This is a genomic window from Devosia sp. Root685 (assembly GCF_001427875.1).
In the GTDB taxonomy this organism is placed as follows: domain Bacteria; phylum Pseudomonadota; class Alphaproteobacteria; order Rhizobiales; family Devosiaceae; genus Devosia.
This window is the reverse complement of sequence record NZ_LMHK01000005.1, coordinates 113,827-227,054: the sequence shown is the minus strand read 5'-3', so window position 1 is coordinate 227,054 and position 113,228 is coordinate 113,827. Positions and strand designations below refer to the sequence as shown.

The window sequence follows — 113,228 nt, the reverse complement described above, 5'->3', positions numbered from 1 at the left end:
TCGGACGTGCTCATGATCACCGCCTGTTATCGAGGAGGGAGTCAGCGATGAAGCTGAGGGAGAGGCCGGTGAGCGCCAGGACGGCGCCGGGCATGACCGTGATCCACCACGCATTGCGCAGGAACCCGCGGCCCTCATACATGATCGAGCCCCATTCGGGGGCGGGTGGCTGTACCCCTGCCCCAAGGAATGGGAGCGAGGCGAGGATCACCACGACGAGCACGACGTCGCCGATGGCGTAGGCAAGCGTGATGCGGCTCACGCCGGGTGTGATATGGCGCATGACGATGCTGAAGGGATTGAGGCCGGCGACGCGCGAAGCGACGACGAAATCGGCATTGCGCAGGGCGAGAGCCTGGCCGCGGGCGAGACGGGCATAGACGGCCCATTGCACGCACATCAGGGCGATCAGCGCCGCCGGAAGCCCAGCCGGCGCAAAACCCCATGGCTTGTCCGACCCCACGGCCACGACGAGAGCCAGGAGCAAAATGATCAGCGGAAAGGCGATGACGGCATCGACAATGCGCATCAGGATCGTATCGGCCCAACGGTGCTTCGTGGCGCCGGCCAGAGTGCCGAGCGTCGTGCCGACGATGACGGCGAAACCAGTGGTGAAGGCGGCAGCGATGAGATCGACGCTGCCACCGGCAAAGGTGCGCACAAAAATGTCGCGACCAACCGAGTCAGTGCCGAAGGGATGGGCCCAGCTTGGCGCCATGAAGGGCATGTTGACGAAGTCATTGGGGGAATAAGGCGAGAGGATCGGCACCAGCACGCACATGGCGACGATGGTGCCGAACATGACGATGCCGACGAGGCGGCTGACATGGGTGCCGACAAGGGCACGGAGCCAGCCCTGGGCCAGGAACGGCCGGGGAAGCGTAGCAGTGGTCATGATGCACTCCGGGCGCGCGGGTCGACCAATGGATAGATGAGTTCGGCAAGGAGGTTGCCGACGATGACGGCGCAGGCCGACATCAGGGCGATGCCCTGGATGACCGGATAATCGCGGCGTGCGACAGCCTTGGTCATTTCCGAGCCGATGCCGGGGAGGCCGAACACGGCCTCGACGATGATGGCGCCGGTAAGGAGCGAGCCAAAACTGATGCCGAGAAGGGTGATTATCGGCAGGACTGAATTGGGGAGGATATGGCGGAAGTTGAGCGCCGACTTCGAGAGGCCGCGCGACAGAGCCGCTTCCATATAAAGCTGCTGGCTCGATTCGATCGCCGCCTGACGTACGGTGCGGGCAATGATCGGGCCGAGATGCCCCGAGAGGGCAATGCCGGGCAGCACGAGGAATGGAAAATTATCGGGATAGGACCCGGCCCAGCCACCGGCGGGCAACCAGCCGAGCTGGATCGAAAAGACCAGGGTCAGCAAAAGGCCGATGAGGAAGGTGGGGGTCGCATAGAGCAGCATGACAATGGTGCGGACGGTTAGGTCTATAGCCTTATAGGGGCTCAGCGCCGCGGCTAGGCCAAGGCTGATGCCGGCTATGGTCGAGAGCAGCATACCCACCGCAACAATTGAAAGCGTGGTGGGCAGCGCCCCGGCTATGATGCCGGAGACACTGTCACCACGCTGCACAGCCGACTGTCCGAGATCGCCGTGGAGGAGGCCGGCGATATAGTCGAAGAACTGCTGGACGGGAGGTACGTCCAGGTGCAGCGCCGTGCGCAGGGCGGCTTCCGCCTCTGCGCTGGTTTCGCTCCCGAGGATGGTGGTAACCGGATCCCCGGGAATGAGCCGGACGAGCAGGAAAACGAGGACAATCACGCTGGCTAGCGTCAGTAGCGACTGTCCCACCTTGCCGGCTGCCTGCCCCCATCCTGCTCGTAGTGTCACTGGTCGCGGCCTCCCACCACGATGCCGGTGCCCACGAGGGACACGGTGCCTTCGGGAAGGCTGGTGGCAGCGCCACGCACCCAGGGAGCCAGGATCGTATAAGGACGATCCTCAGCAAAGAGGGTGCCGATTTCGGCGGCAGCGGCCGCGCGGTCGTCGCCGCTCGACTGATTGACCTTGGCGATCAGCGCATCCATGGCTTCGGAATTGTAGCCGGTGAATTCGGCCTTGAGCGAACCGGTGCCGAGAAGCGCATTGCCGAGCAGGTGGTCGGGGATGTTGGCGGCGGAGGCCATGGCGCCGGGCACCATGTCATAGTCGCCGGCGCGGAGACGCTGGATCAGGGTCGATGCATCGAGACGCTCAAGCTGGACGTCGATACCGATATCCTTGAGCTGGTTCTGGACGATCAGGGCCAACTGGCTCGAGAAGGCGAATTCCTGATCCGAATACATCAGGCGGACCTGGCAACCCGAAGCGCATTCGGTTTCAGCCAGGTAGGCCTTGGCGGCATCGAGATCGCGGGAGGTCGACTGGCTCGCATCGTAATAGGCCATGCTCGGGGGCCAGAAGCCGGCAAGCGGCTGGTTGGTATCACCCCAGATGGAGCGGACGATGACTTCGCGATCGAGCGCTGCCGAGACGGCGTTGCGCATGTTGGGATCGGCGAAGACGCCGCTCTGGTTCCACATGCGCAGATCATAAAAACCATAGACCGGCACGGAGCTGATGGTCAGGCCCGGAGCGCCCTGGAGCTGGAGCATGAAGCTTGGGGGAAGATCGCCGGCATAGTCCACCTGGCCGCTCTGGAGCTGGCCGACGGCGCTATTGGCGTCTTCGATGACTGTGAGGGTCAGATTGGCAATCGCCGGCTGGGCGCCGCCGCCATAGTTCTCGTTGGCAACGAGTTCGAGCTTGTTGGAGGCCCAGGTGGAGGCGATTTTGTAGGGGCCGGAGGTGACGGGATTGAGGAAGAATTCCTCGCCCTTTTCGAGACCGGCGGCGGGATAGATGCCATAGGAGCCGGCCGAGGCGAAATCGCCGAAGGACGGGAATGGGCCCTTGAAGGTGAATTTCGCGGTGAGGTCGCCGGTTGCTTCGACGCCGGCGACGCGGCCCATCATGGCGCCGAGCACGCTGCCTTCGACGGCCATGTGGCGGGTGAAGGTGGCGGCAACGTCGGCGGCGGTCAGCGGCGAGCCATCCGAGAATTTCAGACCGGGCTTGAGGGTGACGGTCGCTTCGGTGAAATCGGGGCTATATTCGATGCCCTCGGCAAGGCCTGGTACGATGGTGCCGTCGATCTGCTGGGTGAGCAGCGTTCCGTTCATAAGGCTGAATGCGGCGCGGTCGGTTGCCGTCACGGTCTTAGTCGGGTCAAAGCTTTGGGCCGGGGCCGGCAGCGACACCGTTGCCTGTTCGACCGCTTCGGCGGCGTGGCTGGCGCTGACAAAACCGGTGGCGAGCAGCGCCGATGCGGCAATGCCGAGCATCAGTCTCTTGGTCGTGTTCATAAAAATCCTCCTCATTGCGGCCACCGGGTCTCCGTCCCAAGTGTAGCCGAATTCCTCAGTTCAGCAGGTCGGCGATCGCCTTATCCTCTGCTGCATAATCGAATGGTCCGGCGCCGCCCCCGACAAACACCTGGCAGCCAAGGCCCGGCGGGCCAAAACGGTCGCTCAAGCGGCCAAGCAGCGCGCCCGCCTTGTGTTCGGCGACGATGCTCTCGACATTGGCGATAACCGACTGCCGATAGGTCGCGACCGGGCGATAACCGAGCAGCGTTTCGGCGCGCTCCGTTGACAGAAAGAACGGCGTGGGCAGCGACCAGGGGCTGGCGATCGGCGCCATGCCGGGCAACAGCACCTGCGCAATCTGAGCACCCATAGCGTCGGCAATAGCCGAAACCATGGCGCTTTCATCAGGACGACCGGGATCGCCGGCATTGAAAATCCCGTGACCGGGATTTTGAGCTACCAGCGCGATCATCGCGGCAAGATTATCGACCGAAGCCGGATGCAGGCTCGAACGCCCGCTATAGCCAAGCACGAAAACCTTGCGGCCATCGAGAATGCGGCGGACGTAGAACCATTCGCGCGGCTGGGGCGAATAGGGGCCATGAATGCCGGCGGGACGCAGAATTGTCGTCTTGATGCCGGAGTCCAGCAGCGCGATCTCAACGCCCCGCTTGTTGCCGGCGTAAGTTGTCGTGTCCGGCGCGACGGTCGCGGCCTCTTCGGATAGCGGCTCCAGAAACACTGGCGCCGATTCCACACTGGATACGCCCTGCAGCGTCCGGCCTTCGGCGTCCTGATAGACGGCGGCCGAGGACATCATGATCACCGAGCCGATGGAGCCGGCATTGCGCAGCAACTGCGCCGAATGCACGGCGCGGAAGGCGAGGAGATCGACGACGACGTCAAACCCCTGCCCCAGCAATTGATCCATCGCCGCATCGTCCTGGCGGTCGACCTGCACGGACTGGGCGCCCGCAGTGGTCGTGCCGGGCTGGCGGTGGGCGACCGTAACGGTCCACCCATCCGCGAGGAGGCGTTGCGCCGCAGCGCGACCCACCTGCCCCGTGCCACCAATGACGAGTGCTTCTCTGGTCACGGATCAGGCCTTTGCAGTCTTCAGCGGCGAGATGATCTCGAGCGTATTGCCGAGATAATCGCGAACGAAGGACCAGCGGATCGCGTGGCGTTCAAAATCGGACGGCTCACGGAAAACTTCGGCGCCGGCGGCCTTGAGCTTACCAACGGTTTCGTCGCAATCGGCGACGGTGATGCCGATGTGGTGCAGGCCATAGATGCGGCCGGGCGAGGTGTTGAAATTGGGCATCTTCACCAGTTCGAGCACGAAATCGCCGATCGAGAGATGGGCCCACTCCATGCCGCTCGTCGCATCGGCCCAACGGTCGATGACGGTGGCGGCGAACTTGTCCTGATACCAGGCAACGCCCGGATCCATGTCCGGCACCATGATGGCCACATGGTTGATTGCATAGGTGCTGGGGGCTTCGGTCGAAAGTGTCATGCCGTCTCCAAACAGTAAGGGAGCAGCCTTTTCCGGGGATCGCCGAGCCGGCTTTTGCCGTTGCTTTCGACCCTCTTGCCCTCCCTGAGCATGATTGGAGTCGTATGCCTATAATTTCACATTGTCAAACAACTGTTTTCATATTTTGGAATTGAAGCGTGTTTGGCGCAAATTTTTGACCATCATTCTCGCAACGTGAATTCAAAATTCCTCATTGTGAAAATCGACTGAGGTTGTCATAAAGAGGCCAAGAGATGTGGGGGGAGCCATGACCAGCGCAGACAAAAAAGGGCGCGTCGTTGGGGCGGAGAGCAGCCGCAAGTTGTTGCAATTGCTGCTGATGTTCACGCCGTCCCGCCCGATCTGGGCCGTGGGCGAACTGGCCGACGAACTGGGGCTGACCCAGTCCATGGCCTATCGCTATGTCGCGCTTTTGCGCGAAGTCGGCCTGCTCGATGCGGCTGGCGGGAAAAGTTATCGGGTAACGGATCTAGCACGCAGCCTTGCTGTTGCAGCCGGCGCGGCGCGCATTCCGCTGGGCGATATCGCCCTGCCCGTGCTTGGCCATATCCGCGATGTCGGGCGCGAAACCGCCTTCGTCACGCGGCGCAGCGGCTGGTTCACCTATGTGCTCGAGCGCGAACAGACGCCGCATCCCATCCGCCTGATTTTTGAACGCGGCCAGGCCATTGCGCTCCATCAGGGCTCAAGCTCCCGCATCCTCCTCGCCGCCATGACGGTGAGCGAGCGGCAAGCGTATTTCGACCAGTTCGGCATCGATCGCGTAAAGGTCGGTCGCGGCCTTCTGAGCGATCCTACGCTTGACGAACTGGCGCGCCATGGCGTCACCGAAAGCTTTGAAGAAGCCGGCGAAGGCATTTGGAGCGTGTCGGCCGCCATTCGTGAAAATGGCGACATCGTCGGGGCGCTCGGCGTCGCCGCGCCGCTTTTCCGTGTCAATCCGCAGCAGCGGCAGGAACTGCATAATCTCGTCGCCACCGGCGCCGAGGAAATCAGCGCCCGCATGACCCTTTCCAAGGCCGGCCTCTAACCACAGCGCACCCATGCTTCGCACCGGTACAAATCCGCGCTTGCTTTGTTATGCAGCATACCTAATTCTGTCGCCGAACTCCAACCGGACCTTGCCATGACCGCGCCGGCCCAAGCTTTTTCCTCCCGGCCCGATCGCATTGTCGGCATTGGCGCGGTGTTCGTCGCTGTACTGCCGCTCTCGACCGATATCGTGCTGGTAGCCCTGCCGGTCATCGCCGGCAGTTTTGGCACCGCGCTGGCCGGCGGACACCAGATCATGTCGGTCTTTGTCATAGGTTTGGCCGTGGCCCATCTCTTTGTCGGCGCGCTGGCTGATCGCTTCGGCCGGCGGCCAGTGGCCCTTGCCGGTTTCGGCCTTTATACGCTTGCTTCGCTAGCCGCCATGGGCGCGCCCAGTCTCGAAGCCCTGCTGGTTGCCCGCTTCGTCCAGGGCCTCTCGGGCGCCTGCGGCCCTATTCTCATGCGGGCGATGGTGCGCGATACCGTCGCGCCGGCGGCGACCTCCCGTCGACTGGCGCTTACCGGCACATTATCGGGCGTGGCGCCATTGCTGGCCCCCACCGTGGGTATCCTCGTGGCACAGGCGTTTGGTTGGCAATCGTCCTTCGCTGTGCTGACGCTTTATGGCGCCATCACGTTCGTGCTGGTCTTCTGGCTCATGCCGGAGACACTTGCAGCACGGTCTGCGGCGGTGAACTATATCAGCCTTGATGTGGTTCGCAGCCTCTTCACCGAGCGCGGCTTTCTCTTCGGCAGCTTTGCCATGGCCATGGGCTATGGTGGGCTTTTCGCCTGGATATCGACGGGCAGCTATTTCCTATCGACCCGCACCGGCCTTGATCCATTGGTGATTTCGCTGGTCTTTGCCGCGGGCTCGCTCTGCTTCATGCTCGGCGGCGTCGTGGCGATGCGATTGCACGTTGCGCCTGAGCAAACCATCCGCCTCGGCGCGATGATCGGCGCCACTGGCGGGTTTTTGGCATTGATCCTCGCCCTGGCCTTCCCCGACCAGCCCTGGTTCTGCGTGCCCATCATGCTGTTCTATTGCAGCTGGGGCATCATCCAGCCCCCGGCCATCAATATCGCCATGCGCCATCACCCCGGTATTGCCGGCAAGGCCTCGGCCCTGCTTGGCCTTGTGCAACTGGGTGGCGGCGTAATGCTGTCCTGGATTGTCGTCGCACTGGGCGCCGGCCCTTTTAGTCTCGGGCTGATGCTGGTATCGACCGCCGCCATCCTCTTGGCCACTCAGTTCACCAGAAGGCCAAGAGCATGAGCAAGCCCGATCTGTCTTTCCTCAGCGCCGGGGTGGCGAGTGCAGCATCTAGCGGATCTTTGCCCTTTCGCAAGGGGCTTGCAGTTCGGCCATCCGTTGCTGATAAGCACATTTGAGACTGACAGGAATGGAGCGCAACATGGCAGCCCGGTTCGATGCCTCGGCCATGAACAAGGTGATCGGCTACCGCCTTCGCCGCGCCCAGTCCTATATTTTCCAGCAGTTCGACGAACGCTTCGCCCGGCTGAAACTGCGGCCGGCCGAATATTCCGTGCTTGAGCTGATCGCCGACAATCCCGGCTGCCAACAGGGTACCATGGCCAAGGCGCTCGGGATCAAACGCGCCAATTTCGTCGGCCTGATCCAGGGCCTTGACGCACGCGGCCTCACCGCACGCGGCCAGCAGCCCGGCGACAAGCGCGCCAACGCGCTTTACCTGACCCCCGCGGGTCAGGCGACTATCGTTGAAGCTCGCGAGATCCAGGCCGAGTTCGAAAGGCACTGCGTCGAGCTATTGGGCGGCGAAGCCGAGCGCGATCATTTGCTTACGCTGCTGGACCGACTGGCGCCGACGGCGGATTAGCGCTCCGCTGGCTCATGCCCGAGGGCCCGAACCACTTCCGCAGGCAGCGCCTTGGCGCGAATGCCTCCCGGGTTCTGCGGATCCCGCCCGACCCAGACGCGCGTCTCGCGGCCCTCAACTGCCAATTGCCCTTCGTTGAACAGTTGGTGGCGCACATCGAAACTGGAGCGGCGGCAGGCAATCACCTCAGTCTTGATGACAACCACATCGCCGAAGCGGCTTGGGCACTTAAAACTCGATCCCGTATCGACCATGGGAATACCCACCACATCGTAGCGCACCGCCCATTCCGCCTGCTTCATCCCCAGTGCCTCAGCGAAAAGCATGGCGGTCGAGGTATCGAAAAACCGGAAGTAATTGGGATAGAAGACGATCCCCGCTGGGTCGCAGTCGCCAAAGGCGATTTCGAGGTCGCGTGAAAACAGCATGGTTTTGCTCCTATTTGGGAGGCAGGCGCAGGGCGCCGTCGATGCGGATCACCTCGCCATTGACATAGTCATTGTCGATGACGCTGAGCACCAGTTTCGCAAAATCGGCGGGTAAACCGAGCCGTGCGGGATAGGGTATGGAAGCGGCAAGCCCGGCCTGCGCTTCTTCGGGGAGTTCGAGCAACAATGGCGTCGCGAAGAGTCCCGGCGCGAGGGTAACGACCCTTATGCCAAACCGTGCAAGTTCGCGCGCCGCCGGCAGGGTCATAGCGGTGATGCCGCCCTTGGATGCGGCATAGGCAGCCTGCCCGATCTGGCCATCAAAAGCGGCGACGGAGGCGGTCGAAATGATCACGCCGCGATTGCCGTCTGCATCGGGCGGCGCGACCGAGATGCTGGCCGCGGCAAGGCGCAGCATATTGAAGGTGCCGATAAGATTGACACGAATGATGCGCTCGAAATCGGCAAGGGCCATCGGCCCTTCGCGACCGACGATGCGCGAGGCGCCGCCGATGCCCGCGCAATTGACGAGAATGGCAGGGGCGCCATAGCGCTCGGCGCTAAGGGCCAGCGCCGCTTTGGCACTCGCTTCATCGGCAATATCGCATGCGGCAAACGTCCCGCCGATCTCGGCGGCGACGACTGCCCCCGCGTCCACATTGCGATCCAGCACCGTCACCAGCGCACCTTGAGCCGCCAAGGCCCGCGCCGTCGCCGCACCAAGCCCCGAGCCGCCGCCGGTAACAACCGCGCCTTTGCCTTTGATATCCATGGTCAGGCTTCCGGGTTTTCGAGCAGCACTGCGATGCCCTGCCCGCCGCCGATACAGGCGGAGGCGATGCCATAGCGAAGGCCTGATCGGCGCAGCTCGCGCGCCAGCGTTGTGGCCAGCCGCATGCCCGTCGCGCCGAGCGGATGGCCAATGGCGATGGCCCCGCCATTGACGTTGAGCTTGGCCATATCGAGACCCAGTTCGCGCTGGCAGGCAATGAGCTGAGCCCCAAAGGCTTCGTTGATCTCGATGCGGTCGATTTGATCGAGCGTGAGGCCGGCGAGATCGAGCACGGCACGAATGGCCGGCACCGGCCCGATGCCCATGATATGTGGCGGCACGCCGACCGAAGCGCTGGCGACAACGCGCGCCAGCGGTCGCAGCCCTTTCTCCCGCACATAATCCGCCGAGCCGACGAGCCCGGCCGCAGCACCATCGACAATGGCCGAGGAATTACCCCCCGTCTGCACACCACCGAAGGCGGGGCGCAGCTTGGCAAGGACCTCATAGGGCGAGACGCGGATATGGCTATCTACATCAACCTTCTCGACGCCGCGCGGCAGGGTAATGCCCCGAGATCGCAGCCCATCTATCTCAAAACTCTCGGCAATGACCGGCTCGATCTCGCCGGCCAGATACCCGCTGTCCCGGGCCGCCACCGCACGCTCAAAACTCAGCGCGGCGAATTCATCGACCTCCCGGCGTGAGATGCCGTGCTCGCGGGCCAGATTTTCCGCCGTGTCTCCCATGCGGACTTCGGCGGCAGGGTCGAGCGTGGCCTCCCAGAGGAAATCCTTGAACTCCACCTGTCCCATGCCAAAGCCGTTGCGATGGGTATAGGCAGCGATAGGGTTGCGGCTCATCGACTCCGTGCCGACGGCAAGTGCGAGGTCCACGCGACCGAGCGACACCGCATCGGCTGATTGCGCCAGCACTTCGAGCCCGGTACCGCAAATGCGCTGCACCAGGTGTGCCGGCCGATCGAGCGGCACGCCGGCATAAAGCCCGATATGGCGGGGCGTAACGAAAGAGTCGAACGAGGCCTGCGCCATCGATCCGGCAATCGTCGTGCCGATATCCGCGACATCAACGCCCGTGCGCGCAATCACCGCCCGCGCCGCCTTGATGCCGAGATCAATGGGCGAGATTGCCGACAGCGCACCGCGATAATCGACAAAAGGTGTGCGCACGCCATCAATAAGGAAGGCATCGGCATACGTGGCCCGCAGGCCCGGCGAACGGCTCATGACTTGGCCTTTCTCAAAGATACGAAAACATGGTCTGGAACGGGTTCGGCATAGAGCTCGTCCACCAGCGCGGCGCGACGCGCCATCACGGCCCTCTGGTTGATCGAGCCTTTGTCGGTCACCTCGCTACCATCGATGCTCGGCGGCTCGGCGAGGAGCAATGTGCGGGCCACATGGTTGGAACTACCGGTCGCCCTGGCGGCGAGCGCATCGAGCGCTCTTGCCAGATGGCGTCGCACGGATGGGTGCGCGACGAGAGCCTCGGGCGGCAGCCTCGCCCCGACAAGTTCAGCGCAGGCACCGAGGTCCGGAAAGATCATGGCGCCGATGTGATTGCGATCGAGCCCTGTCAGCACCACGTCGCGCACCAGCGGCGCGCAGGCTGCGACGAGACCCGACCGGACTGCCGCCATATTGACCCAGGTGCCGGTCGATAGCTTGAAATCTTCGGTGACGCGGCCATCGAAGGCCAGCCCGCGCGACAGGTCATGGGGATCGACGAACTTCAACGCATCGCCGATGCAATAAAAGCCATCCTCGTCGAAAGCCTCTTCGGTCTTGTCCGGCTGCCGCCAATAGCCCGGTGTGACATTCGGCCCGCGCAGCCGCACTTCCAATTTTTGTCCATTGGGCACGAGCTTTAACTCCAGCCCAGGCGCCGGCAGCCCGATTTCGCCGGCGCGCTCCACCGGCCAGGTGGTGGTCAGGGCAAAGGGCGCCGTTTCGGTCGAGCCATAGCCGCTGATGATCATGATCCGCTCACCCGTGGCCGCGGTTGCCGTAGCGTCGAGCCCATCCCACACGTGTTGGGCCAGCCCTGCCCCGGCATATTGCATCAGCTTGAGCCGGCGGAAAAATGCGTTCCGTAGTTCCTCGTCCTGCACCAGATGCTGGTGCAGCATTTCATAGCCCTTGGGCACGCTGAAATAGACGGTGGGCGAGACGGATTTGAGATTGCGTATCGTGGCCGCCACGCCATCGGGCGTCGGTTTGCCATCGTCGATATAGAAGGAACCGCCATTGTAGAGTGCAATGCCCAGATTGTGGTTGCCCCCGGCGGTGTGGTTCCAGGGCATCCAGTCAATCAGCACGGGTGGCTCATCACCCAGAAAGGCCAGCGCCGAGCGGATCATTTCCTGATTGGCGCACAGCATCCGATTTGTGGTGGTGACCGCCTTGGGCATGCCGGTCGAGCCGGAGGTGAAGAGAAATTTCGCGATCGTGTCGGGCGTTACCTCTGCCCTCGCCCGCTCAACGTCTTCAGTAGGCTCGGTAGCCAGCGCGTCCGCCATGGTAATGATGCGCCGCCCAGGAATATCGCCGCGCTGGATCAGAATCGGCACATCGGCCGACACGGCGGCAAGAATGGCGGGCGCAAAAGCTGTTCCATCGCTGGCATAGACGAGGCCCGGATCGAGCAGATCATCGACATGCCGAACCTTGGCAAAGTCTTTCGAGATGAGACTATAGGCTGGCGAGATCGGCGCATAAGGCACACCGATCAACATGGCGGCATAGCCGAGCAGGGCATGTTCGATGTCGTTACCGGAAAGAATAAGCAGTGGCCGGCTCTCGGAGAGGTTGTGGCCAAGCAGCATTTGCGCGAGGGACTGCACCGTCTGCCAGGCCTCGGCATAAGTTACGCTACGCCAGCCGTCGCCTTGCCGTTCGGCCAAGAAAACTTGCTCCGGCGTCGTCTCGGCCCAATGCTGCAATCGATCGGTCATGGCGCGTGGAAAATCGCCGAGCGGCTGATCGCAGCGGATATAACGGACGCCGCCAGCGACCTCCTTCATGCTCGCACGCAAATCGCCCATGCGCACGGCACGGTGCTGCACTGACATATACCCCTCCCTATTTGTTATATTGCATAACCAATATTCAAAATCCCTTCAACTCCGAAACTTCCGCGAAATCGCCTGAACGCGGCTTTAGCCATGATTATTGTTATGCTAGTGAACAATTGAATGGCTTCACCGAATGCGGAGACGACGCGTGGACGAGCAGGAACTGGTAATCGAACGGGATGGGCCAATTGCCCTTCTGGCCTTCAACCGTCCGCAAAAGCGCAATGCTATCAATGACAAAACGCTCGCGGCCTTGCGCAGCTTCTTCACCGATATTCCGGCCGACGTGCGCGTCATCGTACTCTCCGGCAATGGCGGACATTTTTCCTCGGGGCTAGATCTCAGCGAACAGGTCGCGCGCGAACCGCATGCTGTGATGCGTCATTCGCGCAATTGGCATTCGATCGTGAACCTCTTGCGCCACAGCGGCATTCCGGTGGTCGCCGCGCTCAGCGGCGCTGTCATGGGCGGCGGGCTTGAACTGGCCTCGGCCTGCCATGTGCGCGTCGCCCAGCCGGGCGTCGTATACCGCATGCCCGAGGGCCAGCGCGGCATTTTCGTCGGCGGCGGCGGCACCGTCCATCTGGCGGGCATAATCGGTGCTGACAAGATGACCGAAATGATGCTGACCGGCCGGACCTATTCGGCTGAGGATGGCGAACGGCTGGGCATTTCGCATTATCTCGCCGAGGCAGATGGCGCCCTGGCGCTCGCGCGGCAACTGGCCCAGCAGATCGCCAGCAATTCGCCTACGGTGAACTATCTTATCGTGCAGTCCATTGCCCGCATCGCCAATATGTCATCCGAGGATGGGCTCTATACGGAGAGCCTTGCGGCAGCGCTCAGCCAGACAGGCGCCGATGCTGAGGAGGGCCTGCGCGCCTTCCTTGAAAAGCGCCCGCCCAATTTCAATCGCTGAGCGGGGTGGAGGCGCTAATCGCGCCTCCCAAAATCTCTAGACGCCGTCGGCCATTGATAGCCATGGCTCCTGCGGCACCTTGCGCTCGCCGGCCTGGTGGAATTCGACCACCGCACCTTCTGGCCCCCGCACCATGGCGCGAAAACCATCGCGCGGCGGCATCTTGAGGGTATGGCCCTTGTCGAGCAGACCCTGGCAAGTGGCGTAGATATCATCGACGCGGAAGCAGATATGGCTGATGCCGACCGGCCCGGCTTCGGCAGAACGCTCGACAAGCGCGATGGTGGGCGCAAAGCGCTCGGAGCGGCCGCTTTCTTCGTCATGCGAACCGGAGAGAAATACCGCGCGGGCATTGATCTTGGGCACGACGAGTTCGCGCACGGTCCGCATGTCGAGCACGTCCCAGAAGGCGCGGGTCTTGTCGAGATCGGCGGTGAAGATGGTGGTGTGGAGATAGTGCATGTTGCGCCTCAACCGTTCCAGTGACCCGTATCGGGGAGCGAGAGCCAGGGCTCGGCCGGCGTCTTGGCCGGGCGGCGCTGGATGAGTTCCACGGTTAGGCCGTCGACCGTTTCGACATAGGCTTTGAAGCCGTCGCGGGGCGGCCGGTTTATGGTGCGACCAGCATCGCGCAGAGCTGTGCAGGCGGCGTAGATATCATCCACGCGAAAACTCAGGTGGCCATAGGCGGAGCTGCGGTGTGCGTCGCGCTCGGCTTCGTCCCAATATTTGTAGAGTTCGATGGCGGGAGCGAAGCGGGCGTCGAAGGGCGCGCTGGCCATATCGCCCGGCGCCGCGACGAAAACCGCGGTACAACGCTCCTCCAGGTCTTCGAGCCGCTTCACCTCAATCATGCCGAGCGTATTGCAGTAGAAATCGAGCGACCGATCAAGGTCATCGACCTTGATCATCGTATGCAGATATTCAAGCATTTCATCCTCTTGGCCGCTCTGCGGCGGTTCTGTAGCCGACCATAGGCAGCACCCAGTGGCTTGGCAAACATTTTTTCTCTTTCCGGATTAAATACAACTTGCCGTTTGGCGCAGGCTTTTCCAAACTGGCCAAAGTCAGCGACAAATGCTGAGTATGCGCCGGTTTTCCGCAAATCCACTCGATCGGATATCGAACGCATTCCGAACAAAATTTCTCGGAGGAGATATCGCGTGAGTACTATTCGTCCCGTTCAATGGGGCTTTGCCGGCACGGGCAGCATTTCGGGCAGCATGGCATCGCAGATCGCGAACTCCGCGATCTCAAAAGCTGCGGCGGTTTCCTCACGTTCGCTGGAATCGGCCAAGGCCTTCGCCGCTACGCACGGTATCGGCAAGGCGTATGACTCACTCGATGACATGTTGGCCGATCCCGACATCGAGGCGATCTATATCGCCCTGCCCCACGCACTGCATAAGGGAGCAATTCTCGCAGCGCTCAATGCCGGGAAGCATGTGTTGTGCGAAAAGCCGATGGCGCTCAATGCCGGGGAAGTGGCCGAGATTGCCGCCCATCCGCGGGCGAAAAGCCTGATGATCACCGAAGGTTTTATGGTGCGCTACCAGCCGCAATGGGAGTGGATCCGGGCGCAGATTGCCGACGGAGCGCTCGGCACGGTCAAGCAGGTGACGGCATTCACGGCACTGCAATTGCCGCCGCCTGCGGTCGATCCGGCGCGCGGGACGCTGGCTGGGGACCGTAGTCTGTTGCTCGATATCGGCTGCTATTCCGTCCATCTGGTGCGAACGATCTTCAACGCCGATCCACTGCGCGTTTCCGCTCTCATCGAGCGCGATCCGGTGACCGGGCTGGAAACCTTCATCAAGGCCAGTCTCGATTTCGGTGGGCGATATGCCGATGTCATCGTCTCCAATGTGCTGCGACGTGGTCGGCGCATTCATGTGCTGGGCAGTGCGGGAAGTCTTGAGATCATGACGCCCATCCACACGCCGCCGACTGGCGCGAAAGTGCTTGCGGCGCTTGTCGGCGATGGCAATGCCGATCCGGTGGAGCAGGTCTTTCCCAGCGTCGAGCAATATGGGTTGCAGATGGATGATGTGTCGCGCCACATTCGCGCAGGCGACCAGCCGCGCGTGACGCTCGCCAATGCGCTGCGTAATGCACGCACGCTCGATGCGATCGTGGCTTCGGCAGAAGCCAAGGGAGCGTGGGCGGAACTCTAGAATACAAAAAACTGTGACGCCTCTCGGCGCCGCGGTTCTTTGGTTGGACCGGTTGGGATCAGTCCGGGAACGGGTATTCCGCATAGGCGAAGTGCACGTTGTCGGGGGCCCAGGAATTGACGTTGAAGGTGCCCTGCCCGCCGAACAATTCCACCACGACGCGTGCTTCGCCGCCTTCGGTGGGCATGACGCGGAGTTGCACATCGAGGTCGGCGGGATGCGTGATCGTGCCGGTTTCGTAGCTGATATAGGCCATCCATTTGCCATCGGGCGAGAAGTGGGGGAACCAGTTGACGCGATCGTCGAAGGTCACCTGCTCGATGCCGCTGCCGTCGGTGCGCATGCGGAAGATATTGGCGTGGCCCGGACGCTTGGCGGCGAGTTCGGAATTGAAATAGACCCACTGCCCGTCGCGCGAATATTCCGGGCCATCCGACTTTTCCGGGCGATGGACGAGATAGGTGTCCGGCCCGCCCGCGAGGGGGATGGTAGCGATGGAGAGCTTGCCGCGGACCACTTCGCCGACGCGTTCGACGGCGGTGTAGACCAGCGTCTGGTTGTCGGGCGAGACGCCGTGGAGCCAATAGCTGTACCCGCGCTCTTCGGGATAGTCGTTGGAGATCTGGCGGGGTACGCCGCCATCGAAGGGGATGCGATAGAGTTTTCCGAGGGCGCTGAAATAGATCTCGGAATTGTCGGGCGAGAGAATGTGATCGTTGTTGATGCCAGTGACATCGCCGGTCGGGATATCGATCAGGCCGGTCGAGCCGTCGGCCGCCAGCCGGTAGAGTTTTCCGCCGCCATTGATGACCAGCCACTTGCCGTCCGAGGTCCAATTGGGCGCTTCGTAGAGCGTCGGCAGATCGATGACGGTGCGCGTGGCGCCCGTGTCCTTGTTTACAACGGATATGCGCGTGATCTGGCCCGGCTGCAGGTCTTTCCGCCCCGGCCAGCGACCGCGTTCGATATTGGCTTTTGCCATTCTTTCCTCCCTTAAAGTCGAAGTCCGCTCGCCGTATCGAACAGCGATGCCGAAGACACGGAAATGCCGAGCGGCATGGCGTCGCCCTCGCGCGGGCGCAGTTCGGTGGGCACGCGGAGGCCGATCTGTTGGCCCTCTTTGGTGCGGCACCAGACCAGCGTGTCGGAGCCCATGGGTTCGAGCAGATCGATTGTGGTCTCGACGAGAAAGTCCTGCCCGCCGGCATGCTCACCATGGGCGATATGCTCGGGCCGGACGCCCAGCGTTGCCTTGCCGGGCGTGGCGCCAGCGGCAAACCCGTAGCGGTCGAGAGGAATGCTGGCCTGGCCCCATTTGAACACCGGTTTGCCGGCTTCGATGGCGATGTCTCCGTCGATGAAATTCATCGCTGGCGAGCCGATGAAGGCCGCGACGTAGCGGGTTGCCGGGCGCTCGTAGATTTCCTCGGGACTGCCGAGTTGTTCGATCCGGCCCTTGTTCATCACCGCGATCATGTCGGCCAGGGTCAGCGCCTCGACCTGGTCATGCGTGACATAGATGGAGGTGCTACCGAGGTGACGATGCAGCCGCTTGATCTCGCGGCGCAGCTCGACGCGCAATTGCGCATCGAGATTGGAGAGCGGCTCATCATAGAGATATACCTCGGCCTCACGCACCAGCACGCGGCCGATGGCGACGCGTTGGCGCTGGCCGCCGGAGAGCTCGGCGGGGCGGCGATCGAGCATGGTGTGGAGCTGCAGCGTCTCGGCGGCGCGCTGCACGCGCTGAGCGATTTCGGCGGCCTTCACCCCGGCGACCTTGAGGCCGAAGGAGAGGTTTTGACGCACGGTCATCTTGGGGTAGAGCGCGTAGCTCTGGAAGACCATGGCGATGCCGCGGTCCTTGGGTTCGGCCCAGGTGACGTTCTTGCCCCCAATCCATATCTGGCCGCTGGTGATGGGCTGCAGGCCGGCGATGGAATTGAGGAGGGTCGACTTTCCGCAGCCCGAGGGACCCAGCAGCACCAGGAACTGGCCGTGCGGCACTGTCAGGTCGAGCTTTTCGAGCGCGGTGAATTCGCCATAGCGGATGGAAAGATTGCGTGCTTCGACTTCTGCCATTTTGCTATCCCTTGACGGCGCCGGCTGTGATGCCGCGTACGAACCAGCGACCGGAAACCATGTAGACGAGCAGCGGCACCATGGCGGTCAGCATGGTTGCCGCCATTTCGACGTTGAACTGCCGCTCGCCGGTCTGCGAGGCGATGATGTTGTTGAGCTGCACAGTCATCGGCGCATTCTCCCGGCCGCCAAAGGTCAGGCCGAGGATGTAGTCGTTCCAGGCGCCGGTGGTTTGCCAGATGACGACGACGATGGTGATCGGTGCCGACATGGGCACAAAGATCGACCAGAAGATACGCCAGAAGCCGGCCCCATCGACGCGCGCCGCCTTGAAAATTTCGATCGGCAGCCCCGCATAAAAATTGCGATACATCAGCGTCACGACCGGCAGGCCAAAGATGACGTGAACCGCGATAAGGCCCGGCAGTGAGCCATAGAGGCCGAGCGAGGACCAGAGGCGCACCAACGGGTAGAGCACCATCTGGAGGGGGATGAAGGCGCCGAACATCAAGACGGTGAAGACCAGATTGGCACCGCGGAAGCGCCAGAAGGACAGGACGTAGCCGTTGAGGGCGCCGACAAGGATCGAGAGCACGACGACGGGCACGACGATCTTGAGGGAATTGAGGAAGCCGACCTGCACGCCGTCGCAATCAAGGCCGGTGCAGGCCTGGTTCCAGGCAGCGCCCCAGGCTTCGATTGTTGGCGCGAGGGGCGGCATCAGCACATTAGTGGCGCGGACCTCGGCCATGGTTTTGAGCGATGTAGACACCATGGTGTAGATCGGCAGGAGGAAGAACAGCGAGGCTACCAGCAGGAAGGCGTAGATACCAGCGCGCTCCCAGCTAAAGGTGGCGGGGCGTGGCCCATCGTGATGGGCAGTGGATGCAGCGAGGGGGAGAACTTGCTCGGACATGGGTTTCACCCTTTCGACGCGCTGGCGGCGCGACGGGTCTGCCAATGGCGCGCGTACCAGATGGGCGCGGCTACGGCGACGACAGTGAGAATGAGAATGGTGGCGCCAGCGCTGGCGAGCCCGACATTCTGGCGTTCGAAGAGGTAGTCCATGACGAACTTGGCCGGCACTTCGGTGGCGCTACCCGGCCCGCCGCCAGTCATGGCGACGACGAGGTCGTAATTGCGGATGACACCGAAGGCCAGCAGCAGGATGCAGGTGGCAAAGGACGGCCCCAGCATCGGCAGGATGATCGAGAGATAGGCCCGCCACTTGGGTATGCCTTCGATATTGATTGCCTTCCAGATGTCCTCATCGATGCCGCGAAGGCCCGCGAGAACCAGTGCCATCACCAATCCCGCCCCGTGCCAGATGGCCGCCGCGACGATGGTGTAGATGGCGAGGTTCCGGTCGATCAACAGGCGGAAGGTAAAATCCGTCCAGCCTAGATCCTGCATGAATTTTTGCAGGCCAAGCTGGGGATTGAGGAACCACTGCCAGGCAAAGCCGGTGACGATATAAGAGAGCGCATAGGGGTACAAAAAGATGGTGCGCAGCGTTGATTCAGCGCGGACTTTCTGGTCGATGAAGATCGCCAGCAGGTAGCCGAGCACGAGGCACCCGCCGACGAAGCCGATGCCCAAGATGGCCATGTTGCGCAACGAGACGAGCCAGCGCGGCGAGCCGAACAGGGCCACATATTGCTCGAAGCCGACAAAGCTGAATTCGGGAATGGATCTGGAGCCGGTGAACGACAGGCCCACGGTCCAGGCGATGCAACCGACGAAGACGACGAGGGCTACAAGAGCCGTCGGCGCCAGCGCGATCTTGGCGGACAGATTTTTCATTGAGATCCCTGAGGCCATGGCAAGCGGGGCGCGGCGGACAACCGCGCCCCTTGGGAGGCGCCGGACCGCAGTCCGGCGGGCAGTATTCAGGAGGCGCCGAGCGCGTAGGCGAAGCCATCGATGACTTCGTCGACGCTCATCTCGGGATTGGCCCAGAACTCGTTGACGATGTCGCGATATTCGCCGTCCTGCTGCTGGGTAATCAGTGAGCGCGGATTGGGCACGAGATTGCCATCGGCATTGAAGGCGTCGTAGCCGATCTTGAGGCACGCATCAGCATTGTCCGGCAGGGCCGCATCGCGGCGCACCGGCAGAGCACCACGCGGCGCGACATAAAGTGTCTCGACCGCCGGATCGCCGATGATGGAGGCGAGTTTCAGTTGATCTTCCGTCGGACCGTCGCTGCCCGGTTGCTTGGGGAAGACCATCACGTCGCTATGAAGTTGCACATAGTCGCGCTCTCCAGGAATGAAGCAACCGAAATCGGTGCCGGCGACGAGGCCCGCGGCGCGATATTCGCCATCAGCCCACGACCCCATGATTTGCACTGCCGCCTCGCCCGAACTGACGAGATTGGCCGAAAGATTCCAGGCACGGCCGATATTCCCCTCATCGGTATAGTCGCGCAGCCGGCCCAGCGTTTCGAAGGCGCTGCGCACGACGTCGCTGCGAATAGCCGCGTCGCTGCGCTGGTTCCAGACCTGGTCCCAGACATCCGGCCCACCCTTTTCAAGGAGGATCGCCTCGAAGGGGAAGCGGATGTTGAAGGCATCGCCGCTGAAGGCGAGCGGAATGAGACCGTCTGCCTTGACTGCATCGAGCGCGGCGAAGAAATCGTCGCCAAAGCCGACCGGCTCGGCGATGCCGAGGGAATCGAACACGCCCTTGTTGTAGAAGACGAAATTGGGCGTATAGAGTGCCATCGGCGCGATGTAGATCTTGCCGTCAGGGCCCGAGATCGCATCGACCAGCGGCTGCGGCATGTTTTCGCGCCAGTTGCCTGAGGTGGCGGCCGCATCGATATCGGTCAGCATGCCCTGGTCGATGAAATCGAGATGGTCGCGATTGGTCACCGTTGAATAGGCCTGCGATGGCTGGCCAGCCTGCATCTGAGTTGTGTACACGCGGCGGGTATTCGGCGGGCCGGCGACGGCATTGTCGACCCAGGTGCCACCGGCTTCGGTGAACTTGTCGGCAATGACCTTCAGCGCCTCCGCCTCGGTCTGCGACGTATAGTGGTGAATGACCTCGAAGTCGTCGGCTACAGCCAGGTTGCCAGCCAGACCCAGCACCAGCGCGGAAACTCCGGCCAGATAAACAGTCCTCATTATCGTCCTCCCAGGCGCACTTTGCAGCGGCGCCATCCTGATCCTCGGCAAAGTCGGAGCTTTTGGCATATTTTTGACGTTTGCCGAATTAAAGAACGACCATGGATGGATAATGTCAAGCGCACTTGCGGTAGCATTTCGCACGAAGAGTGCCCCAAAAATTGAGAAATTTCCTTTTAATAGTTTGATTAATAATGGTTTTTCTGATGTTTGTTATGCCTAAAAACATTTTTTGGCGGAGGCGATCGACGAGCCATCATGCTTCAAATTTCGATTGGTTTCGAAATTAATTATGGAAGCTCGCTGTCGCGAACGGTAGGATCGCGGCGTCATGCCTGTTGTGGGTGGGCCAACGAAATTGGGGGACAAGCCATGCTTGGCGGACAAACGGTGCAGTGCGCTACACGGACGCTCGACAAACAGGCGGGCGCCATGCTTGTGCTTGCGGTCACGGCTCCGTATTCGATGCGATGCGGAAGCAGGACATGACCTTGGACAATGCAGCACGGCGGAAGCAAACCGCCGCAAGGGAGGAGCGCATGCGGACCCGGCCACCTAAAGGCCCGCAACTCGTCGGCGAACTGGCCGACCGGACGCGCGAGCCTGACTCCGTGCGCAGCGACAATATCGGCTTCGTGCTCGATATCCTGCGCCAGGAGGGCCCGATTTCGCGCATCGAGATATCAGCGGCGCTCGAACTCTCCCGCTCGACCGTCACCGAAATCACCGCCGAGTTGCTCAATGACGGTCTCATCCAGGTCCACGAGGACGAGGAGGCCGCCGATAGCGCCACGGTGCGCGGGCGTCCGCGCGTGCGCCTGTCGCTCAATCCGCGTGCCGCCTATGCCGTGGGTGTGCGTCTCGGCCTCAGCCAGATCACCGTGTCAGTCACCGATTTCGTCTGCGACGTGCTCCATTCGAGCACCTTGCCCTTCCGCTCCTCGCGCCAGGCGCCCGAAGTCGTGGCCGATGTCGTCGAGGATGCGATTTTGCGCACCGTGGCCGATTGCGACCTAAAACTCTCCGATATCAATGCAGTCTGTGTCGGCGTGCCCGGTATGGTCGACAGCAAACTCGGCATTTGCCACTGGAGCCCCGCTTTTTCGCGCATTCCCGTGCCTTTTGCGGACCTGCTGTCTCAGCGGCTCAACATTCCGGTAGTGATCGAGACCCACACTGTCCCTCTCGCCACCGCCGAACGCAATTTTGGCAGTGCGCAGGATCAGGATACCTGCGTCGTCATCACGCTCGGCCATGGCGTGGGCATGGGCATTCTTATCAATGGCGAGGTCTATCGCGGCGCGCACGGCTTTGCGTCGGAATTCAGCCATACCAAGATCGAAGAAGGCGGGCCGCTTTGCGAGTGCGGGCAGCATGGATGCCTTGAAGCCCATATCGGCTTCCGCGCCATCCTCCAGGCCGCAGGCGAAGAAGTAGCCGGCCCGGTCAGCGAGGATCCGCGCTCGCGCGAGCGCAAGGTGCTCGAACTTATCGAACGTGCCGATGCCGGCAATGAACATCTGCGCACCGTCTTTGCTCAGGTCGGCACTTATCTTGGCCGCTCGCTCGCCAATCTCTGCGGCGTCATCGATCCCGCCCGCATCATTTTTTCGGGCCTCAACATGCGTTCGTCGCATTATTGGCTGGAACCCGCCAAAACCGCGCTGTTTGCCAATGTGCGCGCCCCGATGCAGGGGCGCCTTGAATTCGTCGTCAACGACCGCGACGACGTGTTCTGGTCGCGTGGGGCGGCGGCGCTGGTGCTGCACCAACTCTACCGCTCTCCCCTTCTGCTCCGTGCAAAAAAGAGCGCGGCGCAATAGGACAACTGACGCGATTTCCACCCCAACGCTCACTTGGTTGAGATTGCGCGCGCGCCAACACGCTCAAGGCAGGCGCACGCGATGGCGGGGCTCGAATTCGGCATTCTTGAAGGTGGACCGCAGGTTGTTATCGGTCCATTCGAAGGGGTAGCCATGGTTTAGAGGGAGTGCTTGCGTGAGTTCCTCCCGGATCTCGGCCGACAGGTCTATATCGCCGGCCAGGAGATTTTCCTTTACCTGATCGGCATTGCGAGCGCCGATAATCGCGGCGGTCACCTGATGGTCGCCGAACAACCAGCTGAGCGCCACCTGGCTGGGCGTGTAACCAAGCCGCTGGGCGATTTCGACCACCAGATCGATGAGTTTGAGGGCATCCTCGAACCAATAACGGGGCATGGTGACAGCCGCCTGGATGCCCATTCGCGATTGCGCATCCGGCGCGCCCTGGTTTCGATATTTGCCCGACAGCATGCCGGCCGCCAGCGGGCTCCAGCAGATCATGCCGACACCGGCATCGGCCGCTGCGGGGAGGATTTCGCGCTCTATGTCCCGGCGGATAAGATTATAAAGATGCTGCGCCGAGATCGGCGACGCCAAACCCTTGGCTTCTGCCAGCACATTGGCCTTGGCGATTTGCCAGCCATAAAAGTTCGAGCAGCCGATATAGCGCACCTTACCGGCCCGTACGAGATCGTCAGCGGCGCGCAGGCTTTCTTCGATCGGCGTATAGGGATCGGGCCCATGGAACTGATAGAGGTCGATATGATCGACCCCAAGCCGCTTGAGGCTCCGCTCACAGGCCGTAATGATGTGCTTGCGTGACAGGCCCCGGGCGGTGACCGCCGGACCGGTTGGGAACCAGCACTTCGTTGCAATCACAAGGTTGTCGCGATCGAAGTCCCGGATCGCCACACCCAGAATGCGCTCGGCTTCGCCGCCGCTATAGCCATCGGCCGTGTCGATAAAATTGCCCCCGCCGTCAACAAACTGACGTACGATGGCGCTGGCCCCCTCCTCGTCACAGCCCCACTGCGCATTCCCGAAGGTCATGGTGCCGAGGCAAAGCCTCGAAACCAGGAGCCCCGAGCGTCCAAGGTAGCGATATTTCATTTCAATCCTGCCTCAGGTTCAATCGAAGAAGCCGGCATCTTCCTCAAGAAGATATTTTTTTGCTCCCTCGGGATCGATGTCGAGCCCAAGGCCCGGGGCTTCGAGAAGGTCGATGTGGCTATCCCTGACGATCTGGCCTTCGGGAAGGCCGATGACGATGTCCTCCCACCATGGGTCGGAGGCGCTGGGATATTCAAAGGCGATGTAATTGGCCGGAAGAGTTGCGCAGACATTGATCAAGGCGCCGAGGCCGAGAAGGCCGTTGGCCGTGCCGTGCGGGGCCATCATGATCGAATGCATATAGGCGTGCTCGGCCACCCATTTGAGTTCGGCAATGCCGCCAATATCGGCAGGGTCCGGCCCCACGACGCGCACGGCCTGAGTTTCGATCAGCTCCTTGAAATTGTGGCGGAGGTAAATCTGTTCCCCGGTATGGATCGGGGTTGAGGTCGATACCGTCAGCTCGCGATAGGCCTGCGGATTAACCCAGGGGACGTAGTCGCCGGTCAGCATGTCCTCAAGCCACATGAGGTTATACCGCTCCGTCGCCTGGGCGAAGCGGATGGCGTCATTGAGGAACCAGCCGGGGCCGCAATCGAGCGCCAGGCTCACCTTGTCGCCCAGCACTTCTTTCATGGCGATGACGCACTCGATCATGTGCGCCATGCCGCGTTCGCTGATCTGGCCCTGGTCCATGGCGCCATGATAGCCAGCCTTCTCCTGGCGCACGCCATAGTGGAAGTCGTCGATGGTGTCCTTCATGTTGGAGTGGAAGCTGATGCCTTGCTTGACCATGAAGAACTTTTCTGGCCGCTCCATCATCCATTTGACATCGGCGGCATAATCTTCGGGCCGGTCGCCGCTGCGCTTCTGGCGGATCGAGCCATTATAGACACGGACCTTGTCCCGCACCTTGCCGCCAAGAAGCTTGTAGACAGGCACGTTGGCCGCCTTGCCAGCGATGTCCCATAGCGCATGTTCGATGGCGCTGACTGCCGCGCCGTAGGGCTTGAACGAACCGCGCTGGCGGATCTTGAGCATGCAGCGCTCGACATCGGTGGGGTCTTCGCCGATCAGCGCGTCGCGGAAATGCAGCACCCAGGGCTTGAGGTAGGGCTTGGTGAATTCCACTTCGCCCAGGCCATAAAGTCCCTCGTCGGTGACGATCCGCACAATGGGGTGGCGCCCGATAACGGCGCAGCGCAAGTCGGTGATCTTCATTTTGCCTCCCTCAACTCCAGGTGCGGTCCCAGGAATATTCCTGATCCCAATGGTCGGTAGGCAGCCAGACGCCGGAAACGCCGGGCTGCAGATGGGCCTTGAGCACCTCGTCCACCACGTCGTCGATCCCGAGACCGGGCTTGTCGGACACTTCGATAAAGCCATTCTTGACGAGCGGCTTGGGCAGGCCTGTGACGATATCGTCCCACCAGTCGACCTCAACAGAATGGTATTCGAGCGCCATGAAGTTCTCGGTCGCGACGGCCACATGAGCCGCGGCCATGGCAGCGATGGGGCTTTCGGCCATGTGGATGGCCATGGCGACGCCGTGGTCCTGCGCCATGTCGCCGATCTTCTTGGTCTCAAGGATACCGCCCGAAGTCAGCAGATCGGGGTGAATAACCGAAATCCCGGCCTTGAGCAGCGGCTCGAAACCTTCCTTGAGGTAAATGTCCTCGCCCGTGCAGATCGGAACGGTTGTTGCCTGCTGGAGCTGCCGGTACTGCTCGGTATATTGCCAGGGAATGACGTCTTCGAGCCAGGCCGGGACGTATTTTTCGATCCGCCGCGCCAGCCTGATGCCGTTCTGCAGCGAGATATGGCCGACATGGTCGATAGCGAGCGGGATATCGTAGCCGATCACCTCCCGCACTTCGTGAATATACTGCTCGAGAAGGTCGATGCCCTTGTCGGTAAAATGGAGACCGCTGAAGGGGTGCCGGACATTGTGGGTATCGTAGACGGCGTTGCGGGCGCGGCGCTCCTCCATGGAGGTCACCGGGCCGCGATCGGGATGAACGCGATAGGCTTCGAGCGAGCCGGCCGGCGACACCACGGCGCCGGGGATATCGGCGATCTGCATGAGCCCCAGATCCATTTTTAGGAACGTGAAGCCCATATCCATGCGCTCTTTGAGCCGCCTCCCGGTCTCTGTGCCACTCGGTTTGTCCGCATCGGTGTCGCAATAGCAGCGAACCCGGTCGCGGAACTTGCCGCCCAGCATTTGGTAGATCGGCACACCATAGGCTTTGCCGGCAAGGTCCCAGAGCGCGATCTCGATGGCCGAGACGCCGCCGCCCTGGCGGCCATGGCCACCGAACTGCTTGATGCGGCGGAAGAGTCGATCGATGTCGAGCGGGTTCTCGCCGAGGAGCCGGCTTTTGAGCATCAGCGCATAGGTGGCGCTCGCGCCGTCCCGCACCTCACCCAGCCCGACAATGCCTTGATTGGTATAGATTTTGACGAGAGCCGAGGTGAACGGCGCGCCCACGATCTCGGCGACCCGCAGGTCGGTAATACGCAGCTCACTCGGATGCGAGGCGGTCCGAACGTTGGTTTCGATCATTTCGGCAGGCGTAGATGTATCCATGGGAAGCGTCCTCCTTTCGCGCTCAGTCGAACTGGATGAGGTTGTCAGCGAGATAGTCGCGGTTCATCTCGATCCCGAGGCCCGGCGCCCTATTGAGCTTGAGGGTGCCGTTGGAGTTATCGAGAGGCTTGTCGATCAGGTGATCGTATTTGCCGAGGTTCCATTCCGAGGTTTCGAGCCGGTAGAAATTGGGCACCGTCATCATCACCTGCGCCCCCGCCACAACGTTAATGGGGCCGGCAGCGTCGTGGGGCGAGACGGGAATGTAATAGGCCTCGCACAGCGCTGAAATTTTCTTCAGTTCGGTGATGCCACCCGTCCAGGTAACGTCGGGCATGATGTAGTCGGCAAGGTTGTTTTCGAGGATGGGCACGAAGTCCCACTTGGTATGTCCCCGCTCGCCCCAGGAAATCGGTGCGCTCACCTTTTCGCGGACCTGCTTTAGGGCATTTATGCTCTCGGGCGGCACTGGCTCTTCGAACCAGTCTATATCGCCGGCTTCCTCAAGAGACCGGCAAAGCCGGATGGCCGTAGGCACATCGAACCGGCCATGGGCGTCGATAAGAACCTCGATGTCAGGCCCGGCGGTTTCGCGGATCAGCGCGGTCAATTCAGCTGCCTCGCGCTCATCCTTGCGCGTCATGGAGCCATCGAGATACCCCTCGGACTGTTCGCGGGCGATGCCGTTCTTATCGAGGGCCCCCTGCTGGGCGAAGGGGTCGAACTTGAGCGCAGTGTGGCCCGAGGCGATGATATCGCGGATTTCCTGGACCACGCCTTCCTTGCTCGTGAACTTGCGCTGGTCGGGGTGGGTGTAAAGGAGGATGTCCTCGCGGACCGGCCCGCCCAAAAGCTCATAGATCGGCTGCCCCAACACCTTGCCGCGGATGTCCCAGAGGGCAATGTCGATGGCGCTGACACATTCCACCGCCGCCCCGCGGCTGCCCATATAGGTGAAGTTGCGGAATACCTTGTGCCAGATGCGCTCGATCTGGGCGGGATCGTCGCCTTCGATGATCTTGCTGATCTGGCGCAGCATCACACAGAGCGCCCGATTGGCGATATAGGTCGTCGTGGTGATCTCACCCCAGCCGGATATGCCGGCGTCGGTCGTCACCTCGACAAACAGGAACTCCCCCCAATAGGACGCAGCCGTCTTGATCAGCCACGGCTTTACGCCTGTGATCTTCATGATTCCCCTCCCATGGCCGTTTGCCGGCCGCGTTGTTATCCGGCGCGAGCGGCCTCCGCTGCGCGCATTTGTTCAAGGACGTGACGCCCCGAGCCTTCGACATGCTGAGCGACCAGCGTTGCCGCCTTCTCAGCCTCACCGTCCTTGATGAACTGGATCAGTTGGCGGTGTTCGCGCATCACCTGCGCGCGCCGGGCCAGCGTGAAGTTGTAGCGACGGCTGACGGCGCGCAGGACTTCGCGGTGCTTCCACCAGAGCTCGGCGGCGTGCCGGTTATAGTGTCGCTCGTACATGATGGTGTGGAAACGCGTGTCGAGCTCGCTATGGCGGAGGGCGTCGGCGAAGTTGTTTTCCTCGATCTCGGCCTGCACCTTTTCGAGCTGCACGATGTCCTCTGGCGTCGCCATGCCAACAAACCAGCGCGTCAGGGCCGGCTCGATGAGAACCCCGATCTCATAGATGTCGCGCACGAAATTCTGATCGATCGGCCGGACCCGGGCCCCACGATTGGGTGAGATGACGACAAATCCCTCCCCGCGCAGCAGCTGAAGGGCTTCGCGCACCGGATTGGTCGAGGTGCTGTGGCGCTGGGCGAGGTCGGCAACGATCAGCCGTTCATTGGCTTGAAGCCGACCTGAAATGATGTCGTCCCGGATCAGTTGGTAAAGGGAATCGCCCTGTGTCGACGCTCCTGTCGGTTCCATTCCGGCCGGTGGCTGCGCCTTGAAGTCGGTCATCTATGTCTCGTCAGTCCGTGTGTATTCTGACGCATGCCTTTAGCCAATTTCCAGGTGCAGGTATCGGGACATTGCGCCGCATTGGCACTCCATCCATGTCAAATAATGTATAATCCGATCCAGTTGACACGCAATAGCGCTTCTGCAACGTTCATTGCATGGTGAGATGTACATAAGAGGCAGAGCCCGCTGTACGCCGCCGCAAAAGGACCTGAGGCGCGAGGGGCGCCTGCAGGGACAGAGGAGGACTAGATGAGCAATTACCCATTGGGCCGCGCGCTTGCGCGTGGCGCATTCGTCTCTGCGCTCGCCATCTCGATGATGAGCACGTCCGTATTCGGCCAGAGCGTCGATCTCAGCAAATGGTCGCCCGAATATGTCCGGTCGATCGCCGGCACCGAAACCTACAACACTGCCGAACAGTGCGGCGCGGTTACGCCACTCGACTATAAAGGCAAGCTGAGCTTCTGGTACCAGGGCGTCTTCGAGGGCGACCCGGACCTGCTGCGCCAGTACTACAAGGATTTCTTCGAGGCCTTCCGCACGACCTATCCCAATATCGAGCTCGAAGAACAGGCGCTGACCTATAACGACCTTCTGGACAAGTTCCGCACGGCGCTGCTTGGCAATGCCGGCCCGATGGTCGTGCGCCTCCAGATTCTGGGCGGCGTCGAATTTGCCTCCAAGGGCTACCTGCAGGAGCTGAGCCCCGAGGATGTCGGCTGGAAGGCCGAGGATTTCTGGCCGGGCGCGATGAAGTCGGTGATGTGGGAGGGCAAGACCTACGGCATTCCGACCAATAACGAGACCATGGCCTTTATCTGGAACGCCGATATTTTCAAGCGCGCCGGCCTTGATCCGGAAAAGCCACCGGCAACCTGGGACGAAGTCGTCGAATATTCCAAGAAGATTCACGATGAACTGGGCATTGCCGGCTACGGCCTTGTCGCCCGCAAGAATGCGGGCAATACGCCCTATCGCTTCATGCCGCAGCTCTGGGCCTATGGTGGTGGCGTGTTCGACGAAGCCGATCCAAGCCCGAACTATGGCGAGATACGCCTCGACAGTCCGGAGAGCATCAGGGCGCTGCAGGCCTCCTACGACATGTATGTCCGCGACCAGTCCGTGCCGGTTTCCGCGCTGACCAACCAGCAAGCCGACAACCAGCCACTGTTCCTGGCGGGGCAGGTCGCGATGATGATCTCGCATCCGTCCGACTATAACGTGATGCTCGATCTTCAGGCCAAGGCGACGGGCGCCGACAAGGAGACTGCCCAAACCGTTATCGACAACATGCGTTACGGCCTTGTCCCGACCGGACCCGACGGACGCCGCGCCGTCGTCTTCGGCGGCTCCAATATCCATATTCTCAACCCCGAATATGTCGAGGGCGGAGAAGTGGACGAGGCTGCGGCCAAGGCTATGGTCTGTTTCTGGACCAGTCCGGAATGGTCACTGAAGATGGCCTATGCCGGCTCCAACCCGGGCAACCTCAATGGGTTCAAGACCGAGTGGATGAAGCAGCGCCTCGACTCCATCAAGTTCCTCGATGTCACGACCTCTATGCTGCCCTATGGCGTGCCGTTCCCGACGCTGCCGGAAACGCCTGAAATCATGAACATCATCATTCCCGACATGCTCCAGAATGCATTGACGGGAGCGATGACCGTGGAACAGGCAGCCGCCGATGCCGCGCAAAAAGTTCGTGACGTGACGGATGGTGGCGGGCTCTAGCCCTCTCCCTGCAAAAGTGGCCGGCGGCACTGCTGCCGGCCTCCCCTTCTGACAGGAATGAGCCAGATGACCACTCTATCAGGCCACTCGGACGCTGCGCCCGCGCATCTGGCCAGGCGGCCCAACATTTTGCGGCAAATGTGGACCAGCCGCGCCGACTATCTCTATGTCCTGCCCGCGATCGTGGTGATGCTCGTCGTCATCGCCTATCCCATCTACTACACGATCGACCTGTCGTTCTTCAAAACCCCACCGGGCCTGCAACTGCGCGACAAGATCTTTGTCGGCACGGACAATTACACGGCGATCCTGTCGAGCGAGGTCTTCTGGAAGGTCACGCTCAACACAGTGATCTGGACGATCGCTTCGACGCTGATCGCCTTCGTGCTCGGCTTTGGTGCCGCGCTTGCCCTGCATCGCGATTTTGCCGGCCGGGCCATCCTCCGCGCGATCCTGATCATTCCCTGGGTGATCAGTGCCGTTGCCGCATCTTATATCTGGAAATGGATCTACCATTCCGATTTCGGGGTGCTTGGCGCCGTTCTCGTGCAGTTCGGCATTCTCGACCGGCAGCCCAATTTCATCGACAACGTCAACAGCGTTCTGCCCTCGCTGATCGTGGTCAATATCTGGCGTGAATTTCCCTTCGCCATGATCATGCTGATGGCAGGGTTGCAGACCGTTCCGGAGCAATTGCTGCGTGCGGCCAAGGTCGATGGCGCCTCGACGTGGCAGCGGTTCTGGCATGTGATCTTTCCGCATCTGCGCGGAGTTTCGACGGTCACCATTCTCCTGCTCGCCGTAGCGAACTTCAATTCCTTCATCATACCCTGGATCATGACGGGGGGTGGCCCTTCCAACGCCTCCCATATCTGGATCACCCACATTTACGAACTGGCCTTCGGGCGGCAGCGCTGGGGCGTGGCCGCAGCCTATTCGGTGCTGCTGTTCATCATCTTGATGGTGCTCGGCTACTTCTATGTGCGCGCCCTCAGCGGCAATGAAAGCAAGGAGTCCGGCGCATGAGCACTACTGTTGCGCCCCGCAGCCGCAAAGGCGTCGATGGCTGGCGCTGGGCCGGACGCATCTTCCTCGTCATCATGGTGCTCTACACTGCCCTCCCCATGGCATGGATGCTGCTGACCTCGATCAAGTCAGGCTTTGCGGCAACGCAGTTCCCACCCCAATGGTGGCCCGCCGAGCCGACCCTGGCGAGCTACCAGAAGCTGCTCGATCCGCAGAACAGCGTCGGGCAGGATTTCCTGCGCTTTTTCTGGAACAGCCTCTTCGTTTCCGTGTGCACCACGGTGCTGGCAGTGATTGTCGCCGTGCCCGCCGCTTATGCCTTCTCGCGCTTCCGCTTTCCGGGCCGCAAATTCCTGTTCTTCTCTGTGCTCCTCCGGAACATGTTCCCGGCGGTCATTTTCCTTGTGCCGCTCTTTATCCTGATGCGCGTCCTTGGCCTTGTGAACACCCACGGGTCGCTGATCCTGACCTATCTCACCTTCGGCCTGCCGCTCGCCATCTGGCTCCTGAAGGGGTTTTACGACAACATTCCGGTGCAGCTCGAACAGGCGGCACGCATCGATGGCGCGACGCGTTTTCAGGCGTTTCTCCTGATCGTCACCCCGCTTTCGGTGCCAGGGATCATCGCCACCGCGATCTACTCGTTCATCGGGGCCTGGAACGAATACATCTACGCCGCGACATTCCTGACCAAAAACGAACAGCTGACCCTTCCGGTGGGCATTCAGCGGTTCTTTTCCGAGAACACGACGGATTTCCCGGGCCTGATGGCCGCAAGCTTCCTGATGAGCGTGCCGGTCGTCGTGTTGTTCCTCGTCCTCCAGAAATACTTCGTGCGCGCCCTGACCGAAGGCGCCGTCAAACACTAGAAGGATTATCCAATGGCCCAGGTGGTCCTCAAAGATCTCGTCAAGACCTATGGCTCCATCTATGCGGCCAAGGATGTTTCGCTGACGGTCAATGACGGCGAATTCGTCGCGCTGGTCGGGCCATCGGGCTGCGGCAAAACGACGACGCTCAATCTCGTTGCCGGCCTCATACCCATCACGTCGGGCGACATCGTCATTGGCGACCGGGTGGTCAATGACCTCGACCCCAAGGACCGGGACATCGCCATGGTGTTCCAGAACTACGCGCTTTATCCGCAAAAGACGGTGTTCCAGAATCTCGCCTTTCCTCTGCAGATGCGCAAGCTGCCAAAGGCGGAGATCGAGGTGAAGGTACGCGAAGCCGCAAGGGTGCTCGACATCACCCACCTGCTCGAACGCAAGCCGCGCGAGCTCTCGGGCGGCCAGCAGCAGCGCGTGGCCCTCGGCCGGGCCCTGGTGCGCGATCCCGCCGTGTTCCTGATGGATGAGCCGCTTTCCAACCTCGATGCCAAACTGCGCGTGCAGATGCGCAGCGAGATCAAGCGCTTCCACCAGGACCTCAAGGCAACCATCATCTATGTCACCCATGACCAGCTCGAAGCGGTGACCATGGCCGACAAGATGGCCGTAATGAATGGCGGGCTGCTGCAGCAATATGACTCGCCGGCCAATGTCTTTGCCGATCCGGTCAACATGTTCGTCGCCAGCTTTATCGGCAGCCCGGCAATGAGCCTCGTGCCGCTCGAAGTCGGCAGTGTCGACGGCCGCACCGTTCTCAGCAGTGCCGAAGGTTGGACGCTGCCGCTTTCGGACCGCAATATGCGCAAGGTGGCGAGCGCAACCTCGAAGAAGGTCGTGCTCGGTGCCCGGCATTCCACCATCAAGCTGCACAAGACCGACGTCGCGGGATCTGTGCCGGCCAAGGTCTATACGGTCGAGCCGACTGGCGATGTCACCTTTGTCCAGGCGTTCCTCTCCGGCGCCATCGTCAATATCAGCCTGCCCCCGACCGTGGTCGTGGCGCCCGACGAGATGGTGTGGCTCGAATTCGACCAGGACCGCATCCACCTTTTCGACGGCCAGACCGAAATGGCGCTTCGCGCCGACTGAGACCAGCTATGCCCCCCAAGCTCAAGATCACCGCGATCAAGCCCTATCCCGTGCGCGTGGGTATCCGGAACCAGTTTCTTCTCAAGGTCGAAACCGACCAGGGCATCAGCGGCTGGGGGGAAAGTGGTCTATCGGGCCGGGAAAAAGCTGTCGCCGGGGTGATCGAGCATTACCGCGAATTCCTGATCGGCCAGGATGCCATGCAGATCGGGCGCATCTGGCAAGAATTGTATCGCAGCCAGTATTTCGAGGGGGGCCGCGTTCTCCAGGCGGCGATCTCGGCCATCGACATTGCGCTCCACGACATCAAGGGCAAGGCGCTTGGCGTGCCGGTCTATGAACTCTTGGGGGGCAAGCAGCGCCATGTCATCCCGAGCTTTGCCTCGACCGGAGATAGTGCCGGGGAAGGCGCGATCGAGCGGGCCAAGGAACTCAAGGCCATGGGTTTCGACGCCATCCGCTTCTTTCCCATCGGCCAGGACAGCCGCGAGATTTTCGAGCCGCGCCAGTCGATCGCCGCAACCGCGAGACTGCTGAACCGGGCGCGCGAGGAACTGGGCGATGAAGTTGTGCTTGGTATCGACTATCACCACCGCCTCTCGGTTGCCGAGGCGGCGAGCTTTTGCAACAAGCTCAACAAGGGCGTTCTCGATTTCCTTGAGGAGCCGATCCGCGACGAAACGCCGGAGGCCTACGAATCCCTGCGCACGATGACGGATATTCCCTTTGCCATCGGCGAGGAATTTTCCAGCAAGTGGCAGTTCGTGCCCTATATCGAGCGCGGCATCCATCAGTTCAATCGGCTCGATGTCTGCAATGTCGGCGGCCTTACCGAGGCCATGAAAGTGGCTGGCTGGAGCGAGGCCCATTACGTCGACCTCATGCCGCACAATCCGCTCGGCCCGGTCTGCACCGCTGCAACGATCCATTTCGCGGCAGCCGTGCCCAATTTCGCCTGGCTCGAAACGCGGGCCCCCGAACTCGCCCTCGGCTTTGACAATGACGAGTTCTTCCCCATCCAGCCCAAGCTCGATGGCGCGGTTTATCCCGTCAGCGATGCGCCCGGGCTCGGCGTCGAGGTCAACGAAGACCTGCTGGCTCGGCAAAGTTTTAGTTTTTGGGAAGCACCGCATCTGCGGCGCAATGACGGTTCAGTGACCAATTGGTAGCCCCGGCCGGGGTGGAGGATTAGACGTGATCAAAACTACAGACATCACCCGCCCGCCCAAGCATTTGATCGAAGGTTTGCGGCACCTCGGCGCGGCGACGATCGCCGGGACGCTCGGCCATATGGGCTTCAAGAACCCGCATATGACCGGCATCCTGCCGCAAACGAAGGGCAAGACCATCTGCGGACCCGCCCTGACGCTCCAATGCCTCCCACAACGCCCCGACCTCTTCAGCGAGGGCGAATATGCCGACCCCGAAACGCAGCTTCACCGGCACGTGCTCTATCATGTGCAGGAAGGCGACGTGGTGGTGGTCGATGCGCGCGGTGACATGCGCTCGGGCATTTTTGGGGACATGATGTCCACCTATTTCAAGGGTCGCGGCGGCGCCGGCATCATCATCGATGGCGTGATGCGCGACCGCCCAAATGTCGAAAAGCTCGACCTCGCACTGTGGCTCAAGGGCTGGTCGCCAAACTACCATGTGCAGACCGATATTTTCCCCAACGCCGTCAACGTCACCATCGCCTGTGGCGGGGTGACCGTCGTACCGGGCGACATCATCGTCGCCGATGACGATGGCGCCGTGGTCGTTCCGGTCTCAATGGCCGAGGAGGTCATCCGCGATGGGCAAAAGCACGCCGAATGGGAAGAGTTCTCGCGCATGAAGCTGATGCAGGGCGAGCCACTGCAACGCTACTATCCACTCCATCCCGACGCCGAGAACGAGTATCAGGTCTGGCGCAAGCTCAACCCCATAAAGCCGCTCTAAGAGCAATCCTGGGCAGCCGCGAGATCGCAACGGATGAGCCTGATCAACTATCTCACGACGATCGAGTTCGGCGCGGGCCTACCAATATCTGGGCAAGACTTGGTTTTTGCTTGAGGCTGGTTGAAGGGAAACGCGCCTACTCAGCCCCTTAGGTCGGCGTTCTTGTTGCGGCCGGGCGCTCCCTGCGGGCGGCCAGCATCCAAGGAGCCACCTCAAGCGCGACAAGGTCGGCCTTGGCGCCATTGTCGATGTGGGGCTCATTGTGTTGACGGCGATCTTCGCGCCCTTGCGGTGACCACAAAACATAGGTGGTACCACCTCTCGGGATCGAACCGAGGACCTCTAGATCCACAATCTAGCGCTCTAACCAACTGAGCTAAGGCGGCATACCGCAACGGCGCCAAGGGTGGCTGCCGAAAGCGGGCGGAACATAGGTCGAGATCGTCATAATGACAAGCACCGATTTTGACCCTGTGGACAGATGCAACCAAGGGCACGTTCAACCAATTGCAGCTGCGCGTGTGACCATTCCTTAGGACCTCGCATTTAACCATGGCGACGATTGAATGGGCGGGATGCATGTCGCGGGCTGGATTCGTTCTCAGCGGCGCGATAATGAAGAACACTTAAAGAACTCTCCAAAATTGTGCCGATCTGGCACAATCACAAATGGCCTCAACACGCTGTCTATGAATGCCGAGTGGACCACATCGCCGAATGCCCGCCGGGTGCTGCAGCACGCGCAAGACGCGCGGCCGGCTTGGCTATGGTCGCAGGATGGTCAGCGCCTGATCTGGTCGAACCCGGCGGCGGCCCTGTTTCTGGCCAAGCTCAAGAAAAGCGGCCTGAAGCTTGCTCCGCTCGCCGTGCCGCTCAAAGGCCAGGTGGCGCGGACCATTCGTCTCGGCTCGCCCGGCCGGACGAGCCTTGCCCGCATCCAGTTCAACGCCGGGGACAAGCCGGCCTCAGCGACCTGCGCGACGACGCCGCTGCTGCTTGAGGGAGAGGACGCCTATCTCCTCATCGTTTCAGTCGATCCCATCGATCCCGAAATTGTCGCCGCGTCTGACGTGTCGCGGGGTAGTGCGATAGACGAGGCGCCGCCTGAGGAGCAGGTCGCACCTGACACCGTGCGCGACGAACCGGCACCACAGCAGGATCATGTTGCGGCCGCGCTCGATCCGGCCGCCGAGGAGCCAAGCGCTCCTGCACCAGAAGAGATTGGGGCAGTCGAGGCGCTTTCCGAGAGTGAGCGCGAGCCTGAGGACGAACGCGCGGGCGCGGCACAGACCGCCATTCCCGCCGATGACTCCTACACGCGCGAACTGCACGACTGGCAGGATGTGGACCCGGAAACGGTCTATACGCCCGCCGGGGAGCCGACGGTTTTTACCGATGAGATCAGCGCTTCGGACCTCGATGAAGAGGACGAGCCGGCGCCAACCGGGCCGGCAACGCCAGCGCAAGACGAAGAGCGCCCGCTCTTCCGCAGTCTGAGCGCGCTGGTGGACCGTCTCGCCGCCGATGAAGACCTCTATGCCCCTCTTAATGAGGCGGATGACGAGGTTCCGCAGTCGATTGCCTCCGAGGCATCTACACGGCCAGACGAAACAACGCCGCGGCTTTTCAAGATCACCGGCCGGGGTTTTCGGCCGATCGCGGCGCCTCCCGCAATCGAGGAGCGTTCGGAAGACGATTCGCTCTTCCCGGCGGGAACAGTGCCCGAGGTCGCCCACGACTTGGTCGAGCGCGTCTCGCGCTACAATTTCGACGAGCTCTCGCGCATCCTCAATGATCGCGTTGGCCTCCAGGGGACGCCCGCCCCGAATGCACCCGCCATAGCGGAGGATAGCCCCGAAAAACCTGGCGGATCGCTCGTCAGCCTTGGCGGCGAAACGCTGGTGCTCAATCGCCTGCCGCTCGGCATTCTCGTTTTCCGCGATCAGCAGATTCTCTTTGCCAACCGTGCCATTACCGAAATGGTCGGCTACGAATCGGTGGAGTCCCTGCGGCTGGCCGGTCTCACCGCCATTTTCCCCGGAAGCAACGGCGAACAGGACGCTGGCCCGGTCAATCATCTGGTACAGCGCGATGGAACGCTGGTGCCGGTGACGGCGCGTCTGCAATCGACCTCGTGGCAGGGCCGGCCCGCCCTTATGCTGTCGGCCAGCACGACCGAAGTGCGAACCGGGCATGAGGATGCCGTGCGCGCCTTTGCCCAGGCTTTTGCGGAGCTGCGTGGCGACGGCTTTGTCGAATTGAGCCGCACCGGCGTGGTCCGGCTTGCCGATTCCTCGGCCTCGGCGGCGCTGGGCGCAGGCAGCACCATTCTAGGAAAACCGCTCTCGGCGTTGATTTCGTCCGAAGATGGCTTTGCCTTGCGCGGCTTCCTTGAGCGGCCGGGGCGCTTTGCCGAGACGGAACGCCCCGCCATCATTCTGCGCTCGCTCGACAACAAGTCCGAGATCGTTCTTTTCGCTCAGGGTCAGGCGGGCATTGTCAGCGGCTATTTCGCCATGGTGCGGCCGCGCAATATCACGCCGCGGCGCGCGCTTGGCGCTCCGGATGCCGACCCGGCCCTTCTCGCGCGCATCGGCCGGGGCGTTCGACGGCCGCTCAACACGATAATCGGCTTTGCCGAATTGCTGCGCAGCAAGACCTTTGGTGAACTGGGTGACGAACGCTACGAGGCCTATGCCGAAGACATTGCCGCGGCCGGCAACGATATCGCGGCGCTGGTGGACGAACTTGAGGACTATGCCCGTCTGCGGGAGGGAAAATACCTCGCCGAACGCGCCAGTCTCGACCTGACCGAACTGCTTGAAACCTGCGTGCTGCGCATCCGCAACCAGGCCAATGCCGGGCGGATTATCGTGCGCAATGCCATTTCCGAGACCCTGCCGCGCGTCACCGCCGATCGCGCTTCGCTCGGGCAAGCCGTGCTCAATCTCCTCGCCAGCGCCATCGACCAGAGCCCGGTGGGCAGCACGGTGGTGATTTCGGCGCAGCTGCTCGACGATGGCGGTATCGCTATCCACGTGCGCGATAATTCCAATCACGCCGTCGACATGGCGGAGCGTTTCGTGGTGTTCCGCGATGGGCTGAGCAAGACCGGACAGGCCTTGGTGCCGGTTCGGTCCAGTGTCGGCCTGGCGCTCACCCGCTCGCTCCTGGCGGTCAATGCCGTGTCGCTGTCGGTCGATCCGGCTGGCGAAAACGGCGTGCTGTTTTCCCTCCGAATCCCAGCGGATCTCGTCGACAACCTGCCGGCCGGCTAGCCAAAGGTCATTCTTCCCAACGGGGAACCGCTTAGGCGAAAAGTTTAACGCCCAAAGCGGGTGCGCCATAGCGCAACTTTGCCTATACCTAGCGCGAGGCGCGGAGCCGCGCCGACCTCTGGGAGACAGATATGAGAGTGACCAAGTCTTTCGCGCTGGCCAGTGCCGGTTTGCTTTTGGCCACCGGCCTTGCGTTCGCGCAATCGACCGAAATTCGTGTCGGCGCGCCGCTTGAGCCGCCAGCGCTCGACCCGACGGCCGGCGCCGCCGAGGCGATCGACGTCGTCGTCTACCAAAATGTTTTCGAGGCCCTGACCCGCATCGATCAAAACGGCGCGGTGCAACCCGGTCTCGCTTCGGCATGGACCATCAGCGAGGACGGGCTAACCTATCGCTTCACGCTCAATGACGGCGTGACCTTTCACGACGGCACCGCCTTTGACGCGGAAGACGTGAAGTTCACCTTCGAGCGCATTCTGGCAGATGACGGCGTCAATGCGCAAAAAGCGCTCTATGAAGCGATCTCGGCCGTGACGGTCGTTGATCCGCTGACGGTGGACATCACCCTGTCGCGTCCCGACGGCCTTTTTCTCTTCAATATCGGCCGCGGCGATGCCGTCATTGTGGCGCCGGAAAGCGCCGCCAATAACGCGACCGATCCGATCGGCACCGGCCCCTTCGCCTTCGTGCAATGGGATCGCGGCAGCCGGGTCATTCTCGAACAATATGGCCCCTATTGGGGTGAAAAGCCGGCGCTGACCAAGGCGACCTATGTGTTCATCGGCGACACCGCCACGATGACCAATGCGCTGCTGGCAGGCGATGTCGATGGCACCTATAATTTTGCGGCCGAAGCCCTGCCGGTCTTTGATGGCAATCCGCAGTTCAAGGTGCTGGTGGGCTCCACCGAGGGCGAAACCATCCTTTCGACTAACAATGCCAAATCACCCTTCGACAAGCTCGAAGTGCGCCAGGCCATGGCTCATGCCATCAACCGCCAGGAAATCATCGATGGCGCGACCTATGGCTATGGCGTGCCGATCGGCAGCCATTTCGCGCCGCACCATCCCTACTATATCGATCTGACCAACACCTATCCCTACGACCTCGACAAGGCGCGCGAACTGCTGGCGGAAGCCGGCTATCCCGATGGTTTTTCGGCGACGCTAAAACTGCCGCCGGTCAACTATGCGCGTGTTTCGGGCCAGATCATTGCCAGCGAATTCGCCAAGGTCGGTATCAAGCTCGAGCTGATCAACATGGAATGGGCGCAGTGGCTGGAAGATGTCTTTGCCAACAAGGACTTCGACCTGACGATCATCAGCCATGTCGAGCCCTTCGACATTGGCATCTATGCCAATCCCGACTACTACTTCGGCTATAACAATCCTGAAGTGCAGGCCCTCAACGAGACGCTCAATGCCACGACCGACGAGGCCAAGCGCAAGGAGCTGGCCCAAGAGATGCAGACCATCATCGCCAAGGATGCGGTCAACGGCTTCCTCTTCGAACTCGCCCAGACCGGCGTCTGGAACGCCAAGCTCGAAGGCATGTGGCAAAACGCGCCCGTCGAAGGCGTGGTGCTACGCGACGTTCATTGGGTTGAATAGGGCTTCGGCGCTCGACGCCCCCCACCTAGCCTCCCCCCAATGGGGGGAGGGACCATATCGAGTGCGTAGCGCGTTTCAGAGACAAACACCGGCCGACCCCTCCCCCTTCCAGGGGGAGGTTGGGTGGGGGTCCTTCGCCCCATGACCCTCTACATCCTCCGCCGCATTTTCGGGTTCCTCGTCACGCTTCTCATCGCCGCAGCGGTCATTTTCCTGCTGCTTGATCTCCTGCCCGGCGATCCCGCCCGCTTCATTCTTGGCATCAATGCGACGCCCGAAGCCGTCGCGGCGTTGCGCCTGCAAATGGGTCTCGATGACCCGGCTCTTCTGCGCTTCAGCAATTGGCTGTTCGGCATGCTGCGCGGCGACTTTGGCCTATCGCAGACGCAGAAACTTCCGGTTGCCGGCCTCATCGCCGAACGCATGGCCGTCACCCTGCCGCTGACGCTCTTCGCCATGGTCATTTCCGTCGCCATCGGCCTGCCGCTTGGCATTCTGGCCGCGCGCCATCGCGGCAAGCCGGTCGACACCGCGCTCATGATCCTCGCACAGACCGGGGTCGCCATACCCAATTTCTGGTTCGGCATGCTGCTTACCTTGCTGTTCGCCGTCACCCTGCGCTGGCTGCCGCCGGGCGGCTTTACGCCATGGAATGAAGATGCCTGGGCCTCTCTCCGCGGCCTTGTGCTGCCGAGCCTCGCGCTCGCCCTGCCACAAGCCGCCATCCTCGCGCGCGTCATGCGCACCGCGCTGGTCGATGTTTCGAGCCAGGATTTCATCCGCACCGCCCGTGCCAAGGGCATGACCTTTGGCGAAGCCCTGTGGCGCCACGGCGTGCGTAACGCCTTGCTCCCGGTGCTCACAATCCTCGGCCTGCAATTCGCCTTCCTGATCGCCGGCACCATCATCGTCGAAAACGTCTTCTACCTGCCCGGCCTCGGCCGGCTGATCTTCACCGCTATTTCCGAGCGTGATCTCGTGCTGGTGCGCAGCGCCACGATCATCCTCGTGCTCGTCGTCAGCTTCACCATGCTGGTTGTCGATCTCGCCTATGGCCTGGTCGACCCGCGCCTGCGGGAGCGACGGGCATGAACTGGCGCAGTGTCTTCAAACATCCGGGCCTGACGATCGGCCTCGCCGCCACCGCACTTTTTGCGATGCTGGCGCTGCTTTCGCTTGTCTGGACACCCTACCCCATTGCCGACATTTCCATCGCCCGACGCTTTGCGACGCCGGGGGCCGAGCATTGGCTGGGCACTGATCAACTTGGCCGCGATATGCTCTCGCTGATCATGTCGGGCACGCTGACAAGCTTTACAGTTGGGGCCATCGCCGTTCTCATCGGCGCCGGCATCGGCGTGCCGCTGGGGCTCGCCGCCGCCATCTATGGCGGGCCAGTCGAATGGGTGGTGCTGCGTTTTTCCGATCTCGCCTTTGCCTTCCCCGCCGTCGTCATCGCCATTCTCATCGCCACGCTGATGGGGCCCGGCGCCAGCAATGCGGTGATCGCCATCGGCATCTTCAACGTGCCGGTTTTTGCGCAGGTGGCGCGCGGCGGGGCCTTGGCCATTTCGACGCTGGACTTCGTTGCCGCCGCACGGCTAGCGGGCCTTCGCAAGCCGATGATCGCCCTGCTGCACCTCCTGCCCAATATTGCGAGCCTCATCATCGTGCAGGGCACGATCCAGCTGTCGCTCGGGATTCTCGCCGAAGCGGGCCTGTCCTATATCGGTCTTGGCACGCAGCCTCCTGCCACGAGTTTGGGATTGATGCTGCGGGACGCGCAGAGCCTCTTTCTGATCCATCCCTGGCTCAGTCTCGCGCCGGGGCTTGCCATCGTCGTTATCGTCATCGCCCTCAACATCGCCGGAGACGGGTTGCGCGATGCGCTCGACCCGCGCCTGCGCAATCGGGGATTGGCCAATGTCGCTGGTTGAAATCGAAAACCTGACGATCAGCTTTGGCGGCAAGCCGGCGGTTTCGGGTCTGTCCCTCAGCATCAACCAAGGCGACCGCTTTGGCGTGATCGGCGAAAGCGGCTCGGGCAAGTCGCTGACCGCCTTGGCCATCACCGGCCTTCTACCCGAGGATGCCGAGGTTTCCGGCACCATTCGCTTCGATGGCGCACCCCTGCCCCAAGACGAAAAGGCTATGGCGCGCCTGCGCGGGCAGCGGATCGGCATGGTGTTTCAAGAGCCGATGACGGCGCTCAATCCGCTGATGCGGGTTGGCGCTCAGATCGAAGAGGCGCTTAAGCTGAACGGCCAAGATGGCGATAGCGCCGTTGTGGGGCTTCTCGAAGAAGTCGGCCTTGAAGCCCGGCATGCCGCGCGCTTTCCGCATCAGCTTTCGGGCGGGCAGCGCCAGCGCGTGATGATTGCCATGGCGCTGGCCAGTGCGCCGGACCTGATGATTGCCGATGAGCCGACCTCGGCCCTCGACGTCATTACCCAGCGCATGGTGCTTGACCTCATCCGCGAGATTTGCGACCGGCGGCAGATGACGCTGATCTTCATCAGCCACGATATGCGCGCCGTCGCTGCGCTCTGCGACAGGATTGCCGTTTTGCGCGGCGGCAAATTGGTCGAGAGCGGCACAGTGAAAGCGGTGCTGTCCCAGCCGGCCGAGGCCTATACGCAAAAACTCGTTGCCGCGACGCGCATGGTGCAGCGACAGGGTGAGCCACATGTGGCTGACAAGACCTTGCTGGAGGTGGATCACCTCACGCGCGCCTTCTCGCAAGGCGGTTTCTGGCGTTGGGGGACGCAACCGCTATTGGCGGTCAATGATGTCAGCTTGAGCGTTTCGGCGGGTGAATGCCTGGCGCTGGTTGGCCCCTCCGGCTGCGGCAAGACGACACTTGCCCGCATGATCGTCGGGCTCGACAGCGCAACATCGGGGCAAATGCAGTTTGAGGGCACGGTCTATCGCGGCGGTGACCTTCCGCCGGCTCGCCGCGCCGATCTATCGCTGGTGTTCCAGGACCCGTTCGGCAGTTTCAATCCGCGGCTGAGCGTGGGCCAGTCGCTTGGTGAGCCCCTGCGACTTTTGCCGGGGCTCGATCATGACGAACACGACCAGCGGCTCGTCGATGCGATCGAATCGGTTGGCCTTGAGCGGGGCATGCTCACGCGTTTCCCGCACGAATTTTCCGGCGGCCAGCGCCAGCGCCTGGCCATTGCCCGCGCTCTCGTCACCCGCCCAAGCCTCGTCGTGCTCGACGAGCCGGTTTCGGCGCTCGATGTTTCGGTGCGCGGCGATGTGCTTGACCTGCTGGCGCGCCTGCAGAACCAGTTCGGCCTCACCTATATCATCATCAGCCACGACCTCGACATGGTCGCGGCCATGGCGGATCGCGTGCTGGTGATGGAGGCCGGAAAAATCGTCGAGGAGGGCAAGCCCGCCGCCCTGTTCGCCGCGCCACAGCACCGGCTGACCAAGGCCTTGATGGAAGCCCGCCTCCCCGATCTGGTTAGCTAAAGCGCTTCTGGCGCTTCAGCCTTTTGTGCTCCGCCTATCGGGAGACCGACCTCAGTTTGCCTTATGCAACTGATGGAGCAAGGCGGCTGCAGCCGCCAGATTGTCGGGCATGGATTCGACGGCTTCGTCGTATTCGGCCCATTCTTGCTCGGCCGCCGTATCATCGGGACGGTTGTCGGGCGAGGACAACATCAGGGCGGAGGCCAGCCGCATGGCGACTTCACCGCGCAGGTCATCGCCGGTGTGGCGCATCAGTTCGTCCCAGTAGTCGAAGCGCAGCAGCATGGCCTGCTGGAAGCCGGCCATCCAGACTTCCCAGACGACTTCGTCGCTCTCTTCGTCCACCTCATAGAGCGGCGCATATTCGTCGTCAGCCAGCTCACGCTCGACTTCGGCAAGGCGCGTCGTGATCAGCGTTTCGATTTCGGCACTGCCGGGCTTGGCTTCGCCACGTTCATCGGCAAGCCATTCGAAAGGCCACCATTCCTCCCGCGCGATCGGCTCGGGGCCCACGGCGAGGCAGCAGAGAAAACCGTCGAGTTCGGAGAGGAGCATGGCATCGTCGCCGGCCTCGGCCAGAAGGTCTTCGAGCCGCAGCAGGGATTCCGGCAGTTCAATGAGTTCAGATGTCATGGCAGTTTCCGGTCCGCATCAAATGGAGAGACGCGGACCCTATACACGGCTTAGCGCGTGTTGTGCAGCATGCCCTGGAAAGAACGGTAGCTGGCTTTGGGCGTGCGCTGCTGCGTCTCATAGTCGACATGCACCAGGCCAAAGCGCTTATTGTAGCCCTCGGCCCATTCGTAATTGTCGAGCAGCGACCAGGCGAAATAGCCGCGCACATCGGCGCCGGCTGCGCGGGCGGCAAGCACGGCTTTCAGGTGCTCGTCATAATATTTTACGCGGCGCGGATCGTCGTCGCCTTCGACCTCGGCCATGCCGTTCTCGGTGACGTAAAGCGGGATTTTCGTATAGTCGTTGGAGACGCGAACCAGCAGGTCCGACAGGCCCTTGGGGTAGATTTCCCAGCCGATATCGGTCTGTTCGAGATTGCCCTTCACCTGCTCGACCGGACGGCCCGGTTGCGTCGAAGCCTTATAGATGCCGCGGGTATAGTAGTTGATGCCCAGCCAATCGAGCGGACGCGACACGACCGACATATCAGCCTGATAATTGGCCGGGAGATAGGGCGCGAGCCATTCGGTCAGTTCGGCCGGGTACTGGCCTTTCAGGACGCCGCCGAGATACCAGCGATTGAACAGCGCATCGCCGAAATTGCAGGCGGCCTTATCTTCTTCGCTGTCGGTCGCCGGCTCGGATTTTTCGAGATTGAGCACGATGCCCAGGTTTTTCGTGCCCGTCGCGCGCAGCGCGTCGATGGCGGTACCGTGCGCAAAAAGCACGTGGTGCATGGCACGAGCGGCGGCGCGCATGTCGCGGTAGCCCGGCGCGTGGATGCCGAGGAAATGGCTGAGAAAGGCGACGCACCAGGGCTCGTTGATGGTGGCCGTCGCCGCGAGGCGATCACCGAACTTTTCGCCGACGAGCGTCGCATAGTCGGCAAACCAATTGGCGATATCGCGGTTCATCCAGCCACCGCGGTCCTGCAGGGTCGAGGGCAGATCCCAATGATAGAGCGTCGCATAGGGTTTGAGGCCGCGCTCAAGCATGCCGTCGATCAGGCGATCATAAAAGTCTAGACCGGCCTGATTGACGGCGCCGGTGCCTTCGGGGATCAGGCGCGGCCAGGCGAAGGAAAAACGATAGGCGCCAAAGCCGCCGTCGCGAATAAGATCGAGATCCTGCGGCCAAAGCTCGTAGTGGTTGCAGGCGTTAAGGCCGGTATCGCCATTGTGGACATTGCCCGGGGTTGCCGAGAACGTATCCCAGATTGATTGGCCGCGACCGTCGCGCTGCCCGCCTTCGATCTGATAGGCGGCCGTGGCGACGCCAAAGGTGAAGTCGGGACCAAAATCCTTACGATCGATCGAGAACATAACCCCTCCGCAGGGCGTTGCGCCCTTATTGACTAGCCGGATAGCCTGTTCGGAAAAGTCATGCAATCGATTTCAGCAATCGATTGCATTGCCAAAATGCGCCTAGAACTGCGCCTTGCTGACCGGCATACCGGCGAGAAGTCTCTGGGCGATCACGCGGTAGACGGAGGCCTCCGCCCCCTCGGGATTCGCTGCCACCGGCGGCACGCCGGCGTCGGAATTTTCACGAATAGACATAACCAAGGGTATGGCGCCGAGGAACGGAACCTCGAGCCGTGCGGCGGCCTTTTCGGCGCCACCGGTCCCAAAGATGTCGTAGCGGTTGCCGGTGTCGGGCGCGATGAAATAGCTCATGTTTTCAATGAGCCCGAGGATGGGCACGGACATGCGGCGGAGCATGTCGATGGCTTTTTGGGCGTCGATCAGGGCCAGGTCCTGCGGGGTCGAGACGATGACGACGCCATCGACGATGGTCTGCTGGAAGAGGCCGATATGAATATCGCCGGTGCCGGGCGGCAGGTCGATGACCAACACGTCGAGATCGCCCCAATCGGTTTCGCGCAACAACTGACGCAGGCCCGAGGTAGCCATGGGGCCGCGCCAGACGACGGCTTGGCCGGGGACCAGCATGGCGCCGATCGACATGACTTTGAGGCCAAAGGCTTCGTGCGGCTGAAAAATGCCGTCGTCGCGCAGCGCCGTGCGGTCTTCGATCCCCAGCAGTTTGGGGACCGAGGGGCCGTAGAGATCGGCGTCGAGCATGCCGACTTTGAGGCCTTCGGCGGCGAAGGAGAGGGCGAGATTGACCGAGGTGGTGGATTTGCCGACGCCGCCCTTGCCTGAGCCGACGGCGATGATGCGGCGGACGCCTTTTACGCGCGTCTTGCCCTGGGGCTGGGGGGAGCCATGGGAGAATTTGGGGCCGGCCTGCTTTTCGGAGGTGATGGAGACCATCACCTTGCGACTGCCCGACAGGGGTTTTATCGCTTCGATAGCCGCTTCGCGGGCGGGGCCGAAGGCGGCTTCCATGCCCTGCGGAACGCCGACGGCGAAGGCTATGGCGCTGGGGGTGACGATGATTTCGGAAAGGCCGGAAAAACTCGCGAGATCGCCGCCGCCGGGGATTTCCACGGCATTGAGGGCAGCTTTGATGCGGGCGGCGAGTTCGGTATCAGCCATGTCGGTCTCGTCAAATAAAAGACCTCACCCAGGCGGTGCGCGGGCGAGGTCTAAAAGCAGGTCCCGGAATTATCCGAGACCAATCAATGGATTGCGTCGATCCTAGAGGATCGACTGGCCGGTGGCGGCCCAATCCTTGAGGAAGCCTTCAATGCCCGCATTGGTCAGCGGGTGGTTGGCCAGCTTCTTGATCACGTCGGGCGGGATGGTGGCAACGTCGGCGCCGGCCAGCGCGACTTCGGTCACGTGGTTGGGCGTACGGATCGAGGCGGCGAGGATTTCGGTTTCGAAGCCGTAGTTGTCGTAGATCTGACGGATGTTCTCGATCAGTTCGAGGCCATCGATATTGATGTCATCGAGGCGACCGATGAAGGGCGAGATATAGGTCGCGCCGGCCTTGGCAGCGAGCAAAGCCTGATTGGCCGAGAAGCAGAGCGTGACGTTGGTGTGGACGCCCTTTTCCTTGAAATACTTGGTCGCTTTCAAGCCGTTAAGCGTCAGCGGCAGCTTGATGACGACGTTGGACGCGATCTTGGCGAGGTGTTCGCCTTCCTTGATCATGCCGTCATATTCGAGGCTTGCGACTTCGGCGGAAACCGGGCCGGGAACGATGGCGCAGATCTCGGCGATCACTTCCTTGAAGTCGCGGCCCGACTTGGCGATCAGCGACGGATTGGTGGTGACACCATCGAGGAGACCCGTTTCATAGAGTTCCTTGATTGCGGCGGTGTCTGCAGTATCGACGAAGAACTTCATCGTTCCCTCCTAAAAAGCGTTTATGGCCCGGCCAGTTAGCCAGATGCTAGTCCATGGCGGCGCGGGGCCGCAAGCGTGTGCTCAGCGTACGGCGCCAAGAAATGCATCGGCAAGGTCGCCAACGCGATCTTCCGGGATGCCGGCGACATTGATGCGACTATCTCCGGTCATATAGACCCCGTTTCCGGCTTTAAGATGTTCGACCGCATCATTGCTGAGACCGAGCAGCGAGAACATGCCGCGGTGATCGGCAACGAAGTCGAAATCGGTCGAATTGGAGCGAGTGCGGATCGCGTCTGCGAGTTTTTTTCGCAATGAAATCATGCGGTTACGCATGAGCGATAGCTCTTCTTCCCACTCGGCGCGGAGCGCCTTGTCGGCCAAAATGGTGCGGATGATCTCAGCGCCGTGATCGGGCGGCTGGGAATAGGCGCCGCGGATGATGTTGAGGAGCTGCGAACTTGTAATATCCGCACTTTTTTCGTCGCGAGCGACGAGGATGGCAGCGCCGACACGTTCGCGATAGAGCCCGAAATTCTTCGAACCCGAGAATGCTACCAGAGCTTCGGGGACCGTGGATAGAATTTTGCGCGTGCCATAGGCGTCCGCTTCGATGCCATCGCCAAAGCCGAGATAGGCGAGATCGACGAAGGGCAGCGCGCCGGTGCGGAGAAGGCTTGCGGCAACCTGGTCCCACTGGTCGTTGGAGAGGTTGGCGCCGGTTGGGTTGTGACAGCAGCCGTGCAGCAGAACGACATCCCCGGCGCCCAATTTATCAAGCGTTGCCAGCATTTCGGCGAACTTTACGCCGCGCGTTTCCGTATCGAAATAGGGATAGGTCGCGACTTTCAGGCCCGAATTGATGGCGATCGGGTTGTGGTTGGCCCAGGTCGGGTCCGAGACATAGACCGTGGCACCGGGGCGGGCGCGGTTGATCAGCTGCATCAAGACCCAGAGCGAGCCGGTGCCGCCGGGAGCCTGCGCAATGCGCACGCGGGAGAGATCGACTGAGCCGGCCAAAACGAGGTCGAGCACGGCGGTGCCAAAACCTTTATTGCCGGCGATACCGAGATAAGTCTTTGTTTCTTCGTTCGAAAGGATTTTCTCTTCGGCTTTGCGCACCGCGGTCATGACCGGAGTCACGCCTTTTTCGTCTTTGTAGACGCCGACGCCCAGGTCGATCTTGGTGGAACGCTGGTCAGCGGCAAACTCGCCCATGAGCGCAAGAATCTTGTCGCCAGGGGCCGTCGAGAGGGTTTCGAACATTTTTTCGGAAGTCCGGTGAGAAGGCGCCGTCTTTATAGGCGGCTCATGGATTTTTGCAATTGGAGTTGGGCGTTTCGGTGGTCTGCTATGCCTCCCCTCCTCCGGCTGTCATCCCGGCCTCGGGCCGGGATCTTGTCTGAGACCTCGGGATGGGCCCCGGCCTAAAGCCGGGGTGACAATCGAGGGTGGGGAGAGTTCAGTGTTTTATGCCTGACTTTTCCAGTTCGGCGATCAATTGGGGAATGATTTCAAAGAGATCGCCGATCAGCGCTACGTCGGCGATTTTCATCAGCGGGGCTTCGGGGTCGGTATTGATGGCGAAAATCTTCTTGGCGCCCTGAATGCCGGCGAGGTGTTGCAGCGCGCCTGAAATGCCGATGGCGATGTAGAGATCGGGGGCGATGATCTTGCCGGTCTGGCCGATCTGCCAATCGTTGGGGGCGTAGCCGGCGTCCACCGCGGCGCGGGTGGCGCCAACGGCGGCACCGAGGGTTTTGCCAAGCTTTTCAATCAGTTGAAAGCCCTCGGCGGAGCCGACGGAGACGCCGCCACCGATGACGATCTGGGCTGTGGCGAGATCGGGCGTGTCGCTTTCGGTGCGGTGGGCGGCAAGGAAGCGGGCGGCGGAATTCACAGTGAGATCAAGGGTTTCGATCGGCGCGGCATTGCCTGACGCGGCCGGGCGGAAGGCCGAGGCACGGAAGGTGAGGAGGTGCTTTGGCTGGGAATCAGTGAGTGTTTCCAAGGCGTTGCCGGCATAGATGGGCCGGACGAAGCGGTTGGCACCGAGGATTTCGACGATGTCGGTGACCGGCTGGATATCGAGCTTTGCGGCAAGACGGGGGATAACGTCCTTGCCCACCGAGGAGGCGCTGGCGCTAACAGACTGGTAACGTTGAGCCAGGTTCTCGAGGCAATTGGTGATGGATTCAGCGGTGTTATCAGCTTTTACTACTTGGACTATCCGAACACCGGCGATCTCAGCGGCCGAGGCGGCGATATTGCCGGGGGTTTCCGCAATCACAAGAATGTCGACGGGGCCGAGTTGGCTCGCGGCGGCAACGAGGCGGGCGGTGGCGGGCGAGAGTTCACCCTTGTCGTGATCGGCAAGTAGGAGAACCGACATCAGAGCGCCTCCATCTCGTTGACTTCGGAGACGATGGCCGCGGCGAGGTCGGCGACGGAGCCGACGGTTTTGCCGGCGACGCGTTCGGCGGGCGGGGATATTTTTTCGACGACGAGGCGCGGGGCGAGGTCGACGCCGAATTCAGCAGCCGGACGCACGGCCAATGGCTTGGAGCGCGCCTTCATTACCATGGGGAGGGCGGCGTTGCGGGGCGTGTTGAGGCGGAGGTCGGCGGTGACGACGGCGGGGAGCGGCAAGCGAAGCGTTTCGCGGCCATAGTCGACTTCGCGGGTAACTTCCAGCTCATTGCCTTTGACGACGATCTCGGAGGCGAAGGTCGCCTGGGGGCGGTTGGTCAGGGCGGCGAGCATCTGGCCGACATGGTTGGAATCATCGTCGACAGCCTGCTTGCCGAGAAGGATCAGGTCGGGCTGCTCTTCCTCGACGACTTTGGCGAGGAGCTTGGCGATGGTGAGGGTTTCGAGCGGCGCGTCGGTTTCAACGAGAATGCCGCGGTGAGCGCCCATGGCGAGGGCGGTCAAAATGACATCGTTGCTCTGCTTGGGGCCGATGGAGACGACGACCACTTCGCTCGCTTCGCCTTTTTCGACGAGCTGCACTGATGCTTCCACCGCGTGCTTGCAGAAGGGGTTCATCGACATGCGCACGCCAGATGTTTCGACGCCGGTTCCATCGGGACGGACGCGAATGCGGACATTGTGGTCGACGACGCGCTTGACGGCGACGAGGATTTTCATGAGCGGCTCCGAGTTGGAGGTTCAATGACAAATTGGGCCGCGAGGGGCAAGGCGCGGGAGGGGAATTTCGGTTCGGTCGCAAGGGGAATGTTAGAAAGGGGTGCTTTTCGCGGCGGCCGAGGGTGGCGCGTTCGCGGGGATAACACCGTGAAATCGGAAGGGCGGCGTAACGCTTCTCCTGAAATTCCGGCCATCCACCGGCTGTCATCCCGGGCTCGACCCGGGCCCCATAATGAGATCTCGAGATGGGCCCCGGCCTAAAGCCGGGGTGACAATCGAGTTTGTGGGTGCATCAGACGAAAAATGACGTGATCTGGGACGAATGTTTTAGCCGCGCGAAAAGACCAGCACCGTTTCCTGGTTGCCGTCGCCGCCGGCGATGGGGGAGGCGAGGCTGAGGCGGTGGGCGAAGCCGGTTGTTTCGACAAAGGCGATGACTTCGGCCATGGCGCGGGCGCCGGCCTCTGTGTCGGTGACGATGCCGCCCTTGCCGACGAAATCGCGGCCCACTTCGAACTGGGGCTTGAAGAGGATCACCGCATCGGCGCGGGGCGCGCAAAGCCCGAGCGGGGCGGCCAGAACCTTGGTGACCGACACAAAGCTCAGATCCGAAACCAGGAGATCTACCGGCTCGGGGATGTCGTCGCGCGAAAGCTCGCGCGCGTTAAACCCTTCGAGGCTCACGACGCGGGGGTGGCCCTTGAGCCGGCGGTGCAATTGTTCATGCCCGACATCGACGGCAAAGACCTTTGCCGCCCCGCGTTCGACCAGAACCTGGGTGAAGCCGCCGGTCGAGGAGCCGACATCGAGGCAGGTCTTGCCCTCGACGCTGATGCCGCCCGCATCAAGGCCCGCCACGAGCTTTAGCGCGGCGCGCGAAACGTAACCCGAAGCCGGATCGTCGAGGGCGATGACATCGTCTGGCCCCACCATCTGGTTGGGCTTTCTCGCCGGTTCGCCATTGACGATCACCGTGCCGCGCAGGATCGCGTCGCGGGCGCGCGCCCGGCTCGGCAGGAGTTTTCGCTGCTCGATCGCAAGGTCAAGGCGGATGCGGGGGCTCACCGCTCGACGAGCCGCTTTACCTTGGCGAGCGCGGTATCCTGCGCCTCTTCATAGGCGACGGTGCCCTGGAAGGTGCCGTTCTTGTCGATGAGGAAGGTGAGCGCGGTGTGATTGACGAGATAGAACTCGCTTTCGACATCGCCGGCCTTTTCCGAAAAGACGCCAAAGGCGGCCTTGACCTGATCGGTCGCGGCCTGATCGCCCACCAGGCCTATTACCGAAGGATCGAAGCCTTCGACATAGGATTTGACCATTTCGGGCGTGTCGCGCTCGGGATCGACGGTGACAAAGATGATGCGCAGCTGTTCCGGGGTCAGCCCCAATTGCGCGCGCCAGGCGGTGGTTTCGGCCAGCGTTGTCGGGCACACATCGGGGCAGAAGGTATAGCCAAAGAAGATCAGGCTCGGCGTGCCGACCAGATCTTTTTCGGTAAACGTCCCGCCCTGAGTGGAATTGAGCGCAAAGCTCTGGCCATTGAGCCCGAGAGGGCGCTGGGGTGGACGGAACACATAAAGAAAGGTCGCCCCAAGGGCCGCCACGGCCACCAGGGCCCAAAGCACAATACGGAAATTGCGCAGCGTCTTGTTGGTTGTCATGTTTTGGGCCCTAACCCCCACCCAGCCTCCCCCTGAGAGGGAGAGGGGCTGGTCCGGTAATTTAGAAAGTATCTCGCCCCACACACCGCTCGGTCCCTCCCCCTTGGAGGGGGAGGCTAGGTGGGGGTTCTGAGCGTCACAAACTCAGTTCGCGTCGAGCGGCTCGGTGCCGATGGCTTTGCCTTCGCGGCTCAAGGTGATCTTTTCGATCCGGGCTTCGGCGGTTTTGAGGAGCATCTCGCAGTGCGCTTTCAGCGCCTCGCCGCGCTCATAGATGGCGATGGATTCGGCGAGCGGGGCGCGGCCGCTTTCGAGCTTTTGCACGATCTGTTCAAGCTGCTCCAAAGCCGCTTCGAAGCTCAGGGTTTTCACATCCTCGGCGATCTCGGCCATGGTCCATCCTAAAAGTTGAGAGAACTCGTCGCCCCGTCCATCAGCATGCCCACGTGCTGGCGCACGCCTCCGGCAAGGCCCTTGAGGTCATAACCACCTTCGAGCAGCGACACAATGCGATTGCCGCAGCGGCGTTCGGCCACATCCATCAACTTGCCGGTGACCCAGGCAAAATCCTGATCCACCCATTCGAGCTGGGCCAGCGGGTCCCGCTCATGCGCGTCGAACCCGGCCGAGATCAGAATCAGGTCCGGGGCGAAATTGTCGAGCGCGGGCAGGATGATCTCATTGTAGACCGCGCGCATTTCCCAACCATCGCTATGGGCCTTGAGCGCGGCATTGACGATATTGCCGACGCCGTGTTCGCTCGGATGCCCGGTGCCGGGAAACAGCGGCATCTGGTGGCTGGAGGCATAGAAAACGCTGGGGTCTTCGTAAAAGATATCCTGGGTGCCATTGCCGTGATGGACGTCGAAATCGACGATGGCGACGCGCTCGGCCCCATATTTGCGCTGCGCCTCGCGCGCTACGATGGCCACCGTATTGATCAGGCAAAAGCCCATGGGCCGATCGATCTCGGCATGGTGGCCCGGCGGGCGAATGGCGCAAAAGGCATTGTCGACCTCGCCCATGACAACCGCATCGAGCGCGGCCATGGCCCCGCCCAAGCCGGTGGCGGCAACCGAAAGCGATTGATCCGAAATATAGGTATCGGCATCGAGCTGCCCGATGCCCTCGGCCGGCCGGGCCATGCGCAGCCGCGCCATATAGCGCTCGTCATGGACGAGTTCGGCCAGCGTGATATCGCCATAGGGCGCCTCGCGCCGCACCAGAGGATCGAATTCGCCTGTTGCCAGCGCCTCTTCGACCGCGACGATGCGATCGGCGCGCTCGGGATGGCCGGGCGGGGTCAGGTGATCGGCAAAATTGGGCTGGCTGATGAGAAGCGTGGTCACGTGTGACTTTCGGAGCGTTTCAGGAAAGGGAATACCACTTTTCCGCCCCGAAAGCGCGACAAACGCTGGAGCCCCTCTCGACCCAGCCGACTTGACGCGCACGACGCCTGTTGTCAAACACCGGCCATGAGCACATTTCCCGACGAAGAGGCCATTGCCCAAGCCGCCGCGTCCCTCCGCGCGGGGAAACTCGTCGCCTTTCCCACCGAGACGGTCTATGGCCTCGGCGCCGATGCGACCAATGCCGATGCGGTGCTCTCGATCTATGAAACCAAGGGCCGGCCGCGCTTCAATCCGCTGATCGCCCATGTGGCCGATCTGGCCATGGCGGAAACGCTGGCGGTGTTTTCGCCGCTGGCGCGTGCGCTGGCGGAGAGGTTCTGGCCGGGGCCGCTGAGTATCGTTGTGCCCCTGCGGCCCGGGCACGGCCTTGCCGATGTGGCGACTGCCGGGCTCGACACCGTTGCCCTGCGCATGCCGGACCACAAGATTGCCCTGGCGCTGCTGCGGGCCGTGGGCCGCCCGCTTTCGGCGCCGTCGGCCAATCCATCGGGGAAACTCTCGCCCACCACAGCCGAGCAGGTTCGCCGCGGCCTTGGCGGGAGGGTGCCGGTGCTTGATGGGGGGGCGTGCAAGGCGGGCGTTGAATCGACTATTGTCGCGGTCGATGGCGAGAGCATCATCCAGCTCCGGGCCGGGGCGCTGGCGCGCGAGGAGATCGAAGCGGCGTTTGGGCGAAAAGTCATCCGGGCCGCCAAGGGGGCGAAGATTTCGGCGCCCGGCATGCTGCTCAGCCACTATGCGCCCAATGCCGCCATGCGGCTCGATACGGTGCCGCAGCCGGGCGAGGCGTTTCTGGCCTTTGGTCCGGCGGGGGATTTCGACGGGGAGGTACGGAACCTTTCGCCGGCGGGGGAGCTCCACGAGGCGGCGCGAAATCTTTTTTCGATGCTGCATGAATTGGATGCGACGGGGGCGAAGGTGATCGCGGTGGCGCCTGTGCCGCATGAGGGGCTGGGCGAGGCGATCAACGACAGATTGCAGAGGGCTGCGGCGCCGCGGGGGTAGGAGGCCACGGACGCGCTGGGCGTCACCCCCTCCCATCCTCCCCCATCAAGGGGGAGGTGTTGTATCGAGTTTGGGACTCGATCCAGTTCCTAGCCACTGTTCCCAACCGAATTCGGTGACACCTCCGGCTGGGAGGGGGCAAGCGCGCAGTGCCGTCCCCTAGTCTCGCACCTTATACGGCTTCTGGTCCCGCATGAATCTTGCCAGGGCTTCGAGGTCGGGGTCGCCGCCGGGGGGGAGGACGACGCGGATGTTGACGTATAGGTCGCCGTCGCCGTGCAGGCCCTTGCCCTTGAGGCGGAGGGCCTTGCTGGTGTCGACGCCTGGCGGCAGGTTCAGTTCGACCGAACCATCAAGGGTCGGCACGCGCACCTTGGCGCCGAGTACGGCCTCGTAGAGCGTGACCGCCACATCGGTGCGCACATCGCGGCCATCGCGGCGGAAGGTCTTTGATTTTTCAAAGCGTACCGTCACCAGCGCGTCGCCCGGCTCGCCGAAGGCATTGGGCGTGCCCTGGCCCTTGAGGCGGATCTGCTGGCCCTCTTCCACCTTCTCGGGCAGTTTGACGTTCAGCATTTTGCCCGAAGGCATGCGCACCGGCACGGAGGCCGCCTTGTGCGCATCTTCGAGCGAGACGGTGGCGTTCACCACCACATCATCGCCCTTCATGCGCGCGCCGGCCCCGGCACCTGCGCCGCCCGTCGCGCCACCGGCAAAGGGGTCCCATTGCGCGCCGCCCGCAGCGCCGGGGCGCGGGCCACCGCGCGGCTGGCCGCCGAAGCCGCTCATGAATTCCTTCAAAATGTCTTCGGCCGAAAAGCCGCCGGCGCCAGCAGCGCCCGGCCGCGCGCCACGGCCCGCTCCGCCATTGCCAAAGCCGGCAAAGCGCGGATTGCCCTCGGCGTCGATTTCGCCGCGATCATACTGGCCACGCTTTTCGCCATCATTGAGCAGGTCATAGGCATGCGTCGCTTCGGCAAATTTGCCGTGCGCCGAAGGATCTTCGGGATTCTGGTCGGGGTGATACTTCTTGGCCAGCTTGCGATAGGCGGACTTGATGTCCTTCTCGCTTGCGGACCGCGGCACCCCGAGCACGGTGTAAGGATCGCGCATTTGGTCCAATCTATCTGGGTCGGGCGTTGCTTCGCCCACATTTGACGCCTTATATGGCCACCCACCCCCTTCTTGTCCAGTTTTGGAGGGGCAAAAGCGCGGGAAATATGACGATGCTGCAAACGCTCACCGAACGCCTTTTCGATGATGGGGACCGTTCGGGCCTCGATCCCTTTGCCGTGTTCGAGGAATGGTTTGCGCTGGCCCAGGAGAGCGAAGCCAACGATCCGCATGCCATGGCGCTCGCCAGCGCCGATGCGGCCGGCATGCCCGATGTGCGCATGGTGCTGCTCAATGCCCGCGACAAAAGTGGCTTTTGCTTCTTCACCAATTTCGAGAGCGACAAGGGCCGCCAGCTGCTGGCCAATCCGCAGGCATCAGCGGTTTTTCACTGGAAGTCGCTGCGCCGGCAGGTTCGGCTGCGCGGGCCGGTGGAGGTGGTCAGCCCCATTGAATCCGACACTTATTTTGCTTCGCGCCATCGCGGCAGCCAGATCGCCTCGTCCGCCTCGCTGCAGTCGCGGCCGCTTGAAAATCGCGAGACGCTGATCGCGCGCGTCGAGGCGCTTACCAATGAGATCGGCACTGCCGATGTGGTGCGGCCCGACCATTGGGCCGGCTTTCGGATAAAGCCCACGATGATGGAATTCTGGAAGGACGGCGAATATCGCCTGCACGATCGGGTTCGTTTCACGCGGGAAACGCCTGATGCCGGCTGGCATAACGGGCGCCTCTATCCCTAATACGCGTTTAAACAATCCCAAGACCTTTGACGTAAAACAGGCGCCAGCAAGGGAAACGCCTCTTCGTGCGCATACTGATCAGAACGTCGAAAACGGCCATCTGGGCCCGCCGGATTGGCAGGATTGCCATTCCGCTCGTCATTCTGCCCGTCGGCATGCACCATCTGGGGCTGATCGAATCGCCGAGCTTTTTCACTGTCGCCATACTGGCGCTGGTGGTTTCGGCGCTCGCCGTGCTGGTCGCCCTCCTGGCGCTGGCGCGCCTGTGGTTCTCCGGCGATCGGGGCTGGGGCAAGGCGCTGATGGGACTTTTCCTCGGCCTCATCTGCCTCGCGCCCTTTGCCTATTATGGCTACTATGCCTGGCGGTTTCCGCCGGTCACCGATATCGCCACCGTGCCGCGCGGCGAACTGCCGCTGCTCTTCCTGCCCGATACCGCGAAAATGCCGCCGCCAAAGCTTATTTCGCCAGACGAGCAGGCGCGCATTTTTCCTAATGCAACGACACGCATCTATCCGCTGGATGTGGTTTCGCTCTTTGGGGTGGTTGAGCGTCTCGTTGAAAACGAGGGCTGGGATATCCGCCGCAAGGTCGCGCCGGGGCCCGATGGGGCGGCGGGGCGGATAAATGCGCGCATTGTCACCCTTCCCGGCTGGCGCGAGGAGGCCGTGTTCCGCGTTGCTCCAACGGCCAATGGCGCCAAGGTCGATATGCGCTCGGCCTCGATCAATGCGCCGCACGATTTCGGCTCCAATGGCAGCCGTATTTCGCGCTTCATGGTCAATCTCGACAATGAAGTCACGACGCTGCTGCGTGACAATCCCAATGCCGGCCAGCTGGCGCCGGAGGACGACGACGAGCCGGCACCGAGTGTGGAGGGCGAAGGGGGCTGATTTTTTGGTACCCAAAGTAGCCCTCATGGTGAGGTGCTTTGCGTTAGCAAAGCCTCGAACCACGAGGGCTACTGGGCGTTTGTCAGCACGCGGCGTACCGCATCGTTCTAAATCGGCAAGCATAGTGGCTCCCGCACCCCCTCCCATCCTCCCCCATCAAGGGGGAGGTGTCACCGAATTCGCCATAGCGAATTCGGTTGGGCCGGTGCTGGTGGCAGCTAGGCAGTCAGCACGCGGCGCACTGCGTCGTCCCAGCCTGCCACTTTTGCCTTGCGCTCCTCGGCGTCCATGGCCGGTTCGAACCGGCGGTCGCGGGCCCAGCTGGAGGCGAATTCTGCCATGTCGGGCCAGACCCCGGCCTTCATGCCGGCGAGCCAGGCCGCGCCCAGGGCCGTAGTTTCCAAAATTGTCGGGCGATCGACCGGCGCGTCGAGCACATCGGCCAGAAACTGCATGGTCCAGTCCGAAGCGACCATGCCGCCATCGACGCGCAGCACCGTGTCGCCATGTGATGTCCAATCCTTGCGCATGGCCTCCAGGAGGTCGCGCGTCTGGTAACAGACCGCTTCGAGCGCTGCCCGGGCGATTTCCGCCGGGCCGGTATTGCGGGTGATGCCAAAGATCGCCCCGCGCGCTTCGGCATCCCACCAGGGCGCCCCGAGGCCGACAAAGGCGGGCACCATATAGACGTTCTGGCTCGGGTCGGCCGTCCGCGCCAGGGGGCCGGTTTCGCTCGCGTGCTTTACAAGCTTGAGGCCATCGCGGATCCACTGCACCGCCGCGCCCGCGATGAAGATCGAGCCTTCGAGGGCGTAAGTGGTCTCGCCATTGAGTCGATAGGCAATGGTCGTCAGCAGCCGGTTTTGCGAACGGACCATGTCCTTGCCGGTATTGAGCACCGCAAAACAGCCCGTGCCATAGGTCGATTTGACCATGCCGGGCGCAAAGCAGGCCTGACCGATGGTCGCCGCATGCTGGTCGCCCGCCACCCCGAGAATGGGAATGGGGGCGCCAAAGAGTTCCGTCACCCCGAAATCATCGGCGCAATCCTTTACGGCCGGGAGGAGTTTTGCCGGCACGCCCAGAATATCAAGCAGGTCCTCGTCCCAGAGATTGCGGCCGATATCGAACAGCAGTGTCCGGGCCGCATTGGTCGCGTCGGTCGCATGCACCCGCCCTTCCGTCAGGCGCCAGATGAGGAAAGTGTCGATGGTGCCGAAGGCCAGTTCGCCCGCCTCGGCCTTGGCGCGCGCGCCTTCGACATTATCGAGCAGCCATTTCACCTTGGTGCCGGAAAAATAGGGGTCGAGCAGCAGGCCGGTTCGTTCGGTAAAGAGCGCTTCGTGCCCTTGCCGCTTGAGGTCGGCGCATGTCGCCGAAGTGCGCCGGTCCTGCCAGACGATGGCATTGTGGATCGGTTTGCCGGTTGCGCGGTCCCACACGACAACCGTCTCGCGCTGATTGGTGATGCCGATGGCGGCGATATCGCTGGCACCGATGCCGGCCTTGCCGAGGGCGGTTTTGATGGTCTCGACGACACTGTTCCAGATTTCCTCGGGATCGTGTTCCACCCAGCCGTCTTGCGGAAAATGCTGGGTAAATTCCTTCTGTCCGACGCCGGCGACTTTCCGGTCGCCATCGAAGACGATGGCCCGGCTAGAAGTGGTGCCCTGATCGATGGCCAGAATGAATTTGGTCAAGGTAATCTCCTCCGCAAGGCTCTCACGGCCTCTCAGCAATTTCCGGATACCCGCGCCTGCGGACACCCCCTCCCACCCTCCCCCATCAAGGGGGAGGTGCTGCATCCAGCGTTTGGCGCCATGTTGCCCAAATGGCTAGCGCGCCAGATATTCCTCCAGCCGGCCCACATCTTCGGCGCCGACCCGCAGGCCCAGTTTGGTGCGCCGCCACAGCACGTCTTGTGCTGCGTATGCCCATTCGTGTTCAACCTGATAATCGACTTCGGCGGCATAAAGGTCAGAGCCAAAATGCTGGCCCAAGTCGGAAAGCGTCTGGCGCTCGCCGAGCAATATCCGCGCCTTGGTGCCATAGAGCCGCATCAGGCGCTTGAGGAGGGTTGCAGGCAGTTGAGGATAATCGAGACCCAGCCGCCGCACTTCGGCGTCAAAACTGAGCGGGCCGAAATCGCCGCCGGGCAGCGTGCTGACCTTGGTCCAGGCCGGTTTCTTCTTGCCCAGAACCTCTTCGACCTTTTCGAGCACGGATTCCGCCAGGCGCCGCGAGGTCGTCAATTTGCCGCCGAACACATTGACGACGGCCCCGGTGGTCTTGTCGCCCTCGAGTTTGAGCACATAATCGCGCGTCGCCTCCTGCGCCGCGCTGGCGCCATCGTCGAAGAGCGGCCGCACGCCCGAATAGGTCCAGACGATTTCGTCTTTCGTGACGGGCTTGGCAAAATATTCGCTTGCCGCCGAGAGCAGATAATCCGTTTCTTCGGCGGTGATTTTGACGTCCTTGGGATCGCCTGTGTAGTCGCGGTCCGTGGTGCCGATCAGGGTGAAATCGTCGGAATAGGGAATGGAGAAAACGATGCGCCCATCCCCGTTCTGGAAAACGTAGCAGCGGTCGTGGTCGTAGAGCTTTTTCACCACGATATGGCTGCCCTGAACCAGCCGCACATTATGCGCGCCGTTTTTGCCCAGGACGCCATTGATGACGCTATCGACCCATGGCCCCGCCGCATTGACGAGCATTTTGGCGCGCACCGTCTCTGTGCCGCCGACGCCTTCGAGCGAAATCGTCCAGGCGCCATTTTCCCGACGCGCCGAGGTCACTTTGGTGCGCGGATAGATTTTGGCGCCCTTGTCTGCCGCGTCGCGCACATTGAGCACCACGAAGCGGGCATCATCGACCCAGCAATCGGAATATTCAAAGCCGAGCCTGAAGCCGGGTTTTAGCGCCTTGCCGGTCACATCGCGCGTCAGGTCGAGCGTTTTGGTGGGCGGCAGCAGCTTTCGCCCGCCCATATAGTCGTACATGGCAAGGCCGGAGCGCAGCAGGAAGGCGGGCCGCAGCCCCTTGTGATGCGGCAGCACGAAGCGCAGCGGGCGAATGATATGGGGCGCGGCGGCCCAGAGGACTTCGCGCTCGGCCAGCGCTTCGTGCACGAGGCGGAATTCGTAATGTTCGAGATAGCGCAAGCCGCCGTGAATGAGCTTGCTCGCCGCTGAACTCGTGCCCGAGGCGAAATCGTTCATCTCGGCAAGGCCGACGCTGAAGCCGCGCCCCACCGCATCGCGCGCCACGCTGGCACCATTGATGCCGCCGCCGATCACGAACAGGTCGAGCACAGTCTCACTCATGGCAATTCCTCAGGTCCTGTTTCGTATATAGGTCATATGGTTTCGTTTTGGAACTATTTGTGTTTCGTTTTGTCACTCACACACCACGTAGGGCGTGATTCCTGCGAAGCATCTGCTCGAACCAGAGATTCCCGCTTTCGCGGGAATGACGCGGTGGATGGACACAAAATATCTTCCATACAAGACGAAGGTTGACCGGGCTGGCGCGAGGGTCTAGGCCTCCTTCGCCCTCCCGGCCCGGATCCTCGGCCAATGCTCGACATCATCTACGTCATCCTGCCCATTTTCGCGCTTATGGGCCTTGGCTATGTGGCCGTGTTGAAACGGCTTTATCCGGCCGAAGGCGTCAAAGCCTTGATCGCCTTCGTTAACAATTTTGCGACGCCGTGCCTGTTGTTCCACTCGATTTCGACGAGTGACTTCCGCTCGGCCTTCAATCTCTCGATCATCGGACCGTTTTATCTCGGCGCCTTTGTCTGCTTCGCCCTTGGCATCTTCATTGCCCGCCGCGCCTTTGGCAATCGTCCGGGGGAAAGCGTTGCCGCCGGTTTTTCCGGCACTTTTACCAATACGGTGCTGGTGGGCCTGCCCATCCTGACGCGCGCCTATGGTCCCGAAGCGCTGCCGGTGACCCTTTCCATCATCGGTCTGCATGGGGCGATCCTGTTGACCGTGGGCATGGTCACGATGGAACTGGTCAAGCGCGACGGTCAGCCGCTCGGAAAGACGCTGCTGGTGGCTTTCCGGCGCGTCGTCTCCAATCCGCTGATCTGGGGCATTGCCGCGGGTATTATCGGCTCATTGCTCGAAATTCAGCTGATCGAGCCGGCGGAAGCGTTTTTCGTGATGATGAGCCAGGCCGTGGTCCCCGCCGCGCTTTTCGGCATTGGCGGGGCGCTGGTCGAATTCAAGCTGTCGGAAAATTGGAAGCAGGCGCTCGTCGCCTCGCTGATCAAGCTGATCGTCCACCCCGCCATCGCCTATGTGCTGATGATCTGGGTGCTGCACGTGCCGCTCGAAATCGCCCGCTATGGCATTTTGCTCTCGGCCATGCCGGCGGGGGTGAACATCTATGTGTTTGCGACATATTACGATCGCGGGGTGAGCGTCGCGACGAACACCATCCTCATCGCCACGGTGCTGTCGGCCGTGACGATTACGGGGTGGCTGTATGTTTTGGCGCTTTAGGGGTGCCACACCCTCGTGGTTCGAGGCCCCGGGTCAAGCCCGGGGCACCTCACCATGAGGGTTACTGGAGGTGGGGCGGCAGAAAGCGGGAGGGTCAGCCGGCCTTCAGCGCCGTTTCTGCGAGCCGCACCCAGTAGCTGGTGCCCACCGGAATGGCGTCGTCGTTGAAGTCGTAGGTATCGGTATGCAGTTCCGAGGTATTGCCGTTGCCGAGGAAGATGTAGGCCCCCGGACGCTCGTTGAGCATGAAGGAAAAATCCTCGCCGCCCATGGACGGGGGCACATTGCGATCGACCCGCTCGGCGCCGGCAATTTCGCTGGCGACATCGGCTGCAAAATCGGCTTCGGCGGGGGAATTGACGGTTACCGGATAGCCGCGCGCATAGCGGATCTCGGCGCTGGCGCCAAAACTCTGGGCAAACTGCGGCACGATCTCGTTGAGCCGGGCTTCGATGAAATCCTGCACCGCGCCGTCGAGGGTGCGCACCGTGCCGGTGATTTTCGCGGTCTGGGAGATGACATTGTCGGCTTCGCCCGCCTCGATCATGGTTACGCTCAGAACCGCTGATTCCAGCGGATCGAGGTTGCGCGACACGATGGTTTGCAATGCGGTCACCATCTGGGCGGCGACGATGATCGGATCGACGGTCTGTTGGGGCCGCGCCGCGTGCCCGCCCTGCCCGGTAATGGTGATATAGAACCGGTCGGTCGCCGCCATGATGCCGCCATGGCGAATGCCGAAATGTCCGACCGGCATGCCGGGCCAATTGTGCATGCCATAGACTTCGGCAATGTCGAATTTTTCGACCAGCCCATCCTCGATCATCACCTTGCCGCCGCCGCCGCCCTCTTCGGCCGGCTGGAAGATCAGCGCCACGCGCCCATCGAAATTGCGCGTTTCGGCGAGATATTTTGCCGCGCCCAAGAGCATTGCCGTGTGCCCGTCATGGCCGCAGGCGTGCATCTTGCCCGGAATGGTCGAGGCATAGGCGGCGCCGGTTTTTTCGGTGACTGTCAGCGCGTCCATATCGGCGCGGAGGCCCACGGTCTTGCCGCTGTTATTGGTCTTGCCATTGATGATGCCGACAACGCCGGTGCGCCCGAGCCCGGTCACGATCTCGTCAACGCCGAAAGCCCGAAGCTTTTCTGCCACGATCCCCGCGGTGCGATGCACGTCGAACAGCACTTCCGGATGCTGATGCAAATCCCGTCGCCAGGCGGTGATTTCATCATGAAATTCGGCAATGCGGTTGAGGATAGGCATAACAAGTCCGAAGCAAATTGGGATGGGGCAGTGTCTCTGCCCCAAGAGGGGACGTCAACCACCGTTGCGCGCGCGGCTCCGCCCGGCTTCAAACACGCCAGGCGTCAAAACTGCCGCCGGCGATCATGGCCCAGTAGAGTTTTCCCGAAGTGGTGCGCGCCACGGCAAGGCCGAATTCGGTGAACTTTGGCGAGAGCAGCGTGTTGCGGTGGCCCTGGCTTTCGAGCCAGCCGCCGATGACATCGGGCAGGGTTTTATAGCCCTTGGCGACGTTTTCGCCGACGGCGCCAAGATAGCCCGCTTCGGTGACGCGCTGGCGGAGGGTCACGCCGAGATCGTGGCTGAGCGTATCCTGGCGGGCCATGAGGCGGGCCTGCGAAAGGGCCGCGGTTTCGAGGCGAGGATTATAGGTCCAGGGCGGGGCGCCATTGGCTTTTCGGGTGGCGTTGATGGCGGAGATGATCTCGTCGCGCGTCAGGCTTTCGGGCTTATTGGAGGTAGCGGCGGGCAGCGGCGGGATCGTCGCCGAGCAGGCGGAGAGGAGGCTAGCGGCGCCAAGGGCGAGGACGGCGCGGCGGGAAAATTTGGGCATAAAGAGAGTTCCGGGGCGATCAGGCAAGGTCATAGGCACTGAGGAGATTGGGGAGGCAGGCCAGTTGCCCGGTTATGGCATTGCCGGCTTCAAGATCCCAGCAGGCCGAGAGCGCGGCATGGGCCGCAGCCCAGCCGAGAATGCGCTTGCGATTGTAGCCAAGGCGCTGGGAGAGGATATCGGCGCGGGCGGCGATGCGCTTGGGATCGGAAGCGATCTCTGTGGCGCGCTCGGGATTGATGAAGATATTGGCGGTTTCGTAGGCGGGATCGCCGAGGACGCCTTTCGGGTCGATGGCGAGCCAGCCGCGATCCGAACTCATGATATTGTCGTGGTGCAGATCGCCATGGAGCGGCACGATGGCGCTGGGCTTGTCGAAGAGTTTTAGCGCGATACCGGCGGAGCGGGCATAAAGATCGCGGGCCGTGCGGGGCCAGGCGCGGACATCGGTATCAAAGAGCGCCTGAAAACGGTCGCGCAGGGGTTCGAGCCCTTCGGGCGCGTCGGGGCGCGGTTTGTGGAGGCTGGCGACGACCGTAGCGATGGCAATGGTGCCTTCGTCATCCCGTCCCGCCCGGACCGGTTCGCCCAGCGTGCCGCCATCGAGCCATTCCATGAAGACGGTATCGCCATGGGTATCGAAAACCGTGGCGGCGCCATCGCCTTCGTACCATTGGAGGAGGCGAATGCCCCTGCCCTCTTCTTTGGAAGCTTCGGGCTTGATGATTTTCAACGCCGCGAAATTGCGGCCGTTCTGTTCGACACGAAAGAGCCAGCTGCGCGGGGTTTCGGCCACGGGCGTGGATTTGGTCAGGGACCAGCGGATCATGGCGCGGCTGAGCGCGGTTTCGGCAGGAGACTGATTCATCATGGCGCTATTAGAGCGTATTCAGGAAAAGTGGCTACCACTTTTCCGGTTCGAATGCGCGCAAGGCGGCTTGCAGAAGGCGGCGTGGGATTCGAGGGGGTAATCGCTGCTGGCGCGAGAGGGGGGTGAAGGTGTGGTGGGTTTTGGTGCGTGGGGCCCCACCCCCTCCCATCCTCCCCCATCAAGGGGGAGGATGGGAGGGGGTGATCCCCGCGGCTTACTTGATCCGATAAGCGTCTTTCGCCGCCTGGTAGCTCAGGTGTTTGGCGATCTCTTCGGCCGATGACTTTGTAATCCGGTTTTCACCCACCCAGCGGCCCAGGAAGCCGCAGACTTCGCGGCGCCAGACGTCGTGGCGGGCGGGGATGGAGAGGAGAGCGCGGGTGTCGTCGTTGAAGCCGGCAAGGTTATAGAAGCCGGCGGATTCGACGACCTGATCGAGATAGCGGCGGATGCCCTGCGGGCTGTCATGGAACCACCAGGGGGGGCCGATCATCAGCGAAGGCCAGTAGCCGGCCATGGGGGCGAGTTCGCGGGCATAGGTGGTTTCGTCGAGGACGAACATGATGAGCCGCAGGTTGGGCTCGTTGCCGCAGCGCGAGAGAAGCGCGCGGAGGCCGCCGACATAATCGGTGGGGCCGGGAATATCGGCGCCAAGATCGGGGCCGCGTTCGCCGAAGAGCAAGGGATCGGTATTGCGGCGCGAGCCGGCGTGGATCTGCATGACCATGCCGTCTTCGACCGAAAGCAGGGCCATTTCGGTCAGCATCTGGGCGCGGAAGAGTTCGGCGTCAGTGGCGTCGTGCTTGCCGGCGAGAATCTTGTCGAGGAGGGCCTGCTTTTCGTGCGTCGGGAGATCAGCGGTATTGGCGGTGGGCACGCCGTGGTCTGTCGCGACGGCGCCAAAACGGCGAAAATATTCGCGGCGCTTGCGGTGGGCGTTGATCAGGCCATCCCACTTGGAAATGTCTTCGCCGGTCAGTTCGCCGAATTTTTTGAGGTTTTCGACGATGGCGGGGCGGCTGGGGTCGGTGACGTCATCAGGGCGATAGGTGGTGCGGACCTGGCCGATGAGGCCCTGCCCTGCCATCGACTGATGATGGGTCAAGGGATCGAGCGCGAATTCGGTGGTGGCGATGACTTCGACGTTGAAGCGTTCGAGAATGGCGCGCGGCAGGAGTTCGGGCGTGCCGAGTTTGGCGTCGATGGCGTCAAAAATGGCGTCGGCGGTTTTGCCCGAGAGTTCCTCGGTGATGCCGAAGACGGCGTGCAGCGAATGATCGACCCAGGTTTTCGAGGGCGTGCCGGCAAAGAGATAATAATTGTCGGCAAAGAGGCGCCAGGCCTTGCGGTTGTCGGGTTCGACCGGCTTGCCGTCCTTGCGCGGAATGCCGAGCGCATCGTAGCTGATGCCCCGGCTTTTGAGCATGCGCAGCACATAGTGATCGGGCGTCAGGAACAGCGCCGTGGGGCTGGCGAAGCGACCATTCTCTGCGAACCAGGACGGGTCGGTATGGCCGTGGGGGCTGACGATGGGGAGGTCTTTTACCGCCGGGTAGAGATCCCTAGCAATGGATTGCGCGGGCTCGGACGCGGGGAAGAGACGATCGGGGTGGAGGTGTGCTGGCTGGGTCATGGAGAGGTTGTGCCATGTTCGAGAGAGGCTTTCAACATCTTCCATACAAGACGGCAATTGTGAAGATTTAAGACAAATTAACTGCTCTTTCAAACGGCCGTTCGCCATGAAGCCGAGCGAGGTTATCGTGCCGGGGCGGGTGAGAAACAGCTCTCTTCAAAGCGGCTGCCCAATGTCGACTCCTGGCCCCAAAGGGCCGGCGCCACATGAGGGACGAGCATGGCCAATCTCGATTTCGAAGCACAGGGACTAAAGCAGGTGCGGCGCGCAGCGCGGCGCGGGGCGCATGTGCAACGGGCCCAGCAGATGCTGCTGGCGGCGGGGCTGGCCGCGCTTTGCGTGCTGGGCGTCGCCGGGGCGTTTCTGGCGCAGGTGATGTAAGCCGGTTTCGCGCGCCGCACGCCTCCGATACTATCCCGCGCGGGGAGAGCGACCGCGCATGCGCATTTTGCTTGTCGAAGACAATGAGGACCTGGGCGAGGCGATTGAAAAGCGCCTGCGCACGGCCGGCCATTCGGTCGACTGGGTGCGTGACGGGGCCGATGTGGTACCCGCGGCCAAGGGCGAGGACTTTGACGCGGTGGCGCTCGACCTGATGCTGCCCAATCGCGATGGGATCGGGCTGATTGCCGAACTGCGGCGGGAAAAATTTTCGGCCCCGATCCTTGTCATCACCGCGCGTTCGGAAATCGACGACAAGGTGAGCCTCCTTGATCTTGGGGCCGACGATTATCTCGTAAAGCCGTTTGATCTGCGCGAGCTTGAAGCGCGGTTGCGGGCGCTGATCCGGCGGACGGGTGGCAAGACCAGCAGCGTTTTGGCGCTGGGGGATTTGACGCTCGATCTGGCTGGGCTCAATGCCAGTGTGGGCGGGAAGGCGCTGGAGCTGGGGCGGCGGGAATTCCGGCTGCTGGAGATTCTTCTTACTCATGCCGGCAAGGTGGTGGCCAAGGAGCGGCTGATGAACCAGCTGTTCAATTTCGACGAGACCGTGTCGATCAATGCGCTGGAGCTGCATATTTCAAGGTTGAGAAAGAAGCTGGAGCCGGCGCGGGTGGAGATCGGGACCGTGCGCGGGGTGGGATATGTGGCGCGGGCGGTGGATGGGTAGAGCTTTGCACCGCGCGTGCCGCCACCCCTCCCATCCTCCCCCGTCAAGGGGGAGGTGTCACTGAATTCGCTATGGCGAATTCGGTTGGGGACTGTGGCTGTGACGAGAAAGTGCCAGGCACTCGATGCAACACCTCCCCCTTGATGGGGGAGGATGGGAGGGGGTGACCCGGCGTGCCCACTAAAAAATCCTTTTCCATCCGGCGGCGCATCCTCGCGCTGGCGACCGTGCTGCTGCTGGCCGCGGCGGTGGTGCTGATCGTCTTCATTCGCGACTATGCCGAGCGGGCGGCGGATCGGGCGTTTGACCGGTTGCTGGCAGCGTCCGCGCTGACCATTGGCGGGGCGGTGCAGGTTGAGGATGAGACCGTCATCGTCGAATTGCCCTTTGCCGCCTTTGCGATGTTTTCGGGGGCGGATCGCGTTTTCTATGCTGTCGAGGGGCCGGATGCGCGGACGGTGACGGGCTATGAGGACCTCGCCGCAGCAATGGACGAGACCAATTCGGCCGAGCCGCGCTTTGCCGATATTCAGTATCGCGGCGAACTGGTGCGGGTGGCCTCGATCGGGCGGCTGATTTCGACGGCGAGCGATACGGGATGGGTGACCATTCATGTTGCCGAGACGCAGAACCAGCGCGAGGCGCTGAGCACTGAAATTTTGTCCAATGCCATCGTGCCGGTGATTGCGCTGACGCTGCTTGCGGTGGGGCTCGTGTGGTTCGGGATTTCGCGCATGTTTGCGCCGCTGACCGAGCTTGAGCACGACCTTGCGGCGCGGCCGCCGGATGATCTGTCGCCAGTGAGCGTGCCCGTGCCCGTGGAAGTGGGGCAGCTGGTGGCGGCGCTCAATGGATTTATGGGGCGGTTGCAGAAGGCCATGGAGCGGGTGAGCGGGCTGGTGGCGGAGGCCGCGCACGAGGTGCGGACGCCGCTCGCTTCGCTCCGGGCGCAGGCGGAAGTGGCGATGGATGAAACGGATCTGGAAGCCATGCGCGGCCGGGTTGGGCGTATTCACACAGGGGCAGTGCAGGCGAGCCAGTTGGTCAGCCAGCTGTTGATGGACGCGACGATTTCGCATCGGCTGGAAGCGCAGGACAGCGAGATGGTTGTTTTATGGGGGATCATCGAGGACGTGTGCCAGCGGCTCGATGGCGAGCAGTTGGAGCGGGTTTCGCTGGAGGCGTCCGAAGCCGCGCGGGCGGTGCAGGTGCGCGGGGATCGGGTGGCGCTGCGCGAGATGATGCGCAATCTCATCGACAATGGGTTGGTCTATTCGAATGGGCCGGTGGAGATCGGGGCGGAAATTGCGGCGGACGCGCTTGTTATCACGGTCGCGGATCGCGGGCCGGGGATGGATGACGCGGAGAAATCAAGCGTGCTTGAACGCTTCAGGCGTGGCAAGGCGAGCGCCGGCACGGTGGGTTCGGGTCTGGGGCTTTCGATCGTGGCGCGGGTGGTGGAAGGGCATGGCGGGCGGTTGCGATTTGCCGACCGGGACGGCGGCGGGCTGAGGGTAGAGGTGGCGCTGCCGCTGGCGCGGGGGCCGCGGCGGACGGGGCTGGTGGCGATTGCGGGTGTGGCGCTTGCGGCGCTGTTGCTGGTGCCGGGGGAGGCAAAGGCGCAATCGACGCCTTATCCGGCGCCGGATGGGTCGAGCGGGGTTACTCTCACCATTGTGGGGGTGACGGACACGCAGGTGTTCGGGGCCTTTGTCGCCGGCTTTCAGGCGGAGCGGCCGGAGGTGAGCGTCATTTATGAGGAAATGGATTCGCTGCCGCTCTATCGGCAGTTTCTCGATGGCACGCTGCCGGTGGCGCCGGACCTGCTCATTTCTTCGGCGTCGGACCTGCAGCTCAAGCTCGCCAATGATGGGCACGCGTTGGCCTATGACAGCCCCTATCTCGATGCGCTGCCCGACTGGGCGCATTGGCGCAATGAGGTATTTGGGTTCACCTTCGAACCGGCAGTAATCATCTACAATCCCGACCGGATCGCGCTCGACGATGTGCCGCGCACGCATCTGAAACTGGCGGAACTGCTGGAGACGGAAACCGAAAAATTCCGCGGGCAGATTGCGACTTATGACATTGCGCTTTCGGGCGTCGGTTATCTCCTCGCGGCGCAGGACCAGACGATTTCCTCGACGTTTTGGCGGCTGGCGACGGCCTTTGGGCGGGTTGGGGCGCAGTTTTCCGGATCGAGCCCGGCAATTTTGAATGGCGTGGCCGATGGGTCGCTGGCGCTGGGGTATAATGTTTTGGGGTCCTATGCCTTTGCCCGGCAAGCGGAGGGGGCCAATATCGAGATCGTGGTACCGGACGATTATGTGCTGGTGCTGACGCGCTCGATGCTCATTCCGCGGGAAGCGAAAGAGGTCGATCTGGCGCGGGCTTTTGTCGATTTCGCGCTGTCGCCGGCCGGGCAGAAGATTGCGGCGGGCGGTACGGCGCTGGGATCGGTGGTGCCGGGATCGGCGGGGGCGTGGACCAGCGAGGCGATCGCGGCGCGGGGGCGCGGGGTGATCCAGGCCATTGCGCTGGGCCCGAGCCTGCTCGTGGCGCTCGATACGCTGCGGCGGCAGCGGTTTTTGGATACGTGGAAGGAGATCGTATCGCCCAAGCTTTAGGGTTTGGGCTTGCCGAACCCCCACCCTTGATCCCTCCCCACAAGGGGGAGGGAGACGATGGAACCGGGACGACTGTGGCTTGCGCCTCCCTCCCCCTTGTGGGGAGGGAATGAGGGTGGGGGTCGGCAGGCGCAGAAGCCCGCATTCAAGTTGACACTCCGCCCGTCCCCGCTATGGTCCGCGCCAGCATTTCCGTAGGAGCCGTCATGTCGCACGCCCAGCTTTCCACTGTCATCGAAACCGCCTTTGAAAACCGGGCCGAGATCAATTTCTCGACCAAAGGCGAAGTGCGCGATGCGGTGGAAACGGCGCTGAACCTGCTCGATTCAGGCGAGGCGCGCGTGGCCGAGAAAGTGAACGGCGATTGGCAGGTTAATCAGTGGCTGAAGAAGGCCGTGCTGCTCTCCTTCCGGCTCAATGACAACGTGCTGATCGAAGGCGCGCCGGGCGGGGCCAACTGGTTCGACAAGGTGCCATCGAAGTTCGTCGGCTGGGGCGACAACCAATATCGCGCCGCCGGTTTCCGCACCGTGCCGGGCGCCGTGGTGCGGCAGTCGGCGTTTATCGGCAAGGGCGTTATCCTGATGCCGAGCTTTGTGAACCTTGGCGCCTATGTCGATGAAAACACCATGGTCGATACCTGGGCGACGGTGGGTTCCTGCGCGCAGATCGGCAAGAATGTGCACCTTTCGGGCGGCGTCGGCATTGGCGGCGTGCTCGAGCCGCTGCAGGCCAATCCCACCATTATCGAAGACAATTGCTTTGTCGGGGCGCGTTCGGAAGTGGTCGAAGGCGTCATCGTCGGCGAAGGCTCGGTGATTTCCATGGGCGTGTTCATTGGTTCGTCGACCAAGATCATCAATCGCGCCACGGGCGAAGTGCATATCGGCAAGGTTCCGCCCTACTCCGTCGTCGTTTCCGGCTCGCTGCCGGGGAAGCCATTGCCGGATGGTACGCCGGGCCCGAACCTTTATTGCGCTGTGATCGTGAAAACCGTCGATGCGCAGACGCGCTCCAAGACCGGCATCAACGAACTGCTGCGCGACTAAGACCAATCCTCGTCGTCGTTACCGGGCTCATCCCGGCAATTGCACGGCAGGCATAATAGCCGGCGCTGGCACTTGCTGCGCCGGCATTCTAGTCTTTGCGAATGCCGGAATGATTCCGGCCATTTGGAGGGGACTAAATGGATAAAATCATCGCGCTCTTGACCACATCGGACGGCCGCATTGGCCGCCAGCAATGGTGGATCGGCGTGCTCGCCGTCTTTGTCGTCGCGCTGGTCGTCGGCCTCGTCTTGAACCTGATCGCCTTTGGCAATTTCACGGTTCTGTCCTGGCTCTATGTGCTGCTGAACCTGGCCCTGCTTTGGCCGACCTACAATCTGGGCATGAAGCGCCGGCACGACCGCGATAGTGACGGCATGGACCTCAAGATTTTCCTCGGCGCCAGCGTGCTGCTCAATCTCCTCGCAGCCACGGGCATCGGCTTTTCTGTCGTCGATGTGGGTGGTGGCCTCATGCTGCCGCAGCCGCCGTTCTGGCTGTCGGCGCTCAATCTGATCTTTGGCATTTTTGCCATCTACATGCTCGTGCAGCTCGGTTTTCTCAAGGGCACCACGGGCTCCAACACCTTTGGCTCCGACCCTGTCGGCGCCGCTGCCTGACCTTTAGGACTTTTCCGTTGACCATCGATCCGCAGAACCTGCTCGAACGCCTCATTGTCTGCCCCTCGGTGACGCCGGAGGCAGCGGGGGCGCTCGAACTTCTGGGCAAGGAGCTGGAAGCGATCGGCTTTGCCGTGACGCATCTGCGGTTCGATGGTGACGGGTCCTATCCCGTCGACAATCTCTTTGCGAGCCGCGGTACCGGGGGACGAAAGCTGCTCTTTGCCGGGCATACCGACGTGGTGCCGCCGGGCGATCTCAAGCAGTGGACCAGCGATCCCTTTGTGCCGCGGATCGAGGGCGGCAAGCTTTTCGGGCGCGGTGCCGCCGATATGAAATCGGGTGTGGCGGCTTTTGTCGCCGCCTGTTCGTCCATTCCGGCCGAGGCGGGCACCATCCAGCTTGCCATTACCAATGACGAAGAAGCCGACGCCATCAATGGCACGGAAAAGCTGGTGCGCTGGATGGCCGAGAATGGCCATGGGTTCGATTTTGCGCTGGTGGGCGAGCCAAGCTCGGCCGAAGTTCTAGGCGACAGCATCAAGATCGGGCGGCGCGGCTCGTTTTCGGGTGTGGTGAGGGTTAGAGGTGTGCAGGGGCATGTCGCCTATCCGCACAAGGCGAATAATCCGCTGCCAGTGCTGGCGGCGATTTTGACGGCGCTGAGCACGAGCAAACTCGACGATGGCACGGAGCATTTTCCGGCCAGCAATCTCGAAGTGACGACGGTGGATACAGGCAATCCCACCAGCAATGTCATTCCGGGCGCGGGGGTGCTGAAATTCAATATCCGCTACAATGACACCTGGACGCCAGAGACGCTGGCCGAGTGGGTGCGCGGGCGGATTGCCTCGGTCGAGGCGCATGGCACCGAGGTGACATTTGAGCTGGCCGGCGTACCGTCGCGCGCGTTCCTGTCCCCGCTGAGCGAGGATATCGATACCCTCGTCGACGCCATCGAGGATGTCACCGGGCGGCGGCCGGAATTTTCGACCGGGGGCGGCACCTCGGATGCGCGGTTCATCGCCCAATATGGGCCGGTGGTCGAATGCGGCCTCGTCGGTCCCTCCATGCACAAGGCGGACGAGCATATCGCCATTACCGACCTTGTCGGGCTAACGGCGATCTACGAAAGTTTCATGGAAAAATTCTTCGCGGGCGAGGACGCATGAAGATCTGGACGGCGCTGAAAGAGGCACTGGCCGGCTGGATCGCCATGGTGCGCGGCGAGGCCGATTGGCAGAGGCACTTTGCGATTTCGGCGGCGGGGCTGACGACGGCGCTGGTGCTGTTCCTGTTTTTTGCGCTGCTCTCGATCGCGCTGGCGACGGCGGATGTCGGCATTCCCAATTTCTTCGGCCTCATCATCGCCCTTCTGGTGCAGAGCCTTTCCATCCTCGCGCTGCTCATTGGCATCTTGGTCACAAGGCGCATGGTGCCGGGCGAGGTGCGGCTGCTGGACCTCCTGGTGCCGGGGATTTACGCACTGATCGCCTATCTCGTGGTTGGAACACTTCTCTCGCTGATCGCAGGGCCGGTGCTGATCCTCCTCTGGATTGGCCTCGCCGTTCTGCTGTTTTATCTCGGCTGGCGGGCCGCGGAGTGGAATATCGGGGTTGCTGCGGCATTTGCGGCTTTGACCATGGTGCTGCTTGTCGGTATGCCCGTGACGCTCTACATGGTGCTTGGCCCCGTGGCCGCGCCCCCACCCTGAGACGAGATCCACGCCCTTGGCCCAGCCCAATTCTCCCTTTTTCGAAGAAGCCGCGAGCGCCATAAGGGGCTGTGTTGCCCTGATTACCGGCAAGCGCGATGCTTCGACTTATTTTGATTTTTCCCAGCGCGGCCTTGTCGGCAGCCTGATCGCCGCCGTTGTCGCCGTGATGCTGGCCGGGTTCGGGCCGGTGCTGTTCGGCATCAACCTGCCGCCGGGCACGGCGACGCAGTCTGTCGTCGTCAATGCCGTGTTGTTCGTGGCGCAGGCCGGCATGGCGGCAATCGTGCTGCGGCAGATGGGGCGGCAGGATGGGTTCTTTCCCTATCTCGTGGCCAGCAATTGGGTGACGCTGGTTTCGGCGGTGCTGCTGCTGATTTCGACGCTGTTCGGGGAAGCCGGGATCGTGCTGCTGCTCGGCATCGCTATTGTGGCGCTGCTGACCTTTATCAATATCGGCCGGTTCATCGTGACGCTGGCGCCGTTGCAGATCGCGGCGCTGTTCGTATCGCAAGCGGTTGGGGTGTTTCTGGCGCTGGGGATCGTGGCCATGTTTTTGCCGGCGCCGGCGCTGAGCTAAAACAACGCTTGGTCGTAGCATTGGGGCACGCCCTCGCCCTTCGAGGCTTTGCTTCGCAAAGCGCCTCAGGATGAGGGCTACTTAGTAATCCACCTTCATAAAATATAATCCGGTCGGCGGAGCCATGGCGCGGCAGCGGCTGCGGTCGGCCGCGTCGAGGGCGGCGCGGAAATCGGCCGGGGTCCATTTGCCTTCACCCACCAGTTTGAGCGAGCCGACCATGGAGCGCACCTGATGGTGGAGGAATGAACGGGCGCTGGCGGTGACGACCACGTGGTCCAATTCGCGGCGCACGGCGAAATGGTCGAGCGTGCGGATGGGCGATTTGGCCTGGCACTCGGAGGAGCGGAAGGTCGTGAAATCGTGGCGGCCGAGGATTTTTTGCGCCGCCTCGTGCATGCGATCGGCGTCGAGCGGCTTGGGGACGTGCCAGACCTGATGGCGTTCGAGCGCGGCCGGGGCGCGGCGATTGAGGATGCGGTATTCGTAGTGGCGGGCGAGGGCCGAGAAGCGTGCTTCGAACGTGTCGGGGACGGTTTCGCAATCGATGACCACGGCCGGGTTGGGGCGCAGGTGATAGTTGAGCGCCTCGCGCACGCGGAAGGGATCGCGGTCGGTCGAGAGGTCGAAGTGGACGACCTGGCCGAAGGCGTGGACGCCCGCATCGGTGCGGCCGGAGGCTTGCGTCGTGACGGTTTCGCCGCAGAAGCGGAAGATCGCTTCTTCGAGGGCTTGTTGCACGCTCATCCGGTCGGCCTGGCGCTGCCAGCCGCAAAAGGGGGTGCCGTCATATTCGATGGTGATTTTATAGCGGGGCATCAGCCGACGACGGTTGGCGGCAAGACCCCTGCCCCGCGGAGGAAGGTGGCCGCATCCATGGCGCCCTTGCCTTCGCGCTGCACCTGGGTGAGGCGGACGGCGCCGGTGCCGCAGGCAATGGTGAGGTCCGGGCCGATCAGCGTGCCGGGGGCGGCAGTGCCTGACGCGAGAGTGGAACGCAGCGCTTTTACGCGCGTCGGCTTGCCGGAAAGCTCCAGTTCGAACCAGGCGCCGGGGAAAGGCGAGAGGCCGCGAATGGTGTTGTGCACCTCTTCGGCAGATTTGGAAAAATCGAGTTTTGCCTCGGCCTTTTCGATCTTTGCCGCGTAGGTGACGCCCGCTTCGGGCTGGGGAGTGAAATGGAGGCTGCCGCGTTCGAGCGCTGCCAAGGCGCGGCCCATGAGATCGGCGCCGAGGCGCATCATCTGGTCGTGCAGTTCGCCCGCGGTCATATCGGGGCCGATGGGGATGATTTCGGTCGGGCCCATGGCGCCGGTATCGAGGCCTTCATCCATGTTCATGACGACGATGCCAGTCTCTCTGTCGCCAGCCATAATCGCGCGCTGCATGGGTGCGGCGCCGCGCCAGCGGGGGAGCAGGGAGCCATGGAGATTGAGGCAGCCGAGTTCAGGCGCCTCGAGAATGGGCTTGGGCAGGATCAGGCCGTAAGCGACGACCACGGCGACTTCGGCGCCGAGCGAGGCGAACTGGAGCTGTTCGGCTTCGTTGCGCAGGCTTTTGGGCGTGAAGACGGGAATGCCGAAATTTTCGGCCGCTTCATGCACCGGGCTTTTCCGCTCGGCCTGGCCGCGGCCGGCGGGTTTTGGCGCGCGCGTATAGACCGCGAGGACCTCGTGGCCGGAGGCGACGATCTCGGTCAGCGTCGGCACGGAAAATTCGGGCGTGCCCATGAAGACGACGCGCATTGGCTTGGCCTTTCTATTCCTCGCCCCCTCGGGGAGAGGGTGGATCGCCCGAAGGGCGAGACGGGTGAGGGGGTAATCTCCATTCTCGCTGAAGCCCCCCTCATCCGGCGCGTCGCGCCACCTTCTCCCCGAGGGGGAGAAGAACAGAGAGATTAGCGCGCAGCCAATTTGGCCTGCTTGTCGAACTTCTTGATGACGCGGTCGCGCTTCAGGCGGCTGAGGTAGTCGATGTAGAGGACGCCATCGAGGTGATCCAATTCGTGCTGGATGCAGACGGCGAGCTTGCCTTCGGCGTCCTTGGAGACTTCCTGTCCGTCGAGATCGGTGTATTTCACCGTGACCGTGGAAGGGCGTTCGACTTCGTAGTAGAGCTCGGGGATCGAGAGGCAGCCCTCTTCGGTCACCTGGATCTCCTCGCCGAATTTTGTGATTTCGGGATTGATCATGACGAGCGGGGTCGGGGTTTCGCCTTCGGCGGCGAGATCCATGACGACGATGCGCTTCATCACACCGATCTGGGGCGCGGCAAGGCCGATGCCGGGGGCATCATACATGGTATCGAGCATGTCTTTGGCCAGCGCCTTGATCTCCTCGTCGACCTCGACGATGTGATCGGCAACTGCGCGCAGGCGCGCGTCGGGAATGATGAGTATCGGGCGGATGGCCATGGCAAAGGTCCGGCAATATCTGGATTTGCCAGTGATATGGCGTTTTGACGCCTCGCGGTCAACTGCAGAGGCCGTTTGCGCACCACGCAGAATAGAACATTTAAAGAACGAAAGAATCGGGTAGAGTGCCAATATGAGTGACCTCGACACTATTCTGTTCATGGCCGGCTCGGTGCCGGTGACCCTGGGCCTTGCGCTTGTTGCCGGCATCGTGGTGCTGCTGGCAACAGGCGTTTTTCTTCTTGTCGGCGCGGCGCGCGCCAATGCGCAGCGGGCCGACGAGTTGGCGCGCGAAGCGAGCGAAAATCTCAGGGCGAGTTTTCTCGAACAGATCGCGCAGCGCGACACGCGTATTCGCGACGCTGATCTGACCCTAGTGCGCGAACGCGAGCGGGCTGGCGAATTGCTCGACAACGAGCGCGAGAAGAACAGCGAGTTGACGGCGGAATTGGCGGCGATGCGGACGCGGCTCGACGAGCAGGCGCGGCAGAACGAAGCCAATATGAAGCGTTTTCTCGAAGCGCGGCAGCAGATGACCGACGAGTTCAAGGCCATTGCCGGCGATGTGCTCAAAAGCCATGGCGAGACGTTTTCCAAGCAAAACCGCGAACAAGTGGACACCCTGCTCAAGCCTTTGCAGGACAAGATCACCGAGTTCCACAAGAACCTTGTTGAAGACCGCTCCGCCATGGGCGAACGCATCCGGGCGCTGGCCGAGAGCAATCTGCAGATCACGACCGAAGCGCAAAACCTGACGCGCGCGCTAAAAGGCAATTCGCAGACCCAGGGCGCCTGGGGTGAAATGATACTCTCGACTATTTTGGAGCAATCGGGGCTGCGCGAGGGCGAACAATATTTTACCCAGCAAAGCCATAATGGCGAGGATAGGCAGCGCGTCCGCACGGATGTCGAAATCCTGATGCCCAATGGCGACCGGCTGGTCGTGGATTCAAAAGTGTCACTGACCGCTTTTGAAGCCTTCGTGAACAGCGAGGAGCTTGATCGCGACCAGCATCTTCGCGCCCATATCACCTCGGTGCGCGGCCACATCACCACTTTGGGCGACAAGAGCTATCACCGCGCCGCCAAGTCGAGCCTTGATTATGTGATGATGTTCGTGCCCATCGAATCTGCCCTGGCGACGGCGATCCAGCACGATGCCAAGCTCGTCGAATTCGGCATGGGCAAGGGCGTCATGCTGACGACGCCGACGACGCTGATGACGGTGCTGCGGACCGTGCGCAATGTCTGGGATATCGAAAAGCGCCACCAGAATGCCGAGGAGATCGCCGAGCGCGCCGGCGCGCTCTACGAAAAAGTCGCTGGGTTCCTGTCCACCATGGACAAGGTCGGCGGCAGTCTTGATCGGGCGCAGCTCGATTTTGCCAAGGCCAAGGAGCAGCTGTCGACGGGCCGCGGCAATGTGGTGCGACAGGTGGAGATGTTGCGCGAATTGGGCGCAAAGTCAGGAAAGACGCTGCCGGCGGGTTGGGATGGCGGGAGCGACGAGCAGCCGGTGCTGCGGCTGGTGGGTGAGGAGCCGGGGGACCGGAACTAAGCTACCCTGCGTTCGAAGGTGAGATTTTATCCGGGATGTCTTCCATCCGCCGGCTGTCACCCCGGACTTGATCCGGGGCCCATCTCCAGATCTCAGGCTGGGCCCCGGCCTTCGCCGGGGTGACAGCCGGTGGGTAATTGCATTTCAGAGTTTGTGAAAGCTCCAGAGAGAGACATCGCTTATCTGGCTTTCAATCCTTTCCGAATTGCCATGAAGATACTCCTCTCGGAGCCAATGGCGGCGCGTTACAATGGTTGCAAAGTGGCCAATTTTGCTGGGATTGTGGCGGCGACATACACCGTGCCGCAATGAAGCCAGCAACATTGCGAAACATTAATGCTGGCGCAACTTCTCAGAAAGGCGGCACGTTCCATATCTAGTGCCACAAGCTGTTGAGAGCTTTTTCGAAGGAGACTATTCCTTATGCGTCCCACTCTTCTTTCGCGTACGCGCCGCTGGCTTGGAGCATCGGCCCTGGCGCTTCTGGTGGGTATCGGCGGCGTGTCCACGGCCTTTGTGCTGACGGGTCAAGCGGCCAATGCCCAGGTTCGCAACGTTGCCCAGATCGCCGTGCCGCAGGTGAACCAGCAGCAAGGCTTTGCCGATCTCGTGGATGCCGTGAAGCCGGCAGTGGTTTCCATTCTCGTTGAAGCTCAGGAACCGGCCCGCACGGTGCAGCGCGGCGGCGGCGACTTCCAGTTCAACTTCCCCGACCTGCCCGAGGGGCATCCCTTCCGTGACTTCTTCGACCAGTTCGGCGGCCCTGGTGGCCCACGCGGACCGGGCGGACAGGGTAGCGATGCCAAGCCGCGCCAGTTCATGGCGGCCGGTTCGGGCTTCATCATCTCCGGCGACGGCTATGTGGTGACCAATAACCACGTCGTTTCCGACGCCACCAAGGTTACCGTGATCTTCGAAGACGGCTCCGAACAGGTTGCCAAGGTCGTCGGCACCGACGAACGCACCGACCTTGCCGTATTGAAGATCGAAGGCAAGGACCTGCCCTTCGTCACCTTCGAAGACACCCCGAGCCGCGTTGGCGACTGGGTGGTGGCCGTGGGTAACCCGTTCGGTCTCGGCGGTACCGTGACCGTGGGCGTCATTTCGGGCGCCGGCCGCAATATCGGCGGCTCGAGCTATGGCGACTTCCTGCAGATCGACGCGGCCGTGAATACCGGTAATTCGGGCGGCCCGGCCTTCAACACCAATGGCCAGGTGGTCGGTGTCAATACCGCCATCTACTCGCCCAATGGCGGCAATGTCGGCATCGCCTTCGCCATTCCCGCGCACACGGTCAAGCAGATCGTCGATCAGCTGATCGACACCGGCACCGTGACCCGTGGTTATCTCGGCGTCTCCATCCAGGACGTGACCAAGGACATTGCCGATAGCGTTGGCCTTGCCAATGCACGCGGCGCCATTGTCCGCGAGCCGGCTTCGGATGGCCCTGCAGGCACGGCCGGCGTCAAGTCGGGCGACATCATCACGGCCGTCGATGGCGACCAAATCGACGACGCACTCGACCTCAGCCGCACCATTGCCGGCAAGGCTCCTGGCTCGGATGTCGAATTGACCATCTGGCGCGATGGCGCGGAGACCAAGCTCAGCGTCAAGCTGACCGAGCTGACCGAGCAGGCGGCGACAGCCAATGACGAGGCCCCGGTGCCACCGGCCACCATTCCGGAAAGCACGTCGAGCCTGGGCATGACGCTGGTTCCCAATGGTGACGGTTCGGGTGGCCTCTTGGTTCAGGGCGTCGAGCCCGACAGCACTGCGGCCCAGCGTGGCCTCGCCGTTGGCGATGTGCTGCTCGAAATCGACAACAAGCCGCTGAGCACGATTGCCGATTATGATGCCGCCATCTCGGGCGTGCAGAGCAAGGGCCTCGCGACGGCTCTGGTGAAGGTCGCCCGCAATGGCGAAGCCCGCTTCATCGGCCTGCCGCTTGGCGAAGAAGGCTAAGGCCTTCAACTGATCGCGCTTTCAACCGGCAACGGATCGAAAGCGCCCTATGGGCTCCGGGGCATCCCTCCCCCCGGAGCCTTTCATTCTTTCCCGTGTCCTGGTCCCGAAACCGGGGCCAGTGTGGCAAGACATGCTTTAGCGGAGCGCCGGCATGAAGATTTTGTTGATCGAGGATGACCGGGAAGCCGCCAGCTATCTCATTCAGGCGCTTGATGAAGCCGGCCACGTGACCCACCACGCCAGCGATGGCGAAACCGGCTATGCCATGGCTTCGGGCATGGACTATGAGGTCTTGATCGTCGATCGCATGCTGCCGCGGCGCGATGGCCTGTCCATTATCGAGAGCCTCAGGGCCGAGGGCGACAAGACGCCCGTGCTCATTCTTTCCGCGCTCGGCGAAGTGGACGACCGGGTGACGGGTCTGCGGGCCGGGGGCGACGACTATCTCACCAAACCCTATGCCTTTACCGAACTGCTGGCGCGCATCGAAGTGTTGGCGCGCCGGTCGAGCCCGGCGGAGGCCGCGACCAATTACACCGTCGGCGGGCTGTCGCTCGATCGCTTGAGCCGCAAGGTCGAGCGCGACGGCGAGGCCATTTTGCTGCAGCCGCGCGAATTTCGCCTGCTCGAATATCTGATGAAACATGCGGGCAAGGTGGTGACGCGCACCATGCTTCTGGAAAATGTCTGGGACTACCATTTTGACCCCCAGACCAATGTGATCGACGTGCATATGTCGCGGCTGCGCTCGAAAATCGACAAGGGGCACGACAGTCCCCTGCTCCACACGGTGCGCGGCGCCGGCTACATGATCCGGGACTAGCACGTGAGCCGCTTCGCCCATGTCTGGCGGACCTCCACGGTCCGCCTCACGGCCACCTTCATCGCCATTTTCGTCGTCTTCGCCATTCTGCTGATGGGCTTTATCGGCTGGCAGTCGAGCGTGCAGATCCAGCGCCAGCAGACCGACGATATCGACCGCGAAGTGCGGCTGTTCCAGCGCATCGAGGCGACCCAAGGCATTCGCGCGCTGGCCTTCGCGCTCAACCGGCTATCGGGCCAGCCGGGCCCCGGGGTCTATTATCTGGGTGATGCATCGGGCCAATATCTGCTGGGCAATATGGGCGACGTGCCGCCCGATGTGCTGATCGAACCGGGCGTTTATAGCTTCGATTATGACCGGCCCAATCCGCTGGACGAGGACGTCGCGACCGACCCGCAGCGCCCGAAGCGCTCGGGCGTTGCCGTCGTCCGCTCGGTGGAATTGAACAATGGCATGCGGCTGGTGGTCGGGCGCGACGTCGTCGAGCGGCGCGGCTATTCGGCGATTATTCTCCAGAGTTTTCTCGTCGGTGTCGTCGGCATTATCCTCTTCTCCATCGTTGCGGGCGGGGTGACGGCGCGGCGCGTGCTGAGGCGTATCGACACCATTCGCGACACTTCGACCAAGATCATGCTGGGCAGCCTTTCCGAGCGCGTGCCGATCACCAAGCGCAATGACGAATTCGATGGGCTGGCGCGCAATCTCAATGCCATGCTCGACCGCATCGAGCAGCTGCTGCAAGGGCTCAAGGAAGTCACCGACAATGTGGCGCATGACCTGAAAACCCCGCTGACGCGGCTGCGCAACCAGGCCGAAGGCGCGCTGCGCGATACGGCGAGCCCGCAAACCAAGGAAAGGGCGCTCGAGACGGTGATCGCGGAAAGCGACAAGCTGATCCAGACATTCAACGCGCTCCTGATGATCGCGCGCGTCGAGGCCGGGGCGCCCTCGGGGGCGCTATCGGAGATCGATGTCAGCTCGATCGTTTCGGATATGGCCGAGCTCTATACCCCGGTGGCCGAAGACGAGGGCATCGAGGTGACGACCAATATCGCCGAAGGTGTCACCCTCAGGGCCAATCGCGAACTGATCGGGCAGGCCATGGTGAACCTTCTCGAAAACGCCATGAAATATGCCAAGCCCGAGGATGGGCGCGCGGGGAAAATCGCCGTGGACCTCAAGCGCGAGAGCACGAGCGTGGTGATCGTGGTAGCCGACAATGGCCCCGGCATTGCCGAGGCAGACCGGCAACGCGTGCTGGAGCGGTTCGTGCGGCTTGAAAAGAGCCGGTCGGAACCGGGCTCGGGCCTGGGGCTGGCGCTGGTCAATGCCGTCGCGCGGCTCCACGGCGGCAGCTTCCGCATCGAGGATAATGGGCCCGGGGTACGGGCTGTGCTCGATATGCCGGGGAGTTAGGGCGGTTCAGGTTTTGAACCGCCAGGTAGACCTCATTCTGAGGTGCGGAGCGCAGCGTAGCCTCGAAGAACGAGGTCGTGGCACCCACGCCTCCACCCGCTCACCCTCGTGGTTCGAGGCTTTGCTTTGCAAAGCACCTCACCATGAGGGTTACTGGAGCAGCTCGTTTCACGCTGGCTCTTCGGTTTCCGGCAAGTCATAAAAATCTTGGACAACGGCCCAGCCTTCTTCGGCGGTGTCGACGATGGAGAACAGGTCCGGATCAGTCGGGGAGATGGTGCCGGCTTCGGCGAGGGCTTCGAGATTGATGACCTTGTCCCAAAAGTGCTTGCCGAAGAGCACGACGGGAATGCGCTCCATGCGGCCGGTCTGGATCAGGGTCAGCGTTTCGAAGAATTCATCCAGCGTGCCGAACCCACCGGGGAAGACGGCAACCGCCTTGGCGCGCAGCAGGAAGTGGATTTTTCGCGTGGCGAAATAGTGGAAATTGAACGAGAGATCGGGCGTGACATAGATATTGGGCGCCTGCTCGTGCGGCAGGACGATGTTGAGCCCGATGGATGGCGCGCCCACATCGGCGGCGCCGCGATTGCCCGCTTCCATGACGCCCGGCCCGCCGCCTGTTACCACCACATATTCGGTGAAATCGCTCGCGGCCGAGGTCTGGCTCGCCAACTGGGCGAAGCGCCTGGCTTCGTCATAATAGCGCGAGGCCTCTTCGAGATTGCGCTTCTGCGTCTCGTTCTTGGCAGCCCAGGCAGGCTTGCCCGGTTCGGGAATGCGCGCGCCGCCGAACAGCACGACGGTCGAAACAATGCCGCGTTCGCGCAGGCGAAACTCGGTCTTGAGATATTCAAGCTGAAAGCGGACGCCGCGCGTATCTTCCGAGGTCATGAAGTCGTCATCGGCAAAGGCGAGCCGATAGGCCGGATTCTCGGTCTGGGCGGTCTGTGGCGCCTTCTTGGCGGCTGCAATATCCTCCTTGGAGGTGCGCAGCGGGGTCGGGTGGCGTCTGGCCAAGTGGCTTCTCCGTTCCGGTGCCGGTTCAAACCGGCGCGCCACAATCGGGCGCATTTGCACTGGGCATAACCAGTGCGGTGCGCCGGAGCAAGGGCGGGTGGCCCCATTTACTTCACGACTCCGCCAGCTTTTGTTTCAGCGGCGCTGCAGCGATCGTCCGAATGCTGTTGGTTTTTCGCCGGTTTGATGGACAGGGTTTCACCCAAAGGCTATCAAGCATGCAATCTTGCATAATGGGGCGAGAATGAGCAAAAGCCCGAAGAAGCAGACCGCGGCTGACCGGGTTCGCATGGTCCTCGCCGATGAAATCGTGCGGGGCGTTATCGGGCCGGGCGTGCCGCTCGATGAAGCCAGCATTGCCGAGCGTTTCGAGGTGTCGCGCACCCCGGTGCGCGAGGCGATCCGCCAGCTCGAAGCCATCGGCTTTGCCGAGGCGCGGCCGCATCGCGGCGCCGTCGTGCCGCATTTTACCCCGGAAAAGCTCAACGAGATTTTTCTGGTGATGGCTGAGCTGGAGGCACTTTGCGCACGGCTTGCCGCCGAGTTTGCGACGCCCTCCGACAAGGCGAAACTGCAAGAAGTGCACCTGGCCTGCCGCGATGCGGCGCATGAGGGCGATATCGGGCGCTATTATGAGCTCAACATTAGATTTCACGAGACGATTTACGCCATCGGCCACAACGATTTTCTGGCCGAAGTGACGATCGGGGTGCGCAACCGGGTGGCGCCGTTTCGACGGGCGCAGTTTCAGAGCCTGGGGCGATTGGTGCGTTCGGTCGAAGAGCACGAGGCGGTGGTATCGGCTATTTTGGCAGGCGATGCGGAAAAGGCGGCCGCGACGATGCGCGAGCATCTGGGGTATGTGCGGACGAGCGTCGACAAGGTGGCTCCGGCGTTGGGGGCTTAGAGATTAGGGCCTACCTGCTCCAGCGGCCCCAATCACCCTGCACCCCCAGCAACCGGTGGCTCCCTTAGCCCTCAGTAGCCCTCATGGTGAGGTGCTTTGCAGAGCAAAGCCTCGAACCACGGGGGCGTGCCCCGATGCTCCAGCGCCACGCCCCCGTGGTTCGAGGCTACGCTGCGCTTCGCACCTCACCATGAGGGCTACTGATGCGCTTCAGCCCGCCGCACTCACCGGGGTCAGGCTCGCGATAAAATTGCGCCAGCCGCCGAACCCCGAAATGTCGCGGGCGCCTTCAACCGCCACGGCTTCAACCAGAAAACCTTTGGCAGTCTCCCCGCCTTCAAGCTGCAATGTGCCAATCCCGAGGGGGCTGGGGATGCGGGATACGAAGAGGCCAAAGGCCGCGGGCGTCAGCGCCCAGACTTCGACGTCGATGCCAGTTCCCTCTGAAGCCACGCGCAGGAGACCGGGCTTGGGCGGCACGGCGCCGGCGAGCGCATAGAGCTTGTAGTCCGGGGTCGTGCGGGTTGCCTTGATCAGAGTCGCTTCAAGCGCCTGCAATTCCCTGTTGAGCGGCATGCCGGTGAGGTGCGCGCCCACGACGACGAGCGGAATCGTGTCCGGCGAAGCGGATGTGGAAGTCATTGATATCTCCGAGGAGGGGTGGGGAGCCGCCGCGGCTCCCCTTTTGGGTTACTGCGCCGAGGCGACGTCGAGGCCGGTCCAGGCTTTTACGACGACGTCGTCGGTCAGGACGGTCGAGAGATCGACAGGCCCAGCCAGCGCCTGCTGCTCACCTTCTCCAAGCTGAAGATAGGTCATGTAGAAGTCCCATGCTTCGGGGAGGAACGTGCCGTGCTGGGTGACGCTTTCGGGGGCGGTGTAGTAGCTCTTCACCAGTTCCCAGAACTCCGGCGCGACGGGATTGTCGCCGAGAGAAGCCGCGGCATATTTGGTCTTGAGAAGCTCAAAAGCCTCTGCGTCATTTTCCATGCCCCAGGCCCAACCCTTGAGCGTGGCGCGGACGAATTTGACCAGCAGTTCTGGATCGCTCTCAAAAGTTTCGGCGCGAACCGAGAGGGCGTCGCCGGGGAAACGGGCGATGGCTTCGGGGGTGATCGAGCGGGTCGGAATGCCTTGGGCCGGAATAAGAAGCAGATCGCGCTTGGCACCAGCATAGGCCTGGATGCGGCCTTCGGTAAAGGAACGGATCGTCGTCGGATCGCCTTCCCCTGCGACAACCATTTTCACGTCCGAGCCTTCCTTGAGGCCGGTTTCGACGATGGAGGCGCGGGTCATCGGCACTTCGCCGCCAGCGAGATCGGAGAGGCCGATGGTCTTGCCGGCCATGTCTGCCATGGTCTGGATATCGCTGTCAGCGGGCACGACGATGTCGAAGGTGTCGGGATAGTAGATCTGCATGATCGATTTCAGCGGAAAGCCACGCTGCACGGTCTGCATGGTGGCGGCCGAGGAGAAAATGCCCCAGTCGACATTGCCGGCGGCGAGTTGGCGGGCGGCGTCCGAAGAGCCCTTGGAATAGTTGAGGACCACATCGAGCCCTTCGTCTTCATAAAAGCCCTGTTCCTGGGCCATGAAGATGGGGAACATCTGGGCGGTCGGGCCGCCCTGGGCGGTGACGCCGTGGAATTTTACCAAATCCTGGGCCGAGGCCGAACCCATGAGGGCGGCGAGGATCATGCCAGTGGCAAGAATGCGGGATTTCATGCGTGCTTCTCCATTTTTTTGACCAGTTTTCTCCCTGCCGCGCTTGGGTTTTAGGCCCTGCACGGTCTTGAAAGTCAGAGTTGTTTCCAGAAAATGATGCGGCTCTCGAGCCATTCGATGAGCTGGTAAATCACCAGCGTGAACACCGAGAGGAGGATGATCAGCGAGAAGACGCCGGCGATATCGAGCTGGAAATTCATCGCGTAGATCAGGTAGCCGATGCCGGCCGAGGCCCCGACGAACTCGCCGACGATGACGCCGAGCACCGCGAGCGTCCAGCAGAGTTTTACGCCCGCCATCATGATCGGCAGGGCATTGGGCAGCAGCAGGTAGCGGAAGGTTTTCCAGCGGCCCGCGGTCAGCGAGCGCATCAGTTTGACCGCATTGGGATCGACCGAGGAAAGGCCCGTCAGCGTGTTGAGGAACATCGGGAAGAAGCTCATCACCACGGCGATGGCGATCTTGCTCGGCTGATCGAAGCCGAACCAGGTGACGAAGATCGGCGCGAGGACGATCTTTGGCGGGGCCTGGAGGGCGACGAGATAGGGGTAGATCGTCGCGCGGACCGTATCGAACATGGCCACAAGCACGCCGAAGACGACGCCGCTCGAAAGACCAATGGCAAAGCCCCAGGCGATTTCGGAAAGCGTGACGCCGACATTGGGCCAGAAATATTCGGCGCTCATGACGCGGCCGGTCGCCCAGAATGTGTCGATGGGCGAGGGAATGATCAGCCGATGCACGAAACCGGCTTCGGTCGAAATGTGCCAGATGGCGATGACGAGAAGGCCGAAGCCGAGGGCAAGCAGGCGATTGCGGATCAGGCGCTGTTGCGCAGTCCGCTTTTCATTGGCGATGAAGCGGGCGACGGCGTCGTCGCGGGCAATGGTGGAAGTGCCGGGCAGTGCGGATTTGGCTGACATGTCCATGGCGCGCTCCTTAGTGATCAACGCCGAGCATGCGGCGGATGTCGTAGACGTGTTCGGTGTAGCGGGGATCGCGCATGACCTCGGTGGTGCGGGGACGCGGCAGGTCGACTTCGACGATGCCTTCAAGGCGGCCGGGGCGCGGGGTCATGACGAAAATGCGGTCGGAGAGGAACACCGCCTCGCCGATATTGTGGGTGACGAAAACCACGGTTTTTCCGGTCTTTTCCCAGATGCGGAGCAGTTCCACATTCATGGTTTCGCGGGTGAATTCGTCGAGCGCGCCAAAGGGCTCGTCCATCAGCAGCACGCGCGGATCGTGGGCCAGGAGCCGGGCGAGAGCGACGCGCTGGCGCATGCCGCCCGAGAGTTCGCCGGGAAACCGCTCGCCAAAACCGTTGAGGCCGACGAGATCGAGCAATTCGTCAGTGCGGTCGGCCTGTTGCTTTTTGTCGAGGCCGAGGATTTCGCCGGGCAGGCGCACGTTCTGGCGAATGGTGCGCCAAGGGAAGAGCACCGAGGTCTGGAACATCATCCCGATATCGCGGCGCGGCGCGTCGTGATGCTGGCCGGCAAGGATCAGATCGCCGTCGGTCTTTTGCTCAAGGCCGCCGAGAATGGACAGGAGGGTCGACTTGCCGCAGCCGCTGGGGCCGACGAGGGAAATGAACTCGCCCTCGTTGATGGTGAAGGACACATTGGTCAAAGCCACCAGTGGGCCGGTGGCGGTCGAATAGACCTTGTCCAGATTGGCTCCCTCGATCAGTCCCATAAGCGCATCTCCAATTGCATGCAATATTGAATGCAACTGATGTGCCAAGGTGGGAGGCATTGATTTTTAAGGGAGTTTTGGGGCGCCGCGGCCAAGACCCATACTCATGCGATTACTTTTTATGCACAGACAGGCATCGTGAGCAAGAAATGGTCAATAACACTGCAACCCCAAACGCGGCGTCATTCCCGCGAAAGCGGGGATCCATTCGTCCAAAGGGAGATTCCCGCTTTCGCGGGAATGACGCCGGGATGGAGGTGGGGCCCCTGCCCAACTTGAAGCCCACACCCCTTGCACTCCGCGCCATAAATCAGCATATAGGCCTCCGGGAGGTTGGCGCGGACGTGTTCCTCGCCAACCGGGTCAGGTCCGGAAGGAAGCAGCCCCAACGAGATCCTCACGGGTCGATGCCAGCCTCCTACTCAATTCTCTGTTCGTATCTGGCGATTTGACCCGCAGCCTTTTGCGGGATGAGCGCCATTGCCCTATGGTCACACCATGACTCACGGCAGATTCCCCGAGGCACCGGCAATGGAGGGCAAAAATGGCTGACCCCCAAACCACGCCCTATCTGGTGCTGGCCCGCAAATATCGCCCGCGCGACTTCTCGACGCTTGTCGGGCAGGACGCCATGGTGCAGACGCTGGGCAATGCCTTTGCGCAGAACCGCATCCACCACGCCTTCATCATGACGGGCGTGCGCGGCGTGGGAAAAACCACGACGGCGCGCATTCTCGCCCGTGCCTTCAACTATGAAGACGAAAACGGCCGCCGTCCAACGCTCGATCTCGAGACCGAAGGCATGCACTGCCGTGCCATTATCGAAGGCCGGCATGTCGATGTCATCGAAATGGACGCCGCCTCCAATACCGGCATTGGCGATATCCGCGAAATCATCGACTCGGTGAAATACGGCCCGGCTTCGGCGCCCTATAAAGTCTATGTCATCGACGAAGTGCATATGCTGTCGACGGCGGCCTTCAACGGTCTGCTGAAGACGCTTGAAGAGCCGCCGCCATACGTCAAATTCATTTTCGCGACGACCGAAATCCGAAAAGTGCCGGTCACCATCCTGTCACGCTGCCAGCGGTTCGATCTCAGGCGCATTCCGGCCGATATCATGACCGCCTATCTCGAAAAAATCCTCGGCCAGGAAGGCATCGGTTTTGAGGCTGACGCCCTGGCGATGATCGTCCGCGCCGGCGAAGGCTCGGCGCGCGATAGCCTGTCGCTCCTCGATCAGGCCATTGCCCATGGCGGCGGAACGGTGACGGCGGCGACGGTCAAGACCATGCTCGGGCTCGGGGACCGCGCCCGCATCATCGACCTTTTCGAGGATGTCATGGGCGGCCGGGTTGCCGCGGCGCTGACGGCCTTGCGCGCGCTTTATGATCTCGGCGCCGATCCGCAGACGCTGCTAGCGGACCTCGCTGAATTCACCCATCTCGTCACCCGCATAAAAGTCGTGCCCGCGGCGGCCGATGATGCGTCGCTGACGCCCGACGAAAAGAGCCGCGGCCGTGATCTGGCGCAGCGCCTGCCGATGCGGGCGCTGACCCGCGCCTGGCAAATCCTCTTCAAGGGCAATGAAGAAACCGGCCGCGCCGGCAATGCGCTGCAGGCGGCGGAAATGACACTGATCCGGCTCGCTTATGCCGCCGATCTGCCGAGCCCGGACGAGGTGATTTCAAAACTTTCGGGTCAGGTGCTTGCCAATGCGCCCCTGCCCTCGCCCGCTCCGCGCGGCCTGCCGCCATCTGGGGGTGGTGGCGGCAGTGCGTCTGCGCTCCGCGTCGAGGCGCCGATTGCCACGCAGGCTATCGCTGAACCGATGCCGAACGCGCGTCCGCAGGCAGTGGTGCAGCCGGCTCTTGCCACCGTCGCGACCTATAAGGACCTGATTGCTCTCGCGACGGCCAAGCGCGATGTGCTGGTCAAGCTGGCGCTCGAATCCCAGATGCGGCCGATTTCGTTCGAGCAGGGCCGCATCGAGGTGGCGCTGACCGATAGTGCTGATCCCGGGATGATCGCGACGCTTTCGGCGCGGCTTCAGACCTGGACGGGCCAGCGTTGGCTGGTCATGGTTTCAACCAAGCCGCCGGAAGGCCAGACCATCCGGCAGGAGCGCGAGCAGCGCAAGGTCGAAGCGACCGCTGCGGCGCACGAAGACCCGCTGGTAAAGGCTATTCTTGAAACCTTTCCGGGGGCCAAGCTCGTTAACGTCTCCGTGCGCGACGAAGACGCCGCCACACCCGAAATCGCCGCCGCACCAATCGAAGAGGACGACGAATGAAAGACATCATGGGAATGATGAAGGCCGCCAGCGAAATGAAGGGCAAGATGGAGGCCATGCAGGCCGAGCTTGCTGAAATGGTGGTCGAAGGCCGTTCCGGCGGCGGTCTCGTCACCGTCGCGCTGTCGGGCAAAGGTGATTTGCGCGGTTTGAAAATCGATCCGTCACTGGCCAACCCAGCCGAGATCGAAGTGCTCGAAGACCTGATCGTTGCCGCGTTCAACGACGCCAAGGGCAAGAGCGAAAACGAGGTGCAGCGCCGCATGTCCGAAGTGACGGCCGGCCTGCCGATCCCGCCGGGAATGAAGTTCCCGTTTTAGTTTTCGCCCCGCGGCTTCGGTCCCAATCCACCCACGGCGTCATTCCCGCGAAAGCGGGAATCCTGGCCTGAGATCCCCGCTTTCGGGGGGATGACGCGGTGGAAAGGACGGGCGTCGCGGGCACGACACAAACCGAGCCAAGTCGCAAAAAATGCCATCCGGCGGACCTGAAATTGAGCAATTGATCCAGCTTCTGGCCCGGCTGCCGGGCCTCGGGCCGCGTTCGGCCAGGCGCGCGGTGCTGCATCTGATCAAGAAGAAGGAGCAGTTGATGCTGCCCCTTTCAGCGGCGCTCGATCGGGCCGTGGTGGCGGTAAAAAGCTGCGAGATTTGCGGCAATATCGACACGATCAGCCCTTGCTCGATCTGTGCCGATCCGCGCCGCGGGACCAGCGGCATTCTCATCGTCGTCGAAGACGTGGCCGACCTTTGGGCGCTCGAACGCGCCAGTCCCGGCCAGGTGCGCTATCATGTGCTTGGCGGCGTGCTGTCGCCGCTCGATGGCGTTGGGCCGGATGATCTTAATCTCGACATGCTGATATCGCGTGCGCCGGACTATTCGGAAATCGTGCTGGCAATGAATGCCACGGTCGATGGCCAGACAACCGCGCATTACATCACCGACCGACTGGGACCGGGGACCAGGGTGACAAGGCTCGCCCATGGCGTGCCAATCGGCGGGGAACTGGATTATCTCGACGAAGGCACACTGAGCCAGGCGCTCAAGGCGCGAACGCAGATCTAGGTGTGAGCCGCCCCCCAGTAGACCTCACCCTGAGGTGCCCGCCGAAGGTGGGCCTCGAAGGGCGAGGGCGTGGCGCAAAGGCTCCACTCGCCCGCCCCCGTGGTTCGAGGCTACGCTACGCTTCGCACCTCACCATGAGGGCTTCTTGCATAATCCGAGGGTGAAATCCGGCCGTGACGCAGCAAGTGCAGGACCCTCGGGACAAGCCCGAGGGTAAAATTCGGGGTGGCAAAGGAATTTTTTCTTATGCAACCCCAGCCCTTCAGCTCGTCAGCACGATCCGCATCAGATCGGCCGTGTTTTTGGCGCCGAGTTTTTCCATGACGCGGGCGCGGTGCACTTCGATGGTGCGGGGCGAGATGCCGAGTTTTCGGCCCGCTTCCTTGTTGGATTGCCCATTGGTGATGAGTTGCAGGACTTCGCGTTCGCGCGGGGTCAGCTGAGAAAAGCCGCGCACCTCGACCGGCCGTCTTCCGCCCTGCATGGCCCCCAGATGCACATCGCGGCGCAGGGCATCGCGGATGATGCCGAGCAGGTGCTCGCTGTCGATGGGTTTTGACACCACATCGGTGGCGCCCAGTTTCATGGCGGTGACAGCTGCTTCGAGCTGGGGGGAATTGGCCAGCATGACCACCGGCGTGCCGGTATGCAGCGTCTTGACGCGCCGCAGCAGAGGCAGGCCGCTTTCCTGGCCGATGGCCAGATTGACCACCGCCACATCGACCCGCCGGCGGTCGAGCGAGGCGAGAAAATGCCCCGCTTCGAGCGAGAACATGGTCTGGAAACCCTCGAGGCGGAACAGCACGCTCAGCCCCTCGCAGATGGCGGGATCGTCGTCCACGATGTGGATTACACGGTCCCGGTTGAGAAATGAATGATAGTAGGTGTCGTCGCTCATCGTGCCCAAAGCCCCTTTTGGCAAGGTTCGCATTAACCTGCGGGCCGGAGCCGCATGACAGCGGAGAAAACGCATCCACCGCCCTCCGTCCCACTCACCCGGTAGTTTGCTCTAAGTGTTCATGCCGTCCGATAGGTAGAATACCTAAGTGTCACTACGCGCTTGTTAGGTATATTTGCCTAGTTTGAAAACGTCAACAGATATTATTCCTACATAATAGGAACAAAAAAGCCGGCTATTGCAAGCCGGCTTTAGCGGAAGCGTCAGGCGCGCGGGTTGGCGCGGAGCGCGTCGCGGATTTCGGTGAGCAGGACTTCTTCCTTGGTAGGGGCGGGCGTCGTTTCCACCGGCTCCTTGGCGGCGTCGCGCTTGAGCTGGTTGATGCCCTTGACCACCATGAAGAGCACGAAGGCAATGATGGTGAATTTCACCACGGCATTGATGAAGAGGCCGATATTGAGCGTGGCGACACCGGCTGCCTGGGCAGCAGCGAGGGAGGGCACGGGCACTTCATTGGGATTGTTGAGCACGATGAAGAGGTTGGAAAAATCAATGCCGCCGATCAATAGACCAATCAGCGGCATGAAGATGTCATCGACCATGGATGATACGATGGCACCGAAAGCGGCACCGATGATCACGCCGATGGCGAGGTCGATCATGTTGCCCTTGACGGCGAAGTCGCGGAATTCTTTAAAAACGCTCATAGGTTCGACCCTCTTTTACTGTTAGCCGCCTCCGCGCAGGACGTTAACGGAGGAATAACCAACATTTCCGACTTGCCGGCAATTTGCAATGGTCCCTCTGTCGAACTTGCACGCCGGGGCACGGGGGCCGATAAGCACAGTCCGAAACCAGAGCTTTATCCAAAACCATGGCGCTTTCCTCTGCCGATAGTTCAGCCAGCCTCAGGCTGGCGATAGATTATCTGCCGCAAGGCATAGCGGTGTTCGATGCGGGCCTGCGGCTCGTCGTATCGAACCGGCGCTACAACCTCTTGCTCGCCTTACCCGAGGACCTGATGCGGCCGGGCACGGCTTTGTTCGATATTGCGCTCTTTTTGGCCGAGCGGGGCGATATGGGTCCGGGCGATCCGGCGCGGCTCGCCATCGAGCGCATCAATGTCCTTACCGAAGCGCCGATAACGGTGACCCAGCGCCTCGGCAATGCCGGACAATCGCTGGAATTTCATTCGAGCCGGCTGTCGGATGGCGGTCTCGTCATCAGCTTTTCCGATGTGACGGCACGGGTGAAGGCGGAGCGCGAGCTTGAACAGGTCAATTTTTCGCTCGAAGGGCGCGTCGAGGAGCGCACGGCCGATCTGACCCGCGTCAATGCCGAGCTTGAGATTGCGCGCGCCAAAGCGGACGCAGCCAATCATGACAAGACGCGCTTTCTCGCCGCAGCCAGCCACGATCTGTTGCAGCCGCTCAATGCCGCGCGGCTCTATACCTCGACGCTGATCGAGCGGGCCAAATCGACCGCCTTTGCCGAATTGGCAACCTCCATCGAGGCCTCGCTGACGGCGGTTGAGGAGATCATGTCGGCGCTGCTCGATATTTCGCGCATCGATAGCGGCGCGCTAAAGCCCGCCCCTGCCCCGGTTGCGGCGCAGGACCTGTTGCGCAAGGCGGAGGTGGAATTCGCGCCCCTCGCCCGCGAGCACGATGTAACGCTGCGCATCGTCAAGACGGCCGCGAGCGTGATGGCCGACCGTTCCCTGGTTGGGCGCATCGTGCAAAATCTCGTGTCCAACGCCATCAAATATACCCCGGCGGGCGGCAAGGTGCTGGTGGGGTTGCGGCGGCGCGGCAATCGCTTGCGGCTCGATGTCGTCGATACCGGCATTGGCTTCAATCGCGACCAGCATAGGCTGGTTTTTGCCGAGTTTTCGCGGCTCGATCGCGCCGCCCGCATGGCGCAGGGGCTGGGGCTCGGGCTTTCCATCGTGCAGCGGCTGGTGACGGCGCTCGATCTGACGCTGGAACTCGACAGCAAGGAAGGGCGCGGATCGCGGTTTTCGCTTTACCTCCCCGTCGTGCGCAATGCGCGGCCGGCCCAGGGCGAAGCCTGGCCGATGGTGGAAAGCAATGTCGGCACGCTCAATTTGAAGGTGCTGTGCGTCGACAATGAAAAGGCCATTCTCGAGGCCATGCAGGGGCTGCTCGAACATTGGGGCTGCGATGTGCGCGTGGCGCTCTCGCTCAAGCAGATCGACCGCGAGCGGCTGCTCGAAGGCTGGTATCCCGACATGGTGCTGATGGATTATCACCTCGACCAGACCTCGGGGCTCGATGCCATCGAATGGCTGCGGCACAATCTCGGCGGACACCTGCCGGCGGCGCTGGTGACGGCCGATCGCAGCCCGGCGGTGCGGGCGCTGGCGGAAGATCGCGGTATTCTGGTGGTGACCAAGCCAGTCAAACCGGCGGCGCTGCGGGCGACGATCAGCGGGCTCGCCAATCAGTCGGGGCGCGGAACGCGGGCGAACTGACGAAAAAGGCCGGCACCCTTATGGGGCCGACCCGATACAGTATCAATTGCTTGAAAATGGCTGCCTGAAAAATGGCTGGTGCTGAAAAACCTGTTGGCGCCCGGTTTGCCGGGCGCCGCAAGGGTCAGATCCAGTAGGGCGTTACGCCATAATAGTCGTAGACGCGGCGGCCGTTTTCTTCGGTCCAGTAGTCATCTTCCTCGCGCTCGTAGCGCGGGGCGCCTTCGAGCTGATCCTTGGTGACATCGACGCGATAACCGCCAAGGCTTTCGTCATAGTTGAGTTTTGACCAGGGCAGCGGGTAGTGGTCGTGCCCCATGCCGAGGAAGCCCCCAAAGCTGAGCACGGCATAAGAGACCTGGCCGGAGCGCTTTTCGACGAGAATACGTTCGATCGAGCCGATATGCTCGCCCATGGGGTCATAGACCTTGGTGCCTTCCACTTTGTCGGAAGCAATCAGGTCGTGGGTTTCCTGGATGTTGGCGTCAGCCTTGCTGATGTCATCATAGGCCATTTCGGTCCTCCTGGGTTTATCCATGGCCGACCAACGCAGCGCGAGCGGCAGCGGTTGCCCGCCTGAAACAAATGTGATCAGGCAACCAAACGCGGCCGGGAGCCGGGGCGCGGCCCGCGCTCGGCGATAAACCGGGCAAAGCCATCGCGGTCGAGCGGGCGCGAAATATGGTAGCCCTGCGCCACGTGAACCTTGCCGCAGGCCTTGAGCGCGGCAAGGCGGGCCGCGGTCTCGACGCCTTCGACGACGACCTTGCGGCCCGAATCCTGCACCATGTCGATGGCGTGATCGAGCATTCGGGCCATGACCGAGCCGTCGGGCGCCATGGCAAAGCTGCGGTCGAGCTTGACCCCATCGACCGAAAGGCCGGCAAGGGTGTGCATGGACGAATAGCCGGCGCCGAAATCGTCGATATAGATATGGACGCCCGCATCGCGCAGGCGGTGGATTTCGCCCTGGGCGGTATCGAGTTCGAGGGCGCCGGTCTCAACGATTTCCACGGCCAGATCAAAGCGCGAGGCAGAGCCGAGAAAAGGCGCAAAGATATCGAGCAGCGTGGCGGCATCGAGATCTTGCGGGAAAATATTGAAATTGACCTGCATGCGCTTGCCCAGAGGCACGAGCGGCAGAAGTTCGGCATGGGCACATTCGACGATGAGGCGCGTAAAGGTCTGGGTCAGTCCGTGCTTTTCGACCACGGGGAGGAATCGGTCAGGATAGATCAGCGTGCCCTCGACATCGCGCCAACGGGCCAGCACTTCGCAGCCGATGACGCGATCGGTTTTAAGACTCAATAGGGGCTGATAGGCGCAGGTCACGCCCTGGGATTGGAAGCGGCGCAGGAAACGGGATTCGAAGGACCAGTGGCGCGCCAACTGCGCATAGATCTTGCTCGATAGCCAAGCGGCAAGGATGGCGCAGACGAGAAGGCTCAGACCCAGCACCGCGCCACCCACCACAAGCAATTGCCCGAGCGTGGCGCGCGCGGCAAGGCAGTGGAGCCCGGCCGGGTCGCACTGAATGGCGGTCAGGGCACCATCACGAAGGCCGAAGAGGCCAGGGCTTTCGGCGAGGGCCTGGGCATAAAGGCCCGGTTCGCCCGATGTGTGCCACCAACGCCCATCGGGAGCGCGCAGCACCACCTCGAATTCGAGCCATTTGGAAATGCCGGTGGGAATAGGCGTTGCCGGAACGACCATGCCGTGATTGCCGCGCACGGCAAAACTGCCCCGCAGACCCGTAAGGCCCAGGACATCGAGATTGCGATTGATCCAGAGGGTAACGGTGAAGGGATCGGAGGGGAGGATATCGGGCGCGCCGAGATCGATCGGCTTGGGCAGAAGACCATTATTGGCCGTGCAGATGATCTTGCCGTGCTCGAAGAAGAACAGCTCGTTCATGCCATCGGGCAGGAAAGCGACGCGGCGCTGCTGGGTGGCATAATCGGCCGAACAGGGAGGCGCGGTAAGCTGGTGGTCCATGATGTCGAGCGTCTGGACCACGGCGCTGCGCACTTTTGTATAGGTTTCGAGCGCCCGGGCGACGTCGCTATTCATGCTGGCATTAAGCTCGCGCAGCATGAACCAGGAACTGGCCGCCAGAAGGGCCAGGAAGCAGATCAGCCAAAGGCCGAATTGCACCTTGCTCTGGTGCTTTGCCGCAATCAGAAACGATACAACTGAGTTCATCGGCTTCCCCTCGCCGGACGCGATGATGCGCAATGACCTCTCAAGGCCGCGTTAATCCAAAGCCTTGCCATTTGCGCGCAAATGGAACCTGTCGCCCGCGACACGCATTTTTCTTTCTGGCCTTAAGCGTATGACACGAGGAGGGAAAAATGGTTTTCGGCAATCTTGAAGCCCAGATCATGAGCCGGGACAATCTGACCCCGATGCAGATCGCCCAGCAGAGCCTCCTTACCGCGCGCGAAAAGCTCGACCTGCTACACCAGTTGCGGGCCGATGCATCCGGGGCCGAGGCCGAGGGAAGGGAATTCGGCTTTACCTCTGGTGAAATCGACGAGGCCATCGCCCATGTGCACCGCGGCGTGCAGGACGGGGTGGGGACCAAAACCGTGTTCAAGGGAGATTACTAATGGCTGACAAAACTGAAGAGCCGGCGCCCAGCGTCGCCAAGGTGGACTTTCTGATCGACGAAAAGGGTTCGAGGATCGAGGTGCCGCAGGACTCGGATCTGCGGCCGACGGGCGATATCGAAGCGGCGATGGGTGGCACCAGCCCCGGCCAGTGGTGGCTTTATGGGCTGGTGGCGATTGTCGTCGTCGCCGCTATCGTTCTGGCGATGCAAATGTTCTCGGGCGCGCCGGGCACCGCTGTGCAGCCGGGAACGCCCACCGCCGCGCCGGTGACCGAAACCACCACGCCATAAAAAAGCGGCCCCGAAGGGCCGCTTCTGATCGGGCGAAACCCCGGCTTAACCGCGGATCGGCGAAATCTGGATTTCGACGCGGCGGTTCTGCGCGCGGCCCGCTTCGGTCGCGTTCGAGGCGATCGGGCTCGAAGCGCCCTTGCCTTCGATGAAGAAGCGGCGCTGATCGATGCCCTGATTGGACAGGATCGTCGCGACGGAGACGGCGCGGCGCTGGCTGAGTTCAAGATTGTGCGCGGCGCTGCCTGTGGAGTCGGTGTGGCCATAGACATCGACGATGGTCTTGTCGAACTTGCGGAGCACGAGACCAACCGACACCAAAGTCTGGTTGAACTGGGGCTGCACGCTTGCCTGATCGGTGGCGAAGGTAATGTTGGACGGCATGTTGAGAATGACCTGATCGCCGACGCGGGTCACGGAAACGCCGGTGCCCTGCAGCTGGGCGCGGAGTTCGGCTTCCTGCTGATCCATATAATTGCCGATGGCCGCGCCGCTGAGGCCGCCGACACCAGCGCCGATCAGTGCGCCAACGCGCGGGTCGCCACCGACGGCAGCACCAACGAGCGCACCGGCGAGGGCGCCACCGCCCGCGCCGATCAGCGTGCCGCCAGCGGTGTTGGAAAGCTGGGACTGGCCGGTATAGGGATTGGTGGTGGTGCAGGCAGAGAGCGCCAGAGTGGCGGCAAGTGCGACGAGAACCTTGGACTTCATGTTTTCCCCCGAAGGAATCTGAACAGTGGCCTTTGATTGACCTTCATTACGGCAGGAGCGTGATGAGGGAAAGATGCTGAAGGATGGATGAAGAGAACCGCACGCTTTGCGAATTTAACTTTGAACTCGTTTGCCATCCAGCATTCGCGCGATGATCGCTCGCGATGTGGCGGCATCGGTCCGCAGTGGCGTCAAATCGCTGACCTGATCGATTGCCCCCATCACCGGCAGCATAGAGATCGCGGGATCGGCAATGGCTGCCATGGCGCTGGCTACGGCATCATCGGCATTGATGGTCGTGAAGGGGCGATCGAAATAGGGCCCGATAACCGGCTCGAAAGGCGCGATATTTTTCGCCTTTTGCCATTGCGCAAGCGCCAGATAGGCCGCTGCAAGCGCCTCGCCGCGCTCCTGCCACGCCTCGGCGCGCAAAACCGCGTCAAGGTGGGGGGTCAGCGTTTTGGCAATGGCAAGGCGGGAAAAACCGGTGCCGAACCATTTGGGATAGGGCGTGTAGCGTCGTTCAAGCAGAAACGCCATGGCCATGACATCATGGCAAAGCCGGGCGGCGATGATGCGGGAGCCGAGATCGTCGCCGGCTTGACCCGCGCGGCCGACAAAGGCCCGTTCTTCGGCGATGCGGCCCCACTGGCAGGCGATCTTGTAGAGCCAGACATCGCGGGGGAAATAGGCGAGGGTTTTTTGCAAGGTTTCGAGCCGGCCACCATCGTCGCGGAAAACGGCGCCCGCGGTGAAGGCGAGGAGGCTTTGTTCGGGCAGGCCCAGCCAATCGAGCGGCGTCAGATTTTCGAGAGAACGCAGCCCGGTATGAGCCTCTAGCCGGCCTTCAAAAGTGTGAAATTCGAGGCCATGACCCATGGCGCCCACAGCATCGGGGCCAGAGGCGGCAGGATGCGGACGACTGCGCCAGCCTGCGGGTTCGCCGAGGAAGGTCTCGGGCATGACGCTGGCAAAATCATCCAGCAGCCGGTGCGCATGAGCCGCGAAATCACCCTCGCTGAGATAGATATGAACGCGTGGCCCCCAATTGTGATCCTTGGAGGTTTCGTCGTCAAAGCCCAGCAATTCCGAGCCGTAGCCGATCAGGGCTGCCGAATGTGGCAGGTCCGGCGCTACCCGGACAAGCCAGGGCGCGACGACATCGGCATAAAACCGGCGCGAGAGTTCTATGCCTTGCATTGGCTTCCCTTAGTTCAACCGCTCGACCGAAGGCATCATCTTGTGCGGGGTGACGTCGCGGGCCTCTACCTCGTCGAGAAGACGGGAAATCTTTTCGACATTTTCGATGTGGCGCTGTTCCATGGAGAAGTTCAGCGTCACGTAATCGCGGCCGGGGCAGAAGGTGCAGATGTTCACCGCCGCGTGCCAGGCGCCGCAATAGAGCGGCTCAACCATGCCGTGGGTCATCGGCCCATAGGTGCGGTGCGGCGGCACGAGGGTGAGCACGATGTGCATGCCGCCATTGAAGCGCCAGAAGCGCTTGTTGGGGAGGCCCGGAAAGACGCGATTGAGCGCGCGCATGGCCCGGAACATCGCCATGATCATCACCTGAAACGAGGTGATGTCCTTCTGCTCGATGCCGGCCACGGTGTCGTCGACGGCGCGGACATATTCGACGAAGTCGTCCATGACCCTGAACTTGGCTTCGAGCGCGCGGACGCGGAAGAAGTCGTCGTCGGTATTGTTCCGCTTGGTATCGAGCATGGTATAGGCCGCGCCGATCACCTTCTTGCTCATCAGCTTTTCGGCGCCCTCGCCATTGAGCGCGTGGGTGACGAGCGCGAACATCAGCGAGCGCTGCCGCACGCCGAGCTTATTGGCGAGGAGCCGCAGGCGATGCCGCTCGATGGCGAGGGTCTTGAAACCCCAAGGCTGTTCCTTGGGGGCAAAGACATTAGCGAGGGCGAGATAGATCAGCGCGGTCATGCCGCCGCGGAATGCGCTTTTGATCCGATCAAAAAGCGGCAGCTTGTTGGACTTGTCGGACTGGACCCCATGACCGGCCGACGCCGAGCGCGTCAGGAGCGCCGAATCCGAGCCTTCGAGCAGCGCGTGGCTCGAACGCACCTGCAGCACGGCGGCGCGACCCTCGGCATCCGGCCCATCCCGGCGCACCGCCGCCATCAGGCGAAAGAGCGGCAGATCCTTGCGCTCGAAAATATCATGGGATTTGCTCAGCCACTTGTCGGGATAGCCATCGAACTCATCGACCATTTCGACCGAGGTGATGGCGTCGAGCAGGTGCTTGGGAAACGGCTGGCCCGGCTGGGCGCCAACGAAACCATGGGTCAGCTGCGGGGCCAGCGCGACCATTTCGGCCACCACATTGCCGAGGCTCTCCTTGTCGTAACTCTCCGTCGAGAACGCGGTGAAGAAAACTGTGTCCTGGCCCTGATAGAGGAACCACTGGAAATCGGTGAACAGGGCCTGCGGATTGCGTTTCACAGCGGCGGTGGCGAGCGCCATGGCGTCGGCGTGCTGGCCCGCGAAAGAAGACGAAGAAAAGCTCTTCACTTTAATACCCCCTCATGCCGTATCCCCCCGGCATGGCGATCTTGGCGTAGTCTTTCAGGCCCGGCAACAGCTTGGGCGGGTCCCGATTTATGCGCCAAGGCGCAAAACGCGCGATTTTGCCGCTCTGTGACATTATTTCGAGGGTTTTGTGCCTCCAACAGGGTGTGGTGCAGTTGGCAGATGCGCTGGGAAACTTTAGAATGGTTCTTGAAATCGCGACCTGATTGACCTTGGGGCGCGCGTCGAATTGACCTATATCAATGCGGCTTTCGCCCCCATAAATAGGGTGTGATCCAGCCACATTGGCATTCCTGCCAATGCTCCGGCAGGCGCAAAGGAACGGCCCCATGGACTATCGCGGTATCTTCGAGGATGCAGTGGACACGCTGCGTGCGGAAAAGCGCTATCGCGTCTTTGCCGATCTCGAACGTGTCGCCGGGCGCTTTCCCAAGGCCATCTATCGCGACGATGCCGACAATGCGCGCGAGATCACCATCTGGTGCTCCAACGATTATCTCGGCATGGGCCAGCACGAAAAAGTCGTGACGGCGATGCAGGAAACCGCTGGTGCCATGGGCGTCGGCGCCGGTGGCACGCGCAATATTTCGGGCACCAACCGCCCGCTGGTCGAGCTTGAACGCTCGCTCGCCGACCTCCACCGCAAGGAAGCGGCGCTCGTCTTCACCTCGGGCTTCGTGTCCAACGAAGCCGCGATTTCGACCATTGCGCGGCTCCTGCCCGATTGCATCATCTTTTCCGACCAATTGAACCACGCTTCGATGATCCAGGGCGTGCGCCAATCGGGCATGGAAAAGAAGATTTTTAGGCACAATGACGTCGCACACCTGCGCGAACTCCTGAGCCAGGTCGATCGCAAGCGACCAAAATTGATCGCCTTTGAATCCGTCTATTCGATGGATGGCGATATCGCGCCGATCAAGGAAATCTGCGACCTCGCCGAAGAGTTCGGCGCGCTGACCTATATCGACGAAGTGCATGCCGTCGGCATGTATGGCCCGCGCGGCGGCGGCATTGCCGAACGCGAAGGCCTGATGGAGCGCATCGACGTCATCGAAGGCACTTTGGCCAAGGGTTTTGGGGTCATGGGCGGCTATATCGCCGCCAATAAGGCGATCATCGATGCCGTACGCTCCTATGCGCCCGAATTCATCTTCACCACCGCCCTGCCCCCCGCGCTTTGCGCTGCCGCTCGCGCCTCCATCGAGCACCTCAAGGGCAATGGCCACGAGCGCATGATGCACCAGCGCCAGGCGCGGCTGACCAAGGCGATCCTGGCCGATGCCGGCCTGCCGGTGATGGAAACATCAACCCATATCGTGCCGCTGATCGTTGGCGATGCGCGCGCGGTGAAGGCCGCCAGCGACATGCTGCTCGACAAGCACAATATCTATATCCAGCCGATCAACTACCCCACCGTGCCCAAGGGCACCGAGCGGTTGCGCATCACGCCCACCCCGCTCCACACCGACGAAATGGTGTTCGAACTGCGCCATGCGCTGGTCAGCGTCTGGACCAGCCTCGAATTGCCGCGCGAAAAGGCCGATGCGGCTATTACCGCGAGCAAGCTGACTTCGGGGGATTTGACCCTGCCGAGCTTGGGTGGCTGATTTCTGGTCGTTTTAGACCCTTCCACCACCACGGAGTCATCCCCGCGAAAGCGGGGATCTCTGTTTGTGGCCTGGGATTGAGCTTGGCGCTTGCCGTCACCCCCTCCCGACCTCCCCCATCTAGGGGGAGGTGAAGGGACCGTGGATTGGGCAGGACAGTGCCACACTCTCGATGCAGCACCTCCCCCTTGATGGGGGAGGCTGGGAGGGGGTGGAGCCACACGCGTCAGCCCCCCTTGACCAAAATCCGCGCCACGACAAATATCTGTCATGATGCATCCTGCGCTCAAATTCCGACGTTGTGGCTTCCAGTCCCGTGTGGACGGGGGCATGGCGCCTGGGCGACGACGAGGCTGAGTTTTATCACGCCGTCATCGACTCAATGCATACCTGCCTCCGCCCGGTTGGCAGGTTTTTGTTTTCGGATTAGTGATGCCTCCTCAATTTGTTGCCTTTCGTACGGCCACCGCGGCAGACGTACCCGCTATTCGCGCCCTGGTGCGCGCAGCCTATGCCAAGTGGACACCCATTATCGGCCGCGAGCCGCGCCCCATGCTCGTCGACTACGCCGAAGCCATCCACGACTTCCGCTTCGATCTTCTGACCGTCGATGGACAGGTGGCCGGCGTGCTGCAAACCTGCCTTTGTGCCGATCATCTCTGGATCGAGAACCTCGCCGTGCATCCGCACCACCAGCGGCGCGGGCACGGCCAGGCGCTGATGGTGTTGGCTGAGCAACTCGCCCGCCATGCCGGGCTCGGCGCCCTGCGGCTCCTGACCAATGCGGCCTTTACCAGCAATGTCGCGTTCTATCAGAAGCTCGGCTACGAGATCGAGCAAAGCGAAGCCTTTATGGGCGGCACGACGCTCTACCTGACGCGGAGCCTTACCCCTGCCGCTCCCATTCGCCCAGCGCATGGCTGGAATAACGAGAGCCGCACTACCGCTTGAGCCAGGGAAGGATCATTTAGGGTGCATGGAAGCGAGCCGGGATCGTCCCGGGTCCGACAGTGGAGAAAACCATGAGCACCCCGCGCAAGAACAAGTTCTTTGCGACCCTCGACACCTTCGTTACCGTTTTCGGCAGTGCCGCAGCGGTTTCGGCAGCAGTTGAGGCTGGACGGGCGCCCAAGGCCAAGCACCTGACGGCCCTCGGGATCGAACCCACCGCCTTCCGCTCGATCGGCCGATAACAGCCGCGCGGGCCGCGCCCCTCCCTCCCGGTGTTTTGCCTCGCAAAACGCCAGCGGCCTGATGCGCTAGAAGCCGACATAAAAGCCCGGATGCCAGTTTCCCTCCCTGGCCTCCGGGCTTTTTCTTGTTTTTTTGGGCTTTTGGTCCATGCGTGGGCTGCATGACGGCGGGCTTCTCACCCACCGGCTGTCATCCCGGCGAAAGCCGGGACCCATCTTGATATCTCGGGATGGGCCCCGGCCTAAAGCCGGGGTGACAACCGAGTGTTGGAAGGTCTCAGTGAATAGCCGAAGCTCTCAGTCCTCGTCGCTCGCCAATTGCCCGAGCACCGCACCTTTGCCGCGCCAACGCATGATCATCGGCAGGCCCACCGCAATGATCGCCACGGCGTAGAGCACCAGCGAAATCGGCGAGTGGAACAGCACCGCCGGGTCGCCCTGGCTGATCGAGAGGGCGCGGCGGAGTTGCTGTTCGGCCATGGGGCCGAGAATAAGCCCCACCACCACCGGCGCAATCGGATAGCCGAAGCGGCGGAGGAGATAACCGAGCACGCCGAAGGCCAGCAACAGCACCAGTTCGAACGAGATACGCACCGAACCAAAACCCATGGACATGGCCCCATTGGCGCCCAGTGTACCGAGCGTCGCAAAGACCAGGATGCCGGCATAGAGCCAGGGTTTGGGAATAGTGAGCAGTTTCACCCAAAGCCCGATCAGCGGCAGGTTGAGCACCAGCAGCATGAAATTGGCAATGAGGAGGCTGGCGATCAGCGACCAGACGAGGCCGGCATTGTTGGCGAACAGCAATGGACCCGGCTGGAGACCGAACTGCTGGAAGCCAGCGAGCATGATCGCTGCAGTCGCCGTGGTCGGCAGGCCGAGCGTCAACAGCGGCACGAGCGTACCGGCAGCCGAAGCATTGTTGGCCGCTTCGGGACCCGCGACACCTTCGATGGCGCCGTGGCCGAACTCTTCGGGCTTTTTGGCAAAGCTCTTTTCGGCGCTATAGGAGAGGAAGCTCGCGATATCGGCGCCGCCGGCCGGCATGGCGCCGATGGGAAAACCGATAAAGGTGCCGCGGAGCCAAGAGGCCCACGAGCGCTTCCAGTCTTCCAGCGTCATCCAGACCGAGCCCTTGATCGCCATGACCTCGGCCTTGATCTGGTCGGGATCAGTCGCGGTCTTGATGGTTTCGCCGATGGCAAAGAGCGCCACCGCAAGGGTCGTCACCTCGATACCATCGAGCAGATCGAGAACGCCGAAGGCAAGGCGCGTCTGGCCGGTCTGCTGGTCGATGCCGATAATGCCGAGCCCCAACCCGATGAACAGCGCCGTAAGACCGCGCAGCGGACTGTCGCCAAAGGCGGCGGAGACGGTGATGAACGCGAGGATCATCAGCGCGAAATAATCGGCGGGGCCGAAGGACAGCGCAAATTTGACGACGAAGGGCGCGATGAACGCCAGGCCCAGCGTCGCGATCAGGCCGGCGACGAAGGAGCCGATGGCGGCCGTCGCAAGAGCCGGACCGCCCCGCCCCTGCCGGGCCATTTTATTGCCTTCGAGCGCGGTGACGATGGAGGCGCTTTCGCCGGGCGTGTTGAGCAGGATGGACGTGGTCGAGCCGCCATACATGCCACCGTAATAGATGCCGGCAAACATGATCAGCGAACCGGCGGGATCGAGATTGTAGGTGACCGGCAGCAAGAGGGCCACGGTCAGCGCCGGGCCGATGCCGGGCAAGACGCCGACCGCAGTGCCGAGGGTGACGCCGATCAGCGCGTAAATCAGGTTTTGCACCTGCATGGCGGCGATAAGGCCCTGGCCGAGAAGTTCGAAAGTGTTCACTTAGAAGCTCCCCGTCACGATGAAGCGCTCAACGGGTCCCATGGGCAGCGAAAGTTGCAGGCCGCGCGCGAAGATGAACCAGACGATGAAGGAAAAAACGACGCCGATGGGGATGGTCTGCCAGAGCGGACCGCGCCCAAAGCCCTTGGCGGTGAAGGCAAAGAGTACGCCGGTCGCGACGGCAAAGCCGGCCGTCGAGAGCAGCAGGATCTGCGCGACGAGACCGCCGACGATCCAGGCGATGGGGCCGAAATCATCCTTGCTGCGCGCCGGAAAGCCATTGCGGAGGGCCGAGATCAGCGTGCCCACGGCCAGAAGGCCGAGGCCGGTGGCGACGATATAGGGGAAGACGGTCGGGCCGACGCGCTGCTGGATCGGCGGCACGCGCATCTGGCTCGTCTGCCAGAAGATGATGATCGAAATGGCGGCAAGGATGACCGCTATGACGAGCGCCGCCCCATCGGGGCGGCGCGTGCTGTTGGATTGGCCAGCGCTCATTGCACGAGGCCGATGTCTTTCAGGATGGTTTCGGTCGCTGCGATATCGGCAGCAAGCTGCGTATCGAAGGCCTCGCCGTCGAGATAGGTATCGACCCAGCCCTTGGTTTCGAGCGCCGTCTGCCAGGTGGCCGAGGTCGCCAGCGCCTTGATGTCGGCAGTGATGGCGGCCTTCTGTTCAGCGCTGATGCCGGGAGCCGCAGCAACCATGCGCCAGTTCTGCACGGCGAGATCAACGCCGGCTTCCTTGAGCGTTGGGCCATCGACGCCCGGCACGCGCTCTTCGGACGATACGGCAAGGAGACGCAGTTCACCGGCCGCGATCTGCGAGGAGAATTCGCTGATGCCGGAAATACCGACGGTCACCTGGTTACCCAGAATAGCGGCCAGCGCTTCGCCACCGCCGGAATAGGCGATGTAGTTCACCTGGGTCGGATCGACGCCAACGGTCTTGGCGATGAGGCCGGCCGTGATGTGATCGACGCCACCAGCGGAGCCACCGGCCCATGAGACGGCGCCGGTATTTTCCTTGAGTTTTGCCACAAGGTCATCGAGCGTTTGGATATCGGAGGCAGCAGGCACGACGATGGCGACAGCTTCGCCGGTGAGACGGGCGATCGGGGTCACGTCGGCGAGGGTTACGGGCGACATATTGGTCAGGATGGCGCCGACCATGACATAGCCACCGACGATCAGGGCGTTGGGATTGCCGGCATCCTGGTTGGCGAACTGGGCAAGGCCAATGGTGCCGCCGGCACCGGGAACGTTGGTGACCTGCACATTGCCCGAAATGCCTTCGGCGGTGAAGGCCTCCTGCATGGTGCGGGCAGTCTGGTCCCAGCCGCCACCGGGCGCAGCGGGCGCCAGAATGGTGTAGTCAGCGGCCAGAGCAGGCATGGAGAGGGCGCCGGAAACCAGCGCCGCGAGTAGCAGCTTGTTCAAAAGATCCTCCCAGAAACAAGGCGAACGACGTTGCGTTCGTGCCTCCACTCTAGGCACGCTCCCTGTCATCGTCCTGTCACGGGGGTTTTGGGCGGGAAAGCCTCACGCCCGGCGGCGGCTGGAGTTCTCGGTCTCGCCCTGCCGGCCTTCGGAATAGGCATCGAGCAGAATGGTCGTCTGGCGCGCCGAAACCGGGCGCGAATAAAGATAGCCCTGCGCCATCCGGCAGCCGAAGCGCCGCAGGGCTTCTGCCTGTTCGGGACGCTCGACGCCCTCGGCGACGATGCGCATGCCGAGTTTCTTGACGATATCGACAAGGCCGGAAACCACCGTCTCGCTCGGCCCATCGACACCGAGCCTTGCGACGAAAGAGCGGTCGATCTTGATGATATCGACGGGGAAGGTGAGCAGATGCGTCAGAGAGGCGAAGCCGGTGCCGAAATCATCGAGCGCCACGAGAATGCCGCGGCTACGCAAGGCTTCGACCGCCCGGGGCACCAGCTGGTCGCTGCCGCCCATGAACACGGCTTCATTGACCTCGAGCACGATATGGCTGAGCGGCACATTGGCACGCCCAAAAATGTCGATGATGCGTTCGGCGAGATCCCCGCGCTGGAAATCGCCGGTCGTCACATTGACCCCGACATGCTGGAAACCGATCCCCGCATCGAGCCAGGTGCGCATATCGCGCGCCACCTGTTCGAGCATTTTGCCGGTCAATTCGCAGGCGAGGCGCGGATCGGTCAGGGCCAGATGGAATTCCCCCACCGACACCAGTTCGCCGCCCATGCGCAACCGCGCCAGGGCTTCGAGCCCGACGATCTCATTGGTCTCGAGATTGACGATGGGCTGATAGTGGGGCTCGACGCGATTTTCGGCCAAGGCCAGATCGAGTTGGCGCACAAGGGCCATGCGATGCGTCATTTCGGTGCGCAGATCAGCCTCGAAGGCCATGTAGCCACCGCGGCGCGCTTCCTTGGCGTGGTAAAGCGCAAAGTCGGCATTTTGCGAGAGCGTATCGGCATCTTTGCCATCGACGCCGAAAACCGCGCCGCCCATGGTCACGTGCGCCTCAAAGGATTGGCCGGACATTTCGACCATGCCGGTGGTCGTGTCGCTGACCATGCTGGCCCAATGTTCGAGCATGTCGTGGCTGGAACAGCCGCGGGCGATAATGGCGAATTCGTCGCCGCCGAGGCGGCAGGGAATGAGCGTCGGATGCACGGCGCCAAGGCGCGCGCCGACCGTGGCGATCAGCCGGTCGCCGGCGGCATGGCCGATCGTGTCGTTGACCGATTTGAGATGATCGATATCGAGGAGGATCAGGCCGAACGGCTGGTCCATATTGATATGCTCGCTCAGCAGTTCGTTATAGCGGCCGCGATTGGGCAGGCCGGTCAACACATCGTAATAGGCCAGCCGGAAATTGCGGTCGCGGATGCGCTCATGCTCGATGGCGAGGGCGCAAAGATGGGCGCAGGTTTCGACGATATTGCGCTCGGTGGCGGTGGGGCCGCGCATGGAGCGAAAATAGAAGGCGAAAGTGGCGATCACCTGCCCGGCCGGATTCTTGATGGGCGTCGACCAGCAGGCCCTGAACCCGAGCGGCAGGACCAGGTGGCGAAAATCGTCCCAGAGCGGGTCGGTGGCGATATCGGTGACCACCACTTCTTCCCGGCGATAGGCCGCGGTGCCGCAGGAGCCTATTTGCGGCCCGATCTTCAAGCCATCGATAGCCGCCGAATAAAATTTTGGCAGGCTGGGCGCCGCCAGCGGACGAAGGGTGTCGTTGTCATCGACCAGAAGAATGGAGCAGACCGCCTCGGGGGCAAGTTGCTCGGCGCGCTGGCACAGCAGGCGTCCGATAGCCGAGAGGGCCTCACCCTCGGCCACGGCCTCCAACACTTCGGTCTGCAGCCGTAAAAGCTGCTCTGTCTCGCCGCCGGTCATCGCCGTCTCCCCGGGATTCCGGACCAAAATGCTCTAGCCGGGTAAAGGGAGCGTTCTGCGACCAATGGCAATTGCATAAAATAGTCGGTTTAAGCTCCGCCGGTCCCCGCCAGATCGCGCTTGACTCTCAAATAGCCATGGAGCTATGAATTAAACCATAGCCAATGAGGTATCGATCCGATGCAAGCAGGACCAGACACGGTGTTCAAGGCCCTGGCCGACCCCACAAGGCGGGCGCTGTTCGAGCGTCTCTGCCGCGAAGGCGAGCGCACGGTGGCGGTGCTTACCTCCGGAGCAGGCGTATCCCAGCCCGTCGTTTCAAAGCATCTCGGCGTCCTGAAGGAAGCGGGGCTGGTGCGCGGACGGATCGATGGACGGCAAACCCATTATAGCGCCCAACTGCCCGCGCTCGGCCCCCTCGTCGACTGGACCAAAGAAATGGCGGGGTTTTGGGAGGGCCGCTTTGATGCCCTGGAAGATTTGTTGAGGAGAATGGACCAATGAGCGACATCGCCACCACACCACCCCGTTCCGCCTGGCCTCGCTGGGTCCGATTGTCCCACCGCTGGATTTCCGTCGCCTTCGCCTTGAGCGTGGTTGCGACCTCCATCGCCTTGGCACAGGCCGAACCCATTTTGTGGATGTCCTATGTGCCGCTGTTTCCGCTTCTGCTGCTGTTTTTGACGGGCACCTATCTCTTCGCCCTGCCCTATTTTGCCAAGTGGCACCGGCGCGGCAAGGATGCAGCCTGATGGCGGAGAAAAAAGCGCTCAAGCCCAATGAGAGCGGCGTCGTACTGCTCTCGGGCGACAATCCGCAGATCGCCAAGGGTTTTGGCGACGAACCTGTCGCCGCCTATATCGCCGCCGTGCCCGGCTGGAAGCAGGCGATCTGCCGGCAGGTGGACGCTCTGGTAGTGAAAACCGTGCCGGGGGTGAAAAAGGCGGTCAAATGGAACACGCCGCTTTATGGCCTTGATGGCGAAACGTGGTTTTTGAGCATGCATTGCTTCAAATCCTATGTCCGCGTGACCTTCTTCAAGGGCACCGAACTCGACCCCATGCCCGCCAAGGCGTCCAAGGTTGCCGGCGTGCGCTATTATGACGTTACGGAAGCCGGGATAGACGAGACGCAGTTTGCCGATTGGGTGAACCAGGCCGCGCTGCTGCCGGGCGAAAAGATGTGAGGCTGAAATGAGCGAAACGACTGCATCGGAAAAAATCGATGCCCGCATTGCCGAACTTGGCGGCTGGCGCGCCGAAATGCTGGCGCGCATCCGCAAGCTGATCAAAGAGGCCGACCCCGCGGTCACCGAAGAGTGGAAATGGGAAAATCCGGTCTGGTCGCATGGCGGCATCATCTGCACCGGCGAAGCCTATAAGGCGGCGATCAAGACCACCTTTCCCAAGGGCGCTGTTCTCGCCGACCCCAAGGGCATCTTCAATTCGAGCCTGACGGGCGGCACGCGCCGGGCAATCGATTTTCGCGAGGGCGACACGGTGGACGAAGCCGGTTTCAAGGCGCTGATCCAGGCCGCCATTGCCCAAAATCATTCGAAATAGGTTTATCCATGACCCAGACTACACAAGATATCCGCACCGTCGTCGTCGAACGCGATTTTTCCCATAGGCCGGAAAAGCTCTGGCGCGCACTGACCCAGCCGCATCTGATCAAGGAATGGCTGATGAACAGCGATTTTGCCCCGGACCTGGGCCACAAGTTCCAGTTCACGGCCGATTGGGGTGCCGTCGATTGTCAGGTCAAGGAAATCGAGCCCAATCGCACACTAGCCTATTCCTGGGACGCCTATGGGCTTGAAAGCACGGTCACCTGGACGCTGACCCCGACGACCACCGGCACGCAATTGCGCATGGAACAGACCGGTTTTAGGCCAGACCAGAACCAAGCCTATCACGGCGCGCGGATGGGCTGGCCGGACTTCTTCGGCAAACTCGAAGATACGCTGGGCCGGATGGAATAGGACTCAAACCTACCTCAATCACCTTCTGTCACCCCGGGCCTGACCCGGGGCCCATCCTGAGATCTCAAGATGGGCCCCGGCCTTCGCCGGGGCGATAATCGAGTTTGATATACTTCCTGCGAAAGCAGGAGCTTCCTAGTCGGGCAGCTTGAACGCCACCATTTTGGTCGAGAAACGCGACTGGATGGCGCCCTGCCCGCCAGCGACGACGGCAATGTACTGCTTGCCATCGAGCGTGTAGCTGATCGGCGCGCCGCCGGCCGCCGGCAGTTCGGTCTTCCAGACTTCCCTGCCGCTCGCCAGTTCATAGGCGCGGAACATATTGTCCTTGGCCGCCGCGATGAACACGAGGCCACTGGCCGTGATCATCGAGCCACCATGGGTCGGCGTGCCCATGGTCCAATCGAAGGGCACGGTGATACCCAACGCGCCGCTGCCCTTGGAGGTACCAAAAGGCTGGCTCCAGAGCAGTTTGCCGGTGTTGAGATCGACCGCGCTCAGATAGCCATAGGGCGGGTCGATGCAGGGCACGTTGAGCGCGGTGAGCCAGAAATAGGGCTCAGCCGCATAGGGCACATTGGCCTGCGCCACGAGACCACCCACTTCGCGGCGATCACCCCATTCGCCCTGGGGCTTTGAACCCTTGGCGTCGGCCTCGTCGCGCGTCAGCAGTTGAACGTAGCTGGCGAAACGGTTGGAATTGACCACCATGACGCCATGGGTCGGATCGACCGAGACGCCACCCCAGTTCATCGCACCAAAAGTGCTCGGCGACTGTACCGACGGGGTGAGGCCCGGTGGGGTATTCGGCCCTTCGTAACGCGCTTGCTTGAACTTGATACGGCAATAGAGCTGATCGAAGGGCGAGACGCCCCACATATCGGCTTCGGTCAGGTCGGCGCTGCGGAAGGATGGCAGGGCGTTCGAGAAGGGCTGAGTGGGCGACAGGCGCTCCTCGGGCACAATCCCGTCCTGCGGCATCGGCGTTTCGGTCACCGGGAAGATCGGCTCGCCCGTTACGCGATCGAGCACGAAAACTTCGCCGGCCTTGGTGGGTTGCACCAGTGCCTTGCGCATCGTGCCACTGGCATCGGGGATATCGATGAGCGAAGCGGGAGAGGCAACGTCATGGTCCCAGATGTCATGGTGCTTGGTCTGGAAGGACCAGCGCAGGCGCCCGGTTTCGGCATCGAGCGCCACGACCGAAGAGTTGAACTGATCGTCGAACGGGCGGCGCTGACCGCCGAAGAAGTCCGGCGTCGCGTTGCCGGTCGGCAGATAGACAAGGCCAAGCTCTTCGTCGGCCGTTGCCGGGGCCCAGCTATTGGGCGTCGCGACGGTGTAGCTTTCGCCTTCCGGCGGCGCGCCGGTCCGGTCCTGCCGGCCCATATCCCAGGCCCAGGACAATTCGCCGGTCGTCGCGTCGAAGGCGCGGATGACGCCCGAAGCTTCGCCCCAATATTGCCCATCGGTGACCCAGCCACCAATGACCACCTTGCCGCGCACGAAAGTGGGCGCCGAGGTGATGGAATAGTAGCCGCCGATGATCTTGCCTTCATGGTCTTCCATGCCGACGAGAAGATCGACGAGACCACCATGGCCGAAATCGGCGCAGAGCTGGCCGGTTGCGGCATCAAGGGCAATCAGCTTGGCCGTGGCGGTGCCATAGAGGACGCGGTTGGCGCAGGCGCCCGTCGCGCCCGGCACTTCATAATAAGTCACGCCGCGGCAGGTGCCGCCATGGCCTTCCGAGCCGTCATACATCCAGCGTTCGGCCCCGGTCGCCGCATCGAGCGAGAAGGCCTGGCTGAACCCGTTGCACATATAGATGGCGTCGCCGATCTTGAGCGGGGTCGAATTGTTGGCCGGAATGCGGCCCACATCCACCGACCAGGCGACTTCGAGATTTCCAACATTATCGAGCGTGATCTCGTCGAGCGGAGAGTATTTTTGCCCGCCCTGATCGCCGCCGAAATAGGGCCAGTCCGCGCCGGTCTGGCCTGCCGGCGTGGCGCCATTGGGCGCGGCGGGGAACGTGCCAAAGCCGGTCTGAAAGCGCGGGTCCTGCGGCAGGCCCGGCGCGCTGATGGCATAGAGCCCAGCGCCAAGCGCCACTGAAACAACGGCAACCGAAGCGATCAGCCCCGAAGCGCCAAGCGGCACGCGATTGGCGAGATTGAGCTTGCCGGAAAGGGCATGCTGGCTCCAGGGCAACAGCAGCCAGATGCCGAAAGCCACCGGGATCATCAGGCGCGGCAGCAGCGCCCAGCCGTCAAAGCCAACCTCCCAGAGCGACCAGATGACGGTGAGAGCAAGGCTCAAACCAAAGAGCCAGGCCCCGAGCCGCCGGCCGCGAAACAACAGCACGGCGGCCACGAGGAACAAAAGCCCCGAAACCAGATAATAAAGCGAGCCGCCAAGGGTCGCGAGATAGGCGCCTCCGCCCACGAAAACGAGAGCCATGACGCCCAGAACAACGGCGAACAGGCCCATCAGGCCGCGTTCGACGATGTGAGGCGCCCTCGCCCCACCTCCACTACTCATAATCTTCCCCCTGGGATCGATGTTATCTTCATTGGTTACGAGGCCACCTTGATGGGGACCTTCGGCTCGTAGAGCGCCTCGTTGAGTTCAGCCGAGAGCGCTTCGATGCGGTTGAGAAACTTGGCGATGGCCAGGAGGTCGGCATCCGAGAATTCGGCCGTCCCGAGCTGGTATTCGGTTTTTATCCGCTCATGCAGCGCCAGCGGCTCGGCGGCGGCCTCGGTGTCGAGGACGATGAGCACGCTGCGCCGGTCTTCGGGGTGACGGGCGCGCGCGATAAAACCCGCACTTTCGAGCCGATCGAACAGCGCCGTTCCCGCCCCCGAGGTCAGCCCGAGATGGCTGATGATGTCGCCGGGGCTCAGCGGCTCACCCTTCAAATGCAGATAGCCAAGGCAGCGGAAGTCGGTCGGATGCATGCCCTGCGCCCGCGCCGCCCGCTCCTGCGCCTCTTCGGCCCGGCGGATCATATGGATAAGAGCCGTACCAACCCGGTCTTCCAGTTCCGTCCGCGCAACCATCACTATCCCCACGACAAAGAATCTTGATGGTAAAGATATTTGTCGGCGAAACCGCTGGCAAGCCCATGAAGCGAACCACAGGCAGGCAGCGAGGAGCGCGGGATTTTTAGCTCAACTGCCGCGCATCGCCCGGGGCCATGTCATAGACGCTGCGGAAGACGCGATAGAAGGTGGCAATGCTTTCAAAGCCGCAGGCATAGGCCACCTGCGACACGCTCAACTGCGGCTGCGCCAGGAAAAGGCGGCGCGCCTCCGCGACGCGCATGAGCACCAGCGTGCGGCTGAACGTATGTTCGGCGTCCTCGAACAGCAGATGCAGGTGCCGCACCG

Annotated in this window: 109 protein-coding genes, 1 tRNA gene, 1 other RNA gene and 1 pseudogene (2 of these 112 only partly in view); 49 read left to right on the top strand and 63 right to left on the bottom strand. The window is 62.1% G+C overall.

Going from position 1 to position 113,228, the window contains the following annotated elements:
* The 6 genes in view from ASD83_RS20480 to ASD83_RS20455 are tightly spaced (at most 55 nt apart) and all read right to left on the bottom strand, a layout consistent with a single transcriptional unit that may run on beyond the window.
* Positions 1–14 carry the start of an ATP-binding cassette domain-containing protein gene (locus tag ASD83_RS20480; RefSeq protein ID WP_156386072.1) on the bottom strand. The gene continues 1,618 nt to the left of window position 1, outside the view, so the window shows 14 of its 1,632 coding nt (coding positions 1–14); the start codon lies at positions 12–14; its stop codon lies off the left edge, out of view.
* A 2-nt stretch (positions 15–16) separates the two neighbouring features.
* Positions 17–895: an ABC transporter permease gene (locus ASD83_RS20475; protein ID WP_056314266.1), complete on the bottom strand. Its 879-nt coding sequence runs from the start codon at positions 893–895 to the stop codon at positions 17–19.
* On the bottom strand, positions 892–1,848 hold the full coding sequence (locus ASD83_RS20470; protein WP_156386071.1) for an ABC transporter permease: 957 nt from the start codon (positions 1,846–1,848) through the stop codon (positions 892–894). The genes ASD83_RS20475 and ASD83_RS20470 overlap by 4 nt, the downstream gene beginning before the upstream one ends.
* Complete coding sequence (locus tag ASD83_RS20465) at positions 1,845–3,362, bottom strand: ABC transporter substrate-binding protein (RefSeq protein ID WP_056314264.1); 1,518 nt, start codon at positions 3,360–3,362, stop codon at positions 1,845–1,847. The genes ASD83_RS20470 and ASD83_RS20465 overlap by 4 nt, the downstream gene beginning before the upstream one ends.
* A gap of 55 nt (positions 3,363–3,417) precedes the next feature.
* Positions 3,418–4,461: an NAD-dependent epimerase/dehydratase family protein gene (locus tag ASD83_RS20460; RefSeq protein WP_082561386.1), complete on the bottom strand. Its 1,044-nt coding sequence runs from the start codon at positions 4,459–4,461 to the stop codon at positions 3,418–3,420.
* Between the two features lie 3 nt (positions 4,462–4,464).
* Complete coding sequence (locus tag ASD83_RS20455) at positions 4,465–4,884, bottom strand: VOC family protein (protein WP_056314262.1); 420 nt, start codon at positions 4,882–4,884, stop codon at positions 4,465–4,467.
* Positions 4,885–5,152: 268 nt separating this feature from the next.
* On the opposite strand from ASD83_RS20455, the gene ASD83_RS20450 reads away from it, so the two are divergent.
* The 3 genes from ASD83_RS20450 (at position 5,153) to ASD83_RS20440 (ending at position 7,796) form a co-directional block, all read left to right on the top strand.
* Positions 5,153–5,935 carry an IclR family transcriptional regulator gene (locus ASD83_RS20450; protein ID WP_056314261.1) on the top strand — a complete coding sequence of 261 codons (783 nt, stop codon included), beginning with the start codon at positions 5,153–5,155 and terminating at the stop codon, positions 5,933–5,935.
* Between the two features lie 96 nt (positions 5,936–6,031).
* Positions 6,032–7,213 (top strand): MFS transporter, encoded by a 1,182-nt coding sequence (locus tag ASD83_RS20445; protein ID WP_056314260.1) that lies wholly within the window; start codon positions 6,032–6,034, stop codon positions 7,211–7,213.
* A gap of 139 nt (positions 7,214–7,352) precedes the next feature.
* Entirely contained in the window at positions 7,353–7,796 is a 444-nt protein-coding gene (locus ASD83_RS20440; RefSeq protein ID WP_244489245.1) for a MarR family winged helix-turn-helix transcriptional regulator, read from the top strand.
* Here ASD83_RS20440 and ASD83_RS20435 read toward each other — a convergent pair.
* From ASD83_RS20435 to ASD83_RS20420, 4 genes are read right to left on the bottom strand one after another with little or no spacing between them, the layout of a single operon-like run.
* The gene (locus ASD83_RS20435; protein WP_056314258.1) at positions 7,793–8,224 is read right to left on the bottom strand and encodes an acyl-CoA thioesterase; all 432 of its coding nucleotides are present in this window, start codon (positions 8,222–8,224) and stop codon (positions 7,793–7,795) included. The two genes, ASD83_RS20440 and ASD83_RS20435, sit on opposite strands and share 4 nt — an antisense overlap.
* 10 nt (positions 8,225–8,234) lie before the next feature.
* Entirely contained in the window at positions 8,235–8,996 is a 762-nt protein-coding gene (locus ASD83_RS20430; RefSeq protein WP_056314257.1) for an SDR family NAD(P)-dependent oxidoreductase, read from the bottom strand.
* Between the two features lie 2 nt (positions 8,997–8,998).
* Positions 8,999–10,243: a thiolase family protein gene (locus ASD83_RS20425; RefSeq protein WP_056314256.1), complete on the bottom strand. Its 1,245-nt coding sequence runs from the start codon at positions 10,241–10,243 to the stop codon at positions 8,999–9,001.
* Positions 10,240–12,087: a feruloyl-CoA synthase gene (locus ASD83_RS20420; RefSeq protein WP_056314255.1), complete on the bottom strand. Its 1,848-nt coding sequence runs from the start codon at positions 12,085–12,087 to the stop codon at positions 10,240–10,242. The genes ASD83_RS20425 and ASD83_RS20420 overlap by 4 nt, the downstream gene beginning before the upstream one ends.
* A 151-nt stretch (positions 12,088–12,238) precedes the next feature.
* Between ASD83_RS20420 and ASD83_RS20415 the strand changes: the two genes are divergently transcribed.
* Positions 12,239–13,009, top strand: a complete 771-nt coding sequence (locus ASD83_RS20415; RefSeq protein WP_244489244.1) for a crotonase/enoyl-CoA hydratase family protein — start codon at positions 12,239–12,241, stop codon at positions 13,007–13,009.
* A 36-nt stretch (positions 13,010–13,045) separates the two neighbouring features.
* Here ASD83_RS20415 and ASD83_RS20410 read toward each other — a convergent pair whose 3' ends face one another.
* Together ASD83_RS20410 and ASD83_RS20405 are read right to left on the bottom strand one after the other, a co-directional pair.
* Entirely contained in the window at positions 13,046–13,471 is a 426-nt protein-coding gene (locus tag ASD83_RS20410) for a VOC family protein (protein WP_056314253.1), read from the bottom strand.
* Positions 13,472–13,479: 8 nt separating this feature from the next.
* Entirely contained in the window at positions 13,480–13,941 is a 462-nt protein-coding gene (locus tag ASD83_RS20405) for a VOC family protein (RefSeq protein ID WP_056314252.1), read from the bottom strand.
* A 231-nt stretch (positions 13,942–14,172) separates the two neighbouring features.
* Here ASD83_RS20405 and ASD83_RS20400 point away from each other — a divergent pair, with 231 nt between their 5' ends.
* Positions 14,173–15,183, top strand: a complete 1,011-nt coding sequence (locus ASD83_RS20400) for a Gfo/Idh/MocA family protein (RefSeq protein ID WP_156386070.1) — start codon at positions 14,173–14,175, stop codon at positions 15,181–15,183.
* Positions 15,184–15,241: 58 nt separating this feature from the next.
* On the opposite strand, the gene ASD83_RS20395 is transcribed toward ASD83_RS20400, so the two are convergent.
* From ASD83_RS20395 to ASD83_RS20375, 5 genes are all read right to left on the bottom strand, one after another.
* A complete protein-coding gene (locus ASD83_RS20395) occupies positions 15,242–16,165 on the bottom strand; it encodes a TolB family protein (protein WP_056314250.1) in 924 nt (307 codons plus the stop codon).
* Positions 16,166–16,176: 11 nt separating this feature from the next.
* Entirely contained in the window at positions 16,177–17,265 is a 1,089-nt protein-coding gene (locus ASD83_RS20390; protein WP_056314249.1) for an ABC transporter ATP-binding protein, read from the bottom strand.
* 4 nt (positions 17,266–17,269) lie between these two features.
* Positions 17,270–18,181 (bottom strand): carbohydrate ABC transporter permease, encoded by a 912-nt coding sequence (locus tag ASD83_RS20385; RefSeq protein WP_056314287.1) that lies wholly within the window; start codon positions 18,179–18,181, stop codon positions 17,270–17,272.
* 5 nt (positions 18,182–18,186) lie between these two features.
* Complete coding sequence (locus ASD83_RS20380) at positions 18,187–19,068, bottom strand: carbohydrate ABC transporter permease (RefSeq protein WP_056314248.1); 882 nt, start codon at positions 19,066–19,068, stop codon at positions 18,187–18,189.
* An 86-nt stretch (positions 19,069–19,154) separates the two neighbouring features.
* On the bottom strand, positions 19,155–20,396 hold the full coding sequence (locus tag ASD83_RS20375; protein WP_056314247.1) for an ABC transporter substrate-binding protein: 1,242 nt from the start codon (positions 20,394–20,396) through the stop codon (positions 19,155–19,157).
* A gap of 539 nt (positions 20,397–20,935) precedes the next feature.
* Here ASD83_RS20375 and ASD83_RS20370 point away from each other — a divergent pair.
* On the top strand, positions 20,936–22,219 hold the full coding sequence (locus tag ASD83_RS20370; RefSeq protein WP_162249201.1) for an ROK family transcriptional regulator: 1,284 nt from the start codon (positions 20,936–20,938) through the stop codon (positions 22,217–22,219).
* Positions 22,220–22,282: 63 nt separating this feature from the next.
* Here the strand turns inward: ASD83_RS20370 and ASD83_RS20365 are convergent, their stop codons facing one another.
* From ASD83_RS20365 to ASD83_RS20345, 5 genes are read right to left on the bottom strand one after another with little or no spacing between them, the layout of a single operon-like run.
* Entirely contained in the window at positions 22,283–23,329 is a 1,047-nt protein-coding gene (locus ASD83_RS20365; protein WP_056314245.1) for an aldo/keto reductase, read from the bottom strand.
* A gap of 18 nt (positions 23,330–23,347) precedes the next feature.
* On the bottom strand, positions 23,348–24,550 hold the full coding sequence (locus ASD83_RS20360) for a mandelate racemase/muconate lactonizing enzyme family protein (RefSeq protein WP_056314244.1): 1,203 nt from the start codon (positions 24,548–24,550) through the stop codon (positions 23,348–23,350).
* A 10-nt stretch (positions 24,551–24,560) separates the two neighbouring features.
* On the bottom strand, positions 24,561–25,919 hold the full coding sequence (locus tag ASD83_RS20355; RefSeq protein ID WP_056314243.1) for a mandelate racemase/muconate lactonizing enzyme family protein: 1,359 nt from the start codon (positions 25,917–25,919) through the stop codon (positions 24,561–24,563).
* A gap of 22 nt (positions 25,920–25,941) precedes the next feature.
* Positions 25,942–27,111: a mandelate racemase/muconate lactonizing enzyme family protein gene (locus ASD83_RS20350; protein WP_056314242.1), complete on the bottom strand. Its 1,170-nt coding sequence runs from the start codon at positions 27,109–27,111 to the stop codon at positions 25,942–25,944.
* A gap of 35 nt (positions 27,112–27,146) precedes the next feature.
* Positions 27,147–27,848, bottom strand: a complete 702-nt coding sequence (locus ASD83_RS20345) for a GntR family transcriptional regulator (RefSeq protein ID WP_056314241.1) — start codon at positions 27,846–27,848, stop codon at positions 27,147–27,149.
* Between the two features lie 252 nt (positions 27,849–28,100).
* On the opposite strand from ASD83_RS20345, the gene ASD83_RS20340 reads away from it, so the two are divergent.
* From ASD83_RS20340 to ASD83_RS20315, 6 genes are all read left to right on the top strand, one after another.
* Complete coding sequence (locus tag ASD83_RS20340) at positions 28,101–29,582, top strand: ABC transporter substrate-binding protein (RefSeq protein WP_056314240.1); 1,482 nt, start codon at positions 28,101–28,103, stop codon at positions 29,580–29,582.
* Between the two features lie 66 nt (positions 29,583–29,648).
* On the top strand, positions 29,649–30,608 hold the full coding sequence (locus ASD83_RS20335) for a carbohydrate ABC transporter permease (protein WP_056314286.1): 960 nt from the start codon (positions 29,649–29,651) through the stop codon (positions 30,606–30,608).
* Positions 30,605–31,477 (top strand): carbohydrate ABC transporter permease, encoded by an 873-nt coding sequence (locus tag ASD83_RS20330; protein WP_056314239.1) that lies wholly within the window; start codon positions 30,605–30,607, stop codon positions 31,475–31,477. The genes ASD83_RS20335 and ASD83_RS20330 overlap by 4 nt, the downstream gene beginning before the upstream one ends.
* Before the next feature lie 12 nt (positions 31,478–31,489).
* Positions 31,490–32,587: an ABC transporter ATP-binding protein gene (locus ASD83_RS20325; RefSeq protein WP_056314238.1), complete on the top strand. Its 1,098-nt coding sequence runs from the start codon at positions 31,490–31,492 to the stop codon at positions 32,585–32,587.
* A gap of 8 nt (positions 32,588–32,595) precedes the next feature.
* Complete coding sequence (locus tag ASD83_RS20320) at positions 32,596–33,756, top strand: mandelate racemase/muconate lactonizing enzyme family protein (protein ID WP_056314237.1); 1,161 nt, start codon at positions 32,596–32,598, stop codon at positions 33,754–33,756.
* Between the two features lie 25 nt (positions 33,757–33,781).
* Positions 33,782–34,528, top strand: a complete 747-nt coding sequence (locus tag ASD83_RS20315) for a ribonuclease activity regulator RraA (RefSeq protein WP_056314236.1) — start codon at positions 33,782–33,784, stop codon at positions 34,526–34,528.
* Positions 34,529–34,837: 309 nt separating this feature from the next.
* On the opposite strand, the gene ASD83_RS20310 is transcribed toward ASD83_RS20315, so the two are convergent.
* Positions 34,838–34,914, bottom strand: a tRNA-His gene (locus ASD83_RS20310).
* A gap of 303 nt (positions 34,915–35,217) precedes the next feature.
* Here ASD83_RS20310 and ASD83_RS20305 point away from each other — a divergent pair.
* From ASD83_RS20305 to ASD83_RS20285, 5 genes are all read left to right on the top strand, one after another.
* The gene (locus ASD83_RS20305) at positions 35,218–37,806 is read left to right on the top strand and encodes a sensor histidine kinase (RefSeq protein ID WP_056314235.1); all 2,589 of its coding nucleotides are present in this window, start codon (positions 35,218–35,220) and stop codon (positions 37,804–37,806) included.
* A gap of 131 nt (positions 37,807–37,937) precedes the next feature.
* Positions 37,938–39,416 carry an ABC transporter substrate-binding protein gene (locus tag ASD83_RS20300; RefSeq protein ID WP_056314234.1) on the top strand — a complete coding sequence of 493 codons (1,479 nt, stop codon included), beginning with the start codon at positions 37,938–37,940 and terminating at the stop codon, positions 39,414–39,416.
* Between the two features lie 141 nt (positions 39,417–39,557).
* Positions 39,558–40,508 (top strand): ABC transporter permease, encoded by a 951-nt coding sequence (locus ASD83_RS20295; RefSeq protein ID WP_056314233.1) that lies wholly within the window; start codon positions 39,558–39,560, stop codon positions 40,506–40,508.
* On the top strand, positions 40,505–41,353 hold the full coding sequence (locus tag ASD83_RS20290) for an ABC transporter permease (protein ID WP_056314232.1): 849 nt from the start codon (positions 40,505–40,507) through the stop codon (positions 41,351–41,353). Before ASD83_RS20295 ends, ASD83_RS20290 begins: the two co-directional genes overlap by 4 nt.
* Positions 41,340–42,896 carry a dipeptide ABC transporter ATP-binding protein gene (locus tag ASD83_RS20285; protein WP_056314231.1) on the top strand — a complete coding sequence of 519 codons (1,557 nt, stop codon included), beginning with the start codon at positions 41,340–41,342 and terminating at the stop codon, positions 42,894–42,896. Before ASD83_RS20290 ends, ASD83_RS20285 begins: the two co-directional genes overlap by 14 nt.
* Positions 42,897–42,947: 51 nt before the next feature.
* On the opposite strand, the gene ASD83_RS20280 is transcribed toward ASD83_RS20285, so the two are convergent.
* From ASD83_RS20280 to ASD83_RS20230, 11 genes are all read right to left on the bottom strand, one after another.
* Positions 42,948–43,529, bottom strand: a complete 582-nt coding sequence (locus ASD83_RS20280; RefSeq protein WP_056314230.1) for a UPF0149 family protein — start codon at positions 43,527–43,529, stop codon at positions 42,948–42,950.
* Between the two features lie 50 nt (positions 43,530–43,579).
* Positions 43,580–44,893, bottom strand: a complete 1,314-nt coding sequence (locus ASD83_RS20275; RefSeq protein ID WP_056314229.1) for a GH1 family beta-glucosidase — start codon at positions 44,891–44,893, stop codon at positions 43,580–43,582.
* Positions 44,894–44,995: 102 nt separating this feature from the next.
* Positions 44,996–46,072: an Mrp/NBP35 family ATP-binding protein gene (locus tag ASD83_RS20270; RefSeq protein ID WP_056314228.1), complete on the bottom strand. Its 1,077-nt coding sequence runs from the start codon at positions 46,070–46,072 to the stop codon at positions 44,996–44,998.
* Between the two features lie 102 nt (positions 46,073–46,174).
* A complete protein-coding gene (gene fsa, locus ASD83_RS20265; protein WP_056314227.1) occupies positions 46,175–46,828 on the bottom strand; it encodes a fructose-6-phosphate aldolase in 654 nt (217 codons plus the stop codon).
* Positions 46,829–46,909: 81 nt separating this feature from the next.
* On the bottom strand, positions 46,910–48,094 hold the full coding sequence (locus tag ASD83_RS20260; protein WP_056314226.1) for an aromatic amino acid transaminase: 1,185 nt from the start codon (positions 48,092–48,094) through the stop codon (positions 46,910–46,912).
* A gap of 196 nt (positions 48,095–48,290) precedes the next feature.
* Positions 48,291–49,220, bottom strand: a complete 930-nt coding sequence (locus ASD83_RS20255; RefSeq protein ID WP_056314225.1) for an electron transfer flavoprotein subunit alpha/FixB family protein — start codon at positions 49,218–49,220, stop codon at positions 48,291–48,293.
* Positions 49,220–49,978 carry an electron transfer flavoprotein subunit beta/FixA family protein gene (locus ASD83_RS20250; RefSeq protein WP_056314224.1) on the bottom strand — a complete coding sequence of 253 codons (759 nt, stop codon included), beginning with the start codon at positions 49,976–49,978 and terminating at the stop codon, positions 49,220–49,222. Before ASD83_RS20250 ends, ASD83_RS20255 begins: the two co-directional genes overlap by 1 nt.
* A 327-nt stretch (positions 49,979–50,305) precedes the next feature.
* Positions 50,306–51,043 (bottom strand): TlyA family RNA methyltransferase, encoded by a 738-nt coding sequence (locus ASD83_RS20245; RefSeq protein WP_056314223.1) that lies wholly within the window; start codon positions 51,041–51,043, stop codon positions 50,306–50,308.
* The gene (locus ASD83_RS20240) at positions 51,040–51,639 is read right to left on the bottom strand and encodes an SCO family protein (RefSeq protein ID WP_056314222.1); all 600 of its coding nucleotides are present in this window, start codon (positions 51,637–51,639) and stop codon (positions 51,040–51,042) included. Before ASD83_RS20240 ends, ASD83_RS20245 begins: the two co-directional genes overlap by 4 nt.
* A 144-nt stretch (positions 51,640–51,783) precedes the next feature.
* Positions 51,784–52,032 carry an exodeoxyribonuclease VII small subunit gene (locus ASD83_RS20235; protein ID WP_046144434.1) on the bottom strand — a complete coding sequence of 83 codons (249 nt, stop codon included), beginning with the start codon at positions 52,030–52,032 and terminating at the stop codon, positions 51,784–51,786.
* An 8-nt stretch (positions 52,033–52,040) separates the two neighbouring features.
* The gene (locus ASD83_RS20230; RefSeq protein WP_056314221.1) at positions 52,041–52,988 is read right to left on the bottom strand and encodes a histone deacetylase family protein; all 948 of its coding nucleotides are present in this window, start codon (positions 52,986–52,988) and stop codon (positions 52,041–52,043) included.
* Positions 52,989–53,114: 126 nt separating this feature from the next.
* Between ASD83_RS20230 and ASD83_RS20225 the strand changes: the two genes are divergently transcribed.
* Positions 53,115–54,056 (top strand): L-threonylcarbamoyladenylate synthase, encoded by a 942-nt coding sequence (locus tag ASD83_RS20225; RefSeq protein WP_056314220.1) that lies wholly within the window; start codon positions 53,115–53,117, stop codon positions 54,054–54,056.
* Positions 54,057–54,215: 159 nt separating this feature from the next.
* On the opposite strand, the gene ASD83_RS20220 is transcribed toward ASD83_RS20225, so the two are convergent.
* Positions 54,216–55,169 carry a DnaJ C-terminal domain-containing protein gene (locus ASD83_RS20220; protein WP_056314219.1) on the bottom strand — a complete coding sequence of 318 codons (954 nt, stop codon included), beginning with the start codon at positions 55,167–55,169 and terminating at the stop codon, positions 54,216–54,218.
* A 107-nt stretch (positions 55,170–55,276) separates the two neighbouring features.
* Here ASD83_RS20220 and pdxH point away from each other — a divergent pair, with 107 nt between their 5' ends.
* Together pdxH and ASD83_RS20210 are read left to right on the top strand one after the other, a co-directional pair.
* Positions 55,277–55,912, top strand: a complete 636-nt coding sequence (gene pdxH, locus ASD83_RS20215; RefSeq protein WP_156386068.1) for a pyridoxamine 5'-phosphate oxidase — start codon at positions 55,277–55,279, stop codon at positions 55,910–55,912.
* Between the two features lie 65 nt (positions 55,913–55,977).
* Positions 55,978–56,805, top strand: a complete 828-nt coding sequence (locus tag ASD83_RS20210) for a DUF1499 domain-containing protein (RefSeq protein WP_056314218.1) — start codon at positions 55,978–55,980, stop codon at positions 56,803–56,805.
* A gap of 218 nt (positions 56,806–57,023) precedes the next feature.
* On the opposite strand, the gene glpK is transcribed toward ASD83_RS20210, so the two are convergent.
* Together glpK and glpD are read right to left on the bottom strand one after the other, a co-directional pair.
* Complete coding sequence (glpK, locus tag ASD83_RS20205) at positions 57,024–58,505, bottom strand: glycerol kinase GlpK (protein ID WP_056314217.1); 1,482 nt, start codon at positions 58,503–58,505, stop codon at positions 57,024–57,026.
* Between the two features lie 135 nt (positions 58,506–58,640).
* Positions 58,641–60,128, bottom strand: coding sequence for a glycerol-3-phosphate dehydrogenase (gene glpD, locus ASD83_RS20200; RefSeq protein ID WP_056314216.1), 1,488 nt, complete (start codon positions 60,126–60,128; stop codon positions 58,641–58,643).
* Between the two features lie 252 nt (positions 60,129–60,380).
* Between glpD and ASD83_RS20195 the strand changes: the two genes are divergently transcribed.
* Positions 60,381–61,316: an AEC family transporter gene (locus ASD83_RS20195; protein WP_056314215.1), complete on the top strand. Its 936-nt coding sequence runs from the start codon at positions 60,381–60,383 to the stop codon at positions 61,314–61,316.
* A gap of 94 nt (positions 61,317–61,410) precedes the next feature.
* On the opposite strand, the gene ASD83_RS20190 is transcribed toward ASD83_RS20195, so the two are convergent.
* The 4 genes from ASD83_RS20190 to uxaC form a co-directional block, all read right to left on the bottom strand.
* Positions 61,411–62,580 (bottom strand): M20 aminoacylase family protein, encoded by a 1,170-nt coding sequence (locus ASD83_RS20190; RefSeq protein ID WP_056314214.1) that lies wholly within the window; start codon positions 62,578–62,580, stop codon positions 61,411–61,413.
* 88 nt (positions 62,581–62,668) lie between these two features.
* Positions 62,669–63,172 carry a CAP domain-containing protein gene (locus ASD83_RS20185; protein ID WP_056314213.1) on the bottom strand — a complete coding sequence of 168 codons (504 nt, stop codon included), beginning with the start codon at positions 63,170–63,172 and terminating at the stop codon, positions 62,669–62,671.
* A 19-nt stretch (positions 63,173–63,191) separates the two neighbouring features.
* The gene (locus ASD83_RS20180) at positions 63,192–64,043 is read right to left on the bottom strand and encodes an aminoglycoside phosphotransferase family protein (RefSeq protein ID WP_056314212.1); all 852 of its coding nucleotides are present in this window, start codon (positions 64,041–64,043) and stop codon (positions 63,192–63,194) included.
* Positions 64,044–64,257: 214 nt separating this feature from the next.
* Positions 64,258–65,676, bottom strand: a complete 1,419-nt coding sequence (gene uxaC / locus ASD83_RS20175; protein ID WP_056314284.1) for a glucuronate isomerase — start codon at positions 65,674–65,676, stop codon at positions 64,258–64,260.
* A 219-nt stretch (positions 65,677–65,895) separates the two neighbouring features.
* Here uxaC and ASD83_RS21080 point away from each other — a divergent pair, with 219 nt between their 5' ends.
* From ASD83_RS21080 to ASD83_RS20140, 8 genes are all read left to right on the top strand, one after another.
* Complete coding sequence (locus tag ASD83_RS21080; protein ID WP_156386067.1) at positions 65,896–66,057, top strand: hypothetical protein; 162 nt, start codon at positions 65,896–65,898, stop codon at positions 66,055–66,057.
* 58 nt (positions 66,058–66,115) lie between these two features.
* The gene (locus ASD83_RS20170) at positions 66,116–66,787 is read left to right on the top strand and encodes a response regulator transcription factor (RefSeq protein ID WP_056314211.1); all 672 of its coding nucleotides are present in this window, start codon (positions 66,116–66,118) and stop codon (positions 66,785–66,787) included.
* A 173-nt stretch (positions 66,788–66,960) separates the two neighbouring features.
* Positions 66,961–69,414 (top strand): extracellular solute-binding protein, encoded by a 2,454-nt coding sequence (locus ASD83_RS20165; protein WP_056314210.1) that lies wholly within the window; start codon positions 66,961–66,963, stop codon positions 69,412–69,414.
* Between the two features lie 206 nt (positions 69,415–69,620).
* Positions 69,621–70,463, top strand: a complete 843-nt coding sequence (gene dapD / locus ASD83_RS20160) for a 2,3,4,5-tetrahydropyridine-2,6-dicarboxylate N-succinyltransferase (RefSeq protein ID WP_056314209.1) — start codon at positions 69,621–69,623, stop codon at positions 70,461–70,463.
* 137 nt (positions 70,464–70,600) lie between these two features.
* Positions 70,601–71,080, top strand: a complete 480-nt coding sequence (locus ASD83_RS20155; RefSeq protein WP_056314208.1) for a DUF805 domain-containing protein — start codon at positions 70,601–70,603, stop codon at positions 71,078–71,080.
* Positions 71,081–71,097: 17 nt separating this feature from the next.
* Entirely contained in the window at positions 71,098–72,252 is a 1,155-nt protein-coding gene (gene dapE / locus ASD83_RS20150; protein ID WP_056314207.1) for a succinyl-diaminopimelate desuccinylase, read from the top strand.
* Positions 72,249–72,794, top strand: coding sequence for a hypothetical protein (locus tag ASD83_RS20145; RefSeq protein WP_056314206.1), 546 nt, complete (start codon positions 72,249–72,251; stop codon positions 72,792–72,794). The genes dapE and ASD83_RS20145 overlap by 4 nt, the downstream gene beginning before the upstream one ends.
* A 16-nt stretch (positions 72,795–72,810) precedes the next feature.
* A complete protein-coding gene (locus ASD83_RS20140) occupies positions 72,811–73,374 on the top strand; it encodes a hypothetical protein (protein WP_056314205.1) in 564 nt (187 codons plus the stop codon).
* Positions 73,375–73,455: 81 nt separating this feature from the next.
* Here the strand turns inward: ASD83_RS20140 and truA are convergent, their stop codons facing one another.
* The 3 genes from truA to def all read right to left on the bottom strand — a co-directional run bounded on the left by truA (position 73,456) and on the right by def (position 75,787).
* A complete protein-coding gene (gene truA / locus ASD83_RS20135) occupies positions 73,456–74,193 on the bottom strand; it encodes a tRNA pseudouridine(38-40) synthase TruA (protein ID WP_056314204.1) in 738 nt (245 codons plus the stop codon).
* Positions 74,193–75,119, bottom strand: coding sequence for a methionyl-tRNA formyltransferase (gene fmt / locus ASD83_RS20130; protein WP_056314203.1), 927 nt, complete (start codon positions 75,117–75,119; stop codon positions 74,193–74,195). The genes truA and fmt overlap by 1 nt, the downstream gene beginning before the upstream one ends.
* A 152-nt stretch (positions 75,120–75,271) precedes the next feature.
* Positions 75,272–75,787 (bottom strand): peptide deformylase, encoded by a 516-nt coding sequence (gene def / locus ASD83_RS20125; RefSeq protein ID WP_056314202.1) that lies wholly within the window; start codon positions 75,785–75,787, stop codon positions 75,272–75,274.
* Between the two features lie 133 nt (positions 75,788–75,920).
* Between def and rmuC the strand changes: the two genes are divergently transcribed.
* From rmuC to ASD83_RS20105, 4 genes are all read left to right on the top strand, one after another.
* The gene (gene rmuC / locus ASD83_RS20120; protein WP_056314201.1) at positions 75,921–77,345 is read left to right on the top strand and encodes a DNA recombination protein RmuC; all 1,425 of its coding nucleotides are present in this window, start codon (positions 75,921–75,923) and stop codon (positions 77,343–77,345) included.
* A 423-nt stretch (positions 77,346–77,768) separates the two neighbouring features.
* Positions 77,769–79,307 carry a Do family serine endopeptidase gene (locus tag ASD83_RS20115; RefSeq protein ID WP_056314200.1) on the top strand — a complete coding sequence of 513 codons (1,539 nt, stop codon included), beginning with the start codon at positions 77,769–77,771 and terminating at the stop codon, positions 79,305–79,307.
* A 154-nt stretch (positions 79,308–79,461) separates the two neighbouring features.
* Positions 79,462–80,133, top strand: coding sequence for a response regulator transcription factor (locus tag ASD83_RS20110; protein ID WP_056314199.1), 672 nt, complete (start codon positions 79,462–79,464; stop codon positions 80,131–80,133).
* 3 nt (positions 80,134–80,136) lie between these two features.
* The gene (locus ASD83_RS20105) at positions 80,137–81,549 is read left to right on the top strand and encodes a sensor histidine kinase (RefSeq protein ID WP_056314198.1); all 1,413 of its coding nucleotides are present in this window, start codon (positions 80,137–80,139) and stop codon (positions 81,547–81,549) included.
* Between the two features lie 168 nt (positions 81,550–81,717).
* Here ASD83_RS20105 and ASD83_RS20100 read toward each other — a convergent pair whose 3' ends face one another.
* Complete coding sequence (locus ASD83_RS20100) at positions 81,718–82,623, bottom strand: LOG family protein (RefSeq protein ID WP_082561381.1); 906 nt, start codon at positions 82,621–82,623, stop codon at positions 81,718–81,720.
* Positions 82,624–82,813: 190 nt separating this feature from the next.
* Between ASD83_RS20100 and ASD83_RS20095 the strand changes: the two genes are divergently transcribed.
* Complete coding sequence (locus tag ASD83_RS20095) at positions 82,814–83,476, top strand: GntR family transcriptional regulator (protein ID WP_056314196.1); 663 nt, start codon at positions 82,814–82,816, stop codon at positions 83,474–83,476.
* 210 nt (positions 83,477–83,686) lie between these two features.
* Here ASD83_RS20095 and ASD83_RS20090 read toward each other — a convergent pair whose 3' ends face one another.
* From ASD83_RS20090 to ASD83_RS20075, 4 genes are all read right to left on the bottom strand, one after another.
* A complete protein-coding gene (locus ASD83_RS20090; RefSeq protein WP_056314195.1) occupies positions 83,687–84,118 on the bottom strand; it encodes a hypothetical protein in 432 nt (143 codons plus the stop codon).
* Positions 84,119–84,166: 48 nt separating this feature from the next.
* Positions 84,167–85,201 (bottom strand): ABC transporter substrate-binding protein, encoded by a 1,035-nt coding sequence (locus ASD83_RS20085; RefSeq protein ID WP_056314194.1) that lies wholly within the window; start codon positions 85,199–85,201, stop codon positions 84,167–84,169.
* Between the two features lie 74 nt (positions 85,202–85,275).
* A complete protein-coding gene (locus ASD83_RS20080) occupies positions 85,276–86,130 on the bottom strand; it encodes an ABC transporter permease (RefSeq protein ID WP_056314193.1) in 855 nt (284 codons plus the stop codon).
* Positions 86,131–86,140: 10 nt separating this feature from the next.
* Positions 86,141–86,899, bottom strand: coding sequence for an ABC transporter ATP-binding protein (locus tag ASD83_RS20075; RefSeq protein WP_156386066.1), 759 nt, complete (start codon positions 86,897–86,899; stop codon positions 86,141–86,143).
* A gap of 327 nt (positions 86,900–87,226) precedes the next feature.
* Here ASD83_RS20075 and ffs point away from each other — a divergent pair.
* The 4 genes and pseudogenes from ffs to recR all read left to right on the top strand — a co-directional run bounded on the left by ffs (position 87,227) and on the right by recR (position 90,257).
* Positions 87,227–87,322, top strand: an RNA gene (gene ffs, locus ASD83_RS20810) — signal recognition particle sRNA small type.
* A 115-nt stretch (positions 87,323–87,437) separates the two neighbouring features.
* A pseudogene (locus tag ASD83_RS20070) lies at positions 87,438–89,192 on the top strand (DNA polymerase III subunit gamma/tau); the annotation flags it as partial.
* On the top strand, positions 89,189–89,512 hold the full coding sequence (locus tag ASD83_RS20065; RefSeq protein WP_056314190.1) for a YbaB/EbfC family nucleoid-associated protein: 324 nt from the start codon (positions 89,189–89,191) through the stop codon (positions 89,510–89,512). The pseudogene ASD83_RS20070 and the gene ASD83_RS20065, both read left to right, overlap by 4 nt.
* Positions 89,513–89,663: 151 nt before the next feature.
* Positions 89,664–90,257 (top strand): recombination mediator RecR, encoded by a 594-nt coding sequence (gene recR, locus ASD83_RS20060; protein WP_056314189.1) that lies wholly within the window; start codon positions 89,664–89,666, stop codon positions 90,255–90,257.
* A gap of 262 nt (positions 90,258–90,519) precedes the next feature.
* Here recR and ASD83_RS20055 read toward each other — a convergent pair whose 3' ends face one another.
* Positions 90,520–91,155: a response regulator transcription factor gene (locus ASD83_RS20055; protein WP_056314188.1), complete on the bottom strand. Its 636-nt coding sequence runs from the start codon at positions 91,153–91,155 to the stop codon at positions 90,520–90,522.
* A 263-nt stretch (positions 91,156–91,418) separates the two neighbouring features.
* Entirely contained in the window at positions 91,419–91,862 is a 444-nt protein-coding gene (gene mscL, locus ASD83_RS20050) for a large conductance mechanosensitive channel protein MscL (RefSeq protein WP_056314187.1), read from the bottom strand.
* Positions 91,863–92,029: 167 nt separating this feature from the next.
* On the opposite strand from mscL, the gene ASD83_RS20045 reads away from it, so the two are divergent.
* Complete coding sequence (locus tag ASD83_RS20045; protein WP_056314186.1) at positions 92,030–93,649, top strand: hybrid sensor histidine kinase/response regulator; 1,620 nt, start codon at positions 92,030–92,032, stop codon at positions 93,647–93,649.
* A gap of 124 nt (positions 93,650–93,773) precedes the next feature.
* Here the strand turns inward: ASD83_RS20045 and ASD83_RS20040 are convergent, their stop codons facing one another.
* Together ASD83_RS20040 and ASD83_RS20035 are read right to left on the bottom strand one after the other, a co-directional pair.
* Positions 93,774–94,163: a PRC-barrel domain-containing protein gene (locus ASD83_RS20040; protein WP_056314185.1), complete on the bottom strand. Its 390-nt coding sequence runs from the start codon at positions 94,161–94,163 to the stop codon at positions 93,774–93,776.
* Between the two features lie 77 nt (positions 94,164–94,240).
* Entirely contained in the window at positions 94,241–95,851 is a 1,611-nt protein-coding gene (locus ASD83_RS20035) for an EAL domain-containing protein (protein ID WP_156386065.1), read from the bottom strand.
* Positions 95,852–96,000: 149 nt separating this feature from the next.
* Between ASD83_RS20035 and ASD83_RS20030 the strand changes: the two genes are divergently transcribed.
* Together ASD83_RS20030 and ASD83_RS20025 are read left to right on the top strand one after the other, a co-directional pair.
* Entirely contained in the window at positions 96,001–96,258 is a 258-nt protein-coding gene (locus ASD83_RS20030) for a hypothetical protein (RefSeq protein ID WP_056314183.1), read from the top strand.
* The gene (locus ASD83_RS20025; protein WP_056314182.1) at positions 96,258–96,551 is read left to right on the top strand and encodes a hypothetical protein; all 294 of its coding nucleotides are present in this window, start codon (positions 96,258–96,260) and stop codon (positions 96,549–96,551) included. The genes ASD83_RS20030 and ASD83_RS20025 overlap by 1 nt, the downstream gene beginning before the upstream one ends.
* 45 nt (positions 96,552–96,596) lie before the next feature.
* On the opposite strand, the gene ASD83_RS20020 is transcribed toward ASD83_RS20025, so the two are convergent.
* The 3 genes from ASD83_RS20020 to ASD83_RS20010 form a co-directional block, all read right to left on the bottom strand.
* Positions 96,597–97,262: an OmpA family protein gene (locus ASD83_RS20020; protein WP_056314181.1), complete on the bottom strand. Its 666-nt coding sequence runs from the start codon at positions 97,260–97,262 to the stop codon at positions 96,597–96,599.
* A 114-nt stretch (positions 97,263–97,376) separates the two neighbouring features.
* Positions 97,377–98,462, bottom strand: coding sequence for a DUF4037 domain-containing protein (locus tag ASD83_RS20015; RefSeq protein ID WP_056314180.1), 1,086 nt, complete (start codon positions 98,460–98,462; stop codon positions 97,377–97,379).
* A 9-nt stretch (positions 98,463–98,471) separates the two neighbouring features.
* Positions 98,472–99,797: a hypothetical protein gene (locus ASD83_RS20010; RefSeq protein WP_156386064.1), complete on the bottom strand. Its 1,326-nt coding sequence runs from the start codon at positions 99,795–99,797 to the stop codon at positions 98,472–98,474.
* 347 nt (positions 99,798–100,144) lie between these two features.
* On the opposite strand from ASD83_RS20010, the gene hemA reads away from it, so the two are divergent.
* The 3 genes from hemA (at position 100,145) to ASD83_RS21215 (ending at position 102,618) form a co-directional block, all read left to right on the top strand.
* Positions 100,145–101,425, top strand: a complete 1,281-nt coding sequence (gene hemA, locus ASD83_RS20005; RefSeq protein WP_056314178.1) for a 5-aminolevulinate synthase — start codon at positions 100,145–100,147, stop codon at positions 101,423–101,425.
* Positions 101,426–101,857: 432 nt separating this feature from the next.
* Positions 101,858–102,376 carry a GNAT family N-acetyltransferase gene (locus tag ASD83_RS20000; protein ID WP_056314177.1) on the top strand — a complete coding sequence of 173 codons (519 nt, stop codon included), beginning with the start codon at positions 101,858–101,860 and terminating at the stop codon, positions 102,374–102,376.
* 71 nt (positions 102,377–102,447) lie between these two features.
* On the top strand, positions 102,448–102,618 hold the full coding sequence (locus tag ASD83_RS21215) for a hypothetical protein (RefSeq protein WP_169745526.1): 171 nt from the start codon (positions 102,448–102,450) through the stop codon (positions 102,616–102,618).
* A 297-nt stretch (positions 102,619–102,915) separates the two neighbouring features.
* Here the strand turns inward: ASD83_RS21215 and ASD83_RS19995 are convergent, their stop codons facing one another.
* From ASD83_RS19995 to ASD83_RS19980, 4 genes are all read right to left on the bottom strand, one after another.
* Entirely contained in the window at positions 102,916–104,463 is a 1,548-nt protein-coding gene (locus ASD83_RS19995; protein ID WP_056314176.1) for a tripartite tricarboxylate transporter permease, read from the bottom strand.
* Positions 104,464–104,961, bottom strand: coding sequence for a tripartite tricarboxylate transporter TctB family protein (locus ASD83_RS19990; RefSeq protein ID WP_056314175.1), 498 nt, complete (start codon positions 104,959–104,961; stop codon positions 104,464–104,466).
* Entirely contained in the window at positions 104,958–105,857 is a 900-nt protein-coding gene (locus ASD83_RS19985) for a Bug family tripartite tricarboxylate transporter substrate binding protein (protein ID WP_056314283.1), read from the bottom strand. The genes ASD83_RS19990 and ASD83_RS19985 overlap by 4 nt, the downstream gene beginning before the upstream one ends.
* Positions 105,858–106,004: 147 nt before the next feature.
* Positions 106,005–107,852 (bottom strand): putative bifunctional diguanylate cyclase/phosphodiesterase, encoded by a 1,848-nt coding sequence (locus ASD83_RS19980; protein ID WP_056314174.1) that lies wholly within the window; start codon positions 107,850–107,852, stop codon positions 106,005–106,007.
* A gap of 180 nt (positions 107,853–108,032) precedes the next feature.
* Between ASD83_RS19980 and ASD83_RS19975 the strand changes: the two genes are divergently transcribed.
* From ASD83_RS19975 to ASD83_RS19955, 5 genes are read left to right on the top strand one after another with little or no spacing between them, the layout of a single operon-like run.
* Complete coding sequence (locus ASD83_RS19975; RefSeq protein ID WP_056314173.1) at positions 108,033–108,356, top strand: ArsR/SmtB family transcription factor; 324 nt, start codon at positions 108,033–108,035, stop codon at positions 108,354–108,356.
* Positions 108,353–108,604, top strand: coding sequence for a hypothetical protein (locus tag ASD83_RS19970; RefSeq protein WP_056314172.1), 252 nt, complete (start codon positions 108,353–108,355; stop codon positions 108,602–108,604). Before ASD83_RS19975 ends, ASD83_RS19970 begins: the two co-directional genes overlap by 4 nt.
* A complete protein-coding gene (locus ASD83_RS19965) occupies positions 108,604–109,038 on the top strand; it encodes a DUF1801 domain-containing protein (RefSeq protein WP_056314171.1) in 435 nt (144 codons plus the stop codon). The genes ASD83_RS19970 and ASD83_RS19965 overlap by 1 nt, the downstream gene beginning before the upstream one ends.
* 7 nt (positions 109,039–109,045) lie before the next feature.
* Positions 109,046–109,414, top strand: a complete 369-nt coding sequence (locus ASD83_RS19960) for a DUF1801 domain-containing protein (RefSeq protein WP_056314170.1) — start codon at positions 109,046–109,048, stop codon at positions 109,412–109,414.
* An 8-nt stretch (positions 109,415–109,422) separates the two neighbouring features.
* A complete protein-coding gene (locus ASD83_RS19955; protein WP_056314169.1) occupies positions 109,423–109,833 on the top strand; it encodes an SRPBCC family protein in 411 nt (136 codons plus the stop codon).
* A gap of 135 nt (positions 109,834–109,968) precedes the next feature.
* Here ASD83_RS19955 and ASD83_RS19950 read toward each other — a convergent pair whose 3' ends face one another.
* From ASD83_RS19950 to ASD83_RS19940, 3 genes are all read right to left on the bottom strand, one after another.
* Entirely contained in the window at positions 109,969–112,377 is a 2,409-nt protein-coding gene (locus ASD83_RS19950) for a membrane-bound PQQ-dependent dehydrogenase, glucose/quinate/shikimate family (RefSeq protein WP_056314168.1), read from the bottom strand.
* A gap of 35 nt (positions 112,378–112,412) precedes the next feature.
* A complete protein-coding gene (locus ASD83_RS19945; RefSeq protein WP_056314167.1) occupies positions 112,413–112,898 on the bottom strand; it encodes a MarR family winged helix-turn-helix transcriptional regulator in 486 nt (161 codons plus the stop codon).
* Between the two features lie 106 nt (positions 112,899–113,004).
* Positions 113,005–113,228 carry the 3' portion of an AraC family transcriptional regulator gene (locus tag ASD83_RS19940; protein ID WP_056314166.1) on the bottom strand. The gene runs 724 nt beyond the window's last position, so only the last 224 of its 948 coding nucleotides appear in the window; its start codon lies beyond the right edge, outside the window — the gene reads right to left on this strand; it ends in the stop codon at positions 113,005–113,007.

Bases quoted from the DNA above. Each gene is read 5' to 3' on its own strand.
- ASD83_RS20475 (WP_056314266.1), bottom strand. From the start codon at position 895: ATGACCACTGCTACGCTTCCCCGGCCGTTCCTGGCCCAGGGCTGGCTC.
- ASD83_RS20465 (WP_056314264.1), bottom strand. From the start codon at position 3,362: ATGAACACGACCAAGAGACTGATGCTCGGCATTGCCGCATCGGCGCTG.
- ASD83_RS20455 (WP_056314262.1), bottom strand. From the start codon at position 4,884: ATGACACTTTCGACCGAAGCCCCCAGCACCTATGCAATCAACCATGTG.
- ASD83_RS20450 (WP_056314261.1), top strand. From the start codon at position 5,153: ATGACCAGCGCAGACAAAAAAGGGCGCGTCGTTGGGGCGGAGAGCAGC.
- ASD83_RS20445 (WP_056314260.1), top strand. From the start codon at position 6,032: ATGACCGCGCCGGCCCAAGCTTTTTCCTCCCGGCCCGATCGCATTGTC.
- ASD83_RS20440 (WP_244489245.1), top strand. From the start codon at position 7,353: ATGGCAGCCCGGTTCGATGCCTCGGCCATGAACAAGGTGATCGGCTAC.
- ASD83_RS20435 (WP_056314258.1), bottom strand. From the start codon at position 8,224: ATGCTGTTTTCACGCGACCTCGAAATCGCCTTTGGCGACTGCGACCCA.
- ASD83_RS20430 (WP_056314257.1), bottom strand. From the start codon at position 8,996: ATGGATATCAAAGGCAAAGGCGCGGTTGTTACCGGCGGCGGCTCGGGG.
- ASD83_RS20425 (WP_056314256.1), bottom strand. From the start codon at position 10,243: ATGAGCCGTTCGCCGGGCCTGCGGGCCACGTATGCCGATGCCTTCCTT.
- ASD83_RS20420 (WP_056314255.1), bottom strand. From the start codon at position 12,087: ATGTCAGTGCAGCACCGTGCCGTGCGCATGGGCGATTTGCGTGCGAGC.
- ASD83_RS20410 (WP_056314253.1), bottom strand. From the start codon at position 13,471: ATGCACTATCTCCACACCACCATCTTCACCGCCGATCTCGACAAGACC.
- ASD83_RS20405 (WP_056314252.1), bottom strand. From the start codon at position 13,941: ATGCTTGAATATCTGCATACGATGATCAAGGTCGATGACCTTGATCGG.
- ASD83_RS20395 (WP_056314250.1), bottom strand. From the start codon at position 16,165: ATGGCAAAAGCCAATATCGAACGCGGTCGCTGGCCGGGGCGGAAAGAC.
- ASD83_RS20390 (WP_056314249.1), bottom strand. From the start codon at position 17,265: ATGGCAGAAGTCGAAGCACGCAATCTTTCCATCCGCTATGGCGAATTC.
- ASD83_RS20385 (WP_056314287.1), bottom strand. From the start codon at position 18,181: ATGTCCGAGCAAGTTCTCCCCCTCGCTGCATCCACTGCCCATCACGAT.
- ASD83_RS20380 (WP_056314248.1), bottom strand. From the start codon at position 19,068: ATGAAAAATCTGTCCGCCAAGATCGCGCTGGCGCCGACGGCTCTTGTA.
- ASD83_RS20375 (WP_056314247.1), bottom strand. From the start codon at position 20,396: ATGAGGACTGTTTATCTGGCCGGAGTTTCCGCGCTGGTGCTGGGTCTG.
- ASD83_RS20370 (WP_162249201.1), top strand. From the start codon at position 20,936: ATGCGGACCCGGCCACCTAAAGGCCCGCAACTCGTCGGCGAACTGGCC.
- ASD83_RS20365 (WP_056314245.1), bottom strand. From the start codon at position 23,329: ATGAAATATCGCTACCTTGGACGCTCGGGGCTCCTGGTTTCGAGGCTT.
- ASD83_RS20360 (WP_056314244.1), bottom strand. From the start codon at position 24,550: ATGAAGATCACCGACTTGCGCTGCGCCGTTATCGGGCGCCACCCCATT.
- ASD83_RS20355 (WP_056314243.1), bottom strand. From the start codon at position 25,919: ATGGATACATCTACGCCTGCCGAAATGATCGAAACCAACGTTCGGACC.
- ASD83_RS20350 (WP_056314242.1), bottom strand. From the start codon at position 27,111: ATGAAGATCACAGGCGTAAAGCCGTGGCTGATCAAGACGGCTGCGTCC.
- ASD83_RS20345 (WP_056314241.1), bottom strand. From the start codon at position 27,848: ATGACCGACTTCAAGGCGCAGCCACCGGCCGGAATGGAACCGACAGGA.
- ASD83_RS20340 (WP_056314240.1), top strand. From the start codon at position 28,101: ATGAGCAATTACCCATTGGGCCGCGCGCTTGCGCGTGGCGCATTCGTC.
- ASD83_RS20335 (WP_056314286.1), top strand. From the start codon at position 29,649: ATGACCACTCTATCAGGCCACTCGGACGCTGCGCCCGCGCATCTGGCC.
- ASD83_RS20330 (WP_056314239.1), top strand. From the start codon at position 30,605: ATGAGCACTACTGTTGCGCCCCGCAGCCGCAAAGGCGTCGATGGCTGG.
- ASD83_RS20325 (WP_056314238.1), top strand. From the start codon at position 31,490: ATGGCCCAGGTGGTCCTCAAAGATCTCGTCAAGACCTATGGCTCCATC.
- ASD83_RS20320 (WP_056314237.1), top strand. From the start codon at position 32,596: ATGCCCCCCAAGCTCAAGATCACCGCGATCAAGCCCTATCCCGTGCGC.
- ASD83_RS20305 (WP_056314235.1), top strand. From the start codon at position 35,218: ATGAATGCCGAGTGGACCACATCGCCGAATGCCCGCCGGGTGCTGCAG.
- ASD83_RS20300 (WP_056314234.1), top strand. From the start codon at position 37,938: ATGAGAGTGACCAAGTCTTTCGCGCTGGCCAGTGCCGGTTTGCTTTTG.
- ASD83_RS20295 (WP_056314233.1), top strand. From the start codon at position 39,558: ATGACCCTCTACATCCTCCGCCGCATTTTCGGGTTCCTCGTCACGCTT.
- ASD83_RS20290 (WP_056314232.1), top strand. From the start codon at position 40,505: ATGAACTGGCGCAGTGTCTTCAAACATCCGGGCCTGACGATCGGCCTC.
- ASD83_RS20285 (WP_056314231.1), top strand. From the start codon at position 41,340: ATGTCGCTGGTTGAAATCGAAAACCTGACGATCAGCTTTGGCGGCAAG.
- ASD83_RS20280 (WP_056314230.1), bottom strand. From the start codon at position 43,529: ATGACATCTGAACTCATTGAACTGCCGGAATCCCTGCTGCGGCTCGAA.
- ASD83_RS20275 (WP_056314229.1), bottom strand. From the start codon at position 44,893: ATGTTCTCGATCGATCGTAAGGATTTTGGTCCCGACTTCACCTTTGGC.
- ASD83_RS20270 (WP_056314228.1), bottom strand. From the start codon at position 46,072: ATGGCTGATACCGAACTCGCCGCCCGCATCAAAGCTGCCCTCAATGCC.
- fsa (WP_056314227.1), bottom strand. From the start codon at position 46,828: ATGAAGTTCTTCGTCGATACTGCAGACACCGCCGCAATCAAGGAACTC.
- ASD83_RS20260 (WP_056314226.1), bottom strand. From the start codon at position 48,094: ATGTTCGAAACCCTCTCGACGGCCCCTGGCGACAAGATTCTTGCGCTC.
- ASD83_RS20255 (WP_056314225.1), bottom strand. From the start codon at position 49,220: ATGTCGGTTCTCCTACTTGCCGATCACGACAAGGGTGAACTCTCGCCC.
- ASD83_RS20250 (WP_056314224.1), bottom strand. From the start codon at position 49,978: ATGAAAATCCTCGTCGCCGTCAAGCGCGTCGTCGACCACAATGTCCGC.
- ASD83_RS20240 (WP_056314222.1), bottom strand. From the start codon at position 51,639: ATGACAACCAACAAGACGCTGCGCAATTTCCGTATTGTGCTTTGGGCC.
- ASD83_RS20235 (WP_046144434.1), bottom strand. From the start codon at position 52,032: ATGGCCGAGATCGCCGAGGATGTGAAAACCCTGAGCTTCGAAGCGGCT.
- ASD83_RS20225 (WP_056314220.1), top strand. From the start codon at position 53,115: ATGAGCACATTTCCCGACGAAGAGGCCATTGCCCAAGCCGCCGCGTCC.
- ASD83_RS20220 (WP_056314219.1), bottom strand. From the start codon at position 55,169: ATGCGCGATCCTTACACCGTGCTCGGGGTGCCGCGGTCCGCAAGCGAG.
- pdxH (WP_156386068.1), top strand. From the start codon at position 55,277: ATGACGATGCTGCAAACGCTCACCGAACGCCTTTTCGATGATGGGGAC.
- glpD (WP_056314216.1), bottom strand. From the start codon at position 60,128: ATGAGTGAGACTGTGCTCGACCTGTTCGTGATCGGCGGCGGCATCAAT.
- ASD83_RS20195 (WP_056314215.1), top strand. From the start codon at position 60,381: ATGCTCGACATCATCTACGTCATCCTGCCCATTTTCGCGCTTATGGGC.
- ASD83_RS20190 (WP_056314214.1), bottom strand. From the start codon at position 62,580: ATGCCTATCCTCAACCGCATTGCCGAATTTCATGATGAAATCACCGCC.
- ASD83_RS20185 (WP_056314213.1), bottom strand. From the start codon at position 63,172: ATGCCCAAATTTTCCCGCCGCGCCGTCCTCGCCCTTGGCGCCGCTAGC.
- ASD83_RS20180 (WP_056314212.1), bottom strand. From the start codon at position 64,043: ATGATGAATCAGTCTCCTGCCGAAACCGCGCTCAGCCGCGCCATGATC.
- uxaC (WP_056314284.1), bottom strand. From the start codon at position 65,676: ATGACCCAGCCAGCACACCTCCACCCCGATCGTCTCTTCCCCGCGTCC.
- ASD83_RS21080 (WP_156386067.1), top strand. From the start codon at position 65,896: ATGGCCAATCTCGATTTCGAAGCACAGGGACTAAAGCAGGTGCGGCGC.
- ASD83_RS20170 (WP_056314211.1), top strand. From the start codon at position 66,116: ATGCGCATTTTGCTTGTCGAAGACAATGAGGACCTGGGCGAGGCGATT.
- dapD (WP_056314209.1), top strand. From the start codon at position 69,621: ATGTCGCACGCCCAGCTTTCCACTGTCATCGAAACCGCCTTTGAAAAC.
- ASD83_RS20155 (WP_056314208.1), top strand. From the start codon at position 70,601: ATGGATAAAATCATCGCGCTCTTGACCACATCGGACGGCCGCATTGGC.
- ASD83_RS20145 (WP_056314206.1), top strand. From the start codon at position 72,249: ATGAAGATCTGGACGGCGCTGAAAGAGGCACTGGCCGGCTGGATCGCC.
- truA (WP_056314204.1), bottom strand. From the start codon at position 74,193: ATGCCCCGCTATAAAATCACCATCGAATATGACGGCACCCCCTTTTGC.
- fmt (WP_056314203.1), bottom strand. From the start codon at position 75,119: ATGCGCGTCGTCTTCATGGGCACGCCCGAATTTTCCGTGCCGACGCTG.
- def (WP_056314202.1), bottom strand. From the start codon at position 75,787: ATGGCCATCCGCCCGATACTCATCATTCCCGACGCGCGCCTGCGCGCA.
- rmuC (WP_056314201.1), top strand. From the start codon at position 75,921: ATGAGTGACCTCGACACTATTCTGTTCATGGCCGGCTCGGTGCCGGTG.
- ASD83_RS20115 (WP_056314200.1), top strand. From the start codon at position 77,769: ATGCGTCCCACTCTTCTTTCGCGTACGCGCCGCTGGCTTGGAGCATCG.
- ASD83_RS20110 (WP_056314199.1), top strand. From the start codon at position 79,462: ATGAAGATTTTGTTGATCGAGGATGACCGGGAAGCCGCCAGCTATCTC.
- ASD83_RS20100 (WP_082561381.1), bottom strand. From the start codon at position 82,623: ATGCGCCCGATTGTGGCGCGCCGGTTTGAACCGGCACCGGAACGGAGA.
- ASD83_RS20095 (WP_056314196.1), top strand. From the start codon at position 82,814: ATGAGCAAAAGCCCGAAGAAGCAGACCGCGGCTGACCGGGTTCGCATG.
- ASD83_RS20090 (WP_056314195.1), bottom strand. From the start codon at position 84,118: ATGACTTCCACATCCGCTTCGCCGGACACGATTCCGCTCGTCGTCGTG.
- ASD83_RS20085 (WP_056314194.1), bottom strand. From the start codon at position 85,201: ATGAAATCCCGCATTCTTGCCACTGGCATGATCCTCGCCGCCCTCATG.
- ASD83_RS20080 (WP_056314193.1), bottom strand. From the start codon at position 86,130: ATGGACATGTCAGCCAAATCCGCACTGCCCGGCACTTCCACCATTGCC.
- ASD83_RS20075 (WP_156386066.1), bottom strand. From the start codon at position 86,899: ATGGGACTGATCGAGGGAGCCAATCTGGACAAGGTCTATTCGACCGCC.
- ASD83_RS20065 (WP_056314190.1), top strand. From the start codon at position 89,189: ATGAAAGACATCATGGGAATGATGAAGGCCGCCAGCGAAATGAAGGGC.
- recR (WP_056314189.1), top strand. From the start codon at position 89,664: ATGCCATCCGGCGGACCTGAAATTGAGCAATTGATCCAGCTTCTGGCC.
- ASD83_RS20055 (WP_056314188.1), bottom strand. From the start codon at position 91,155: ATGAGCGACGACACCTACTATCATTCATTTCTCAACCGGGACCGTGTA.
- mscL (WP_056314187.1), bottom strand. From the start codon at position 91,862: ATGAGCGTTTTTAAAGAATTCCGCGACTTCGCCGTCAAGGGCAACATG.
- ASD83_RS20045 (WP_056314186.1), top strand. From the start codon at position 92,030: ATGGCGCTTTCCTCTGCCGATAGTTCAGCCAGCCTCAGGCTGGCGATA.
- ASD83_RS20040 (WP_056314185.1), bottom strand. From the start codon at position 94,163: ATGGCCTATGATGACATCAGCAAGGCTGACGCCAACATCCAGGAAACC.
- ASD83_RS20035 (WP_156386065.1), bottom strand. From the start codon at position 95,851: ATGAACTCAGTTGTATCGTTTCTGATTGCGGCAAAGCACCAGAGCAAG.
- ASD83_RS20030 (WP_056314183.1), top strand. From the start codon at position 96,001: ATGGTTTTCGGCAATCTTGAAGCCCAGATCATGAGCCGGGACAATCTG.
- ASD83_RS20025 (WP_056314182.1), top strand. From the start codon at position 96,258: ATGGCTGACAAAACTGAAGAGCCGGCGCCCAGCGTCGCCAAGGTGGAC.
- ASD83_RS20020 (WP_056314181.1), bottom strand. From the start codon at position 97,262: ATGAAGTCCAAGGTTCTCGTCGCACTTGCCGCCACTCTGGCGCTCTCT.
- ASD83_RS20015 (WP_056314180.1), bottom strand. From the start codon at position 98,462: ATGCAAGGCATAGAACTCTCGCGCCGGTTTTATGCCGATGTCGTCGCG.
- hemA (WP_056314178.1), top strand. From the start codon at position 100,145: ATGGACTATCGCGGTATCTTCGAGGATGCAGTGGACACGCTGCGTGCG.
- ASD83_RS20000 (WP_056314177.1), top strand. From the start codon at position 101,858: ATGCCTCCTCAATTTGTTGCCTTTCGTACGGCCACCGCGGCAGACGTA.
- ASD83_RS21215 (WP_169745526.1), top strand. From the start codon at position 102,448: ATGAGCACCCCGCGCAAGAACAAGTTCTTTGCGACCCTCGACACCTTC.
- ASD83_RS19990 (WP_056314175.1), bottom strand. From the start codon at position 104,961: ATGAGCGCTGGCCAATCCAACAGCACGCGCCGCCCCGATGGGGCGGCG.
- ASD83_RS19985 (WP_056314283.1), bottom strand. From the start codon at position 105,857: ATGCCTGCTCTGGCCGCTGACTACACCATTCTGGCGCCCGCTGCGCCC.
- ASD83_RS19980 (WP_056314174.1), bottom strand. From the start codon at position 107,852: ATGACCGGCGGCGAGACAGAGCAGCTTTTACGGCTGCAGACCGAAGTG.
- ASD83_RS19975 (WP_056314173.1), top strand. From the start codon at position 108,033: ATGCAAGCAGGACCAGACACGGTGTTCAAGGCCCTGGCCGACCCCACA.
- ASD83_RS19970 (WP_056314172.1), top strand. From the start codon at position 108,353: ATGAGCGACATCGCCACCACACCACCCCGTTCCGCCTGGCCTCGCTGG.
- ASD83_RS19965 (WP_056314171.1), top strand. From the start codon at position 108,604: ATGGCGGAGAAAAAAGCGCTCAAGCCCAATGAGAGCGGCGTCGTACTG.
- ASD83_RS19960 (WP_056314170.1), top strand. From the start codon at position 109,046: ATGAGCGAAACGACTGCATCGGAAAAAATCGATGCCCGCATTGCCGAA.
- ASD83_RS19955 (WP_056314169.1), top strand. From the start codon at position 109,423: ATGACCCAGACTACACAAGATATCCGCACCGTCGTCGTCGAACGCGAT.
- ASD83_RS19950 (WP_056314168.1), bottom strand. From the start codon at position 112,377: ATGAGTAGTGGAGGTGGGGCGAGGGCGCCTCACATCGTCGAACGCGGC.
- ASD83_RS19945 (WP_056314167.1), bottom strand. From the start codon at position 112,898: ATGGTTGCGCGGACGGAACTGGAAGACCGGGTTGGTACGGCTCTTATC.